The sequence below is a fragment of the Sporichthya brevicatena genome, assembly GCF_039525035.1.
Taxonomy (GTDB): Bacteria; Actinomycetota; Actinomycetes; order Sporichthyales; family Sporichthyaceae; genus Sporichthya; species Sporichthya brevicatena.
Map to the genome: position 1 here is coordinate 13,749 of NZ_BAAAHE010000016.1, position 82,728 is coordinate 96,476.

At 71.9% G+C, this 82,728-nt stretch carries 76 protein-coding genes, 3 tRNA genes and 4 pseudogenes; 31 read left to right on the forward strand and 52 right to left on the reverse strand.

The window, feature by feature from the left end; translation table 11 throughout:
• From ABD401_RS10825 to ABD401_RS10845, 5 genes and pseudogenes are all read right to left on the reverse strand, one after another.
• Nucleotides 1–295: pseudogene (locus ABD401_RS10825) on the reverse strand (hypothetical protein); the annotation flags it as partial.
• A 4-nt stretch (nucleotides 296–299) separates the two neighbouring features.
• Nucleotides 300–1,955, reverse strand: a complete 1,656-nt coding sequence (locus ABD401_RS10830; protein ID WP_344604518.1) for a cytochrome P450 — start codon at nucleotides 1,953–1,955, stop codon at nucleotides 300–302.
• Nucleotides 1,956–2,078: 123 nt separating this feature from the next.
• The gene (locus ABD401_RS10835; RefSeq protein ID WP_344604520.1) at nucleotides 2,079–3,281 is read right to left on the reverse strand and encodes a PucR family transcriptional regulator; all 1,203 of its coding nucleotides are present in this window, start codon (nucleotides 3,279–3,281) and stop codon (nucleotides 2,079–2,081) included.
• A 344-nt stretch (nucleotides 3,282–3,625) separates the two neighbouring features.
• Nucleotides 3,626–4,528 carry an oxygenase MpaB family protein gene (locus ABD401_RS10840; RefSeq protein WP_344604522.1) on the reverse strand — a complete coding sequence of 301 codons (903 nt, stop codon included), beginning with the start codon at nucleotides 4,526–4,528 and terminating at the stop codon, nucleotides 3,626–3,628.
• A 19-nt stretch (nucleotides 4,529–4,547) separates the two neighbouring features.
• A complete protein-coding gene (locus ABD401_RS10845) occupies nucleotides 4,548–6,224 on the reverse strand; it encodes a sensor histidine kinase (RefSeq protein WP_344604524.1) in 1,677 nt (558 codons plus the stop codon).
• 144 nt (nucleotides 6,225–6,368) lie between these two features.
• On the opposite strand from ABD401_RS10845, the gene ABD401_RS10850 reads away from it, so the two are divergent.
• From ABD401_RS10850 to ABD401_RS10870, 5 genes are all read left to right on the forward strand, one after another.
• On the forward strand, nucleotides 6,369–6,842 hold the full coding sequence (locus ABD401_RS10850; RefSeq protein ID WP_344604526.1) for an SRPBCC family protein: 474 nt from the start codon (nucleotides 6,369–6,371) through the stop codon (nucleotides 6,840–6,842).
• Nucleotides 6,839–7,993, forward strand: a complete 1,155-nt coding sequence (locus ABD401_RS10855) for a serine hydrolase domain-containing protein (protein WP_344604528.1) — start codon at nucleotides 6,839–6,841, stop codon at nucleotides 7,991–7,993. Before ABD401_RS10850 ends, ABD401_RS10855 begins: the two co-directional genes overlap by 4 nt.
• A gap of 99 nt (nucleotides 7,994–8,092) precedes the next feature.
• Nucleotides 8,093–8,539 carry a DUF3806 domain-containing protein gene (locus tag ABD401_RS10860; protein WP_344604530.1) on the forward strand — a complete coding sequence of 149 codons (447 nt, stop codon included), beginning with the start codon at nucleotides 8,093–8,095 and terminating at the stop codon, nucleotides 8,537–8,539.
• Nucleotides 8,540–8,679: 140 nt separating this feature from the next.
• Nucleotides 8,680–9,570 carry an alpha/beta hydrolase gene (locus ABD401_RS10865; RefSeq protein ID WP_344604532.1) on the forward strand — a complete coding sequence of 297 codons (891 nt, stop codon included), beginning with the start codon at nucleotides 8,680–8,682 and terminating at the stop codon, nucleotides 9,568–9,570.
• 73 nt (nucleotides 9,571–9,643) lie between these two features.
• Nucleotides 9,644–10,264, forward strand: coding sequence for a hypothetical protein (locus ABD401_RS10870; RefSeq protein WP_344604534.1), 621 nt, complete (start codon nucleotides 9,644–9,646; stop codon nucleotides 10,262–10,264).
• Here ABD401_RS10870 and ABD401_RS10875 read toward each other — a convergent pair.
• Nucleotides 10,239–10,850 carry a hypothetical protein gene (locus ABD401_RS10875; protein ID WP_344604536.1) on the reverse strand — a complete coding sequence of 204 codons (612 nt, stop codon included), beginning with the start codon at nucleotides 10,848–10,850 and terminating at the stop codon, nucleotides 10,239–10,241. The two genes, ABD401_RS10870 and ABD401_RS10875, sit on opposite strands and share 26 nt — an antisense overlap.
• A gap of 139 nt (nucleotides 10,851–10,989) precedes the next feature.
• Between ABD401_RS10875 and ABD401_RS10880 the strand changes: the two genes are divergently transcribed.
• Nucleotides 10,990–11,307 (forward strand): antibiotic biosynthesis monooxygenase family protein, encoded by a 318-nt coding sequence (locus tag ABD401_RS10880; RefSeq protein ID WP_344604538.1) that lies wholly within the window; start codon nucleotides 10,990–10,992, stop codon nucleotides 11,305–11,307.
• A gap of 25 nt (nucleotides 11,308–11,332) precedes the next feature.
• On the opposite strand, the gene ABD401_RS10885 is transcribed toward ABD401_RS10880, so the two are convergent.
• Together ABD401_RS10885 and ABD401_RS10890 are read right to left on the reverse strand one after the other, a co-directional pair.
• Nucleotides 11,333–12,184, reverse strand: a complete 852-nt coding sequence (locus ABD401_RS10885; RefSeq protein ID WP_344604540.1) for a serine protease — start codon at nucleotides 12,182–12,184, stop codon at nucleotides 11,333–11,335.
• Nucleotides 12,185–12,253: 69 nt separating this feature from the next.
• Complete coding sequence (locus ABD401_RS10890) at nucleotides 12,254–12,475, reverse strand: hypothetical protein (protein WP_344604542.1); 222 nt, start codon at nucleotides 12,473–12,475, stop codon at nucleotides 12,254–12,256.
• A gap of 138 nt (nucleotides 12,476–12,613) precedes the next feature.
• Here ABD401_RS10890 and fgd point away from each other — a divergent pair, with 138 nt between their 5' ends.
• The gene (fgd, locus tag ABD401_RS10895) at nucleotides 12,614–13,618 is read left to right on the forward strand and encodes a glucose-6-phosphate dehydrogenase (coenzyme-F420) (protein WP_344604544.1); all 1,005 of its coding nucleotides are present in this window, start codon (nucleotides 12,614–12,616) and stop codon (nucleotides 13,616–13,618) included.
• 78 nt (nucleotides 13,619–13,696) lie between these two features.
• On the opposite strand, the gene ABD401_RS10900 is transcribed toward fgd, so the two are convergent.
• From ABD401_RS10900 to ABD401_RS10910, 3 genes are read right to left on the reverse strand one after another with little or no spacing between them, the layout of a single operon-like run.
• Nucleotides 13,697–14,629, reverse strand: coding sequence for a ketopantoate reductase family protein (locus ABD401_RS10900; protein WP_344604546.1), 933 nt, complete (start codon nucleotides 14,627–14,629; stop codon nucleotides 13,697–13,699).
• A 22-nt stretch (nucleotides 14,630–14,651) separates the two neighbouring features.
• On the reverse strand, nucleotides 14,652–15,158 hold the full coding sequence (locus ABD401_RS10905; protein WP_344604548.1) for a ribose-5-phosphate isomerase: 507 nt from the start codon (nucleotides 15,156–15,158) through the stop codon (nucleotides 14,652–14,654).
• 33 nt (nucleotides 15,159–15,191) lie between these two features.
• Nucleotides 15,192–15,833, reverse strand: a complete 642-nt coding sequence (locus ABD401_RS10910) for a mycothiol-dependent nitroreductase Rv2466c family protein (protein ID WP_344604550.1) — start codon at nucleotides 15,831–15,833, stop codon at nucleotides 15,192–15,194.
• Between the two features lie 129 nt (nucleotides 15,834–15,962).
• Between ABD401_RS10910 and pepN the strand changes: the two genes are divergently transcribed.
• Nucleotides 15,963–18,536, forward strand: coding sequence for an aminopeptidase N (pepN, locus tag ABD401_RS10915; protein WP_344604552.1), 2,574 nt, complete (start codon nucleotides 15,963–15,965; stop codon nucleotides 18,534–18,536).
• 128 nt (nucleotides 18,537–18,664) lie between these two features.
• Here pepN and ABD401_RS10920 read toward each other — a convergent pair whose 3' ends face one another.
• Genes ABD401_RS10920 through ABD401_RS10935 form a run of 4 tightly spaced genes read right to left on the reverse strand, consistent with a single transcriptional unit; the run spans nucleotide 18,665 to nucleotide 23,042 of the window.
• Nucleotides 18,665–19,054, reverse strand: coding sequence for a DUF5130 family protein (locus ABD401_RS10920; RefSeq protein WP_344604554.1), 390 nt, complete (start codon nucleotides 19,052–19,054; stop codon nucleotides 18,665–18,667).
• Nucleotides 19,041–19,451, reverse strand: coding sequence for an aa3-type cytochrome oxidase subunit CtaJ (gene ctaJ / locus ABD401_RS10925; RefSeq protein ID WP_344604556.1), 411 nt, complete (start codon nucleotides 19,449–19,451; stop codon nucleotides 19,041–19,043). Before ctaJ ends, ABD401_RS10920 begins: the two co-directional genes overlap by 14 nt.
• The gene (gene malQ / locus ABD401_RS10930) at nucleotides 19,448–21,604 is read right to left on the reverse strand and encodes a 4-alpha-glucanotransferase (RefSeq protein ID WP_344604558.1); all 2,157 of its coding nucleotides are present in this window, start codon (nucleotides 21,602–21,604) and stop codon (nucleotides 19,448–19,450) included. Before malQ ends, ctaJ begins: the two co-directional genes overlap by 4 nt.
• Nucleotides 21,605–21,614: 10 nt before the next feature.
• Complete coding sequence (locus tag ABD401_RS10935) at nucleotides 21,615–23,042, reverse strand: amidase (RefSeq protein WP_344604560.1); 1,428 nt, start codon at nucleotides 23,040–23,042, stop codon at nucleotides 21,615–21,617.
• A gap of 101 nt (nucleotides 23,043–23,143) precedes the next feature.
• Here ABD401_RS10935 and ABD401_RS10940 point away from each other — a divergent pair, with 101 nt between their 5' ends.
• Both ABD401_RS10940 and ABD401_RS10945 read left to right on the forward strand, forming a co-directional pair.
• Entirely contained in the window at nucleotides 23,144–23,341 is a 198-nt protein-coding gene (locus ABD401_RS10940) for a ribbon-helix-helix protein, CopG family (RefSeq protein WP_344604562.1), read from the forward strand.
• A 3-nt stretch (nucleotides 23,342–23,344) separates the two neighbouring features.
• Entirely contained in the window at nucleotides 23,345–23,737 is a 393-nt protein-coding gene (locus ABD401_RS10945; RefSeq protein ID WP_344604564.1) for a type II toxin-antitoxin system death-on-curing family toxin, read from the forward strand.
• Between the two features lie 16 nt (nucleotides 23,738–23,753).
• On the opposite strand, the gene ABD401_RS10950 is transcribed toward ABD401_RS10945, so the two are convergent.
• Genes ABD401_RS10950 through ABD401_RS10985 form a run of 8 tightly spaced genes read right to left on the reverse strand, consistent with a single transcriptional unit; the run spans nucleotide 23,754 to nucleotide 34,871 of the window.
• Nucleotides 23,754–24,557: a sulfite exporter TauE/SafE family protein gene (locus ABD401_RS10950; RefSeq protein ID WP_344604566.1), complete on the reverse strand. Its 804-nt coding sequence runs from the start codon at nucleotides 24,555–24,557 to the stop codon at nucleotides 23,754–23,756.
• Nucleotides 24,554–26,476, reverse strand: a complete 1,923-nt coding sequence (locus ABD401_RS10955) for a molybdopterin biosynthesis protein (RefSeq protein WP_344604568.1) — start codon at nucleotides 26,474–26,476, stop codon at nucleotides 24,554–24,556. Before ABD401_RS10955 ends, ABD401_RS10950 begins: the two co-directional genes overlap by 4 nt.
• Nucleotides 26,477–26,496: 20 nt before the next feature.
• Complete coding sequence (locus tag ABD401_RS10960) at nucleotides 26,497–27,564, reverse strand: serine/threonine-protein kinase (RefSeq protein ID WP_344604570.1); 1,068 nt, start codon at nucleotides 27,562–27,564, stop codon at nucleotides 26,497–26,499.
• Nucleotides 27,557–28,054 carry a hypothetical protein gene (locus ABD401_RS10965; protein ID WP_344604572.1) on the reverse strand — a complete coding sequence of 166 codons (498 nt, stop codon included), beginning with the start codon at nucleotides 28,052–28,054 and terminating at the stop codon, nucleotides 27,557–27,559. Before ABD401_RS10965 ends, ABD401_RS10960 begins: the two co-directional genes overlap by 8 nt.
• A complete protein-coding gene (locus ABD401_RS10970) occupies nucleotides 28,051–29,286 on the reverse strand; it encodes a molybdopterin molybdotransferase MoeA (protein WP_344604574.1) in 1,236 nt (411 codons plus the stop codon). Before ABD401_RS10970 ends, ABD401_RS10965 begins: the two co-directional genes overlap by 4 nt.
• Nucleotides 29,283–31,007, reverse strand: a complete 1,725-nt coding sequence (locus ABD401_RS10975; RefSeq protein WP_344604576.1) for an NAD(P)H-dependent oxidoreductase subunit E — start codon at nucleotides 31,005–31,007, stop codon at nucleotides 29,283–29,285. The genes ABD401_RS10970 and ABD401_RS10975 overlap by 4 nt, the downstream gene beginning before the upstream one ends.
• The gene (gene fdhF / locus ABD401_RS10980) at nucleotides 31,004–33,883 is read right to left on the reverse strand and encodes a formate dehydrogenase subunit alpha (protein WP_425566108.1); all 2,880 of its coding nucleotides are present in this window, start codon (nucleotides 33,881–33,883) and stop codon (nucleotides 31,004–31,006) included. The genes ABD401_RS10975 and fdhF (ABD401_RS10980) overlap by 4 nt, the downstream gene beginning before the upstream one ends.
• Nucleotides 33,884–33,932: 49 nt before the next feature.
• On the reverse strand, nucleotides 33,933–34,871 hold the full coding sequence (locus ABD401_RS10985; protein WP_344604578.1) for a substrate-binding domain-containing protein: 939 nt from the start codon (nucleotides 34,869–34,871) through the stop codon (nucleotides 33,933–33,935).
• Nucleotides 34,872–34,923: 52 nt separating this feature from the next.
• Here ABD401_RS10985 and ABD401_RS10990 point away from each other — a divergent pair, with 52 nt between their 5' ends.
• From ABD401_RS10990 to ABD401_RS25085, 4 genes and pseudogenes are all read left to right on the forward strand, one after another.
• Nucleotides 34,924–35,766, forward strand: coding sequence for an ABC transporter substrate-binding protein (locus ABD401_RS10990; protein WP_344604580.1), 843 nt, complete (start codon nucleotides 34,924–34,926; stop codon nucleotides 35,764–35,766).
• Nucleotides 35,767–35,779: 13 nt separating this feature from the next.
• Entirely contained in the window at nucleotides 35,780–36,490 is a 711-nt protein-coding gene (locus ABD401_RS10995) for an ABC transporter permease (RefSeq protein WP_344604582.1), read from the forward strand.
• Between the two features lie 70 nt (nucleotides 36,491–36,560).
• Nucleotides 36,561–36,977 (forward strand): annotated as a pseudogene (locus ABD401_RS25080) (ATP-binding cassette domain-containing protein); the annotation flags it as partial.
• 279 nt (nucleotides 36,978–37,256) lie between these two features.
• Nucleotides 37,257–37,505, forward strand: coding sequence for a TOBE domain-containing protein (locus tag ABD401_RS25085; RefSeq protein ID WP_425566109.1), 249 nt, complete (start codon nucleotides 37,257–37,259; stop codon nucleotides 37,503–37,505).
• Here the strand turns inward: ABD401_RS25085 and ABD401_RS11005 are convergent.
• From ABD401_RS11005 to ABD401_RS11015, 3 genes are read right to left on the reverse strand one after another with little or no spacing between them, the layout of a single operon-like run.
• Nucleotides 37,488–39,284, reverse strand: a complete 1,797-nt coding sequence (locus ABD401_RS11005; RefSeq protein WP_344604586.1) for an aldehyde ferredoxin oxidoreductase family protein — start codon at nucleotides 39,282–39,284, stop codon at nucleotides 37,488–37,490. The two genes, ABD401_RS25085 and ABD401_RS11005, sit on opposite strands and share 18 nt — an antisense overlap.
• A gap of 20 nt (nucleotides 39,285–39,304) precedes the next feature.
• Nucleotides 39,305–39,541 carry a hypothetical protein gene (locus tag ABD401_RS11010; RefSeq protein ID WP_344604588.1) on the reverse strand — a complete coding sequence of 79 codons (237 nt, stop codon included), beginning with the start codon at nucleotides 39,539–39,541 and terminating at the stop codon, nucleotides 39,305–39,307.
• 20 nt (nucleotides 39,542–39,561) lie between these two features.
• Nucleotides 39,562–40,089, reverse strand: coding sequence for an HNH endonuclease (locus ABD401_RS11015; RefSeq protein ID WP_344604590.1), 528 nt, complete (start codon nucleotides 40,087–40,089; stop codon nucleotides 39,562–39,564).
• Nucleotides 40,090–40,313: 224 nt separating this feature from the next.
• On the opposite strand from ABD401_RS11015, the gene ABD401_RS11020 reads away from it, so the two are divergent.
• Nucleotides 40,314–40,526, forward strand: coding sequence for a formate dehydrogenase subunit delta (locus ABD401_RS11020; RefSeq protein WP_344604592.1), 213 nt, complete (start codon nucleotides 40,314–40,316; stop codon nucleotides 40,524–40,526).
• A 5-nt stretch (nucleotides 40,527–40,531) separates the two neighbouring features.
• Here the strand turns inward: ABD401_RS11020 and ABD401_RS11025 are convergent, their stop codons facing one another.
• Nucleotides 40,532–41,452: a LysR family transcriptional regulator gene (locus ABD401_RS11025; RefSeq protein WP_344604594.1), complete on the reverse strand. Its 921-nt coding sequence runs from the start codon at nucleotides 41,450–41,452 to the stop codon at nucleotides 40,532–40,534.
• Between the two features lie 123 nt (nucleotides 41,453–41,575).
• Here ABD401_RS11025 and ABD401_RS11030 point away from each other — a divergent pair, with 123 nt between their 5' ends.
• Genes ABD401_RS11030 through ABD401_RS11070 form a run of 9 tightly spaced genes read left to right on the forward strand, consistent with a single transcriptional unit; the run spans nucleotide 41,576 to nucleotide 51,871 of the window.
• Nucleotides 41,576–42,052, forward strand: a complete 477-nt coding sequence (locus tag ABD401_RS11030; RefSeq protein WP_344604596.1) for a formate dehydrogenase subunit gamma — start codon at nucleotides 41,576–41,578, stop codon at nucleotides 42,050–42,052.
• Entirely contained in the window at nucleotides 42,049–43,605 is a 1,557-nt protein-coding gene (locus ABD401_RS11035; protein ID WP_344604598.1) for a formate dehydrogenase beta subunit, read from the forward strand. Before ABD401_RS11030 ends, ABD401_RS11035 begins: the two co-directional genes overlap by 4 nt.
• Entirely contained in the window at nucleotides 43,602–46,385 is a 2,784-nt protein-coding gene (gene fdhF, locus ABD401_RS11040) for a formate dehydrogenase subunit alpha (RefSeq protein ID WP_344604600.1), read from the forward strand. The genes ABD401_RS11035 and fdhF (ABD401_RS11040) overlap by 4 nt, the downstream gene beginning before the upstream one ends.
• Nucleotides 46,382–46,597 (forward strand): formate dehydrogenase subunit delta, encoded by a 216-nt coding sequence (locus tag ABD401_RS11045; RefSeq protein ID WP_344604602.1) that lies wholly within the window; start codon nucleotides 46,382–46,384, stop codon nucleotides 46,595–46,597. The genes fdhF (ABD401_RS11040) and ABD401_RS11045 overlap by 4 nt, the downstream gene beginning before the upstream one ends.
• Nucleotides 46,597–47,427, forward strand: a complete 831-nt coding sequence (gene fdhD, locus ABD401_RS11050; RefSeq protein WP_344604605.1) for a formate dehydrogenase accessory sulfurtransferase FdhD — start codon at nucleotides 46,597–46,599, stop codon at nucleotides 47,425–47,427. The genes ABD401_RS11045 and fdhD overlap by 1 nt, the downstream gene beginning before the upstream one ends.
• Before the next feature lie 24 nt (nucleotides 47,428–47,451).
• Nucleotides 47,452–49,560, forward strand: coding sequence for a prolyl oligopeptidase family serine peptidase (locus ABD401_RS11055; protein ID WP_344604607.1), 2,109 nt, complete (start codon nucleotides 47,452–47,454; stop codon nucleotides 49,558–49,560).
• Nucleotides 49,557–50,273, forward strand: coding sequence for a mechanosensitive ion channel family protein (locus ABD401_RS11060; protein WP_344604609.1), 717 nt, complete (start codon nucleotides 49,557–49,559; stop codon nucleotides 50,271–50,273). The genes ABD401_RS11055 and ABD401_RS11060 overlap by 4 nt, the downstream gene beginning before the upstream one ends.
• 18 nt (nucleotides 50,274–50,291) lie before the next feature.
• A complete protein-coding gene (locus ABD401_RS11065) occupies nucleotides 50,292–51,470 on the forward strand; it encodes a mechanosensitive ion channel family protein (protein ID WP_344604611.1) in 1,179 nt (392 codons plus the stop codon).
• A 5-nt stretch (nucleotides 51,471–51,475) separates the two neighbouring features.
• Nucleotides 51,476–51,871, forward strand: a complete 396-nt coding sequence (locus ABD401_RS11070; protein ID WP_019878079.1) for a globin domain-containing protein — start codon at nucleotides 51,476–51,478, stop codon at nucleotides 51,869–51,871.
• Between the two features lie 15 nt (nucleotides 51,872–51,886).
• On the opposite strand, the gene ABD401_RS11075 is transcribed toward ABD401_RS11070, so the two are convergent.
• The 4 genes from ABD401_RS11075 to ABD401_RS11090 are packed head-to-tail and all read right to left on the reverse strand — an operon-like array spanning nucleotide 51,887 to nucleotide 54,941.
• Nucleotides 51,887–52,324, reverse strand: a complete 438-nt coding sequence (locus tag ABD401_RS11075; protein WP_344604615.1) for an acyl-CoA thioesterase — start codon at nucleotides 52,322–52,324, stop codon at nucleotides 51,887–51,889.
• Nucleotides 52,321–52,818, reverse strand: coding sequence for an acyl-CoA thioesterase (locus ABD401_RS11080; RefSeq protein WP_344604617.1), 498 nt, complete (start codon nucleotides 52,816–52,818; stop codon nucleotides 52,321–52,323). Before ABD401_RS11080 ends, ABD401_RS11075 begins: the two co-directional genes overlap by 4 nt.
• A 10-nt stretch (nucleotides 52,819–52,828) precedes the next feature.
• Entirely contained in the window at nucleotides 52,829–54,493 is a 1,665-nt protein-coding gene (ettA, locus tag ABD401_RS11085; protein WP_344604619.1) for an energy-dependent translational throttle protein EttA, read from the reverse strand.
• A 10-nt stretch (nucleotides 54,494–54,503) separates the two neighbouring features.
• Nucleotides 54,504–54,941 carry a single-stranded DNA-binding protein gene (locus tag ABD401_RS11090; RefSeq protein ID WP_344604621.1) on the reverse strand — a complete coding sequence of 146 codons (438 nt, stop codon included), beginning with the start codon at nucleotides 54,939–54,941 and terminating at the stop codon, nucleotides 54,504–54,506.
• A gap of 177 nt (nucleotides 54,942–55,118) precedes the next feature.
• Between ABD401_RS11090 and ABD401_RS11095 the strand changes: the two genes are divergently transcribed.
• A tRNA-Arg gene (locus ABD401_RS11095) sits at nucleotides 55,119–55,191 on the forward strand.
• 24 nt (nucleotides 55,192–55,215) lie between these two features.
• Here ABD401_RS11095 and ABD401_RS11100 read toward each other — a convergent pair.
• A complete protein-coding gene (locus ABD401_RS11100) occupies nucleotides 55,216–55,599 on the reverse strand; it encodes a Rieske (2Fe-2S) protein (protein WP_344604623.1) in 384 nt (127 codons plus the stop codon).
• Between the two features lie 283 nt (nucleotides 55,600–55,882).
• On the opposite strand from ABD401_RS11100, the gene ABD401_RS11105 reads away from it, so the two are divergent.
• The 4 genes from ABD401_RS11105 to ABD401_RS11120 all read left to right on the forward strand — a co-directional run bounded on the left by ABD401_RS11105 (nucleotide 55,883) and on the right by ABD401_RS11120 (nucleotide 57,753).
• On the forward strand, nucleotides 55,883–56,560 hold the full coding sequence (locus tag ABD401_RS11105) for a hypothetical protein (RefSeq protein WP_344604625.1): 678 nt from the start codon (nucleotides 55,883–55,885) through the stop codon (nucleotides 56,558–56,560).
• A 10-nt stretch (nucleotides 56,561–56,570) separates the two neighbouring features.
• Nucleotides 56,571–57,197, forward strand: a complete 627-nt coding sequence (gene orn / locus ABD401_RS11110; RefSeq protein ID WP_344604626.1) for an oligoribonuclease — start codon at nucleotides 56,571–56,573, stop codon at nucleotides 57,195–57,197.
• A gap of 58 nt (nucleotides 57,198–57,255) precedes the next feature.
• Nucleotides 57,256–57,331 (forward strand) — tRNA-His (locus ABD401_RS11115).
• Between the two features lie 346 nt (nucleotides 57,332–57,677).
• A tRNA-Lys gene (locus ABD401_RS11120) sits at nucleotides 57,678–57,753 on the forward strand.
• A gap of 84 nt (nucleotides 57,754–57,837) precedes the next feature.
• Here the strand turns inward: ABD401_RS11120 and ABD401_RS11125 are convergent.
• From ABD401_RS11125 to ABD401_RS11135, 3 genes and pseudogenes are all read right to left on the reverse strand, one after another.
• Nucleotides 57,838–59,506 (reverse strand): annotated as a pseudogene (locus ABD401_RS11125) (HNH endonuclease signature motif containing protein).
• 350 nt (nucleotides 59,507–59,856) lie between these two features.
• A complete protein-coding gene (locus ABD401_RS11130) occupies nucleotides 59,857–60,687 on the reverse strand; it encodes a C40 family peptidase (protein WP_344604628.1) in 831 nt (276 codons plus the stop codon).
• Between the two features lie 20 nt (nucleotides 60,688–60,707).
• Complete coding sequence (locus tag ABD401_RS11135) at nucleotides 60,708–62,228, reverse strand: ATP-dependent DNA ligase (protein ID WP_344604761.1); 1,521 nt, start codon at nucleotides 62,226–62,228, stop codon at nucleotides 60,708–60,710.
• A 51-nt stretch (nucleotides 62,229–62,279) separates the two neighbouring features.
• Between ABD401_RS11135 and ABD401_RS11140 the strand changes: the two genes are divergently transcribed.
• Together ABD401_RS11140 and ABD401_RS11145 are read left to right on the forward strand one after the other, a co-directional pair.
• Entirely contained in the window at nucleotides 62,280–63,662 is a 1,383-nt protein-coding gene (locus ABD401_RS11140) for a glycoside hydrolase family 15 protein (RefSeq protein ID WP_344604630.1), read from the forward strand.
• 11 nt (nucleotides 63,663–63,673) lie between these two features.
• Nucleotides 63,674–64,084: a PaaI family thioesterase gene (locus tag ABD401_RS11145; RefSeq protein ID WP_344604632.1), complete on the forward strand. Its 411-nt coding sequence runs from the start codon at nucleotides 63,674–63,676 to the stop codon at nucleotides 64,082–64,084.
• Nucleotides 64,085–64,091: 7 nt separating this feature from the next.
• Here the strand turns inward: ABD401_RS11145 and ABD401_RS11150 are convergent, their stop codons facing one another.
• The 17 genes and pseudogenes from ABD401_RS11150 to ABD401_RS11230 form a co-directional block, all read right to left on the reverse strand.
• Nucleotides 64,092–64,643: a hypothetical protein gene (locus ABD401_RS11150; protein ID WP_344604634.1), complete on the reverse strand. Its 552-nt coding sequence runs from the start codon at nucleotides 64,641–64,643 to the stop codon at nucleotides 64,092–64,094.
• A 4-nt stretch (nucleotides 64,644–64,647) separates the two neighbouring features.
• Nucleotides 64,648–65,862: a hypothetical protein gene (locus ABD401_RS11155; protein ID WP_344604636.1), complete on the reverse strand. Its 1,215-nt coding sequence runs from the start codon at nucleotides 65,860–65,862 to the stop codon at nucleotides 64,648–64,650.
• Nucleotides 65,863–66,816, reverse strand: a complete 954-nt coding sequence (locus ABD401_RS11160; protein WP_344604638.1) for a peptidyl-prolyl cis-trans isomerase — start codon at nucleotides 66,814–66,816, stop codon at nucleotides 65,863–65,865.
• 17 nt (nucleotides 66,817–66,833) lie between these two features.
• Nucleotides 66,834–67,631: a hypothetical protein gene (locus tag ABD401_RS11165; protein WP_344604640.1), complete on the reverse strand. Its 798-nt coding sequence runs from the start codon at nucleotides 67,629–67,631 to the stop codon at nucleotides 66,834–66,836.
• 2 nt (nucleotides 67,632–67,633) lie between these two features.
• The gene (locus tag ABD401_RS11170; protein WP_344604642.1) at nucleotides 67,634–69,679 is read right to left on the reverse strand and encodes an ABC transporter permease subunit; all 2,046 of its coding nucleotides are present in this window, start codon (nucleotides 69,677–69,679) and stop codon (nucleotides 67,634–67,636) included.
• 8 nt (nucleotides 69,680–69,687) lie between these two features.
• Complete coding sequence (locus tag ABD401_RS11175; protein ID WP_344604644.1) at nucleotides 69,688–70,689, reverse strand: ABC transporter ATP-binding protein; 1,002 nt, start codon at nucleotides 70,687–70,689, stop codon at nucleotides 69,688–69,690.
• A 43-nt stretch (nucleotides 70,690–70,732) separates the two neighbouring features.
• Complete coding sequence (locus tag ABD401_RS11180) at nucleotides 70,733–71,446, reverse strand: ABC transporter ATP-binding protein (protein WP_344604646.1); 714 nt, start codon at nucleotides 71,444–71,446, stop codon at nucleotides 70,733–70,735.
• A complete protein-coding gene (locus ABD401_RS11185) occupies nucleotides 71,439–72,452 on the reverse strand; it encodes an ABC transporter ATP-binding protein (RefSeq protein WP_344604647.1) in 1,014 nt (337 codons plus the stop codon). The genes ABD401_RS11180 and ABD401_RS11185 overlap by 8 nt, the downstream gene beginning before the upstream one ends.
• Nucleotides 72,449–73,750, reverse strand: coding sequence for a branched-chain amino acid ABC transporter permease (locus ABD401_RS11190; protein ID WP_344604648.1), 1,302 nt, complete (start codon nucleotides 73,748–73,750; stop codon nucleotides 72,449–72,451). Before ABD401_RS11190 ends, ABD401_RS11185 begins: the two co-directional genes overlap by 4 nt.
• 60 nt (nucleotides 73,751–73,810) lie before the next feature.
• On the reverse strand, nucleotides 73,811–74,815 hold the full coding sequence (locus tag ABD401_RS11195) for a branched-chain amino acid ABC transporter permease (RefSeq protein ID WP_344604649.1): 1,005 nt from the start codon (nucleotides 74,813–74,815) through the stop codon (nucleotides 73,811–73,813).
• Nucleotides 74,816–75,064: 249 nt separating this feature from the next.
• Complete coding sequence (locus tag ABD401_RS11200) at nucleotides 75,065–75,973, reverse strand: acyl-CoA thioesterase (RefSeq protein WP_344604651.1); 909 nt, start codon at nucleotides 75,971–75,973, stop codon at nucleotides 75,065–75,067.
• Nucleotides 75,974–76,158: 185 nt separating this feature from the next.
• Entirely contained in the window at nucleotides 76,159–77,298 is a 1,140-nt protein-coding gene (locus tag ABD401_RS11205) for an AI-2E family transporter (protein ID WP_344604653.1), read from the reverse strand.
• A 12-nt stretch (nucleotides 77,299–77,310) separates the two neighbouring features.
• Entirely contained in the window at nucleotides 77,311–77,640 is a 330-nt protein-coding gene (locus ABD401_RS11210) for a DUF3817 domain-containing protein (RefSeq protein ID WP_344604655.1), read from the reverse strand.
• Entirely contained in the window at nucleotides 77,637–77,996 is a 360-nt protein-coding gene (locus ABD401_RS11215; RefSeq protein WP_344604657.1) for a hypothetical protein, read from the reverse strand. The genes ABD401_RS11210 and ABD401_RS11215 overlap by 4 nt, the downstream gene beginning before the upstream one ends.
• A 31-nt stretch (nucleotides 77,997–78,027) precedes the next feature.
• Nucleotides 78,028–79,428: a CopD family protein gene (locus ABD401_RS11220; protein WP_344604659.1), complete on the reverse strand. Its 1,401-nt coding sequence runs from the start codon at nucleotides 79,426–79,428 to the stop codon at nucleotides 78,028–78,030.
• Nucleotides 79,429–79,884: 456 nt separating this feature from the next.
• Complete coding sequence (locus tag ABD401_RS11225; protein ID WP_344604660.1) at nucleotides 79,885–81,828, reverse strand: hypothetical protein; 1,944 nt, start codon at nucleotides 81,826–81,828, stop codon at nucleotides 79,885–79,887.
• A 70-nt stretch (nucleotides 81,829–81,898) separates the two neighbouring features.
• A pseudogene (locus ABD401_RS11230) lies at nucleotides 81,899–82,728 on the reverse strand (hypothetical protein); the annotation flags it as partial.

Below are 82,728 nucleotides of genomic sequence, written 5' to 3' on the forward strand. Positions count from 1 at the left end.
CCGCCCCGCCCGAGCCCTTGGGCGCCGCGGCCGTCCCGGTGGCCGCGGCGCCCGTGGCGGTGTCGGCCCCGGACACCGCGGCGGCGTCGGTGGCGGCCGCGCCGGACGTGTCGACCTGCTCCGCACCGCCCGTCAGGTCGGTCGTCTCGGCGGCGCCGGTCCCGGCGTCGACGATCGCTGACGGTGCGTCAGCACCCTCGATCGCCGATCCACCGCAGCCGGCCACGAGGCTGCCCGCCACGATCACCGCGGCGGCGGGGCCCAGGCCCCAGCGGAATCGTCTGCGTGTCGTCATGTCGTCACTTCTCCGAGGCGAAGACGCGCGCGACCAGAGCCGAGTTCGCGAAGTCGCGGAAGACGAACCACTTGCCGTCCCGCAGCTCGATGATGTGCGCGAAGTCCGACTCGAACTCGGTCCCCTTCAGCGTCCGGAACTTCAGGTGTCCGAACACCGCGAGGTGGTCGCCCTGCTCGATGATCAGCTGCGGATCCATCGCCAGCACTTCCACCGAGGTGCCCACGCGCTGGAGGAACTCGCCGAATCCAGCGGCGCCGTGATACGTGCCGGCGTAGGGCACGTCGTCGGTCCCGTAGTAGTAGGTCTCGATGTCCGGGTGGATGTTGGCCATCACGGTCTCGACGTCGCCGGCCGGGACGGCGGCGTACATCGTGCGGGTCGTCCGGACGTTCACGCTCTCGGTCGAGGTGGGGGCGGTCATCGCTGTGCTCTTTTCGTGGAGGACGACGGGAATGCGGGTACGGCTGTGCTGCAGGAGGGTCGCGGTCTGAGGCACGGGCTCCGAGGGCCCGCGCTCCATCCGCTCGAAGCGGTCGAACAGGGCACCGACCATGACCTCGACCTCGAGGGTGGCCAGCGGGGCGCCGAGGCAGTAGTGGATGCCGAGGCCGTAGGTCATGTGCTTGTTGGCGTTCGGCCGGTCGAGGTCGAAGCGCTCGGGGTCCGGGAAGACCTCGGGGTCGTGGTTCGCGGCGGCGAAGAACAGCGCCACCCAGTCCCCCGCCTTGATCTGCGCGTCGCCCACCTGCACGTCGCGGGTGGCGATGCGGAACAGCCGTTGCGGCGGACCGGTCAGGCGCAGCGTCTCGTCGAGGAAGGCCTTGATCAGGCTGCGGTCGGCACGCACGCGGGCCGCGGCCTCGGGGTGGTCGAGCAGCGCGTCGATGACGTTCGCGCCGAAGTACATGCTGGTCTCGCTGCCGGCGACGACCAGCGTGATGCAGAACCGGACGATCTCCTCGAAGGTCAGCTTCTCGCCGTCCGCCTCCGCGAGCAGCAGCGCGTCGATCAGACCGTCGCCCGGTTTCTCACCGGCCGCGAGGGCCTCGGCCCGCGCCTGGCACAGCGCCACGAAGTAGCCGCCGAGCTCCAGGTTGGAGGCGTTGCGCTCCTCACCGGTGAGGTCGGCGGAGAGCATGAACGCGTTCGCCCACCGCTCGTACTTCGGGGCGTCGGAGTCGGGAGCCCCGAAGAACTTGCACATGACGACGGCCGGGACGTGGGCGCACAGCTCGTGCACCGCGTCGATCTCCCGGCCGGCCGGCAGGTCGGCGACGAGCTGCCCCACCCGCTCGACGAGCCACGGCCGCATCGCCTCGACCCGGCTGCGGGTGAAGACGGTGTTGACGACCTTGCGGTGTGCGGAGTGCAGCGGCTGGTCGGTGTTGACCAGCATCAGCGTCGGGGCGTCACTCGCCTCCTGCAGGGGGTCGCGGGAGGAGAACGTCTGGTGGTCCCGGGCCGCGTCGCGGACCTGCTCGTGCGTGAGCAGCGCCCAGGCCACCACGGGCTCGTCGACGCCGGGCACCGTTCCGGGCGGGTAGTCGACGTAACCGGGGACCGGCGAGTACGGGCGCAGCGCCGCGTAGGCGGGGTAGGGATTCGCGATGACCTCGGGTGTGGCGAGGTCGGTCGCGGCGAACTCAAGAATTGACATCGCGCGTCCTTCGGCGTGGGGATGCGCGAAACCGTAGATATCGCCGAACGAGTCGCCCATGTCCTCACGGGAGCCACTTGCGCCCGAGATCTATCGCCGGAGGAGTGTTTTGTCCCTCGCGGGTCAGGCGTCGAGGAGCCGGTGGATCAGTAGGGCCGCCTCGACCGCCGCGCGCCGCCCGGCGAGGGGTCGACCGAGCAGCTCCTCGGCCCGCCGGACGCGCTGTTCGACGGTCTTCTCGTGCAGCGTCAACCGGGCGGCCGCCCGCTTGTGGCTCGCCCCCTCGGCGAGGTAGGCCTCGAGGGTGTCCCGCAGCCGAGCGGTGGTGGCGCCGGCGCCGGCGAGCGCCCCCAACTCGGCCGCGGCGAACCGCGCGGCGGACTCCGGATCGGCCAGCAGCGTGGACGCGAACCCCGTCGCGGCGAACGACACCAGCCGGCTGCCGGCCGCCCGGAGCGCCTGCCGCGCCTGCAGGTGCGACTCGCGGAACCCGTCGAGGCCGTAGCCGGGGTCGCCGAACGCTCCGCGGCAGTTCGGCGGGAGCACGCAGTCCTCCAGCGCCTCCAGTGCGGTCGCCCCTGGCGTCTCGACGCAGCTCACCCACCCGCAGACCGACCGGTCCGTCGCCCGCATCAGCAGGGGCTGACCGGCTCCCAGGATCTCCGCGATCTGCCGAACGACCCCCTCCAGCGCCGCGACGTGGGCGCTGGGCTCCTCCACCGGGTCCGGTCGCAGCACCACCGCGACGTGGTGCCGCCGCAGTTCGTGCCGCATCCGGCGGCTCGCCTCGTCGCTGTCGACGGCCTGGCCGGACAGGACGCCGCGGATCGCGTCCTCGGCGGCCGCGGCCTGGCTCCGCTCCCAGCGGCGCCGCTCGTCCTCGTAGGCCGCGACGACGTGCACGCGGACCGCGTCGAGGTAGCTGGAGACGAAGTCGGTGGACCAGGTGACGAGGCGCTTCAACTCGTCCGGGTCGTTGACGTTCTCGAAGACGACGTCGACCCACTGGCGCCACAGCTTGGCCTGGCCCACGTGGTAGCACCGCAGCAACGTCGGCAGCGCGACGCCCCGATGCACCATCAGACGCGCGAAATCCGTGGCCTGGGCCGGCGCCTCAATCCCCTCCGGCGGGATCCCGAACCGCAGCAACGCCGCCATCGCCCCGATGTGCGCGATCGCGTTCGTCTCGGTCGCCGCGTGCATCTCGGCGTCCTGCGGCATCTCGTGCACCGTCGCCATGATGTGCGTCGAGAGCTCGGGGCCGAGGTCGGTCAGCTGGGTCGCGACGCGCGCCGCCCACTCCGCGACCTCAGCCGGCGTGTCCATGGCTGTCGAACCTACGCCCGGGCTCGGAACGAGAGAAAGATTTCCGCCGCCGGCCGGGAACTCCCCGAACCAATCAGGCGACGTCTGCAGTGGGCGGCAGTACCGAGGCTCCGGGACGACGGGGTGTGTCCCGGAGCCTCGCCGCCGCTACTCGCCGCCGACCTCGTCCTACTCGTCGCCGTAGTCCTCGCCGGTGTCGCTGTACGGGCCGTAACTCGGCGAGGAGAGCCGGTCGTCGCCGTAGCGAAGGTGCGGGGCCCGGGGCGTGACCGGGACTGCCCTTACGTCAGCGAAAGTGGTCGCTGTAGCAGCCACTTTCGCTGACGTAAGGGGATTTCGACGGCCTACAGCGGTCGGGCGGCGAGGGTCCGCTCGAAGCGCTCGGTGGCGCGGGTGGCGCGGCGGGCCTCGTAGGCGATGTCGAGGTACTTCGCCCGTTCGGGGAGGACGGTGTTGGCGCGGCCGAGGACGGTGCCGATGGCGCGGAGGCGGCGCTCGTCGAACCCGCTCCAGGACAGGCCGAGCTTGGCCCGGGCCGCGGGCGGGAGGGTCCCGACCATCACGAGCCGGTTGATCTCGCCGCCGAGGGCGCCGGCGGGCTTCCACAGCCGCCGGAGCGGGGCGGGGAGCATCGGCGGCGGGGGCGTGCGGGCCGCGAGGTCGAGGACGTCGTGGACCGTCGGGTGGTCGACGAGCGTCCGGGAGATCATGTCGTCGTAGTACGCCCAGAACGCGGCCGGCGTCGGCGGGAGCAGGTCCTCACGCACCTGAAGGATCCGGCACATCTGCAGGACCTCGGCGTACGCCTGCGCGAGCTGATCCTTCGTCAGAGGACGGGGCAGAAAGTACCGCGAGTACGACGTGATCGCATGAAAGGCCGTCAGCGGAACCCAGGCCCAGGGCTCGGCGGTCAGCGCGTGGTGCCGCTTCCCGGACGCGTCGACCGCCGACAGGTCCTTGTGCATCGCGCGCAGCCGATCGCCCTCGTCGATCGCGGTCTGCCCGCCGTAGACCCAGGTCTGCACCGAGGCGAAGCTGCGCTCCGCGCGGCCCCACGGGTCGGTGCGGAAGCTGGACCGCTGGTCGACGACGGTCCCGATCGCCGGGTGCATCACCTGCAGGACGAAGGCGCTGCCGGTGACCGCGACGTAGAGCCGCTGGCCGGTCAGTTCCCAGAGGATCCCGCCGGGCTCGATGAGCTCCGGGGCGGGACGCCGCCGGGCGCCCGGGACCGTCGAGGAGGTCATGGCGCGATGCTACGCGCGGTCAGGCGACGGGGACGGCCCAACGCAGAGACGTCCCGGCCTCGGACCCCGGGGCGGGCGAGGTGAACACACAGGTCCCGCCGCGCCGCCGGGCCCGCTCGGCCAGGTTCGCCGTTCCGCTGCGGCGGTCCGGGTTCCCGAGCCCGACGCCGTCGTCGGTGACCTCGACGACCAGCTCCCCGGCCGCGGGGACGTAGGAGATCTCGACCCACGTGTGCGACGCCTTCGCATGCTTGGCGACGTTGGTCAACGCCTCCCGCAGGACGGTGACGACGTCGTCGACGAGGTCCGGATCCGCCATGACGTCGAGCGCGCCCTCGAACCGCACCGCCGGGGCGGCCGACAGCAGCGGCGTCACCTCGCCGAGGACCTCCAGCACCCGGTCGCGCAGACCGGCGGCGCCCAGGCCCAGCGGCGTGCGCATCCGGTAGATCGCGCTGCGGATCCCGGCGACCGTCTTCTCGATGTCGACGATGGAGCGGTCGAGCCGGTCGGCCCCGGGGCCGTCGCCGAGGGTCCCGAGCAGCGCCTGCAGGGACATGCCCGCCGCGAACAGCCGCTGGACGACGTCGTCGTGGAGATCCCGCGCGATCCGGTCCCGCTCCTCGCGCAGCGCCAGCTCGTCCAGGGCCTGCCGCGCGTCGGCGAACTCGAGGGCGATCGCGGCGTGGTTGGCGAACGCCGTCGCCTGGTCGACGTCGATCTCGTCGAACGTCTGCTCGCCGGCCTGACGGGCCATCACCATCGTGCCGCGGGTGCGGCCGGCCGCGATCATCGGCACGACCAGCAGCGGCCCGATCGGCGCCGAGACCAGTGAGTGCGCCACCGCGCCGCGGCTCTGGGTCTGCGCGTTGTCGATCCGCACCGGCTGCCCGGTCTCGATGACGAGGCCGGAGTACGTCTTCCCCAGCGGGTACTGCTCCCCCGGGCGCTGGATCGCCAGGTCCCCGGCAGCCGCGGCGACCTCGATCTCGGCACCGTCGGAGGTCAGCCGAAGCACGTGCGTGGTATCGGCCCCCGCGACGCGGCGGGCCTGCTCGGCGATGCCCGGCAGCGGGTCCGACGCGGTCCCGTCGAGCAGGTTCCGGGTGATGTGGAGGCAGGCCTGCAGCCACTCCTCGCGCTTGCGGGCCTCGAACGCGCGCCGCTCCTCGAGCTCGGCGAGCACGCGGACGTTCTCCATCGCCACCGCGGTGCTGTCGGCGAGGGCCTGCAGCAACCGGCGCTCGGTCGCCGTCGCCTCGTGGTTGCTCGCCCAGTAGACGCCGATCGCCGCGACGGGTTCGGCCGCCCGGACCGGGGTCATCACCAGCGACTTGACGAAGGTGGGCCGGTACGCGTCGTGCGGGATGCGGTCGTCGGCGTAGATGTCCGGGACGACGACCTGCTGCGCGTTCAGCATCGCCCAGCCGGAGATGCACTGCTCGATCGGGAACTTGTGCCCGGACCACAGCGGGGCGATCGCGTCCTCGTCGACGTAGTGGCAGCGGCCGTTGTCCCGCAGGACGAAGGTCGCCCCGTCGGCGGCGGCGATCTCGCGCGCCGCGTGCCGGACGATCTCGACGACGTCGTCGAGGCCCCGGGCCCCGGCCAGGTCGCGCACGGCGTCGACGAGGCGTTCCATGCCCGCGACGTACGAGTCGTCGGTGCGGACGTCGGTGCCGGAGAGCGTCGACATGGGCAACCAATCCGAGGGGTTCTCGCCCGGTCGGCCACGGCAGCCGCGGAGCTGAGCAAGGACCACGGTAACCGCCGGATCTCCCCAAGCGGCGCTTCGCGCCGTAATGTCCGCCTCGATCATGCGCGTCCCGAGGAGGAGACCATGTCCGACCAGCTCAGAGTTCGCCGCGACGTCGACGCCACCCCCGAGCAGATCTTCGCCGTCCTGTCCGACCCCGCCCGGCACCCGGAGATCGACGGAGCCGGGATGGTCCTCGGTCTCGCGGCCGGCGGTCCGGTCTCGGCCGTCGGCGACACCTTCACGATGAACATGAACAACTCGATCCTCGACGACTACCAGGTGACCTCCCGCGTCACCGCCTTCGAGCCGGGCCGTCGCATCGGCTGGTCCCCGTGCGGGCTCGCCGGCGACACCCTCGACCGGCTCGGCGACATGAAGCCTGGCGGCCAGACCTTCACCTTCGAGCTCGAGCCCAATGGCTCCGGCGGAACGACTGTCACCCAGGTCTACGACTGGAGCGGCGTCGAGGACCCGCAGTTCCGCTCGCTGATGCCGTTCCTGAAGGAGAAGCACCTCGCCGAGACGCTGGAGAAGCTCGGCAAGGCCGCCGGTTGATCACGGGCACCGTCGCCCCCGGCTTCGAACCGGTCCGAGACGCCTTCGCGGCGAACTTCTCCGACTGGGGCGAGGTCGGGGCGACCTGCTGCGTCCATCTCGACGGGCGGCCCGTCGTCGACCTCGCGGGCGGGCGGATCGGTCCCGACGACGACCGGCCCTACTCCCCGGACACCCTGCAGATGGTGGCGTCGGCGACCAAGGGCGCGGTGGCGATCTGCGCCCTGCGTCTGGCCGAGCGCGGACAGCTCGACCTCGACGCCCCGGTCGCGTCCTACTGGCCCGAGTTCGCGGCCGCCGGCAAGGCCCACATCCCGGTGCGCTGGCTGCTCAGCCACCGGGCCGGGCTGCCCAAGGTCGACGCCGCGCTGACGCTGGAGCAGATCCTTGCCTGGACTCCCCTCGTCGACGCCCTCGCCGCGCAGGTGCCGTTCTGGGAGCCGGGGGCCGACCACGGCTACCACGCCCTGACCTACGGCTCGCTCGTCGGCGAGGTGCTCGCCCGGGTCACCGGCTCCTCGCCGGGTGAGCTGATCCGCAAGGAGATCGCGGAACCCCTCGGCATCGATTTCGTCGTGGGGCTGCCGGACGAGTCGATCCCGCGGGTCTCCCCGATGCTGAAGTCGATCCGCGACCCCGGCGACCGACCGGACCCGCTGATGCTCCAGCTCGCCGACCCGGCCTCGCTCGCCCATGGCGCTTTCTTCATGGACACCGCGTTTCTGACGTCGATGAACTCCCCCGACCTGTGGCGGGCCGAGATCCCAGCCGCCAACGGGTTCTCGAACGCCCGATCGCTGTCCCGGATGTACGCCGCCTGCCTGGGCGAGGTGGACGGCGTCCGGCTGCTGGAGCCGGCAACCCTCGCGGCCGCGATCGCCCCGCAGAGCGAGGGCCTGGACCGGGTGCTCACCTACCCCTCGCGCTTCGGGCTCGGGTTCCAGCTGCCGTCGGGCAGCCGGCCGATGGCCGGGCCCACCTGCTTCGGCCACTACGGCCTCGGCGGGTCCACCGGCTTCGCCGACGCCGAGCGCGGGTTCTCGTTCGGGTACGTGGTCAACCAGATGCGCTCGGCCTCGACCCCGGATCCGCGTTCCTCCGCACTGATCGCGGCGCTCGAGGCATGCCTGGACTCCCGGCGGGGTACGTAGCCCGCTCAGACGAAATCGGCTGCGAACGGCGCGTCCGCCGTCGCATCATGGGAGGTCACGTTGCTGACGATCGTCAGACGAGGCACGCCGGGGGGCGAGATGCGAGCGTTCACACGGGGCCTGTTCCGCCAGCCGCCCAGCGACACCGAGACCGCGCACGCGATGCGGGCACTGGCCGGGGTCTTCCTGCACTCCACCGCCGCCGAGTTCCGCTTCGGCTGGGACGGCGCGGACGTCGACCACCTCGACGCGCTCTGCGACCGCCTCGTGCTGCCCGGGCAGCGCGCGGTCACGACCCGGTCCGCGGTGGCGGCCCGCATGGGTGCCTTCGTCGGCGAGCTGCTCGTCCGCAACGCCGGCGGCCGCTGGGTCTACGACGAGGCGTGCCGCACCGCGGCCGTCGAGCTGCCGAACGGGCAGCGGGTGCACCCGACCGAGCGCGTCAGCCGGCGCATCACGGTGGGCCACCACCACAGCATCGCCGAGTTCTACCGCGCCGCCGTGGCCGGTGACTCGCTGGTGTTCGCACCGCGCCAGGCGGGCTGACCCGACCGACTGACCCGACGGACTGACCGGGGCTCAACGGCGCGCTGCGGCCTGCGCAACTGGCCAATCGCCACTTCCGCACCTATCGTCCCATCCACGGCACCTGAGGTCCGGGTGCCGGGGCTTCGGGGTGGGCCGAGATGCGCATCAGGTACGCGATTCCGGTCGTGGTGTCGTTGACACTCGCGATCGTGAGCGCGGGCGCCATCGGGGCGGGCTCCTTCTACTCCGTCGCCGAGGACGCCAAGCCGCAGGTCCTGGACTACTCCTACGGCTCGAACCCGGCGCAGAACCTGGACCTCTACCTCCCGGCGTCGGCGGCCGCGGCCAAGCCCGGGCAGGCGCTGACGCCCACGATCGTGTTCGTGCACGGCGGGTCGTGGACGAGCGGCGACAAGGAGGACATGCAGGAGGCCGCCCAGGCGGCCGTCGACCTCGGGTACGTCGCGATCTCGCTCAACTACCGGCTCGCGCCGCAGCACCGGTGGCCCGCCCAGCGGCGGGACGTCGTCGCCGCGCTGCGGTGGATCCACTCCCACGCGCCCGACCTGCACGTGGACCGGTCCCGGATCGTCGTGATCGGCTCCTCCGCCGGTGGCGAGGTCGCGGCCGCGGCCCTGACCCAGGGCGCGGGCCGCAAGCTCGCCCGTGGCCTGGTCACGCTGTCCGCGCCGGTCGACTTCGCGTTGGTCACCAAGAACACCATGCTGACCCGCCTGTCCGCGGACCTCGCCCAGGCGCTGACCGAGGACCTGATCAACTGCGCACCCGAGGCGTGCGAGGCGATGGCGGAGAACCGCGCGATCTTCCACAAGATCGACGCCAAGGACCCCCCGATGCTGATCTTCGCCGGCAACCGCGAGTGGGTGGACCCGCAGGGCGCCATCCGGCTGCACCAGGTCAACCTCGCGGCCGGCGTCCCGTCCCGGCTGATCGTGTTCGACAGCCGCCAGCACGGCATGGGCCTGTTCGACGACGCCTGGCCGATCGCCGCCGCGTGGATCGCCGAGCGCATGGCGGCGCCGTCCTGATCCGCCGCTCCCCTGACCGAACCGTTAACGTCGGGGCGCTGCGGATCGCGGCCACGTTGGTGATGATGTGCGGGTGAAGCGTTGGACACTCGCCGTGGTTCTGGCGTCGCTGCTCGCGGTGGGCGGGTGCGGCGGAGCATCCGACGACCCGGCGCAGCCGGCCGCCGCCGCGCAGAACGAGTCCGCCCGGGCCGATCTGCCCGACCCCCGTTACGCCCTGTTCCCCAGCGCCACGCCGGGCCCCGACTGGGAGCTCACCGACGTCGTCCGGATGCGCAGCGACGAGCGCGACGCCAAGCGCAAGCGCGCCGAACCGCTCGGAGCGCTGCCGGGCGTCGACTGGTACACGGAGTACACGGGTCCGGCCGCGAACGACACCCCCGCCTACCTGTCCCTGACCGCGTACACGCAGTCCCTGGCGGAGCGGAAGACCGAGTCGGTCTCCGAGACGTCCACCGCGACCGACGGGGAGATCAACGGGCACCCGGCGTTCTGGACGATGGACCCCCAGGACCCGGGCAGTGGCGCCGTCGTGGCCTGGGAGATCGCCCCGGGCTACACGCTCGAACTCTTTGCCACCGGAGTCGCGCTGGACGACCTCGTCGCGATGGCGAAGACGGTGCGCGACGCGACCGAGGCCGAGTGGGCCGCCGCCGGGGCGGACGTGCTCAGCCCGAGTGGACCGCAGGGTTGACCCGACGACGCTGACCCTGAGCCGGCACCGCGGGCTTCGCCGAAGCGGGCTGGACGGGAGCGGGCGCGACGACGCGCTGCGGGAAGAGGCGGGGCAGGTCGTTGCGAAGGGCGGGGACGACGTCCGCGACCTCGCGGCCGGTGCGGCGCAGGTAGTACCCGGCCTCCATCATCCAGTCGGTGACGGCCTTCATCAGCTCGTCCTCGACCTTGTTCTCCAACGCCAGGTAGAGCAGCGCGGTGTCGACGTGAGGCTCCGTCAGACCGACGGCGCAGCCGTCGGACATGTCCTCCGCCGTGGCGACCGAACAGCCGAGGTGGGCATGGTTGGCGAGCTTCTCGCGGAGCGGCGCGTGGTCCTCGCCGGTGAGTTCGGTGAGGACGGCGACAGCCGCCTCGGCGAGCTGGCTCGCGAGCAGCCGGCTGGCGGCGCCGTCGGCGGTGCGCTCGATGCGCATCACCTCGGCGAGGATGTTGTCGACGCCGTGGCGGTGGGCGCGCAGTCGCGGGCTCGGCTCCCGGCGCCGGCCTAGTTCAGGCGCGATCAGGCGGACATGCGGACCGATGTCCCGCTTCAGACCGAACACGATTCCCCCGTAAAGCCAGCTTGATGACGACGATCCCGACATTGAGACGCGCGGGACAAGCACCGACCCGTCCACCGTCCGGCCGGTTTCACCTCCTCCGTTCGGACGAGGGACGTGGTTCCGGGGCACAATTCCTCGCGTGGAACTCCGCGTCGGACAGGTCGTCACCGTGTTCCGGTCCCGCCTGGCCGCGGCGGCCGGCGAGGAGTACGCCGAGCACGCCACACGCATCAGCGAGTTGGCGCGGACGATGCCCGGCTACGTCGAGCACAAGAGCTTCACCGCCGCCGACGGCGAGCGGGTCACGCTGGTGACGTTCGCGGACCGGCCGAGCCACGACGCGTGGCGCGACCACCCCGAGCACCGGGCCGCCCAGCGCGCCGGGATCGACCGCTACTACGAGAGCTACTCGATCCAGGTCGGCGTGGTCGACCACGCCGCGACGTTCAGCCGGTGACTCCCCCGGTGGCTCCCCCGGTGGCTCAGCCGACGAGCCCGCCGGTGAACGCCTCCGTGCCGGGGACGAGCGTCAGGCCCTTGAGGCCGGAGTGCTGCTGCGCGTAGGCCAGCGCGCGGGCGAGGTCGGTCAGCCCGTTGGTCCCCGGCGGCAGGGTGTTCAGCGAGATCAGGACGCCGGCCGCACGGCCGCGGGAGTCCATCAGCCCGCCGCCGGAGTCGCCCGGGACGCCGGGCGGGAGCAGGTAGACCAGGTGGTACCAGCCGGGCGGCTCGGTGCCGAGGCTGAAGCCCTGCTGCGGGGTCTCGATGCCCCCGCGCAGACCGGACGCGCCGTAGCCGTAGACGGGCTCCCCCGCCGGCAGTCCGCCGTTGTCGATCACCCCGACCGGACCGCCGAACAGGGGCACCGATGGGTTGACCTTCGCGACCGCCTCGGCGGGGATCCGGATCAGGGCGAAGTCGTTGCTCAGGCAGGTGATTTCGTCGGTCTCGCCGACCTTCTGCATGGCCAACCAGCTGCTGTAGACCAGCTCACCGCTGGCGCCGGACGAGCCGAGCGAGACCCGCGTCCCCAGTGGCTGGGACGGGGACGCGCAGCCGCTCCCGCTGAGCGGGCTGCCCTCGGCGGAGGTGCAGTGCGCCGCCTGGCCGATGTACACGTTCTGGTCCCGGTCGGTGTACACGAAGTTCGCCGTGCAGCCGGCGCCGGCGGCCTCGGTCCCGATGCCCGGGTAGATGGTCGCGCTCTCGACCGGAGCCCAGTTGATCGCCGGGCTCGTCCCCGGGTCGATCCGCGCCGCGGAGGCCGGCGAGACCGGCAGCGCGGCGGTGGCGAGCACGAGGGCGGCAGCCAGTGCGGCGGGACGGAATCGCACGTGAGAGCTCCTGAGAATGTGTCCGGTTTCGGCATGGTACGTCCCGCGACGCACCGGCCGGGGCCGAACTCAGCCGGAGTCGCCGGGCGGCGGCGCGACCGACAGCGGCGGCTCGGCGCGCGTCGGCGCGCTCAGGTCCGCCACCAGCGGGGTTCGCTCGGGTTGGGTGAAGTCGTCCCCGGAGCCGAGGATCCATGTCCCGATCGCGACCGCGGCCACCGTCAGCACCAGCGCGAGGACGAGCGCAAGCCGGCGCAGCTCGAAGCCACCGGTCCCCTCCACGACGCTCATGACCGCGGAACGTAGCAGCGGCTCCGGGCCCCGAACCGGAGCCCGCCCGGGGCCTTCCCGATCCTTTACCTCCTCTTCCGAGAGCCCTGGAGCACGGGCCGTGACACCGCGCACGCGGGCGGTCGCTAGGTTGCCGCCATGGCGATCGCAATCGGATACAAGGCGTCGGCCGAGCAGTTCGGGCCGCGGGAGCTGGTCGAGTTCGGCGTGGCGGCCGAGCGCTACGGGTTCAACTCGGCCGTGGTCTCGGACCACTACCAACCGTGGCGGCACAACGGCGGGCACGCCCCGTTCTCGCTGGCGTGGATGACCGCGGTCGGCGAGCGGACGCAGACCATCACGCTCGGTACCTCGGTGCTGACCGCGACCTTCCGCTACAACCCGGCCGTCATCGCGCAGGCCTTCGCGACCATGGGCTGCCTCTACCCGGGCCGGATCATGCTCGGCCTCGGCACCGGGGAGGCCCTGAACGAGATCGCCGTCTCCGGCATGCAGTGGCCGGAGTTCAAGGAGCGCTTCGCCCGCATGCGCGAGGCCATCGACCTGATGCGGCGGCTGTGGACCGAGGACTCCGTCGACCACCAGGGCGAGTACTACACGACGGTCGGCGCGACCGTGTACGACAAGCCCGAGCAGCCCATCCCGGTGTACGTCGCCGCCGGCGGCCCCGTCGTCGCCCGCTACGCCGGCCGCGCGGGTGACGGCTTCATCTGCACCTCCGGCAAGGGCATGGCCCTCTATCAGGAGGAACTCGTCCCGGCGCTGCACGAGGGCCTGGAGAAGGCCGGCCGGTCGATGGACTCCCTCGACCGCATGATCGAGGTCAAGCTCTCCTACGACTCCGACGCCGAGTTCGCCCTCAACGCCACCCGCTTCTGGGCCCCGCTGTCGCTGACCGCGGAGCAGAAGCACTCGGTGTCGAGCTCCCAGGAGATGGAGCGCCTCGCCGACGAGCTCCCGATCGAGCAGGTCGCCAAGCGCTGGATCGTCGCGTCCACCCCGGAGCAGGCCGTCGAGGGCATCCGCCCCTACATCCAGGCCGGCTTCACCAACCTCGTCATCCACTTCCCCGGCGCCGACCAGGTCCGGTTCATGGAGCAGTTCTCCGCCGACGTCATGCCCCGCCTCCGCGAGCTCGGCTAGCTGTCAAAAAAGGGTGACACCCCTTACTGCGCAGTAAGGGGTGTCACCCTTTTTTCACACGGGATTTCGCACCGGTCTTCACGCCGGCGCGGCGGCGGCCCGGGCGAACGGCTCGAGGACGGCGTAGACGGTCCGGGTGACGGGGACGTCGAGGCCGAGGGCGTCGGCGCGGCGGACGATCTCGCCGTGGAGGGAGTCGAGCTCCAGAACCCGGCCGTGGGCGAGGTCCTCGTACAGCGAGCTGCGCATGCCCGGGTCGAGCCGGTTCAGCAGGCCGAGGGTCTTGTCCTCGAAGTCGTCGGCGAGGGCGGCGCCGTCGGCGCGGGCGACGGCGGCCGCCTCGGAGACCAGGCCGCGCAGGAGCCGTTGCCCCGCCTCGGTCGCGCGGACCTCCCCGATCGGGTGCCGCGAGCTCGCGGTCGCGCCGGCGAGGCCGCAGATGAACGCGAGCTTCTGCCAGAGCACGGTGCGGATGTCGGGTGCGGCGACGGCGTCGATGTCGGCGTCGCGGGCACGCTCGGTGAACTCCTCGACGCGGGCCGACGACCCGCCGCCGAGCTCGCCGATCTCCATGCCGGCCAACGGCGAGTGATGCTCGAGGACGCCCGGGGCGCGCAGGTGGCACGAGATGTACGCCGCGCCCCCGACGGTCCGCTCGACGCCGACCGCGGCCGCGACGCGCTCGGCCGGGGCGACCCCGCCGTTCTGCAGCGAGACGACGAAGCCGTCCGCACCGAGGAGCGGCTGCAGGGCCGGCAGCGCACCGTCGATCGCGTACGCCTTCACCGCGAACAGGACGACGTCGTGCGCACCGAGCTCGTCCGGATCGTCGCTCGCACGCACGTCCGTCAGATGCAGATTGCCGCGCGGGCTGTGGATCTCGATGCCGGTCGTCCGCAGCGCCGTCAGCTGCGCGCCGCGGACGAGGAAGCCGACGTCGTGCCCCGCCGCGGCCAGCCGCGCACCGAAGTAACCGCCGACGCCACCGGCACCCACCACTCCGATGCGCATCTGACGATCCCTCAGCCTCGCGTCACGTCAGCAGTTCGGGGTGCGCGCTCTCGGTCTCCTCACCCGGCAGCGGCGGGAGCTCGTGGGAGGCCTCGTAGTCGGCGAGCATGCCGATACGACGGTTGTGCCGCTCCTCGTCGCTGTAGGGCGTGTCGAGGAAGACCTCGAGGAAGCGCGCCGCCTCCTCGGGCGTGTGCATACGGGCGCCGATGCTGATCACGTTGGCGTTGTTGTGCTGGCGGGCGAGGGAGGCGATCTCCTCGCTCCAGACCAGCGCGGCCCGGATGCCCGGAACCTTGTTCGCGGCCATCTGCTCGCCGTTGCCCGACCCGCCGAGGACCACGCCGAAGCTGCCCGGGTCCTGCGCGGTCCGCGACGCCGCGGCCAGGCAGAACGGCGGATAGTCGTCCTGGGCGTCGTAGATCGTCGGCCCGCAGTCGACCGGCTCGTGCCCGGCCTCCTCCAACCACCGCAGCAGGTGGTCCTTGAGCTCGAAGCCGGCGTGGTCGGACCCCAGGTAGACGCGCATGGCGCGAGTCTGCCAAACGGGTCCGGTCAGGCGTCAGGCCGCCCGGTCGTGCCGGGGCGCGGCCCCGACGTCGAAGCGCGGGCCCTCGTCGCGGGTGCGCTTGAGCTCGTAGAAGCCCGGGGTCGACGCGACCAGCAGCACACCGTCCCAGAGCTTCCCGGCGTCCTCGCCGGCCGGGGCCGGGGTGACGACCGGGCCGAAGAACGCGGTGTCGGCGACGCGGATCACCGGGGTGCCGACGTCCAGGCCGACAAGGTTCTGGCCCTCCTCGTGGGAGGCGCGGACCTTCTCGTCCCAGCTCTCGTCGTCCCAGGCCTCGATCAGGTCGGCCGGGAGGTTCACGGCGGCGAGCGCCTCGGCGACCGTCGCCCGGTCGCGCTCACGCTCCTCGTGGTGGAAGCGGCGGCCGAGTTCGGTGTACAGGCCCGGCACCACCTCGTCGCCGTGGCCGACCTGGGCCGCCATCACGACGCGGCCGATGTTCTTCCCGGTCGCCAGCAGCTTCTGGTACTGCTCGGGGATCTCGCGGTCCTCGTTGAGGATCGCCAGGCTCATCAGGTGGAACTTCACGTCCACGGGGCGGACCGTCTGGACCTCGAGCATCCATCGCGAGCTCAGCCATGCCCAGGGGCAGAGCGGGTCGAACCAGAAATCGACGGTGCTGCGCTCACTCACGGGGGTACTCCGTTTCCGTAGGTCCTCACCCGGTCCAACCTGCGCACCTCTCGGCGCATTCCTGTGAGAGTCCTGCCCACCCCGCGTGGAAGGATGAGCCGTCCCGTCGAACGAGTCAGGAGTCACTCAGTGCCCGGCAAGAATCTGACCCGCGACGAGGCGGCGGCCCGCGCCGCCACGGTCGACGTCCACTCCTACGCCGTCGAGCTCGACCTGGTCCCGGACCCGGCCGGCGAGAACCGCACGTTCCGCTCGACGACCGTGGTGCAGTTCGACGGCCTGGTCGGCCGCGAGAACGGCACGTTCCTCGACCTGATCGCGCCGTCGGTGAGCGAGATCACCCTCAACGGCAAGACGCTCGACCCCGCCACGCACTTCGACGGCAACCGCGTGAACCTGCCGGAGATCGCCGCCGAGAACACGCTGCGCGTCGTCGCCGACTGCGCGTACATGAACACCGGCGAGGGCCTGCACCGCTTCCGCGACCCGGTCGACGAGGGCACCTACCTGTACACGCAGTTCGAGGTCGCCGACGCCAAGCGCGTCTTCGCCTGCTTCGACCAGCCCGACCTCAAGGCGACGTTCCAGCTGACCGTCCTCGCCCCGTCGCCGTGGGCCGTGTTCTCCAACGCCGACACCCCCGAGCCGCGGCCGGTGCCGGGCCGCGACGGCTCGTCGGTCTGGGTCTTCGACGCGACCCCGCGCATGTCGACCTACATCGTCGCGCTGGTCGCCGGCGACTACCACGTCGAGCGCAGCGAGTACCGCGGTCCGGGCGACCTCGTCGTGCCGATGGCCGTCGCGTGCCGCCGCTCCCTCGCCGAGCACCTCGACGCGGACGAGATCTTCGACGTCACCCGCAAGGGCTTCGACTTCTTCCTCGAGCTGTTCGACCAGCCGTACCCGTTCACCAAGTACGACCAGCTGTTCGTCCCGGAGTACAACGCGGGCGCGATGGAGAACGCCGGCTGCGTCACGATCCTCGAGGACTACGTCTTCCGCTCGAAGGTCACCGACGCCGCGTACGAGCGCCGCGCGGAGACGATCCTCCACGAGCTCGCCCACATGTGGTTCGGCGACCTCGTGACGATGAAGTGGTGGGACGACCTCTGGCTCAACGAGTCGTTCGCGACCTACATCAGCGTGCTCTGCCAGTCCGAGGCGACGCGGTGGACCAACGCCTGGACCACGTTCGCGAACGTCGAGAAGACGTGGGCCTACCGCCAGGACCAGCTGCCCTCGACGCACCCGATCGTCGCGGACATCAACGACCTCGACGACGTCGAGGTGAACTTCGACGGCATCACCTACGCCAAGGGCGCCTCGGTGCTCAAGCAGCTCGTGGCGTGGGTCGGCCGGGACAACTTCGTCTCCGCGATCCGCACGTACTTCTCCCGCCACGCGTGGGGGAACACGACGCTCAAGGACTTCCTCGCCGCTCTCGAGGAGACCTCCGGCCGCGACCTGTCCGCGTGGTCGGCGGAGTGGCTGCAGACCTCGCAGGTCAACGTGCTGCGCCCGGTCTTCGAGCTCGACGAGCTCGGCGCGTTCCGGCACTTCACCGTCCAGCAGAGCGCGCCCGAGGCCTACCCGACGCTGCGTTCGCACCGCATCGCGATCGGCCTGTACGCCCTCACCGACGGCAAGCTCGTCCGCCGCGACCGGGTCGAGCTCGACGTCGCCGGCGCGAGCACCGAGGTCAAGGAGCTGATCGGCAAGCGCTCCGCCGACCTCGTCCTCGTCAACGACGACGACCTCACCTACGCGAAGATCCGCCTGGACCCGACGTCCCTCGCGACGCTCGGCCGGCACATCGGCGACATCAGCGAGTCCCTCCCCCGCGCGCTGTGCTGGTCCGCGGCCTGGGACATGACCCGCGACGCCGAGCTGCCCGCGCGCGACTACGTCGACCTGGTTCTGCGCGGCATCGGCAGCGAGACCGGCATCGTCGTCCAGCAGGGCCTGCAGCGGCAGGCGATCTCGGCGCTGTTCATGTTCGCCGACCCCGAGTACCGCGAGACCGGGCTCTCCCGCTTCGCCGCGGCCGCCCTCGAGCACCTGCGCGCCGCCGAGCCCGGCAGCGACAGCCAGCTCGCGTGGGCGCGGACGTTCGCCTCCGTCGCCCGGACCAACGAGCAGCTCGACCTGCTGGCCGCGCTGCTGGCCGGGGAGCCGCTCGTCCCGGGCCTCGCGATGGACGTCGACCTGCGCTGGCACATGCTCCACCGTCTGGTTTCCCGCGGCGTCGCCGGCGAGTCCGAGATCGACGCCGAGCTCGACCGCGACGACACCGCGGCCGGCCAGCGCCACGCCGCCGGCGCCCTCGCCGCCCGCCCGACGGTGCAGGCGAAGGAGGAGGCCTGGGCCTCCGTCGTCGGCGACGACAAGCTCCCGAACGCCATGCAGAACTCGATCATCGGCGGGTTCGTCCAGATCGAGCAGGGCGAGATCCTCGAGCAGTTCGTCGAGCCCTACTTCGAGGCCGTCCCGCGGATCTGGGAGGAGCGCACCAACGAGATCGCCCAGAACATCGTCAACGGGTTCTACCCGTCCTGGCGGATCTCGGCCGACACCGTCGAGCGCACCGACCGCTTCCTGGCCGAGCACTCCCCGGCCCCGGCCCTGCGCCGGCTGCTGTCCGAGGCCCGCGACGGCGTCCAGCGCGCCCTCCGCGCCCAGGAGTGCGACCGCGCCGCGGGCTGACCGACCCTGTCAAGAAAGGGTGACACCCCTTACTGCGCAGTAAGGGGTGTCACCCCTTTCTGACGCCAAAAAGGGTGACACCCTTTTTGGCGCCGAAAAGGGTGTCACCCCCGGTGTGACGGGTGGGCTCAGTGCGCGGTGTGGAGGCTCTGGGGGTGCCGGGCGTGCTCGGCGAGGAGCTGGATGCCCTGGACGATGCCGCCGGCGAGGTTCCCGGCGGCGAAGGCGGTGGTCATCGTCATCGCGGCGAGGGCGCAGGCGCGGTCGTCGACCCAGCGCCGGGCGCGGGAGCCGGTGATGATCTCCAGGCTGCGGGCGGCGGGGTCCACGAAGACGAGGACGGTGTCGGCGGCCTCGGACCCGAGTTCGGCGTGGCGACGCTTGGCGGCGGCGCGGGTCGGTCCGTCGGCGGCGCCGACGTAGACCGAGAAGTTCACTCCGCTGGTGCGGCGGCCCTGCTGAATGGCCTTGACGATCTCCTCGCGCTGCCGCTCGGAGAACGCCTCACCAGCGAGCACTGGTCCCACCGCCTGCGGCGTCGGTGCCGGCGTCGGCCGGGGCACCCTCGAGCGCCGGGTCGGCGGAGCCGCTCTCCAGCGCGGCCGGGCCGTCCTCGCCCGGGGCGCCGTACCACTCCGCCTCGGCCGTCCACTCCTTGCCGGGGCGGTAGCGCGGGCCGCGGATCATGTACGGGATCGAGACGACCAGCCAGATCAGGGCCAACAGGCCGACCGGGATGCCGACGAAGATCCCGATCACCTTGAGGTTCGAGATCCCCTCGCCGGGGTCGTCACCGTCGTCGCGCGTGAGAGCCATCGCCGGCGACGCGGCGAGCGTCGAGGACGCGAGGACAACACCGAGAACGGCGGCCCGGAACCAGGCCTTCGGAAGCGGGCGCCAGCTAGTACCGATCACGAGGTGAGACTAGCGAACGCCTGTGCGAGAGAACGCACACGGTCGGCCACCGGAGACGGCCCCGCCAGGTCCTCCAGCAGCACCGGCCGTCCGTCGGCGTCCAGCAGCGGCAGTTGCCAGTTCGGGTACTCCAGGTAGGTGCCGGGCTGGTTGAGCGTCCGGCGGTCCCCGACGGCGTCGGCGAGGGCGACCCCGCACAGCAGCGTCGGCGTCCGGGCCAGGAAGCGGTGCAGGGCCTCGACCAGCGCCGGGATGTCCCCGACGGGGCCCGGGTCGATGCCCTCGGCCTCCAGCCGGGCGCGCCAGCTCGCGACCTCGTCCCAGAGCCCCATCCACTCCTCGTCCGCGGGGCGGGTGAGCAGGCCGAGCCGGTCGCGGATGCTCACGTGCTCGCCGGCGAGGTACCCGGCGCTCGGGGGCAGGTCGTGCGTCGTGACCGTGCCCAGGCACAACCGGCGCCACGCGTCGGCCGGCAGCGGGCCGACCTGGTCGCGCTCGAAGAACAGGATCGACGTCCCGAGCATGCCTCGCTCGCGCAGGTAGTCGCGCACCCACGGCTCGACCGTCCCGAGGTCCTCGCCGATGACGAGCGCCCCGGCCCGGGCCGCCTCCAGTGCGAGCACCCCGACCATCGCCTCGTGGTCGTAGCGGACGTACGTCCCCTCCGAAGGCTTGCGCCCGGCCGGGACCCACCACAGCCGGAACATGCCCATGACGTGGTCGACGCGGATCCCGCCCGCGTGCCGCAGCACGCCGCGGATCATGTCGCGGAACGGTGCGTACCCGAGCTCGGCCAGCCGGTTGGGCTTCCACGGGGGCTGGCTCCAGTCCTGCCCCTGCTGGGTGAACGCGTCCGGCGGGGCGCCGACGGAGACACCGATCGCGAGGACGTCGGACAGCGCCCAGGAGTCCGCGCCGCCCGGGTGGACGCCGACCGCGAGGTCCGCGATCACGCCGATCGGCATGCCCGCGGCGGCCGCCCGTTCCTTGACGGCGGCGAGCTGCTGGTCGAGCTGCCACTGCAGCCAGGCGGCGAAGTCGACGGCGTCGGCGAGCCGGGTCCGCTCGGCGGCGACGGCCTCGGTCGCGGGGTGGCGCAACTCCTCCGGCCACGCCATCCACGCCGGGCCGTGCTCCTCGCACAGCGCGGACCAGGTGGCGAAGTCGAGCAGGGCGACGCCCTCCCGCTCGCGGTAGGCGGCGAACTCCCGCGCCCGCTCGGCCGACAACCCGGCGCCGTGGATCAGCTTGAGCGCCGCCCGCTTCGCGGTCCACGCGACGTCGCGGTTGAGCAGCTCGTCCGCGCCGCCGCGCCCCTGCAACGGCTCGCCCAGGGCGTCGACCGCCGCCCGGGTCGAGGCGTCGAGGGTCGCGTACTCGGGGACGTCCTCGACCCGCAGGTACAGCGGGCTGACGAACCGCCGGCTCACGGGCAGGTACGGCGACGGCTCGACGGGCGGGAGCGGGGCGGTCGCGTGCAGCGGGTTGATCAGGACGAACCCGGCACCGAGCTCGGACGCCGTCCACTCCGCGAGTGCCGCGAGGTCCGCGAGCTCGCCCGGGCCCCAGGAGCGCTCGCTGCGCACCTGGTACACCTGCGCGAGGTGACCCCAGCTGCGCTGCGCCTCGCCGTCCGGCCCGCGCAGCCCGGCGGGCAGCTCGAGCGACGCGGGCGTGACGATCAGACAGCTCTCGGCGTTGCGCTCGCCGCTGCGCGCCTGGATCCGGTGGTAGCCGAGCGGCAGGTCGCTCGGGAGCTCGAACGTGGCCTCGCCGATCAGCACGCCGTCGACGACGGTCGGCTCGACCCAGCGGTCCACCTGGCGGACCTCGGCGCGGTCGGCCTGCTCCAGCTCGATCCACGCCTCGACCGGGTCGCCGTGCGGCACGTGCACCGGGAACGACGTCGGACCGGCTGCGTCCTGACGCATCGTCACCACCGGCGGCAGCATGCGCCGCCAGCGGTCCGCCTCCAGTTGGGCCAGGGACCGACCGGCGGCCGCCGGGGTGGCCGCCTCCCAGCCCAGCGACTCCAGCACCGCGACGATCGTCGACTCCGGGACCGCGACGTACTCGCCGCGCCAGTCCCAGTACTCGGTCGCGACGCCGCACGCCGTGGCCAGGGCGACAAGGTTCGGAGAGAGCTCGGTCACGAGAGGTTCCCTACCAAATTTCCGGCCGGCGATGCGCCCAGGGCGCAGCGCGTTCGAGCTGGGCCGCGAGCGCGAGCAGGTCCCCGTCGCCCGCCGGGCGGCCCGCGAGCATCACTCCGAGCGGCAGGCCGCCCTCCCCCACCCCGAGCGGCAGCGAGACCGCCGGGTGGCCGGTGAGGTTGAAGAACGACGTGATCGGGGTGAACGCGAACTGCGCAGCGAAGTCCGCCGCCGGGTCCTCGTCGTTGCGCAGCTCGCCGATGCGGACCGGCGGCGTGGCCAGGGTCGGGGTGAGGATCGCGTCGAAGCCCGCCCAGGCGCGCGCGGTCGTCCGCGCCAGGCCCTGCAGCTCCCCGATCGCGCCGAGCAGGCGCGGCGCGTCGACCGACCGGCCGCGTTCCCGCAGCCAGCGGGTCAGCGGCCGCAGCCGCTCCTCCGTCCCCGGCGGCACCGGCCCGCTCGCGGCCAGCGACGACCAGACGTCGAGGAAGTGGGCGTGGTGCTGCGCCGCCGCCGGCGGCTCGACGTCGACGACCTCGTGGCCGAGCTCGGTCAGCAGCGTCGTGGCCTGCTCCCAGGCCGCGAGGACGTCGGGGTGGAACTCGGCCTCGACCAGGACCCCGGCGGCGAAGCGGCCGATCCGCAGGCGCGGCGGGTCGACCGCGGTGCGCGCCCGGAACGTCTCCCCCGGCGGCAGCGGGGCGGCCCACCACGGGTCGCCGGGGACCGGGCCGGCGACGGCGTCGACGAACGCGGCCGCGTCGGCGACGGTCCGCGCGAGCGGCCCGTGCGTCACGAGCCCGACGGGGTCGGGCCCGAACGGCGCGTTGCTGATGCGTCCGCGGGAGGGCTTGTAGCCGACCAGCCCGCACACCGAGGCCGGGATCCGGATCGATCCCCCGCCGTCGCTGCCGAGCGCGATCGGGGCGAGCCCGGCCGCGACCGCCGCTGCGGCCCCGCCGCTGGACCCGCCGGCGGTGCGGGTCAGGTCCCAGGGCGTCCGCGCCGGCGGCGCGACGTCCGGCTCGGTGTAGCAGGGCAGCCCGAACTCCGGCGTGTTCGTCTTGCCGGTCATCACCGTGCCCGCGCGGCGCAGCTTCTCGACCACGACCGCGGAGATCTGCGGGACGAACTCCGCGAAAACCGCGGACCCGAGCGTCATCCGGACCCCCGCCACCGCGGTCAGGTCCTTGACCGGCACGCACACGCCGAACAGCGGTCCGAGCTCCTCGTCCGGCCCGGCGGCCGCGATCCGCTCGTCCGCCTCCTTCGCCTGCGCGAGCGCAAGGTCCGGCGTCCGCGTCGTGAACGCCCCGACGATGTCGGAGTGCGCCTCCGCCCGCCGCAGGTAGTGCTCGGTGACCTCGGTCGCCGAGACCTCCCGGCGGCGGATCGCACCCGCCTGCTCGAGAGCGGTCAGGTCGTGCAGGTCGCTCACCCCCGCGACGCTACCGGGCGATCTTGACCGCGCGGTTACGCCGGGCGGCAGGAAGTCCCGCGTTCTCGGCCATCGTGATACCGCGGTGATACCATCGCGGGATGGCGATGACGCTCCGACTGGACGAGGACGAGACCGAGGCGCTGCGTCGAACCGCGGAGGCGGAGGGACGGAGCATGCAAGAGGTCGCCCGTGAGGCGATCCGTCTCTACGTCAGCGGGCGCGAGGAGCGGATGAAGGCGATGTTCGAACGCATCGCGACCGAGGACGCGGATTTGCTGGACCGTCTCGGTCGGTAGCTCATGACCGAGTACCTGAGCGTCGAGGACCTCCTCCTCGCCGCGGCGCAGGCCGTCAAGCCGGCGCGACCGTTGCTGCGCGATCCCGGCGCCCTGGCCGCAGCCGCAGCACGGCCGCAGACGACTGTGTTCGGCGAGGACGCGTACGACAGCCTGGCCACCAAGGCCGCCGCACTGCTGCATGCCATCACGCGGAACCATCCGCTCGTCGACGGCAACAAGCGACTCGGCTGGCTGGCGACCCGCGCCTTCTGCGAACTCAACGGCTTCGACTTCCACATCCCCGACATCGACGCTGCCGAGCAGTTCGTCGTCGACGTCGCCGCCGGCCGCCTCGACGTCCCGGCGGCGGCTGCCGTGATCGCGTCGCACCTGAAACCACGCCCGACCACCTGACCCGGGTGTTCCGGCTTCAGCGGTGGCCCCACACCTTGATCGAGGACAGGAGAAGGACGACGCAGAGGATCGGGATCAGGACGTCGTCGGGAACGACGTCGAGCAGCAGCCCGCCGGCGACGGTGCCGACGACCGACCCGGCGGCCATGGCGACCGCGAACCCGCGGTTCTCCCGCAGCACGGCGAAGCTGGCGTCCCGGCTGTAGCGGGCGAACGCGACGAGCATGGTCGGCAGCGAGACCGCGAGACCGACGCTGCCCGCGAGTTTGATGTCGAGGCCGTAGAGCAGGACGATCGTCGGGATCAGGAGTTCCCCGCCCGCGACGCCCATCAGCGCCGCGACGACACCGATCCCGACGCCGGCGACGACACCCGCCACGAAGCGCGCCCCGCTCGGCAGGTCGAGCTCGGACACGGTGCCGGCGTGGTGGGCGGCGAGGACGGCGGCCATCAGCACGAGCAACACCGCGAGGACCTTGTAGAGCGTCGCGCTCCGCATGCGGATCGCCCACGTCGCACCGAGCCACGCGCCGATCAGACTGCCCGTCAGAAGATTCAGGACGACGTCCCACTCGTGGCCGAGCTCCCCGGGCGGGACCGCAATCAACCGGGCCGGCAACGCGGTCGCGACGACGACCAGGCTCATCGCCTTGTTGAACACGACCGCCGGCAGCGCCGTGAACCCGAAGAGCAGCAACAGCAGCGGCAGCCGGAACTCCGCCCCACCCAGGCCGATCATCCCGCCCAGGACACCCACCGCCGCCCCCGCGACGAAGGCGAGCGGCCGCGGGCGACGTGCCACGGCAGCCCCCGAGCTCACCGGATGCGGAGCCCGGTCTCGGCGCAGGAGTACCCGCCGAGGGCCTCGACCTCGGCCCGGAACCCGGGGTCGGCGAGGAGGTCCCAGAGCGGGGCCAGCAGCGGGTCGTCGACGGCGTCGGCGCGCAGGACGAGGTCGTAGGGCTCCTGCGCGACCGGGACGAAGTCGAGACCGAAGGCGCGCGCGGCGGCGCGGATCCCGAGGCCGGTGTCGACCCGGTCCCCCGCGACCGCGGCGGCCACCGCGAGGTGGGTGTGTTCCTCGCGGCCGTATCCGGTGACCCCACTCGGGTCGAGGCCGAGGCGTGCGAGTTCCTGGTCGAGCAGGACGCGGGTGCCGGCGCCGCGCTGCCGGTTCACGTACCGCAGGCCGGGCCGGGCGAGGTCGGCGATGCCCGAGAGGCCGAGCGGATTGCCCGGCGGCACGATCAGGCCCTGGTCGCGGTGCACGAGCCGGATGACCGCGACCTTCGGCCCGTCGCCGAGAAGGCGGTCGAGGTACGGCAGCGTGTACTCGCCGGTCTCCGGGTCGAGCAGGTGCGAGCCGGCGAGGTGGCAGAGCCCGTCGCGGATCGCGACCAGACCCCCGAGCGAGCCGACGTTCGAGGACGCCAGCGTGATCCGCGGATCGGCCTGCCGCAGCCGGGACGCGGCGATGTCGAGCACGAGGTCGTGCGAGCCGATCGCGACGATCGTCCGCCCGATCTCCTCCGCCCCCCGGAGCAGGTTGACGCGCACCTGCTCCCCCGCGTGGTGGCCCTCCACCCCGGCCGGCACGACCAGCAGGCCGTCCGCGCGGACCAGTGACGTCAGGACACCGGCGCCGCGGGGCAGCGGCGTCGCGACGATCTCCCCGCCGACCTGGCCGAGGCGCACGCGCACCCAGTCGTCGCTGCCGAGGGTCGAGGCGAGCTTGCGGGCGAGGCGGGCGGAGACGAACGGCCGCTCGCGGGGCGCGGCGCCCTCGAGGCGGGCGAGCATCGGCGCCGCGAAGATCTCGAACGTCAGCGCCGCCGAGACCGGGTAGCCGGGCGCCCCGAGCACCGGGGTGCCGCCCTCGACGGCACCGAGCACGACGGGGTGCCCGGGCTTGACCGCGACACCGTGGACCGCGAGCGTCCCGGCCGCCTCGACGACCCGCGCCGTGTAGTCGTCCCGGCCGGCGCTCGACCCGGCAACGAGCACGACGAGGTCGGCCTCCGCGGCCGCCTCCCGTAGGGCCGCGATTATCCGGTCCGGGTCGTCCGGGACGACCGGCGTCGTGCGGGCCTCCCACCCGGACTCCTTCGCCTGCTCCGCGAGCATGAGCGAGTTCGTGTCGAGGATGTCGCCCGGGCCGAGCTCGGAACCGATCGGACGGATCTCGTCCCCGGTCGGGACGACGACGACCACCGGCTTCCGACGCACCGTCAGTTCCGTGACCCCCGCGGCCGCGGCGGCCGCGACGTCGACCGCGCGCAACCGGTGGCCGGTCGGGAGCAGCAGCTCGGTCGCGCTGATGTCCTCCCCGATCGAGCGCACGTGCTGGTACGGCGGCACGGCCGCGCGCAGCTCGGCGGACCCGTCCGCGGTCCGGTGCACGTGCTCGCGCATGACGACGGCGTCGTAGCCCTCGGGCAACGGGTCGCCGGTGTCGACGACGACGAAGCTCTCCGGAGCCAGCAGCACCGGGAAGGTCTCGGTGGCCGCGACGGTGTCCGCCGCCCGGACCGCGATGCCGTCCATCGCCGCGGAGTCGAACGCCGGCGAGGAGCGCCGCGCCCAGACGGGCTCGGCCGTCACCCGGCCCACGCCGTGCTGCACCGGGACCGTCTCCGCCTCGGTCAGCGCGGGACACCCCGCGGCCCCGCACACGGCTTGCCAGGCGGCCAACGCCTCGGCCGCCGGCACGTCGGAGAGGAAGGGGCTCGACGGCGGCACGCTGCGCAGGCTACCCGCGCTTACCGGCGGGCGCGGTCGATCGCCTCGTCGAGCTGGTCGAGCTGCTCGCTCACCGAACCCCCGGCGGGCGGGGTGCGCAGCCCGTCCGACCCGTCGTCCCCGGAGAGGAGCGCTGCCCCGCCGAGCAGAACCGCCCCCACCACGAGCACCGCGGCCACCGCAGCCCCGCGCGCCGGCCGACGCCCGGCCGGCGCGTCCGGCGGCGGGTACGCCTCGGTCGGAGCGACCTCGGTCGGAGCCAGCAGCGCCTCGGTCGGAGCGGGGTCGCCCACCGGCATCGGGACCGTGGGACCGGGGTCGGGGCCCGGGCCCGCGGGGCGGTCGAGCAGCGCGAGGGCGTCCGCCGCCGAGCGGGGTCGCCGGGCGGGGTCGGGGTCGGTGAGCCGGTCGATCAGCGCGGCGAAGACCGGGCCCGCCTCCGCCACCCCGCACTCACGCAGGAGGACGCCGAGCCCGTGCAGGTCGGCGACGACCGTCGGCGCCCCGCCGCGGCGCACCTCGGGGGCGAGGTACTTCTCGGTGCCGACGACGTACCCGGTGCTGGTCAGTTTTGTGCCGTCCGCGAGGTGCGCGATGCCGAAGTCCGTGAGCCGGGCCCGGCCGTCGGCGCCGACGAGGACGTTCGCGGGCTTGAGGTCGCGATGCAGGATCCCCGCGGCGTGGATGTAGCCCAGCGCGTCGAGCAGTTCGCGCGTCAGCGTCGCCGGGTCCCAGTCGCGGCGCCCGTCCTTGAGCCGCGCGGAGAGTGTCCCGCCCGCGACGTACTCCATCACCAGGTACGGCCGGCCGCCGTGGGCGCCGTAGTCGAAGACGCTGACCACGTGCGGGTGCGCCAGCGCGGCGGCGATCCGGGCCTCCCGCGCGAACCGCTCCACGAAGGTGGCGTCGAGCGCGAGCGTGTCGGAGATGACCTTGATCGCGACCTCGCGCTCCAGCCGCGGGTCGTGCGCCGCCCACACCGAGGCCATGCCACCGGTGCCGATCAGCCGGGTCAGCGTGTACCGGTCCCCCAGCCGCGCCCCGACGACCACCGGGCCCGCGTCGGCCGCCGGCCCCGCGTCAGCCATTGCCCTTGCCCTTGCCCTTGTTCTTGCCCGGCCCCTTCGGCTTGCCCTTGGGCCCGTCCTTCTTCGGCTCGTCCTTCTTCGGCTCCGGCTTCTTGTCGTCCTGGGGCGCCGGCTTCGGATCCGGCGCGGCCGCGGGGGTCGGCGCCGGGGTCGGGGTGGCGGTTTGCCGGATCTCCTGCTCGATCCGGTCCACCTGGGTGAGGAGCACGAGGCCGTCGGCGGGGTCGAGCTCGCCGCTGTCGGCGAGCCGGCGGATCGCACCGCGCAGGTCCGCGACGGCCGTGCGGGCGGCTCCGGTGCGACCGTCGGCGATCGCCGTCCGGATCGTGTCCACCTGGGCGTGCAGGGCGTCGGCATCGGCGGCGGTCAGGGTCTCGGCCCCGGAGCCGCAGCCGGTGAGCAGGGCGACAGCCAGCGCGCTCGCGCCGAGTCGATGCCGTCCGCCTCCGACCTTCACCCCGAGCCGATACCCGGCGCGTCGCGCGTTCACGCGTGGAGGACGACCTCGACGTCCGTACCCGCGTCGAGGCCCGTGGCCGGTTCGGGGACGACGAGGTAACCGTCGGCACGGGCGAGGACGGACAACAGGGCGGACGGTCCGAACAGGGGTTCGGCCCGACAGGTGCCGTCCGGGTCCTCGGTCACGGTCACCTGGACGACGTCGAGCCGGCCGGCGGCCGAGGGCAGGTCGCGCGCGAGCCGGGCCCGGACCCGCGGGGCGGGCGGGGGCCGGTCACACCCGGCGAGACGCCGGACGAGGGGGACGCCGAGCAGCCGGAACACGACCAGGGCCGAGAGCGGGTTGCCCGGCAGACCGATCAGCGGGACGCCCGCGCACTCGGCGAGCATCGTCGGTTTCCCCGGCTTCAGCGCGAGCCCGTGGCACCACACCTCGCCGAGGGCGGACACCGCCGCGGCGGTCTCGTCCCGGGCCCCGACGGAGGAGCCGGCGGACACCACGACGAGGTCCGCGGCGCCGAGCGCGTCGGTGAGCGCCGACCGCAACGCCCCCTCGTCGTCGGGAACGATCCCGGCGTACACCGGGTCACCGCCCGCCTCGCGGATCAGGCCCGCCAACGCGCTCGCTGTGGCGTCCCGGACCTGACCAACCGTCAACTCCTTTGTGTCCGAGGGAACCACCTCGTCCCCGGTGGAGAGGATCGCCACCCGCGGCCGGGCGTGGACGTCGACGGTCGTCACCCCGGCGGCGGCCAGCAGCCCGAGGTCGGGGGCGCGCAGCGGGCGGCCCGCCGGCACGAGCACCGCACCCACCGCGACGTCGTCGTCGGGCTGCACGACCCCGGAACCGGGGGCCACGGGGCGAGTGACCTCCACCGTGCCCGGCATCGTCTCGGCGGTGTACTCGACCATCACCACGGCGTCCGCACCGGCCGGCAGCACGGCCCCGGTCGGGATCGCCGCGCAGCGCCCGGGAGTGACGGTCACCGTGGGCGCCGCGCCCATCCGCACGGCCCCGGCAAGGTCGAGGTAGGACGGCAGGCCGTCGGACGCCCCGTAGGTGTCGGCCGCGCGCACGGCGTAGCCGTCGACCGTCGAGCGGGCGAAGCCGGGCAGGGGCGCGTCCGCGCGGACGTCCGCCGCCGGGACGCGGCCGAGCGCGCCGTCGAGCGGCACCGGTTCCACCGCGGTTCGCCGCTCCGGTCGGAATCCGACCAGCGCCTCGCCGACGGTCCGGGCCGTGAAGAACTCCCGCCCCGTCATCGCTCCGGTTGCCCCGCCGCGCCCTCCGGCTTCGGCTGGGGGCGAGCGGCCGCTCCTCCCTTGTCCAGACCGAGCACGCTGATCACCGGACCGAGCGCCACCTGCCCGAGACCGCAGATGGAGGTCTTGCGCAGAACCTCCTCCAGCTCGAGAATCCGTGCGCGCCGTGGGCCGTCCAGCGGGACGCCCTCGTCGAGAACGCCGCGGAGAATCTCGTGGGCCTTGGTGGAGCCCACCCGGCAGGGCACGCACTTGCCGCACGACTCGTTGCGGAAGAACCGCAGGACGTTGGTCGCGGCGGCCAGCTCGTCGGTGCCCTCCGCCAGGACGACGAGCGCACCGGAGCCGAGCATCGTGCCGGCCTTCGCCGCGGTGCCGAAGTCGAGTTCGAGGTCGAGCAGCTCCGGGCCGATGAAGTTGCTCGACGCCCCGCCCGGCTGCACCGCACCGACCGCGCGGCCTCCGGAAACCCCGCCGGCCAGCTCGATCAACTCGCGCACCGTCGTCCCCATCGGGACGCAGTACACGTCTGGTTTCTCGACGTGTCCGGACACCGCGAAGAACTTCCAGCCGACCGAATCGCCCCGGCCCTGGTCCTTCCACCACTGCGCACCGCGCTGGGCGATGACCGGGAGGTCGGCGAAGGTCTCGACCGAGTTCATCAGGGTCGGACGGCCGTGCAGGCCGTAGACGCCCGGGAACGGGGGCTTGTTGCGCGGCTCGCCGCGGTGGCCCTCCATGCACTCGATGAGCGCGGTCTCCTCGCCCAGGATGTAGCCACCCGGGGAGACGAAGATCTCGACGTTCAACCGGCGGCCGCTGCCGCACGCGTCCGGACCGACGACCCCGGCCGCGCGGAGCGCCTCGAGCTCCTCGCGCAGGACGTGCTCCTCCGGCCCGTACTCGTGCCGGATGAAGACCCAGCCCTCCTCGGCCCCGACCACGGCCATGCCGCACAGCAGGCCCTCCAGGACCAGATGCGGTTGCGTGGCGAGGATCTGACGGTCCTTGAACGTGCCGGGCTCGGACTCGTCGGCGTTGCAGATCGCGTACTTGACGGACCCCTCGGCCCCACGGACGAGGTCCCACTTCTGCCCGGTCGGGAAGCCGGCGCCGCCCATGCCGCGCAAGCCCGAGTCCTGAAGCGCGCTCACCAGGTCGTCCGGGTCGAGGTCGCCGGCGAGCAGGGCGCGCAACGTGACGTACCGTTCCGCGATCCCGGACCCGGCCGGGTACGGGTCGTTCGGCCACGGCTCCGACCGGGTCTTCGCCGCCGCGTGGCCGACGCCCGCGTCCCGCGCGGCTGCGATCAGGTCGTCGACCTCGGCGATCGGAGCCGGATGCTCGTTCACCGCGCACGCCGGCGCAGAGTCGCAACGCCCGAGGCAGGAGACCTCGACAATCTCCACGTCCGCGGCGTCGCCGTGACGCTCCCTCAGCTCCGCGATGCGCGCCTCGCCGTCGTGCAGGAAGCACGAGAGGTCGTGACACACCGAGACCGACACGGGCGGGGGCGGCGAGGTCCGGAAGTGCGGGTAGAACGAGATCAGGCCCTCGATCTCGTAGCGCGGACGGCGGGCGTCCAGCGCGAGCTTCTCCAACTCCTCACGGGGCAGCCAGCCCAGCCGCGCCTGGATGGCGTTGAGCGCCGGGATCAGCGACGGACCCGGGAACTTGCCGGCGCGCGCCTCGACGCCCGGGACCCGCTGCGGGGCCTTCACGCCGTCGTCCCGACGGCCTCGACCTGCACCGCGCAGAACTTGAACTCCGGGATCTTCCCGAACGGGTCGACCTCGTCGATCGTCAGCAGGTTCGCCGCGGCCTCGCGGAAGTGGAAGGGGATGAACACGTTGCCCTGCTGCTCCCGGTGACTGATGCGGACCTGCAGTTGGATCTCGCCGCGGCGGGAACGGGCTCGAGCCATGGCGCCGTGCACCAGCCCGCGGTCGGCGGCGTCCTTCGGGTGCATGTAGATCTCGGCCACCGGCGCGATCGCGTCGAGGGCGAACGAGCGCCGCGTCATCGACCCGGTGTGCCAGTGCTCCAGCAGACGCCCGGTGTTGAGGACCAGCGGGTACTCGCTGTCCGGCAGTTCCTTCGGCGGCAGCCACTGCGCCGGCACCAGGTGGGCGAGGCCGTCGTCGGTGTTGAACCGCTCGTCGAACATCACGACGGTGCCGTCGAGGTGCTCGGGGTCGGGGTTCGGGTACAGCTTGCCGCTCGAGCCGAGGTTCGCGTGGCTCAGGTTCGTGTACGAGGGCATCAACGGCACCATCTCGTCGAACACCGCGGACGGCGAGCCGTAGTTCCAGTCGAGCCCGACGCGGCGCGCGATCTCCTGGACGATCCACCAGTCCGCCTTCGCCTCGCCCGGCGGGTCCAGCACCTTGCGGCCGAGCTGCACGCGCCGGTCCGTGTTGGTGTAGGTGCCGTCCTTCTCCAGGTAGGAGGTGGCGGGCAGGATCACGTCGGCGAACTCGGCGGTCTCGGTCAGGAAGATGTCCTGCACGACGAGGAACTCCAGCGCCGACAGCGCCTTGCGGACCTTGTTGGTGTTCGGGTCCGAGAGGAACGGGTTCTCCCCGAGCATGTACATGCCCCGGACCCCGCCCTCGAGGATCGAGTGGATGATCTCGGTGACGGTGAGACCGCGGTTGGGGTCGAGCGAGGTGCCCCACGCCCGCTCGAAGACCTCGCGCGCCGACTCCTTCGTCACGCCCTGGTAGTCCGGGTAGAACATCGGGATCAGACCCGCGTCGGACGCACCCTGCACGTTGTTCTGGCCCCGCAGCGGGTGCAGGCCGGTGCCCGGCCGTCCGACCTGACCGGTGATCGAGCACAGCGCGATCAGGCAGCGCGCGTTGTCGGTGCCGGTCGTGTGCTGGGAGATTCCCATCCCCCAGTAGATGACCGCGGAGCCGGCCTCGCCCCACGCCCGGGCGACGGCCCGGATCGTGTCGGCCGGGACGCCGGTGATCTGCTCGCCCCGCTCCGGCGGGTAGTCCGCGACGGTGGCCGCGAGGGCGTCGTAGTTCGAGGTCCGCTCGGCGATGAACTGAGGATCCGTCAGGCCGAGCCGGATGATCTCGCACATCACGGAGTTGTAGAACGCGACGTCCGTACCCGGCTTGAGCTGGACGAAGATGTCCGCGTGCTCCGACACCGTCGAGGCACGGGGGTCGACGTAGATGATCGTCGTGCCGCGCCGCCGGGCCTGCTTGAAGAACGAACTCGCGACCGGGTGGTTCGCGGTCGGGTTCGAGCCGGTGATGATCGCGACGTCGGCGTTGGCGACGTCGCCGTATGTGGTTGACACGGCACCGGAGCCGACGCCCTCGAACAGCGCTGCCACCGATGACGCGTGGCACAGCCGCGTGCAGTGGTCGACGTTGTTGGTGCCGAAGCCGGCCCGGATCAGCTTCTGGAAGAGGTAGGCCTCCTCGTTGGAGCACTTCGCCGAGCCGAACCCGGCGATCGCTCCGGGCCCGCCGGCGGCGTGAATCTCCTTGAGCCGCCGCGCGACGAGGTCGAGCGCCTCGTCCCAGGTCGCCTCGCGGAAGTGCGGCATCACCTCGTCGTAGTCGACGAGACCGCCCGGCTTGCGGCCGCGGTCCTTCCCCGGGCGTGTGTCCTTGGTGGCCCGTTTGCCGGTGCCCTCACCCCGCACGTCCGCGGACAGCGGGCCCTTGGGGTAGGAGGAATCGACGCGGATGAGCGGCTTCGTGAGCCGCTGGGGCGAGGCGGAGTAGTCCCAGCCGTAGCGGCCCTTGACGCACAGCCGGCTCTGCGACCCGGGCTGCGGGCGTCCCTCGGCGAACGAGATCGCCCCGCGCTCGCGGTCGACCCAGTAGGTCAGCGCGCACCCGACGCCGCAGTAGGGGCAGACGGACTCGACGGCCTCGAGCTGCTCGCGCGGCCGGATCGGGATCGAGCGGATCGCCTTGTTGGTCAGCGCGCCCGTCGGGCAGGCCTGCACGCACTCGCCGCAGGTGACGCAGGAGCTCGACCCCATCGGGTCGTTGAAGTCGAACGCGATCCGGGTCGAGTAGCCCTTGCCGGAGCGGCCGATGACGTCGTTGCCCTGGATGTCGTCGCACGCCCGTACGCAGCGGTCGCACAGGATGCACGAGTCGTGGTCGACCGCGATGACCGGGTTCGACACGTCGGTGCCCCGCCCGGCGCCCACCGGCAGGTCGGTGGTCTCCCGCGCGACGCCGTACCGGTCCGCGAGCTCGAGCAGTTTGTTGTCGGCGGTCGTCGTGTGCTTCGGGTCCGACTCGCGGGGCGGCTGGTCGGAGAGCAGCAACTCGGTCAGCACCGACCGGCTGCGCTCGAGCTCCGGCGTCGAGGTCTGCACCGACATGCCGTCGTCGCACGGCCGCACGCAGGCCGCCGCGAACACGCGACCCCCGGTGTCCACCACGCACATGCGGCAGACGCCGACCGGGTCGTACCGCTCGTTGTGGCACAGGACAGGAATGTCGATCCCGGCCGACCGCGCGGCGTCGTAGATCGTCGTGCCGACGGGCACCGTGACCGGGACACCGTCGATGGTGACACCGACGGTCGGGACGGTGGTGGTCTCGGGCTCGTGCAGGGCGGTGATCGCAGCCTCCCGGGGCGAGGGAGTGAACTTTTCGCGAAGCCTAACCGGGGATCGTGGGCTCGCCCATGGCGTCGAGTTCGTCCAGCCGACCCGAGTCGGCCGTGTCGTAGCCCCCGAGAGCCGTGATTGCCGCCCGCAAGGCCGAGGAACTCAGCGCCGTGATCACCGGCGCCGCGGCGCCCAACGCCGAACCCGGCAACCCCACGTCGTAGGACTCCCAGGTGAGCGGGACGAAGTCGAGACCGAGATCGGCGGCGGCCGAGCGCACGCCGAGACCCGCGTCGACGGTCCCGGTCGCGACGGCGAGCGCGACCTCCAGATGGGTCTCGACCTCCGGGCCGCGTACCCCGTCCGGGTCCATCCCCGCGGCGATCGCGAGCCGGTCGAACAGCACCCGGGTGCCGGTCCCGAACCGGCGCAGGGCAACGCGACGGCCGGTCAGGTCACCCACGCTGCGAACGCCGTCGGGGTTGGCGGGCGGCACGATCAGGCCCTGCTCCCGCCGCCACAGATGCAGCAGGTGAGGAGCCTGATTCCGCAGCAGGCGCTGCACGAACGGCGCGTTGTAGATCCCGGTGCGGTGCAGCAGGTGGAGCGCGGCACCGTCCGCCCGGCCCCGCCGGACCTCGCTGAGCCCGCCGAAGCTGCCCCGGCCGGTCAGCACCTCCAGCTCCGGCACTCCTCGCGCAACCAGGTCCAGCGCCGGGTCGTCGCTGCCGACCAGGCGGAACCCGACGCGGCCGGCCAGGAACTCCCGCGCCGCGAGGGCCGCCCCCGGTGCCACCTGCGCCCGGCGGCGCTCGTGCAGGACGAGCACGCCCGCGTCGGCCAGTTCGCGCTGCGCGCGGCTCACCGTCGTGGCCGTGGTCCCCCAGGAACGGGCCAGCTCGCGGACGCCGGGGAGCTCGGTCCCCGGCTCGAGGTCCCCGCTCACGACGCGCTCGGCGAGATCGAGGCAGATCTCGCGGTATCGGCTCACGGCGACCGAGTCTAGATTTGCACCGTTCTGAACTGATGCAGAAGGGCGCACCATGCGACGGGCTCGTTCTCTCCTGCTGGCGGCGGCGCTCGTCCTCGTGCCCAGCGGGTGCGGGGACGACGACGAGCCCAACCGGAAGCTGATCCTCGCCACGACCACGAGCACGCAGGACTCCGGTCTGCTCGACGACCTGCTGCCGGCGTTCACCCGGGACACCGGGTGGGAGGTCACGACGCTGGCCGTCGGCAGCGGACAGGCGATCGAACTCGGTCGACGCGGCGAGGCCGACGTCCTGCTGGTGCACTCGCCCGCCGCCGAGGAGGAGTTCGTCGCCGAGGGCGCGACGGGTCGGCGGCTGCTGGTGATGCACAACGACTTCCTGATCGTGGGCCCGGCCGACGACCCGGCCGAGATCGACGCCCTCAGCCCCTCGGAGGCGCTGACGGCGATCGCGGAGGGCGAGGTCCCGTTCGTCTCCCGCGGCGACGAGTCCGGCACCCACGCGAAGGAGAAGACGATCTGGGCGAAGGCCGGCATCACGCCCGAGGGCTCGTGGTACTCGTCCACCGGTCAGGGCATGGGCGCGACACTGCAGGTCGCGGCGGAACGCAACGCGTACACGGTCACCGACCGCGCGACCTTCCTCAGCCAGCGGGACACCGTCGACCTCGTCGAGCTCGGCGCCGGCGGTCCGGAGCTGCTGAACATCTACCACGTCATCGAGATGACCGAACGGGCCGGAAACCGCGTCCAGACCGACGGCGCGGCCGCGTTCGCGGACTGGATCGTCAGCGCGACCGCGCAGGACCTGATCGGCCGGTTCGGCGTCGACGCCTACGGCGAGGCGCTGTTCACCCCGGACGCCGGACGCGACGAAGCCGAGCTGGCGGCCTGAGCCGGCGACCGCTGTGGACATCCTGGGCGACGGCTTCGCCGATGCGCTGCGCCTGCTCGTCACGGGCGACGAGGACGCGTGGTCGATCACCGCGCTGACGCTGCGGATCTCGCTGACCGCGACCGTCGTCGCCGTGTGTCTGGGTCTCCCGCTCGGGGCAGCCATCGCCCTGGGCCGGTTCCCCGGCCGCCGCGTGGTGCTCGCGATGGCCAACACCGGCCTCGGCCTGCCGCCGGTGGTGGTCGGTCTGTTCGTCACCGTGCTGCTCTGGCGCAGCGGCCCGCTCGGCAGTCTGGGCCTGCTCTACACACCGACGGCGATGATCGTGGCGCAGGCCGCGATCGCCACCCCCATCGTCACGGCGCTCGTGGTCGCGGCGCTGGTGCAGGTCGACCCCGACTTCCTCGTGCAGATGCGCGGTCTCGGCGCCGGCCGGGTCCGTGCCTTCCTCGCGCTCCTCGACGAGGCGCGACTGCCACTGCTGGCCGCCGCGATGGCCGGGTTCGGCGCCGTGATCAGCGAGGTCGGCGCGGCGCAGATGGTCGGCGGGAACGTCGCCGGCGAGACGCGGGTGCTGACCACCGCCGCGGTGCTCGCGACCAGCCGCGGTCAGTTCGCCCTGGCGATCGCGTTCGGCCTGATCCTGTTGCTGATCGCCTTCGTGGTGAACCTGACGCTGGTGCTCGCGCAACAACGTGCCCCCGAGCGGGACGGTGTCCGGTGAACGGCGGTGTCCGGTGACTGCTGCGCTCGCGTGCCGGGACCTGCGGGTGGAGGTCGGTGCCCGGCAACTGCTCCACGTCCCGCACCTCGAGGTGGACGCCGGTACCTGCCTGGCTGTCCTCGGCCCGAACGGCGCCGGCAAGTCGACGCTCCTGCGCGCCCTGGGGCTGCTCAGCCGGCACCGGGTGTCCGGCGAGGTGCTGCTCGCCGGACACCCGGCGACGCCGGCCCGGGCGCGGACCGCGACGGCCGCCGTGCTGCAGCGGCCGATCCTGCGCCGGGGAACCGTCGCGGCGAACGTCGCGAGCGGTCTGCGCTTCCGCGGTGTCGGGGCGGCGGAAGCGGCCGAACGCAGCCGGCCCGCTCTGGTGGCCCTCGGGCTGGACCACCTCACCGACCGCGACGTCCGGTCGCTGTCCGGCGGGGAGGCGCAGCGCGCCTGCATCGCGCGGGCGCTCGCGACCGAACCGGCGGTGCTCCTGCTCGACGAGCCGTTCGCCGGGCTGGACGCACCGACCCGGGCCGACCTCCTCGCGGACCTGCGGTCAGCGCTCTCGGGCCGGTCGCTGGCGGTCGTGCTCGTCACCCACGACGTCGACGAGGCGCGCGCGCTTGCCGACACCACGGCGTTGCTGATTCAGGGTCAGGTCCGCCACCACGGGCCGACGGCCGACGTCCTCGACACCCCCGTCGACCTCGACACCGCCCGCCTGCTCGGGTTCGTCAACCACCTGCCGAGCGCGCTCACCGGGCGACCGGAGGAGCGCGTGGCCCGGCCGGAGCACTGCGTGGCCCACCGATCCGCCGCGCCGCCCGCGGCACTCACCGTGCCGGGTACCGTCCGCCGCCGGATCCCCCTCGGTCCGCTCACGCGGGTCGACGTCCAGGTCCCGACCGGTCTGCTGACCTGCCTGCACCCCACGGCGGAGCCGGCCGGCGATGCACCCGGCGACGGCGAGGAGGTCCTCGTCGAGGTTCGGCAGAGCCGAGAACTCCCGTCAGACCGAAGTAGCTGACGCCACGTCAGTCGGCGGCCGGCCCTCGGCGTCCCAGCCTCGGGCGGCGTAGTAGGCCGCCACCATCGACTGCAGGCGCTCCGCGGTGAGCCTCGCCTCGCGACCGGAGGACATCGCGACGGCCTCGGAGAGGATGCGTGGCGGGAGGGTGTCGTCCGCGGCGGTGGCGCCCTCGCGCAGGTTGTAGGCCCGCTTCGCGTCGACGATGCGCCGCGCGGTGGCGCGCAGCTCGTCGGCGTCGATGTCCCAGCCGGTCACCGGGCGCAGCAGATTCGCCCACTCCGCGAAGGGCTCGGTGAAGACGCCGCGCAGGAACTTGCAGAGGATCATCGAGTCCATGACGGCGGCGCGGTCCTCGGTCGCGACGGCCGCCGCCACGTGCGGAGCCGCGCCCGCGAGACGGTCGAGGTCGCCGGAGAGGTCGGCCTCGTAGGCACCCGACCGGTTGTGGTCGGCGCCGCGGGAGTTCACCGCGAACCCGAGACCCATCGCCTGCATCGTCCGCGGCTCGTAGCCAGGGAGCTCCAGCCCCTTGACGTGCACGGCGAAGGCCTCGGAACCCTGCCCCAGCTGTGCCGACGCCCGCCGTGACCCCTCGGCCAGCAGCTCACCCAGTCCGGGCGACCGGGCGCCGATCGCGTCGAGCGCGCGCAGCAGCGCCGGCCCGTCGCCGAACCGCAGCCAGGGCTCGTCCAACAGACCGCGTTCGGCGCACTCCATCGCCCACGCCACCGTGCCGCCGGCCGAGATCGTGTCCAGGCCGAGCTCGTCGCACTTCGCGCTGGCGGCGAAGACGTCGTCGGGGTCGGAGACCCCGCACATCGGGCCGAGGGCGAAGACGTTCTCGTACTCCATCCGCTGGGACCCACCGCCCTTGCGGGAGTAGATGTGCTCGCAGCCGATCGAGCAGGACGCGCAGGAGTTGCGGGCCACCAGCCGCAGTTCGTGCAGTTCCTCGGCCGCCAGCTTCGGCGCACCCTCGAAGGTCGCGGCGGTGAAGTTCCGCGTCGGCAACGTCGAGACCGCGTTGAACGCCAGCAGGTTCGCCAGCGTCCCGAGCTCGCGGTACTTCGCGGTGGCCGGGCCGAAGCTGCGCTCGCGGAGATCGCGGGCGGCGGCGAGCACGGCCTCGGCGTCGTGCACCGCGGCCTTGCCGGCGGCGCGCACCAGGACGGCCTTGAGGTTCTTCGCGCCGAGCACCGCGCCCAGCCCGCCGCGGCCGGCGTGCCGGCCGTCGTGGCTGATCGTCGCGTAGCGCACGCCGCGCTCCCCCGCCGGTCCGATCACCGCGGCCCGCCAGCCGCGCCCGAAGCGGGTGCGGAGCACCTCCTCGGCGGCCGCGGCCGACAGACCGGCCAACTCGGGCGCGGGCTCGACCCGCGCGCCCTCGGCATCGACGAGCAGGACCGAGAGGTCGTCCGCCCGCCCGCGGACGACGAGCGCGTCGTGGCCGGTGAGCTTCCCGGCGATCGCGAACTGACTCGACGCCAGGGCATCGGTCAGCAGGCCGGTCAGCGGCGACTTGGCGACGACAGCGAACTTGGCGCTGGTCGTCAGCGGCGTCCCGACCAGCGGGGAGAACACGAAGGCCAACGGCGCCTCGGGAGCGAGCGGATCCACGCCGGCCGGACCCAGGCGCTGCAGCAGGTAGGTCCCGAGCCCCACCCCACCGAGGTAGGAACGCAGTACGTCGGCGCCGAGCTCGTCACGGGACACCTCGACCCCGGCGGCGCTCACGTCGAGGACGAGCGCCGCCCCGAAGTACCCGCCCGGAGCCATGCTCCGAAGGGTAGGCCGCCTCAGCCGCCCGCGTCGGCGGAGATGAACGCGACGGAGTCCCCGGCCGCCAGCACCACCTCGGGGTCGCGGCTGATGCGCTCCCCGTTCAACGCGGCCACCACGTGCAGGTTCAGCTCCAGACCGACGGCGGCGGCCGCCTCACCGAGCGTGCGCGCCCGGACGGTCAGCGATCGGGTCCGGGCGCGGCTCGCCAGCGCGCCGTAGCAACTGACCCGCACCTCGGGAACGTCGGACACAGCCGGGACGGTACCCCGGGTCAGGCGGTCGCCTCGCCCGTCACCGCGTCCCGGCCGTAGCCGGTCAGGTACGGCAGCCAGCGCGGGTCGTGCCGGCCGGTCCCGAGGATCCGCCAGGCCGGGCCGCTCGGCTGCCGGGGCGCGACGCGGACCGCCCAGCCGAGCTCGGAGATCTCGCGGTCGCTCTTGACGTGGTTGCAACGCCGGCAGGCGGCGACGACGTTCTCCCACGTGTGCTGACCACCGCGGCTGCGCGGGATCACGTGGTCGACGCTGTTGGCGGGGGCGCCGCAGTAGACGCAGCGCCCGCCGTCCCGGGCAAAGATTGCGCGCCGGGTCAACGGGACTCCGGCGCGATAGGGCACCCGCACATAGCGGTGCAGACGGACCACCGCTGGTAACGGCACCGCGGCGGCGGCGCTGTGCAGCACCGAGCCGGAGTCCTCCACCGAGGTCGCCTTGTGGTTCAGGACGAGGACGAGCGCGCGTCGGGACGGCACGACGCACAGCGGTTCGTACGTCGCGTTCAGGACCAGGGCGTGGCCCACGCGAGCCTCCTCGCAGATCAGACCCGGCGCATGGCACGCGCCGGGCTGCACCCCCAGTGTCGGTGACGAACGCCGATTCGGCCAGAAGTTTCGTCCCGCCACGCGGCATCGGCTACCGAGCGCAACCTCGGCGAACCCGCCCCGGCGGCGATATACATTGCGGCCATGCCCCGATCGGACCACCGTTCGACCCCCCAGCCAGGCCCGTCCGGGCCGGTGATCGCGTGAACACCAAGCCCCCGCCCCGGCCCGCTGTCAAGCAGGCGATGGCCATCGCCGCCCAGTACAAGGACAAGCCCGAGGACAAGGCCGCGATGATGGTCGCGGCCCAGATCCGGATGTTCTGGGACCCGCACATGCAGAAGCTGCTCCGCGGCGGCATCGCCGCGGGCGAGGTCGACGACCCGGTGATCCTCAAGGCCGTCGACCTGATCTAGCCGATCTAGCCGGCCTGGTCGAGCCGCGCCCCCAGGTCCGCGGCCAGGACCGCGTCATGGAGGGCCGCGGCGGCGAGGGTCGACGGTCGCTGATGGCCGGTGACCAGGCCGACCGCCGGCGTGTGCGGCGTCGGCCGGATCGGGATCAGCCGCAGCCCGTCCGGGACCCCGTAGCTCTGCGCCCAGGGGTGCGCGACGACGCTCGACCACCGGCGCGTGCGCAGGTGGGCGTACAGGGACTCGACGGTGTCCGCCTCGACGACGACGTCGGCCCGCACGCCCGCCTCGGCCAGTGCCGCGTCGAGGATCCGCCGGTTCTGCATGGTGGTGGACAGGGCGCACATCGGGACGCCGGCCAGGTCGGCCCAGGACAGGGTCTCGCGGTCGGCGAGCGGCCCCGAGTCCGGCGTGAGCAGCAGGTAGCGCTCGCGGTAGAGCGGGAGGACGCGGGTGTGCGCGTCGGGTTCCTCCGGGAGGTAGGTCAGCCCGGCGTCGAGCTCGAACTCGGCCAGTCCCCGGACGATCTCGGCGGAGGACAGGACCTCGATCCGCATTCGCGCACGCGGATGACGGTCCGTCAGAGCGACGGTGATCGCGGGCAGGATCGGCACCGCGGTGGGGATCGCCCCGACGCGGACGGTCGCGGTCAGACCGTGCTGCAGCCGGTCCAGGTCCAGCAGCAGCGCGTCCCGCTCGGCGAGGATCCGGTGCGCCCAGCCGAGGACCTGACCGCCCTCCTCGGTCAGACCGCCGTAGCGCTGACCGCGGCGCACGATCTGCACGCCGAGCTGCTGCTCGAGCTTGCGCACGGCGGCCGACAACGCCGGCTGGCTGACGTGGCACGCGGCCGCTGCGCGGCCGAAGTGCTGCTCGCGGTGCAGCGCCACCAGGTACTCCAACTGGCGCAGCAGGATGTCGCCGGACACCTGGCCAGGATAGCCCGCTGACGTGCACTGATAAACGTCGTTTATCGCTGGATCGACACGTTGAGGTTGCTGCACCGCCCTGCGGTCGCGCAGCGTGAAGCACCCGACCCGGCAGGACCACCCATGACCTTCCGCGCCCCGGCGCCACCGCGTGCCGACCGCATCCGCGCGATCGCCGCGGCCCACGCCGCCGAACGCGGGCCGCTGCTCGTCATCCTCCACGCCGTCCAGGCCGAGTTCGGTTTTCTCGACCCGGACGTCATCCCGGTGCTGGCCGACGAGCTGAACCTCTCGGTCGCCGAGGTGCACGGCGTCGTGTCCTTCTACCGGGACTTCCGGACCACCCCGCCCGGCCGCTCCACCCTGCGGATCTGCCGGGCCGAGGCCTGCCAGGCGGTCGGCGCGGACGCCCTGGTCGAGCACGCGAAGCAGCGGCTCGGCGTCGGCTTCGGCGAAACCACGGCGGACGGGGCCGTCACCCTCGACGAGGTCTTCTGCCTCGGCAACTGCGCGCTCGGCCCCTCGATCCAGGTCGACGGCAAGCTCCAGGGCCGCGTCAGCCCGGACCGCCTCGACGCGCTGCTGGGAGACCTCCGATGACGGGTTCCGCGCTCTCCCCCTCGAACCACACCGTTTATGTCCCCCGTGACTCCGCCGCGGTCTCCGTGGGCGCCGACGCGGTGGCCGAGCGCATCACCGCCCTCGCCCCGCTCGGGACCCGCGTCGTGCGGACCGGGTCGCGCGGCATGCTCTGGCTCGAGCCCCTGGTCGAGGTCGACACCCCGGACGGGCGGGTCGGGTTCGGTCCCGTCTCCCCCGAGGACGTCGACGGCCTGCTCGCCGGCGGGATGCTGGCGGGCGCCGGTGGCAACGGCGCGGCCCTCGGGCTCGTCGAGGAGCTGCCCTGGATGAAGGCGCAGCAGCGCATCACCTTCGCCCGCGTCGGCGTGGTGGACCCGCGCTCCGCGCCGGACTACCTCGCGCACGGTGGCCTGGCCGGCCTGCAGCGCGCCCTGTCGATGACCCCGGCCGAGGTCGTCGCCGAGGTGACCGACTCGGGCCTGCGCGGCCGCGGTGGCGCCGGCTTCCCGACCGGCATCAAGTGGAAGACCGTCCTGGAGCAGCCGGCCGGGTTGCCCAGACCAGGACAAAAATTCGTCTGCGCCAACGCCGACGAGGGCGACTCCGGCACCTTCGCCGACCGCATGCTGATGGAGGGCGACCCGTTCACCCTCATCGAGGGCATGACGATCGCCGCCTACGCGGTCGGCGCGAGCGAGGGCTACATCTACTGCCGCTCCGAGTACCCCGACGCCGTCGAGACCCTGCGGGCCGCGATCGCCGAGGCGTACGCCGCGAACTGGCTCGGCCCGAACATCCTCGGCTCCGGGCTGACCTTCGACCTCTCCGTCCGCGTGGGCGCCGGCGCCTACATCTGCGGCGAGGAGACCTCGATGCTCGAGAGCCTCGAGGGCAAGCGCGGGCTGGTCCGCCCGAAGCCGCCGATCCCCGCCATCTCCGGCCTGTTCGGCCGCCCGACGGTCATCAACAACGTCCTCACGCTCGGCTCGGTCCCGGCGATCCTGGCCGACGGCGCCGCGGCCTATGCGGCACTCGGCATCGGCCGGTCCCGCGGCACGCAGGTCTTCCAACTCGCCGGGAACGTCGCCCGCGGTGGCGTCTTCGAGACGGCGTTCGGCCTGTCGCTCGGCGAGCTGGTCGAGACCTTCGGCGGCGGCACCGCCTCCGGGCGTCCGGTTCGGGCCGTCCAGGTCGGCGGACCGCTCGGGGCGTACCTGCCGGTGGGTCAGTTCGACCTGCCGCTGGACTACGAGGCCTTCGCCGCCGCGAACGCGATGGTGGGCCACGGCGGGGTCGTCGTCTTCGACGACACCGTCGACATGGCGAAGATGGCCCGATTCGCCATGGAGTTCTGCGCCGAGGAGTCCTGCGGGCGCTGCACCCCGTGCCGGGTCGGCGCAGTGCGCGGCGTCGAGACGATCGACCGCATCCGGGCCGGCGACCGCACCCAACTCGCCCTGCTCGAGGACCTCTGCGAGCTGATGACCGACGGCTCCCTGTGCGCGATGGGCGGGCTGACGCCCCTGCCGGTGCGCAGCGCCGTCCGACACTTCCGGGAGGACTTCGCGTGAGCCTGCTCCAGGAGTTCGACTACGGCACGCCCGCCCGCCCGGGCGAGGCGACCGTGAACCTCACGATCGACGGGGTCGCGGTGGCCGTGCCGCCGGGCACGTCGGTGATGCGCGCCGCCCGCGAGGCCGGCGTCGACATCCCCAGCCTGTGCGCCACCGACTCCCTCGAGGCCTTCGGCTCCTGCCGCCTGTGCATCGTCGAGATCGACGGCGCCAAGGGCGCCCCGGCGTCCTGCACCACCCCGTGCGGCGAGGGCATGGTCGTCCGCACCCGCAGCGAGAAGGTCGACCGGCTCCGCCAGGGCGTCGTCGAGCTCTACCTGTCCGACCACCCGGCCGACTGCATGGACGGCGCCTGCGAGCTGCACGCCGCCGCCGACACCGTCGGCCTCGTGCACGTCCGCTACGGCCCCGGCCACGACCACCAGGACGCCGAGATCGACGCGTCCAACCCGTACTTCCAGTTCGACCCGAAGTCCTGCATCGTCTGCTCCCGCTGCGTCCGCGCGTGCGACGAGGTGCAGGGCACACTCGCCCTGACCATCGAGGGCCGCGGCTTCGAGTCCGTCGTCAGTGCCGGCGGCACCGACTTCCTCGACTCCGAGTGCGTCTCCTGCGGCGCGTGCGTGCAGGCCTGTCCGACCACGGCCCTGCAGGAGAAGTCGGTCGTCGAGCTCGGCATGCCGACCCGCGCCGTCGAGACCACCTGCGCGTACTGCGGCGTCGGGTGCTCGTTCCGTGCCGAGCTGCGCGGCGACACCCTCGTCCGCATGGTGCCGTCGAAGAACGGCGGGGCGAACGAGGGCCACAGCTGTGTGAAGGGCCGCTTCGCCTACGGTTACGCGAGCCACCCGGACCGCGTGCTCGAGCCGATGATCCGCGACTCCTTCACCGATCCCTGGCGGACCGTCAGCTGGGACGAGGCCATCTCGTTCACGGCGAACCGGCTGCGCGACATCCAGTCCCGGTACGGCCAGAACTCGATCGGCGCCATCACCTCCTCCCGCTGCACGAACGAGGAGGTCTACGTCGTCCAGAAGATGGTGCGCGCCGCCTTCGGCAACAACAACGTCGACACCTGCGCCCGGGTCTGCCACTCCCCCACGGGCTACGGGCTGAAGCAGACCTTCGGCGAGTCCGCCGGTACCCAGGACTTCCGTTCGGTGGCCGACGCCGACGTGATTCTGGTGATCGGCGCGAACCCGACCGACGCCCACCCGGTCTTCGCCTCCCGCATGAAGCGGCGGCTGCGCCAGGGCGCGAAGCTTCTCGTCGTCGACCCGCGGCACATCGATCTCGTCCGCACGCCCCACATCCAGGCCGAGCACCACCTCCAACTGGCCCCGGGCACGAACGTCGCGATCATCAACGCGATGGCGCACGTCGTGGTCACCGAAGGTCTGGTCGACCGCGACTTCGTCGCGGCCCGCTGCGAGGGCTTCGAGGACTGGGAGTCCTTCATCGCGGACGAGTCGAACTCCCCCGAGGCGCTCGAGCCCGTCACCGGCGTGCCGGCGGCGGAGGTGCGCGCGGCGGCCCGGCTCTACGCGACCGCGCCGAACGCCGCGATCTACTACGGCCTCGGCGTCACCGAGCACAGCCAGGGCTCGACGATGGTCATGGGCATGGCCAACCTCGCGATGGCGACGGGCAACATCGGCCGCAGCGGCGTCGGCGTGAACCCGCTGCGCGGGCAGAACAACGTCCAGGGCTCCTGCGACATGGGCTCGTTCCCCCACGAGCTGCCCGGCTACCGCCACGTCTCCCGCGACGACGTTCGCGGCTTCTACGAGAAGCTCTGGGGCGTCCCGATCCTGCCCGAGCCCGGGCTACGGATCCCGAACATGTTCGACTCGGCCGTCGACGGCAGCTTCCGCGCCCTGTTCGTGCAGGGAGAGGACGTCGCGCAGTCCGACCCGAACACCCAGCACGTGCACGCGGCGCTCTCGTCGCTCGACCTGCTCGTCGTGCAGGACCTGTTCGTCAACGAGACCGCGAAGTTCGCGCACGTCCTGCTGCCGGGCACCTCGTTCCTGGAGAAGGACGGCACGTTCACCAACGCCGAGCGCCGGATCAACCGGGTCCGCCCGATCATGGCGCCGCGCACCGGCAAGCACGAGTGGGAGATCGTCGGCGACATCGCGAAGGCGATGGGCTACCCGATGCACTACGACAGCGCCGCGCAGATCATGGACGAGATTGCGCTGACGACGCCGACGTTCGCGAACGTGTCCTTCGACCTGCTCGACCGCGTCGGGTCGGTGCAGTGGCCGTGCGACGACCAGCACCCGCTGGGCACGCCGGTCATGCACGTCGAGGAGTTCACCCGCGGCAAGGGCGCATTTCAGTCGACGGCCTACGTGCCGACGAAGGAACGCAGCACCCGCAAGTACCCGCTGATCCTCACGACCGGGCGCATCCTGTCCCAGTACAACGTCGGGGCACAGACCCGCCGGACGGCGAACGTCACCTGGCACCCGGAGGACGTGCTGGAGATCCACCCGCACGACGCGGAGGTTCGCGGGATTCACGACGGCGACCTGGTCACGCTGGCCAGCCGGGTCGGCGAGACGAAGCTGCGCGCCGTGCTCTCCGAGCGCATGCCGGTCGGGGTCTGCTACACGACCTTCCACCACCCCGTCAGCGGAGCGAATGTGGTCACGACGGAGAACTCGGACTGGGCGACGAACTGCCCCGAGTACAAAGTGACGGCGGTTCAGGTGGCGCTGGCGACGGCGCCGGCCTCGACCGTCGACACCGCGGAACCGGCGGTCGTGTGAGCGAGGGAACGATCCGGCCCGAGGTGCGTCTGGCCGGCGAGATCGCCGACCAGTTCCGCCACAAGCCGCAGGACGCGGCCGCCGAGGCCATCGCCAGTCACATCCGCATGTTCTGGGACCCGCGCATGCGCACGACCCTGCTCGCCGCCGAGTCCGCGGGCGAGGTCGACGACTCGCTCGTGCGCGCCGCCGTCGAGCGCCTGCAAGCCTGATGGGCCGGGTCACCGGTCGACGTTCGGTCACCCGCGTCACGCCGACCGGGCGGACGTCGACCATCGACAGCCTCGCGGCCGAGGAGCCGATGGAGCTGCGGGTCGGCGGTCGCTCGCTCGCGGTCACGATGCGCACCCCCGGCGCGGACGTCGAACTCGCGCACGGCTTCCTGCTCAGTGAGGGCGTGATCACCAAGGTCGACGACGTCGTGACGGCCCGGTACTGCGACGGGGTCGACGACGAGGGCCGCAACACCTACAACGTCCTCGACGTGGCGCTCGCGGACGGAGTGCCGGTCCCGGGCCCCGGGGTGGAGCGCAACTTCTACACGACGTCCTCGTGCGGAGTCTGCGGGAAGGCGTCGCTCGACGCCGTCCGCACCAGGACCGCGTTCCCGCCGGCCGGTGACCCGGTCCGGGTCGACGTGGCGACCCTGCTGGCACTGCCGGACCGGCTGCGCGAGGCGCAGCGCATCTTCGACGCCACCGGCGGTCTGCACGCCGCGGGTCTGTTCACCGCCGACGGGGAGCTGCTCGTCGCCCGCGAGGACGTCGGGCGCCACAACGCGGTCGACAAGGTGCTGGGCTGGGCGTTGCTGAACGGCCTCGTGCCCGCGGCCGGGTCGGTCCTGATGCTCTCGGGCCGGGCCTCTTTCGAGTTGGTGCAGAAGGCCGCGATGGCCGGGGTTCCCGTGGTCGCGGCGATCTCGGCCCCCTCGACGCTGGCCGTCGAGCTCGCCGAGGACAGCGGCATCACGCTCGTCGGCTTCGTGCGGGGCGATCACATGACGGTCTATGCAGGTGCCGAGCGGGTCAGCGGCGGCGAGTGAGCTCAGCCCTCTAAGTTGAGGGTCATGCCTCGACCGGACTACCCCACCGCCCGCCGCCAGGAGATCGTCGAGGACCTTCACGGTCACTCGGTCGCCGACCCGTACCGCTGGCTGGAGGACCCCGCCGACCCCGAGACCGAAGCCTGGTCGACCGCGCAGGACGAGCTGTTCGCCGCGCACCGCGCGACCTGGCCCGGCGCGGACGGCCTGCGGGCGCGGCTGACCCAGCTGCTCGGAGCCGGCGTCGTCAGCGCCCCGGCCTGGCGCGGGGACCGGCAGTTCTTCATGCGCCGCACCGCCGAGCAGGAGCACGCGGTGCTCGTGACCGTCGACCCCTTCGACCAAGGAGGAGGCGAGCGCATCCTGCTCGACCCGATGGAGATCGACCCGTCGGGCCTGACGACCCTCGACGCGTGGCAGCCGTCGAAGGACGGCAAGTACCTCGCCTACCAGCTCTCCGCGGGCGGGACCGAGGAGTCGGTGCTGCGGGTCATGGACGTCGCGACCGGTGAGCTCGTCGACGGCCCGATCGACCGCGGCCGCTACTCCCCTGTCGCCTGGATGCCGGACAGCAAGGCGTTCTACTACGTCCGCCGGCTCGCCCCGGACCTGGTGCCGGCCGGTGAGGAGCAGTACCACCGCCGCGTGTACCTGCACCGTGTCGGCACCGATCCCGAGACCGACGTCGAGATCTTCGGAGCGGGGCTCGACAAGCGGAACTACTACGGCGTCTCGGTCAGCCGCGACGGCCGGTGGCTGACGATCACCGCGAACACCGGGACGGCACCACGCAACGACGTCTGGCTCGCCGACCTCTCCGCCTCGCCGCTGGAGCAGCCCGAACTCCTCGTCGTGCAGAACGGCGTCGACGCCTCGACCGGCATCGAGGTCGCGCGCGACGGCCGGCTCTACGTCTTCACCGATCTCGACGCCCGCCGCGGCCGGCTGTGCGTCACGACCCCGGACGCCCCGACCGCGGAGCACTGGCGCGATCTGATTCCCGAGGACCCCGAGGCGGTGCTGGAGGGTTACGCGATCCTCGACGGGCCCGAGCTCGGCGAGAGCCCCGTCCTGCTGTGCGCGTGGACCCGGCACGCGGTCAGCGAGCTGACCCTCCACGACCTCGCCACCGGCGAGCGCCGCGGCGAGGTGCCGCTGCCCGGACTGGGCTCGATCTCCGGCGTCAGTGAGCGGCCGGAGGGCGGCCACGAGGCGTGGTTCGGCTACACCGACCACACGACGCCGTCGTCGGTCTACCGCTTCGACGCCCGGACCGGCACGACGTCGTTGTGGGCCAGCGCGCCCGGCGTCGTCGACGTCCCCGACGTCACCACCGAGCAGGTCGTCTACACCTCGCGGGACGGCACGCAGGTCCGCATGTTCGTCATGTACCGCACCGGCGAGACGCCCGACGTCGCCGGCCCGCGGCCGACCACCCTGTACGGCTACGGCGGGTTCGGCATCTCGCTGACCCCGGCGTACTCGGCCGGAATCCTCGCCTGGGTCGAGGCCGGGGGCGTCTACGCCGTCGCCAACCTCCGCGGCGGCGGCGAGGAGGGCGAGGACTGGCACCGCGCCGGGATGCTCGGCTCCAAGCAGAACGTCTTCGACGACTTCCACACCGCGGCCGAGTGGCTGGTCGAGCACGGCTGGACGACCCCGGCGCAGCTCTCGATCTCCGGCGGCTCGAACGGCGGCCTGCTCGTCGGCGCCGCCATGACGCAGCGGCCCGACCTCTACGCCGCGGTGGTCTGCTCCGCCCCGCTGCTCGACATGATCCGGTACGAGCTGTTCGGGCTCGGCGAGACCTGGAACGTCGAGTACGGCTCGGCGGCCGACGCCGAGCAGCTCGGCTGGCTGCTCTCGTACTCGCCGTACCACCAGGTGCGCGAGGGGGTCGCGTACCCGGCGCTGCTGCTCACGGTCTTCGACGGCGACACCCGCGTCGACACCCTGCACGCCCGCAAGTTCGCCGCGGCCCTGCAGCACGCGACCACCGGGGACGCCCCGATCCTGGTCCGCCGGGAGAAGGACGTCGGCCACGGGGCCCGGGCCCTGTCCCGCGCGATCGAGGTGAGCGTCGACGCCCTGACGTTCACCGCCGCCCACACCGGAGGGCCGACGTTCCGATGACTGGTGCAGCCGACCCGGGTCCGGAGCCGGCGCCGGGGCCGACCGGCGAGGGAGTGCCGTGCTTCCGCGAGGCGCGGGACTCGCTGTGCAAGAAGATCTACGACTGGACCGGGTCGGACTGGCTCGCCCAGTCCTCGGACTGGTTGATCACGAAACCGCTGCGCATCGTCGTGATCATCGGCTTCGGCCTCGTCCTGCGCTGGCTGCTGCACCGCGCGATCGGGCGGTTCCTGAACCGGACCCCGGTGCTGGCCGACGGCGTCGCCGAGACGGCGACGGCCAAGCGCCGCCGCCGGCAGCGTGCCGCGACGCTGGGCTCGCTGCTCGAGAGCATCACGACCGTCGTCATCTTCGTCTTCGTCGCCCTGATGGCCCTCGACGAGCTCGACTTCAACATCGGTCCGCTGATCGCCGGCGCCGGGATCATGGGCGTCGCCGCGGGCTTCGGCGCGCAGGCAGTGGTCAAGGACTTCCTCTCGGGCATGTTCATGCTGCTGGAGGACCAGTACGGCGTCGGGGACGAGGTGGACCTCGGGGTCGTCGACCTCGACGGCACGATCGGCATCGTCGAGTCGGTGGGTCTGCGCATCACGAGCATCCGCGGCCCGGACGAGGTGCTCTGGCACGTCCGCAACGGCGAGGTCCTGCGCGTCGGCAATCGCAGCCGGCCGCGAACGCAAAGTCGCACCGAAGGCGGGTCTGCCACGACCTGACCGGGGCAGGGGTACCGCATGAGTTTCTGGTCCACCCTGCCCCTCGCCCCGCCCGGAGTCGCCGACCCGGGTCCCAGCCCCGAACCGTCCTTGCTGGTCACCGACGGACGCGCCTGCTTCCAGGGCGTCGAGAGCAAGGGCACGCTCTGCCGCTGGGTCTACGACAACCTCGGGAAGAACGAGACCCTCGCGGAGTCCTCGGACTGGCTGATCGCCAAGCCGGCCAAGGTCCTGCTGATCCTGCTGGCCGCCTGGCTGATCCGGAAGCTGGTTCACCGCGCGATCGGGCGCATGTGCCGCCGGCTCGCCGACGGCGTCGCCCAGCCGAACTTCGCCCGCGGATGGCACCACCTGAGCCGCAACGGCGAGGAGGCGGAGTCCGAGGGGACGCTGGCCAGCGAACGCCGGGCGCAGCGGGCCGCGACCGTCTCCTCCGTGCTGCGCAGCATCGCGACCGGGGTGATCTACACCCTCGCGATGCTGATGGCCCTGTCCGAGATCGGGCTGAACATCGGCCCGCTGATCGCCAGCGCGGGCATCATCGGCGTCGCGCTCGGCTTCGGCGCCCAGTCCGTGGTCAAGGACTTCCTCTCCGGCATCTTCATGGTCATCGAGGACCAGTACGGCGTCGGCGACGTCACCGACCTCGGCGACGCCAGCGGGACGGTCGAGTCGATCGGCCTGCGCGTCACCCGGCTGCGGGACGTCAACGGCACCGTCTGGTACGTCCGCAACGGCGAGATCCTCCGCGTCGGCAACAAGAGTCAGGGCTGGGCGCGGGCGGTCGTCGACGTCGACGTCGCGTACGACGAGGACGTCTCACGGGTCCGTGAGCTGCTGCTGCGCACCGCCAACGAGGTGTTCTCGAAGCCGGAGAACGCCGCGATCGCCATGGACAAGCCCGAGGTGTGGGGTGTCGAGGCCCTGTCCGCCGACTCGGTCGTCGTCCGCCTGGTCGTGAAGACCGTCCCGCTCCAGCAGTGGAAGGCCGCCCGCCTGCTCCGCGAGGCCATCAAGGCGTCGTTCGACGAGGCCGGCGTCGAGATCCCGTTCCCGCAGCGCACGGTGTGGGTCCGGTCCGAGGGCGACGGCAGCGAGACGCAGGTCGAGGCCGTGCAGGTCGGTGTGCCGTCCAGCACATCCAGCCGTCGGGAGGGACCGCCCGCACCCCGCTCGGGCGGTACTGGGGAAAACTAGGGGGCATGACCTTCGACCGCCCGCCCGCCGACTTCTTCGACCGCGTCGGCGGCGAGCAGTTCTTCGTCGACCTCGTCGCTGAGTTCTACCGGGGCGTCGCGGAGGACACCGAGCTGCGGGCGCTGTACCCGGAGTACCCCGACCTCGCCCCCGCCGAGGAGCGGCTGCGGCTGTTCCTCATGCAGTACTGGGGCGGGCCGGGGACCTACTCCCAGCAGCGCGGCCACCCGCGCCTGCGCATGCGGCACGCCCCGTACGTGGTCAACCTCGACATGCGCGACCGCTGGCTGCGCCACATGCGCGCCGCCCTCGACAAGCTCCAGCCCGAGCCGGAGCTCGAGAGCTGGCTGTGGCGCTACTTCGAGATGGCCGCCGACTCGATGCGGAACGTCGAGGGCTAGTCGAGGTCCGGCCCGTCAGTCCGGGTCCGGGACGAGGAAGTGGCTCAGCGCCGTGCGCTCCTCCTCGGAGACGCGGCGCGGGAAGTCCTCCTCGAGGTCGTAGGGCACCAGGACCGTCAGGCCGGTGCAGTACGGGCCGAGGCCGTCGTCGACGGGCTCGTGCACCTCGCTGCGCAGCGTGATCCGGGCCGGCGACATCGCGCTGACCCACGTCGTCACCGCGATCGGGGCCGGCCGGAACGTGAGCTGGCGCAGGTAGTTCACCTTGAGCCGGGCCACGACGAAGGTGCCGTGCCGCGCGTGGGCGGACGCCCGCACTCCGGCAGCTGCGAGCAGCTCGGCCCGGGCCTCCTGCAGGTACGCGGCGTAGGCGACGTTGTTGACGTGCTGGTAGGCGTCCTGGTCGCCCCAGCGCACCTCGATCTCGGTGCGGTGCTTCCGGCCCGTGCTCACTGCGGCCCCCGTCGTCCGCCGGGCTGCGGCACCGGCAGCGCGGCGTCCTCGTAGCTCTGCAGCATCTCGATCTCCCGGGGCCGCAGGGGGCGAGAGCGCTGCGCCTCCCGGTCCACCGCGACCATGACGGACGTGCAGGCCGCGAACGGCTTCGCGTCCGGGCCGTGCTCCCCCACGGGGACGATCCGGTGCGCGACGTCGAAGGACGAGCTCCCGATGCGCGTCACCCAGGACTGCACGTCCACCGCGCGGGCGTCGCGGTAGACCACCGGCCGCTTGAACTCCATGTCGACCGACAACAGGACGAAGCCGTCGGTCGGCAGCGCCTCGGGGTCCGGGGTCCGCGCGCGCTGCTCGGCCTCCGCGGAACCCTCGAACCCGAGCATCTGGATCCGCGCCTGCTCGCAGTACCGGAAGTACAGCGTGTTGTTCACGTGCCGGTAGGCGTCCATGTCCACCCACCGGATCTGCACGGTGACCAGGTGTGCCGGCAACTCCCCGACCTCAGCCGCGGGTGAGCTTGCGGTACGTCGCGCGGTGCGGACGCAACGCCTCCGGGCCGAGCCGCTGGGCCTTGTTCTTCTCGTAGCCCTCGAAGTTGCCCTCGAACCAGAACCACTGCGAGTCACCCTCGTAGGCGAGGATGTGCGTCGCGACGCGGTCGAGGAACCACCGGTCGTGGGAGATGACCACGGCGCAGCCGGGGAACTCCAGCAGCGCGTCCTCGAGCGAGGACAGGGTCTCGACGTCGAGGTCGTTGGTCGGCTCGTCGAGCAGGATCAGGTTGCCGCCCTGCTTGAGCGTCAGCGCCAGGTTGAGGCGGTTGCGCTCACCACCGGAGAGGACCTTCGACGGCTTCTGCTGGTCCGGGCCCTTGAAGCCGAACGCCGACACGTACGCACGCGACGGCATCTCGACCTGCCCGACCTTGATGTAGTCGAGCTCGTCGCTGACGATCTGCCAGATGTTCTTCTCCGGGTCCAGGTTGCTGCGCCCCTGGTCCACGTACGAGATCTTGACCGTCTGGCCGACCTTCACGGTGCCGGAGTCCGGCTGCTCCAGCCCGAGCAGCATCTTGAACAGCGTCGTCTTGCCGGCGCCGTTCGGGCCGATGACACCGACGATGCCGTTGCGCGGGAGCGTGAAGCTCAGGTCGTCGATGAGCAGGCGGTCACCGAAGCCCTTCGACAGATGGTCGACCTCGATGACCACGTCGCCCAGGCGCGGGCCCGGCGGGATCTGGATCTCCTCGAAGTCGAGCTTGCGGTACTTGTCGGCCTCGGCCGCCATCTCCTCGTACCGCTCGAGACGCGCCTTGCTCTTGGTCTGCCGGGCCTTCGGGCTCGACCGCACCCACTCGAGCTCCTGCTCGAGGCGCTTCTTGCGCTTGGCGTCCTTCTGCCCCTCGACCTTGAGGCGCTGCGCCTTGAGGTCCAGGTAGGTCGAGTAGTTGCCCTCGTACGGGTAGGCGCGACCGCGGTCGAGCTCGAGGATCCACTGCGCGACGTTGTCAAGGAAGTACCGGTCGTGGGTGACGGCCACGACGGTGCCGGGGTACTTCTCCAGGTGCTGCTCCAGCCACTCCACGCTCTCGGCGTCGAGGTGGTTGGTGGGCTCGTCGAGCAGGAGCAGGTCGGGCTCCTCCATCAGCAGCTTGCAGAGCGCAACGCGGCGCCGCTCGCCACCGGAGAGCACCTTGACGTCGGCGTCCGGCGGCGGGCAGCGCAGCGCGTCCATCGCGAGCTCGATCTGCGAGTCGAGCTCCCAGGCGTTGCGGTGCTCGATCTCGTCGGAGAGCTTGCCCATCTCCTCCATGAGCTCGTCGCTGTAGTCCGTGGCCATGAGCTCGGAGACCTCGTTGTAGCGGTTGAGGATCGCCTTGGTCTCCGCGACGGCCAGCTCGACGTTCTCCAGGACGGTCTTGCTCTCGTCCAGCGGCGGCTCCTGCAGCAGGATGCCGACGGTGTAGCCCGGCGAGAGCATGGCGTCACCGTTCGAGGGCTGCTGCAGCCCGGCCATGATCTGCAGGACCGTCGACTTCCCCGCCCCGTTCGGGCCGACGACGCCGATCTTCGCGCCGGGCAGGAACGACAGGGTGACGTCATCGAGGATGACCTTGTCGCCGTGCGCCTTGCGCGCCTTGCGGAACGTGTAGATGAACTCAGCCACGCCCGGCACTTTATGCCGCGGGCTCGCTCTGCGTTTGCGCGCCCTCCAGGGCCGTGACCGGCGTCTCTTCGCGCTCCTCCGCCCACGCCGGACGCACCGGCGGCTGCTGGAGGTAGGCCTTGCGGATCTTGAGGTCGAAACCGACGTGCTGGGCGTTGATCTGCACCGTCCGGCCGCGGGCGCGATCGGTCTCCCAGTCCCGGATCTCGAGCTTCCCCTGGACGATGACCGGGTCACCACGGCGCACGCACTCCAGGACGTGACGGCCGAGCTTGTCCCAGCAGACGACGTCGAAGTAGTTGGTCACCCCGTCGCGCCAGATCCCGTCGTCCCCTTTCCAGGACGAGGTGCTCGCGAGCCGGAACTTCACGGGCGCGGTGTCCGATCGCTGTGACGGGTCGTCGGCCGCCACCACGCCGCACACGGTCACCCACGTCTGGCTGGACATGTCCTGCTCCTCCCCGGCGACCGGACTCTCCGACCGCCCGGGGCAAGCCTGCGCCCTCGCGCGGACCCCGATGTCGCCGTCTGTGGACAACGTCGGGGGTGTGCGCGTTGTGGAAAACCGCGGGAGATCAGCGAGAGCGACGCTCGTGCTGCGTATCCTCGAGCGTCATTCGCGAAGGCCCCCGTAGCTCAGCGGATAGAGCAGCGGATTTCTACTCCGCGTGCCGGGAGTTCGAATCTCTCCGGGGGCGCCGGTTTCCTGCGGCGGTCGACCGTCAGTCGAGCTGCAGCAGGACCTCGCCGTCGCGCACGATGGCCGGGACGGTGTCGAGGCCCTTCGGCTTGCGGCCGAGGGCGAGCGCGCCGCGCGACCACTTCGGCAGGGAGCGGCCGGCGAAGCCGCCCACCCAGTCGCGGTTCTCGCCGGAGCAGACGTCGAAGCGCGAGTTGTGCCACGCGCACTGCACGACGCCGTCGTCGTAGGTGAGTCCACCCGGGCCCTTGGTCAGGGAGAAGCCGAGGTGCGGGCACCGGTTCACCACCGCACACACCGACTCCCCGGTGCGGGCGACGAGCACCTTCTTCCCCCCGACCTCGACGGGCGTCAGGCTCCCGTTGGCGAACTCGTCGAGCTTTCCGGCCGAGACTTCCGCAGCCATGTCAGACCTCCGGGGCGTTCGCGCCGCCGTCGGGCACGGCCGCGGCGTTCCCCGCCTCAGAGCAAAGCGCAAACGGGCGAATGGTTGATAGCCCCACAAAGGCCATAGTTCGTATCCTGTGGCCCTCATGGGTCGGCACAGCGCGCCGGCCGGTGCGCGTCCGCTCGAACGCGCGACGACGTCCCGGTCGGCTTCTTCACACCGCGCCGCGGGACGCCGCCGCCTGGACACGGCCCCAAGCGCCCCACCCGCCCCGGAGCCCTCTCCCGTTGCGTTCGAGCCCGTGGCGGTCGAGCCCGTCGTGGTGGAGCCCGTGGCGGTCGAGCCCGTTGCGGTCGAGCCGGAACCCCCGACGCTCCCCGTTCCGCCGCCGCTGCCGACCCCGGCCTCGATGCGGGAGGCCGGGATCGAGCCACCCCGCCTCGCCCCGGTCCGCGGCCGGCACGCCCGTCCTGCCCCCGAGCCGGAGCCGACGCCACCCCCGCGGCCCACTCCGAAGCCCCAGCCGGTCCGTGTCACGGCGCCGCCGGCCCCCAAGCCGGCACCGGCACCTGCGCCGGCTCCCGCTCCCGCGCCGGCCCCAGCTCCCGCACCGGCCCCGCCGCCCGGTCGGGTCGCGACCCTGGAACGGCCGACCGCTCCACGTCCCGCCCCGGCGGCGCCAGCGGCTGCGGCGGCGCCGGCGGCGGTTGCGGAAGCACCGGTCCCGGCGCGACCCAGCCTGGCGAAGCGGGTCGCGGCGCTGCCCCGGGCGCTGCTGGAGACCGTCGCCTGGGGCGGGTTCGCCGCGGTCGTGGCGCTCGTGGTGATCGCGCTCAGCGACGTCAGCGTCGGGACCGCCGCGCTGTGGGCGGGAGCGCTCAGCGGGATCGTCGTGCTGGCCGTCGCGGTGATGGCCCTGACGGGCACCCACCTGGACGACCTCGGTTCACCAGGGAGAACGTCGGAGTCCCACGACTAGGGTGGGTCGAATGAATGACCGCCTGGTGTGGATCGACTGCGAGATGACGGGGCTCAGCCTCGAACAGGATGCGTTGATCGAAGTGGCGGTCCTCGTCACCGACTCCGAGCTGAACATCCTCGGGGACGGCGTCGACGTCGTCATCAAGCCGCCGGACGCGGCGCTGGAGACCATGCCGGACGTCGTCCGCAACATGCACACCTCCTCGGGCCTGCTGAACGAGTTGCCGGGCGGCAAGACGCTGGCGGAGGCCGAGGAGATGGTCCTCGCCTACATCCGCGAGTGGGTGCCCGAGCCCAACAAGTCGCCGCTGGCGGGCAACAGCGTCGCCACCGACCGCGGGTTCCTCGCGCGGGACATGGAGAAGGTCGAGAAGTATCTGCACTACCGGATCGTCGACGTCTCCTCGATCAAGGAGCTCGCCCGGCGCTGGTACCCGCGCGCGTACTTCAACGCGCCGGCGAAAACCGGCAACCACCGGGCGCTGGCCGACATCCGGGAGAGCATCGCCGAGCTCCGGTACTACCGGGAGGCCGTCTTCGTCCCCGACCCCGGGCCCGACACCGCCACCGCGAAGGCGATCGCCGCGAAGTACGCCTCACCCCCGGCCCCGGCTCCCGAGCAGCCGACCGCATAACCGGTCACGAGCGCCGTCGCGGCATGGGTAGACTCTGCTGGCCGCTGCGGCGGTCATGGTGGGCGTAGCTCAGCTGGTAGAGCACCGGGTTGTGGTCCCGGTGGCCGCGGGTTCAAGTCCCGTCGCTCACCCCAGACGGAAGCGCTGAGGCGGGTGGGAGCAGAAGCTCTCACCCGCCTCACGCATTTCCGGGCGCCTCACGCGTTCAGCCGCGTCTGCGACACGCCGTGTCGCGATGTGATTGCTTTCCACCCGTTCGGGCGCTACGGATTCGGCCGGTGTCGACCGATTTGTATGACATGGGTAGCTGCAACCGACGACCTCAGGACGGCTCTCGCGAGTACCTGGCGCTCGACATGCTCGACCGCGGAATCCCCCTGACCCTGCTCCCCGATCTCGCCTGGCCGGGCGACCTCGAGGCGCGACGCGCCAACCGGTTTCACCGAAGCCTCACCCGTTTGCTAGCCTCACACCGCTCGCGCGCCGCTAGCTCAACTGGCAGAGCAGCTGACTCTTAATCAGCGGGTTGGGGGTTCAAGTCCCTCGCGGCGCACCAGCGGGAACCGCAGGCCTGAGGCCTGCGGTTTCTTCGTTTCCGGGCCGGCCCCGCACCGGGGCGACCTTGTCCGCCCCGGGAGCCTCAGGCGGCTGGCTCGTCGGGTGCGGGGCGGGGTTGTGGTCGTTCTCGGGGTTCCCTCGGCCGGTCGGGTTCGATCAGGGGTGGGATCTCGACGTCGTAGACGGCGCCGAGGCGGGTGATCCAGCGGACCTTGCGGTCGTTGAGGCGGAGGAGTTGCCAGCCGCCTTTGGTTTTGAGGTCGTGGTCGTGCTCGCACAGGGGTCCGAGGTTCCCGGCCAGGGTGAGGCCGCCGCGGGCGTGGTCGAGGGTGTGGTCGATCTCGGACCGGGCGGCGGGGAGCCGGCAGCCGGGGCCTTGGCAGGTCGTCATCCGCAGTTGGGTGTCCCGGCGTAGCCCTGAGGGGGAAGCGGCGGCGGGCGTCCGCGGGGTCCGGCCCGGCCGGGTCGCCCTTCTCGGCGCCGGCGGTGGCCAGGAGGTGTTGGCGGCCGATCTCGACCAGGACGGGGCGCCAGAGCGCGATCTGGGCGCTGGTGACGGTCTCCTCGATCAGTGCCTGCAGCAGGGCCGCGGGGATCAGGAGGTCGACGATGCCGTGGTCACTGGTCCGGCGCCGTTCCCAGTCGACCGGCCGCGCGCCGACCAGCCCGGAGGAGATCGCGTACCCGTCGGGGCCGGTGACCGCGAACCGCCATTGCCCGGCCGACAGCTTCTCCGCCCACTCCCACGCCAGTTCGGCGTGGATCGGTCCCTGCCCGGCGAGTTCGGCGGGGTCGCGGTCCATTCCGAGCAGGGTGGAGAGCTTCGCGGTGAGCTGCACCCCGCGGTGCGGGGACCGCACCACCGGCGCCGGCTCCGCCGCCGGTTCGGGCTGCGGCTCGGGCTCGGGCTCCGCCTGGGGCTCCGACTCGGGCTCGGGCTCCTCCTCGTGCTCGGGCTCCGGCACGTCCGTCTGGTCGGTCTCGGCCGTCTCGACCGTCTCGGCCGTCTCCGCATCGGTGGGGCGGGTGGCGGCGAGGTGGGCGAGGATCTGGTCGTCGGTGAAGTCGGCGTAGGTGCCGTCCAGCAGGTTGAGCGCGATCTCCGAGCGCAGGTGATCCACCGGCCGCGGGTCCCCGGCACGTTTGGCGTCGTCGGCGAGTTTGCGGACCCGGGCGATGGCGGCGGCGACCCGGGCGGGGTCCTGATTCTGCGCGGCCAGGGTGGCGGTGCCGTCCTCGTTGCGCCAGGAGATCACCCGCCGCTCGCGGTAGGCCTCTTGAAATCGCCGTTGGGCCCAGTCCGGGTCGAGTTGGATGCCGAGTTTGCGGCACCGCGCCCCGATCTGCTCACTGGTCCAGGGGCGGTCGGCGTCGATCGAGCAGTGTCCGAGGATTTCGTCGATCACGGTGGTGGCGTGCTCGTCGCTCATGTCCCGGGTCCAGAAGTGGATCACCCGGGCCCGTTCGATACTCAGGTCCCCGGCGGCCATGGCGGCGTGCAGCTTGGGGAACCGGCGCACGACGGCCCAGGCGAAGTCGAGCAGTTCGTTGCCCGAGTAGGCCGAGATCCGCAGCGCGGTGCGGACCTCGTCCCCGCCCCAGCGGTCCGGGGCGGGCAGGCGCACGATCTCGTCGCCGGAATCCAGGCCCCGGGACCCGACCTCGGCCACCAGACCCAACCAGACCGCGTGGGCGGCGTTCAGTTGCCGTTGGCCGGCGCGTAACAGCGCGACCGACTCGGCCCCGGTCATCGACGCGCACTCGCCCTCGCCGGGCGCGATGCCCAACGAGATGCCCCACGCACTCGGCGTGGGAACCCCTGCTGCTGCTGTCGATGTCCCCGTCATCACTGATGAACCTAGACGGCACCACCGACAGTCCGTTTTCGTCGACGCCTGGGTCCGCCGCGGCCCTGGATCCCCGGCGACGCAACGTCTCTGACACCTCATCAGCACCACCGGCACCTGCACAAGAGATGTCATCTCCAGTGCATGTCGGGCCTGCACAAGAGATGTCATCTCCAGTGCATGTCAAGAAGGGGTGACACCCCTTACTGCGGAGTAAGGGGTGTCACCCCTTCTTGACGGGACTTGATGAGGCGTCAGAACGGCCGGACGACCGTCGGCATGATCGTCTGGCTGTACCGGTAGGTGGTGACCTTGCCGATCCGGACGGTGTCGGGGCCGGAGACCGCCTCGAGGATCTTGCCCTTGCCCAGGTAGATCCCTACGTGGTTGACGCGGCCGGTCTCGTTGCTCCGGTAGAAGATCAGGTCCCCGCGCTTGCGCTCGGCGACCGGGAAGTGGGCGAAGCCGGAGTGGTTGTAGAGCTCGAGGCTGGTCCGGTACTTCGGCAGCACGTGCTTGTCGACGGTGATCGGCTGCGGGTCGAGGCCGGCGCGGTAGAGCGCCTGCAGCACCAGGCCCGAGCAGTCGATGCCGTACTTGACCTTCCCGGCCCCGCCCCAGACGTACTCGGCGCCGAGGTAGGTGCGCGCGAACTTGATCATGGTCTTGCGGCGCTCGGCGGCGGTCGCGGTGAGGGGCAGCGCGGGCTTGGCCGTCCAGCGGTCCATGCAGAAGTCCTCGCGGAAGCCCATCGCCGCCCAGGTCTTCGGCCCGACGACGCCATCGACGGCGAGGCCGCGGGCGCGCTGGAACTTCTTGACCGCGTTCCGGGTGCGGGCGTCCATGGTCTCCCAGGCCGAGTCCGGGAGCCCGAGTCGTTGCTGGACCATCCGGACCTTCACGCCGTTCATCCCGGGCGTCAGGACCACGCAGCCCTTCGCCGGGGTGATCGTCGTGACCGGCGCCAACGTCGTCTTCGCACCACGAGGCGCCGGCGCCGCCTCCGCGGGCAGCATCCCGCCCACGACCGCGACCGCCGTCAGGCCGCCGACCAGCACCGCTGCTTTCCGCCCCCAGATTCGCATGGGGCCCATCGTCACATCCGTCACCCCTGTCGCGCATGTATCGCGCGAACTGCATCGATCGTGTCCGCCTCCTGGGCGGATTTGTCCTCCCGGTACCGCAGTACCCGGGCGAACCGGAGCGCGACGCCGCCGGGATAGCGGGGGGAGGTCTGCACCCCGTCGAACGCGATCTCGACGACGAGCTCGGGCCGGACCGTCACGACCCAGTCGCCCCGGTCGACGGCCCGGGCCAGGAGCTGCTCGGTCTGCCACTCCAGCAGGGCGTCGGTGAGCCCCTTGAACGTCTTGCCGAGCATCACGAACCCGCCCGCCGGGTCGCGCGCCCCGAGGTGGAGGTTCGAGAGCCGGCCGCGCCGCCGCCCGTGGCCCCACTCCGCCGCGAGGACGACGAGGTCGAGCGTGTGCCGCGGCTTCACCTTCACCCAGCCGGCGCCGCGCCGGCCGGCGTCGTACCCGGCCGCCAGCGCCTTCACCACGACGCCCTCGTGCCCGGCCGCGATCGCTGCGGCCAGGAAGTCCGCCGCCTGCTCGGTCGAGGTGACCTCGGCCCGCGGCACCAGCAGTCCCGGGTGGGCGATGCGCTCCAGTTCAGCCCGCCGCGCGGAGGCGGGCGCGCCGGTCAGGTCGACGCCGTCGAGGGACAGGCAGTCGAAGAAGAACGGCGTCAGCGGGACCGGCGCCGCCCGTTCCGCACGCTGCCGCGCACTGCGGGCGGCCGTGGCCTGGAACGGCAGCGGACGCCCGTCCGGGCGCAGGGCGATGGCCTCGCCGTCGAGGATCACCGACCGCACCGGCAGCTCCCGCACCGCGGCCACGACCTCCGGCACCCGGCCGGTGATCTCGTCGAGGCTCCGGGTGAAGACGGCGACGCCGTCCCCGGCCCGGTGCACCTGGATCCGGATCCCGTCGAGCTTCCACTCCACCGCCGCGGGGCCGGTGCGCGCGAGCGCGTCCTCGACGCCGGTCCCGGACTGGGCGAGCATCGGCCGCACCGGCCGCCCGACCTGCAGCCCGAACGCGGCGAGCGCGTCCGGGGCGCCCGCGAGCGCCGCCTCCGCGACCGGCCCGACCGCCCCGGCGACCATGACCGCCCGCCGGACCTCCGTCGCCGGCCGGCCCGACGCCGCGACGACCGCCTCGACCATGACGCCGTCCAGGGCGCCCTGCCGCAGCTCCCCCGCCACCAGCCCGGACAGCAGCCGTTGCTCGACGGCCGTCGCGCGCCCGACCACGTCCCGGAACAACTCCGCCCGCCGCGTGGCCGACCCGGCGCCGGCCAGGCCCGCCATCGCCGCGAAGGCGGCGTCGACCTCCGCCACCGTCAGCGTCGGCTCCGCGGCCGGCGGCGGCAGCGAGCGCAGCGCGGCGGGGCCGAGCCCGGTCCGGCGCTGGCGCAGCTCACCGGCGAGGTAGGCGACGACGATCGGGACGTCCGCGGCCTCGGCCGCACGCAGGCAGTCGGCGATCAGCCGGATCTTCGCCGACCGCGCCGACGTCCCGGCCACCTCGGCCGAGGTCCGCGCCAGGACGTCGAGGAGCACGCAGGCAGTCTGACCCACGGCACCGACACCATGCCTCCCTATGCTCGCCGCATGCGTGGGGCGGTGGCGGCCGTGCTCGCGGTGGCCCTCGCGGCCGCCGGCGCGGCCGGGGCGGGGGCGGCCCGGGAGACCCGGCCGCCGCTGTACTCGGCCGGGGTCGCGGGCTCGGCGTTCGGCCCGGACGCGTTCCGCATCACGCTGCCGCCGGACGCCTCCGGCTCCTACCTGCCCGGCACCAGCCTGCTCGCCGACGCGCCCCTGCCCGGCCCCGGCGACCTGCTGCCCACCGGCGCCTACCCGGTCGTCCCCCGCACGGCGCCCGTCGACCACGCCGCCCTCGCCGACGCGACGCGGGCCTGGCTCGCCGCCGGCACCGTCCCCGGCCGGACGGACGCCGAGCGCGAGGTCGCGACCCGTGCCCTGCTCGACCTCGCCCTGCTCACCGACCCGAACGGCGCCTCGGTCGCCTCCCCGTTCGGCCCCTGGCACCTGGTCTGGCCCCGCGACGCGAGCTGGCACGCCGTCGCGTTCGCCGCCACCGGGCACCCCGACCAGGCCCGCGCGATCCTGCGGTTCCTCACCCGCGTCCAGGACGACGACGGGACGTGGGTGAGCCGCTACCGCCCGGACGGGACGCCGGTGCGCGACGGCCGCGCCCGCCAGCTCGACGCGGTCGGGTGGGTCCCCTGGGCGCTGTGGTCCTGGTGGCAGGCTGCCTCGGACCGCGACCGGCCGGCCCGCGACACGGCCGCCCTCCGGGAATTCTGGACGATGCTGCGCCGGGCGGCGGACGCGGCGGTGGGGTCGCTCACCGACACCGGTCTGCCCCGCCCCTCCTCGGACTACTGGGAGCAGCGGGAGACCCGGCCCACGATCGGGATCGCCGCTCCGCTGCTCCTCGGCCTCCGCTCGGCCGCCGCCCTCGCCGCCGACCTCGGCGAACCCGATGCGCAACGGCGCTGGGGCGCCGCCGCGTCCCGTCTCGCCACCGCGATCGAGGCGCGCTTCGGCGCGACCGGCTACCGCCGGCACCCCGTCGCCGGAGCCGGGCCGGACAGCGCAGTGACGTTCCTCGCCGCGCCGCTGGCCCCGCTCGACGCCGCGGCGGTCACGGCCGCCGTCCGCCGCACCGAGGCCGAGCTGCGCATGCCCTCGGGCGGCCTGCGCCCGGGCAACATCCCCCGGGTCGGGGACGTCGCCTGGACCCCGGCGACCGCGCTGTTCGCTCTCGCGGCGGCCGGCCGGGGCGACGAGGAGAGCTTCGCCGGTTGGTTCGAGTGGCTGGCGTCACACCGCACCGGCTTCGGCGCGTTCCCGGAGAAGGTGGCGAACGACGGCTCTCCCGCCTCGGTGGCCCCGCTGGGCTGGACGTCCGCGATCGTGCTGCTCGCGCTGGCGACCCGGGACGGCACCGTCGGCCCACCGCCCACGTAGGCTCGCCGCCCATGAGCACCGAACGCAACGAGGGCCGGCTGGACATCTCCGACGCCACCCGAGGCTTCGTGGACCTCATGGGAGCCACGGTGGTCGAGGCGAGCGCGGACAAGGTCGTGCTGAGCCTCGAGGTCGACGAGCGGCACCACCAGCCCGCCGGTGTCCTGCACGGCGGGGTCCACTGCGCGCTGGTCGAGACGGCCGTCAGCATCGGCGCCCACCTCTGGGACGGCGGCCCGGTCGTCGGCGTCTCGAATCACACGGACTTCATCCGCAGTTTCCGCGGGGGCCGTCTGACCACCACGGGCACGCCGATCCACCGGGGCCGGTCGCAGCAGCTCTGGCTCGCCGAGATCGTCGACGACAACGGCAAGCTGATCGCGCGCGGCGAGGTTCGCCTGCAGAACCTCAACGCGCTCTGACGCGCTCCTACCGCTCGATGCGCGGACCGGCCGTGCGCCGCCGCAGCGAGAACAGGCCGTAGAGCAGTGCCAGCAGGATCACGGCGCCGGCGACGCTGAGGATCAGCGCGACGTTGCTGCCGCCGCCGCCCGCGGTCTCCCGGGCCACCGTGACGGGCTGACCTGCCGTCAGATCGAAGTCCCACGCGTTGGTGTAGGGCACGATCGGCTCGGAGCCGGGCAGCGTCCGGACCTGCAGCTCCAGGTGCGTCGGCCCGGCCGGCAGCGCGCCGAGCGAACCGGTGTAGTTGCCGAGGGTCGAGCCGGGCGTGAGGTCGTGGGCCTTGGCCGGCGTGCCCAGCATCGCCTTCACGGCCGCGCCGCGGATCGGGGAGCCGGAGTCGCCGTCCACGAGGGTGGTGTTCGCGGTCCACGAGTTCCCGGACGGCGTCAGGGTGAGGTCCGCGACGAGCACGACCGCCTTACCGCCGCTGTGCGCGGCGACCGGGGTCGCGACGGGCCCGAGAGCGGCCAGACCGATCGCCGCCAGACCGACGGCGACACCCTGACGAATTCGCATGTCCTTACCCTCCGAGGATGCGAGCCGCGTTCGCGGTCTCGATCAGCTCGTGACAGTACTTCAGGATTGTTACGCACAGACCAACGACGCCGGTCCCGCCGACCATGACCGCGACGCAGGCCCACAGCGCCCGCTGGCTCACCCCGACCGGCACCGTCGGCGCCCGCGTGGCGACGGCCGTGCGCCCGGAAGCCGAGGCCGCCGTCTCGTCGTGCAGCACGTGGCCGAACTCGTCGAAGTGGACGCCGGTGGCCCACATGTCGATCTCGTCCTCGTCGGCGAGGGCCGCGTCCTGGGCGGCCTGCGCCTGCCGGGCGGCCTCCATGGCGAGGACCATGTTGGCCCCGCCCATGACGAGGAAGACGAGGATCTTCAGGTACAGCGCGTTGAAGTACATCGCGGCGTACGGCAGCCGCGTGATGTTGTCGTAGTCGGTGAACGAGAAGTTGTTGGTCGCGAACGGTGCGTCGTAGGCGGTCTGGGTGGCGAGCAGCCACAGACCGGTGATCAGAGTCCCCCCGAAGCAGACCCACATGCCGCTGGTCAGGACCGAACGGCGGACCTCCAGCGTCTGCAGGGCGAGCGTCGAGAGCATCCGCCGCAATCGCGGGACGGCGATGAACGCGATCGCGGCGGCCAGAATCAACCACACGAACGCCAGCACGACGTGGAACTGAAGCAGGAAGACCTCGAACGAGCTCCCCTCGACGACGTACCGCAGGCCCTTGAACTGACCCTCGAGCACGACGGCGTCGGGAATGTCGATCGTCGTCTCGACGACCTGGAGCTGCTTCTGCCCCGTCTCCGTCGGCAGGTTGACGAATGCGGTGAACGTCCAGGCCCCCGGGTTGTTCACGATCACCGAGCAGCGGTAGACCCCGGGCTTCACGTCGGGGTCGTTGTCGGAGACCTGCTGGCAGTTCTCCGGTTCCTCCAGGATGGACTCGTTGTCGCCCTCACGGGCGTTGAGGAAGACGCCGTACCGGTAGACCGGCGGCTGCTTGGTGTCCTTGTTCACGATGGTGATGTCCATCGTGATGTTGTTCGGGTTGCTCGTCACGATGTCCGAGCGGGCCACCGTGACCTTGATGTTCTCGGGGTTCTCGGCCGCCGCGGCGGCCCCGGGGGTGAGCAGGAGGGCGGCCACGGTGCCGAGCAGCACCGCGGCCATCGTCACGAGCGCCGCGACCGGGCGCCGGCGAGCACTCGTGACGATCAATCAGACCACCGCCTGGTATGTGGGGTTCCACTTCCCGTAGTACTTGTCGACCTCGATACGCGCCGTCAGGTACTGCTTCTTCAGCCAGTCGTCGAACACGAGGAACCGCTTGTGGTCGACGACGATCTTCTTCAGCTCCGGGGTTGCCGCTTCGAGCGTGAGCGCCGGCAGGTCCTTGCGCGTGATCTGGTGCAGGACCGCGTACACCGGCACGTCACCTATGTCGTATCGGATGGGGTCGCTGGTCTTACCCGGATCGAGCTTCCGAACCGCCTCGATGATGTCGGCCTGGATCGGCGTGATCGGGTTGATGTCGACGGTCTGGGCCGCGAGCACGACGTCACCCGCCGCGTCGGAGGCCTTCGTGAAGTCGGTGCCCTTGTCGAGCTCCTTCTTCAACGCCAGCGCGGACTGCTCGCTGTCCAGGAAGGCGATGCCGGTCGTCGCACGGAAGCTCTTGCCGACGATGTCCTTGCGCTCGTCGTAGGCCTTCTGGAGCTCTTCCTTCGTCACCGAGACCTCGGGCAGCAGCTTGGCCGCGATGGCCTTGCTGATCGCCTCGACGCGAGCAGCGACCTTGAGGTCCTGACCCTGGTAGCCGGAGACCTTCAGGCTGCCGATCTGCGCGAGCTCGTCGTAGACGTCGTCCTTCGTCGCGTCGTCGGACACCTTCACGCCCTCGCGCTGAGCGAGGTACTCGATGAAGGCGACCTTGATCCGGTACGAGAGCGCGGTCGCCCGGATCTGCGCCGGGTCCACCTTCACCCCGCCGACGCCTTCGAGGCTCTCGGCCCCGGCGCCGGTCCGCGCGAAGACGTCGTAGAGCTCGTTGACCTGCGCCGAGGTGATCTCCGTGCCCTCGACGTTCGCCGCGACCGCCGGCTCGGAGTCCCCGCCGCAACCGGAGAGCGCCAACGAGAGCGCGACCGCCCCGGCGGCTGCCGCTCTGCGCACCCGCGATGCTCGTCCGCTCACTCGTCCGTTCCTTCCGCCTGCTCGCCGTCCGTCTGCCCGCCCTGCGGTTTGTCGCCGCCGGGCTGATCCTGTGTCGACGTCGCTGCTCGCACCAGCGCTCCCGTCGGCTTGCCCTCCTTGGCGGCCTTGCGGTCCTCCTCGGCAGCGAGGACCTGTCTCAGGAACGGATCGTAGTTCCGGGCGGGGTCCCCGCGACCCTGTGCTTCCTCTGCGAGTCGGTCCTGCCGCGCCTGCAGGTCGAGCTCCTGTTTCGTCGGGGGGAACGAGAACGGCCGCCCGCTCGCGAAGGAGACGATCTGCGCGACGGTGGCATTGATCAACAGGAAGACGCGCGGGTCGCCCTCGACGGCGGCGTAGAAGCCGGCCGAGTTGAACGTGCGGGCGCCGACGCTCAGCGTGTACGTGGTGCCGTCGGTCGCGGTGACCGTCATCGCGCACCCGGCGCCGCACTCCTTGACCCGGCGGGACGCCGCGGTGGAGACGAGGCCGAAGTCCGGCGTCGCGGCGTCGACGTCGGTCATGATCCGGTACGCGTTGACCGGGAACGCCGTCGTGGACGCGTTGAGCAGGGTCGCGGACTCCGCGGTGGCGCCGTCGCCGGGGAGGAACAGGCCGTTGCGGGTCGTGAACGTCGCCGACTTCCCCGCGGCCGTGTAGGTCACGGACGCGATGCGTTCGGCCGGCACGGGGATCGCGGCGATGTCCTGCGCGCCCGTGGAGTCGTCGCCGCACGCGGTGAGGCTCCCGGCGAGGAGCGCCAGGCCGGCGAGGGTTCCGGGCAGCCGTCCGCGCACGGTCAGCCCCGCTTCAACCGGAAGTAGACGAACGGGACGAACACCAGTGCGGCCAACGTCGGCAGCACGACGGTCTGCCGAATCAGCGAGCTGCGCTGTTCGCCGGTGATCTGGAACTGCGCGCTCTGACCGACGTCGCGGTAGGCCGAGATGATGACGTCGTTGCCCGCGATGAATTGCACGAGTCGAACCATCAGTTCCTGGTTGCCGAAGGACTTCTGGTACTGGTTCGACGCGGCGTCCGCCGTGCCCAGGACTCCCACGCGGGTGCTGCTCAGGCGCGGGGTCTCCCCCGCCGCCTCGCGCTCCGGGGTGTAGGTGAATCCAGCCATGGTGTGGACGCCCTCGGTCTTCGGGATGCGCTTGCCGGTGGCGTCGACCTCGTAGCTCTTGGGCGAGCTCTGGACCAGCGCGGCGACCTGGGGGCCGTCCTCGCTGTCGGGCCCGGCCTTGTCGATGGGAAGGCTGTTGGAGAACACCACGGGGGTGTCGTCCTTGTTGAGGGTGTCGACGACCGAGGACGCCGACGGGTAGCGCGACGAGACGATGGCCGCGGGGTCGTCGGCGAGTGACTGCGGGTCACGTAGCTGGTTCGTCCCGAGCCGCAGGCCCCACGGGACGATGAGCTGGTTCAGCTGTTCGACGTCACCGCGCACCGCGTCGGCGGCGACGATGAGCCGCCCCTGCCCGCGGGCGTAGTCCTGCAGCATCCGCAGCTCGCGGTTCGGCATGGTCGACCGCGGACCCATCACGAGCACGACGTCGCACTCGCGCAGCAGCTCCGGGGCGCCCTGGCCGGAGAGGAAGACCTCCCCGGTCTTCCACCCGATGATCCGCAACCGCGCGGCCAGGGACGTCAGCCCCTCCGGCTGGATGTCATTGATCCGGCGCTCACCGTGGCCCTGGACGAAGCAGGCCAACGGCGGGTCGGTCTGGGCCAGGTGGGCGATCGCGGTGGTGACGGTGGACTCGACGAGGTCGTCGATCTCCTGCGTCTTGCCACCGACGTCGAGCAGGTAGTCGTTGTAGTCGATGACGCCGGACGCGCGGGCCAGGGCCGGAGAGATGTCCGGGTCGACGATGCGGACCTGGATGTTCGCCCCGCCGGCGGCGTACTTGCGCACCGTCGCGCGGGCCTGCGAGGCCTCCAGGCTGACCGTCGGGGAGAACGCGGTGAGCGTGATCGGGACCTTGCCGACCTGAGCCAAAACCTCCTTGGTGGCGGTCGAGATCGTCTCCCGGTTGCCGGGAGTCAGGTCGATCTCCCCCGACGCCGCCCCCGCCACCGCCGGCGTCGCGACGACGAACACCGTCACCCCGACCACCGCCGCGGCCCGCTGGGCCTGGACCCGCCGGTCGGTGCCGGCCCGCCGCCGCCCGAGGCTGTAGACCGCGACGGCCAGCGCCGCGATCGAGAGCACCACGAAGTAGGCGACGTCCTCGGCCGGGAGCACCCCGTCGAGCATCGGGTTGAGCCGGTCCAGCGGACCGAACTGGTCGACCTTCTCCCGCAGGTTCTCCGGCAGGAAGGCGATCAGGCGCAGCACGAGCAGCACCACGAAGGACAGGAATGCCGCCCCCACCGACGTGTTCATCCGCGAGGAGATCGCCAGCGACACCGCGTTGAACATCGCCGAGAGCAGCAGCAGCCCGATCCACCCGCCCAGCGAGCGCGCGAACTCCGGCTCGGCGATCGCGTCCAGTCGGACGTAGTAGATCCACGAGATCGACACGACCAGCCACGTGATGAGCGTGTTCGCGACGAACTTCGCGGCCACCATCGCGGTCCGCGAGATCGGCCAGGACAGGCTGATCGACAACGCGCCGCTCGCGCGTTCCTCGGCCAGCGACCGTGCCCCCAGGATCGGGCAGAGCACCAGCAGGGTGTTGACCGTGTTGGCGTAGTACGACTCCAGGTCCGCGGAGTCGTTCGCGCTCACCAGGTCGATGAACAGGATCCCCGAGATCACGATGTATGCGGCCGCGATCAGGTACGTCGCCGGCCACAGCACCAGCGAGGTGATCTCGCGCTTGAGCAGGGTGAGCACGTGAACCCTCAGTCCGTCTCGTCGCGGGTCGCCACGGACCCCATCACGGCTTCGCGGAAGGCCTCTTCGAGGCTGTCGGCGGTGGACTCGACGGTGGTCACCGGCCACTTCGCCGACCAGGCCTGCACGAGGGACGCCACCGCGCGGTCGTCGGCGGCCTGCACCAGGACGGTGGTCCCCCGGTCGTCGGCCGCGGTGTCGATCAGCGTCGTGCCCTCGACGAGGTCGTCGGCGCCGGGCTCGACCTGGGCGTGGATCCGCACGCGGAGCCGGACGGCGTGGCCCATGCCCTCGGCCATCTCGGAGGGGGCACCGCGGTAGACGAGCTTGCCCTGCGCCATGACGAGCACGTTGTTGCACATCAGGCGCGCGTCGGTGAGCAGGTGCGTGGAGACGATGACCGCGCGGGTGCTCGCGTACTCCTGCAGCATCGCTCGCATGTCCAGGATGTTCAGCGGGTCCAGGCCGTTCATCGGCTCGTCGAGGATCGTCACCAGCGGGTCGCCCATCAGCGCCTGCGCCATGCCGACCCGCTGCCGATTGCCCTTGGACAGGTTGCCCACGATCCGGTCGGGCACCGCGCCCAGGCCCGTCCGGGTGATGGCGAGCTCCACCGCCGCCGCGCGCTCGGCCCGCGGTATCCGCTTCACCTCGGCCACGAACCCGAGGTACTCGGTCACCCGCATCTCGTTCGGGAACGCGACCCGTTCGGGCATGAAGCCCAGGAGCTTGCGCGCCGCTCGCGGGTTGCGCGCCACGTCCGCCGACCCGATCCGGATCGACCCTGCGTCCCACGCCGCCAACCCGGCCAAACACGTCATCAGCGACGACTTGCCCGCGCCGTTCGGGCCGAGCAGACCCGTGATCCCCGGCCCCAGCGCGAACGAGACGTCGTCCACCGCAGTACGCGTGCCGTAACGGCGCGTCAGGTTCTGGACGGCCAGCAGAGGCTCGATGTCCGTGCTCGAACCTCCGCCGGCCGTCCGGGAAGCGGCCGTGTCGGTGCTCATGCTGGGCATTCGCCCGACCTTACCCGTGCCGGTTGTGCTGCGGTCAGGATCCGGACCCTCCGCTCGCGGCAGCCGCCGCGGCCGGCTTCTCGCCCTTCTTGACCTGCTGTTCGGTCACCTTGACGAAGCGGCCCTTCTCCATGACGTACTGCTTGTCGGAGAAGCCGACGGCGACGAGGTGGAACTGCTCCACCATGATCACCGACAGGCCCTCGTCGCACAGCGCACGCAGGGCGGAGTAGAGGCGTTCCGCGATGACCGGGGCGAGGCCGAGGGAGAGCTCGTCGACCAGGAGCAGCCGCGGGCGGGACATCAGCGCGCGGCTGACGGCCAGCATCTGCTGCTCACCGCCCGACAGCGACCCGGCGGCCTGGTTCTGGCGCTCCTTGAGCCGCGGGAACAGCTCGTAGACGCGCTCGAACTGCTCCTTCATGTTCGGCGTGCTGACCCCGTACGCGCCGGTGACGAGGTTCTCCCGCACCGACAGCGACGGGAACACCTGCCGGCCCTCGGGCGAGAGCGCGATGCCCATCCCCACCCGCTTGTGCGCGGGCATGCCCGACACCTTCTGGCGGCGGAAGATGATCTCGCCCTTGCTCGGCGGGATCGCGCCCAGGATCGTCTTCAGCAGCGTCGACTTCCCCGCGCCGTTGGACCCCAGCACCGAGACCATCTGACCCTGATCAACCGTCAGATCGATGTCGAACAGCACCGGCAACCGGCCGTAGCCGGAACCGACACCCTTGAGCTCAAGCATTCTCGGTGCTCCCTTGCTTCGCGGGCACGCCCTCGGCCTCAGCCTCGGCGATGACCTCGTCGGCCTCGTCGGCCAGGGTCGGGGCCTCGATCACGTCGGCGGTCTCGTCCAGGTCCAGGACCGAACCCAGGTACTCCGCCCGCACGACCGGGTCCGCCGCCACCTCCGCCGGGGATCCCGACGCGAGCAGCTGACCCTGGTTGAGCACGTAGACGAGGTCCGCGTTCTCCAGCACGGCCTTCACGTAGTGCTCGACCAGGATGATCGTCAGACCCAGGTCGCGCTGCAGTTGGCGCAGCAGCGCGAACAGGGCGTGGGCGTCGTCGGCGTCCAGACCCGCGGCCGGCTCGTCGAGCAGCACGATCGCCGGACCGCACATGAGCGACCGGCCGATCTCGATCCGCCGCTGGCGACCGAAGTCCAGGTCGGACACCCGGTCGTGCCAGTGGTCCTTGATGCCCAGCAGGACGCACATCGCGTACGCGGCCTCGGTGGCCCGCTGCTCCGACTTGCGCGGGCCGCCGAAGCCCAGCAACGTCGTGATCGGGTTGCCCTTGATGGCCAGGTGCGCGGCCGAGAGCAGGTTCTCGCCCACCGACAGGTCGTGGTTGAGCCGGTTGGCCTGGAACGTACGTCCCATGCCGAGCTTGGCCCGGTCCCACGGCCGCATCGTCGTGACGTCCTTGCCGAACATCGTGATCGTGCCCGAGTCCGGCGTCTTCAGACCGTTGAGCACGTCGAAGCACGTCGACTTGCCCGCACCGTTCGGCCCGAGCAGACCGACGAACGTCTTCGACGGCGCGGTGATGTTGACGTTCTGAAGGGCCTTCACACCACCAAAGGCGATGGAGAGGTTGCTGCCCACCAGGGCGTCACCGCTGTCCCCACGGTGCGGGGGCAGGAACGCCTCCAGGACCGCGAGCGCCTGGTCGCGCTCAGCGTCGACGCCGGCCTCGGAGACGATGTGACCGGCGGAGTGGCCGGCTTCCGCAGTTGTCGCACTCACTTGGACTCCGATCCCGCCGTCACCGGCACCTTCGCTTCCGGACGTGGTGGCTTCGGTGCCGCCCCGCCACCTGTCGAGGATTTCCGTCCCTGGGCTCTCGCCGCCTTGCGCTTGGCGCGCGCACGCGTGTCGAAGATGTCGGAGACGAAACCGCCGGCGCCGCGTGGGCCGAGCAGGATGCCGATCGCGAGGCCGAGACCGCCGAGCAGGTAACCGTTGAGTTCGATGTCGATCTCGGCGAGCAGGAGCGGGGCGAGGCGGAACAGCAACGCCACCGCGACCACGGCCGTGAGCGACTCGAACCCGGCCATGATCGGGATCGAGAGGTAGAACAGCGAGTTGAACGAGTTGAACTCCAGCACGCCCGGTGGTGTGCCGTAGAGCGGCGCCAGCAGGGCACCGCCGAGGCCGGCGAAGCCACCGGCGATCGCGAACGCCGCGACCTTGTACTTCCACGGCGAGACACCGACGGCAGCCGCGGCCGCGGGGTCGACGCCGACCATGATCATCGAGCGCCCGAACCGCGAGTGGCGGAAGCGGTGCAGGAAGTACATCGAGACGAACAGGAACGCCAGGATGAAGTAGTACATCCGGTCGTCCGCCGAGAGCGTCGCGTTACAGGGCTGCGCGCAGTTCAGGCTCGCCCCGAGGATCTCGGGCCGCGGGGTCTCCAGCGGGCTCAGGCCACCGGTGAGGGCAGCCTCGGTGAACAGCGAGTTCTCGATGAGGAACTGCAGAGACAGCGTCAGAACGATGACGTAGACGCCGGACAGGCGCATCGCGACCAGCGAGACGAGCACCGACACGACGACGGCGAACCCGATGCCCCAGAGCATCGCGAGCGGGAACGCCAGGTCGGTGTACATCCAGCGCGGCAGGTCCACGAGGGGGATGTCCCAGACACTGCCGTCGAACTCTCGGGCCGCGAACCCGGAGATGTAGCACGCCGCACCGGTCAGACCCGCCTGAGCGAGGGAGATCTCGCGACCCCACCCGACCACGACCAGCAGGCCGAGGGCGGAGATCGCGAGGACCAGACCGGTGGTGACGTTGTAGACCCAGCTGTCGGTGCCGATCAGCGGGTAGATCGCCAGCATCGCGAACAGCACGAGCAGACCCGGGTGGACCCCGAGGAAGCCGTGCACCTTGTCGACCGGGTTCGACCCGGCCCCGCCGACCCGCGGGGGGACGGCGATGCGGGGACCGGTGTCCTTGGCCGGCGCGACCTTGGTGGTGTGTGCCGTCTTCGTTGTCTTCGGCTCTTTCGACGCCGGCTTCTTCGACTTGCCCTGTGCCATGACCATCTTCTCCTTGCGTTTCGACGATTCGGGAAAGGGAGCGGGAAGTCCGTTCACAGGTCAGTGACCTGCGAGGACGGACGACCCCTTCTTTCCGAACCGGTCGATGCCGATGACCACGGAGAACAGGATCGCGACGACGACGATCTCCTTGATCGCCTTGTCCGGGGTGCCGAACACCCCGGACTCGATCATCGAGTCGATGACTGCGATCAGCACCGCGCCCGCGAGGGCGAGCGGGATGCTGGCGAAGGCTCCCAGCACGCAGACGATCAAGGCGCGCAGGAAGATGAACAGGATGCCGGTCGTCTCGGTGCCCACCGGATTCGCGATGAGGATGCCGCCGAGCGCCGCGATGGCGCCGGAGATCGCGTAGACGATGGTGCCGACCTTGCCGATCGGGACCCCGACCAGCTTGCTCGCCTCGACGTTGTCGGCCACCGCGCGGGTGTAGACGCCGAAGCGGGTCTGCTGGAGCAGGATCGCGAAGCCGATCACGACCGCCACGAGGATGATCAGCGTCGCCAACTGGTGGTACGAGACGCGTTGGCTGACGGATCCGCCGGGTGTGTCGACGTTGAACCCTCCGCCGCCGAACGGGCTGGGCGCCTGCTCGCCGGAGGACTTGTTCTTCGTGAAGATGATGCCGACCATGATCAGCATCAGCGCCAACGAGAAGTTGGTCAGCGTGACGCGGGGGTAGGTCGCCATGCGGGTGCTGGTGACGATCCAGCCGTAGAACGCGGCGACCGCCGCACCCGCGAGCATCAGGCCGATCATGACCGGCCACTTGGGCAGCTCCGGCCTACCGCCACCTCCGCCGCCGTCGTCGAGGCCGGCGAGGAGGTCCTCACCGCCCGAGTAGGTGGGGGTGCAGAAGTACCAGAACAGCAGCGCGCCTGCGAGGACGATGCCGCCGTGCACGAACGCGATCGTGCGGCTGATCCGGTAGCTGAGGACCAGCGCGACCGCGACCAGGCCGTACAGGCCCGACGTGGTGACGCCGGCGACGATGGACGGTCCGACCAGACCGCCGTTGAGATCCATTGCTGTCAGCGAATCCATGCGTGCTCGCTGCCTTCCCTGCCGCCGGGACGCGGCCAGTTCAGGAGGCACTGCGGACGCGCCAAAGACGCACCGCGGGGCCCCCACATGTCAGGTAGGTGGCCTTTGCTCCACTTGCGGCGCAACTTCAGGGACGAGCCGAAAGTGGGGCGGACCGGTGCAGTCTAGACCCAGCGAGTACCCCTCTGGCCAGACCTGACCCCCCGTGTGGGAGAGGAAATCCCCCTCCGAAGATCAATCCGGCCGTCCTCAGGGCAGGGCGACGGTGGGCCGGATCAGGCCCTCCTGAACGGCGCTCGCGACGAGCACGCCGTCCTGGTAGATCCGCCCGAACGACAGGCCCCGGGCCCCGGAGGCGGACGGGGAGACCTGGTCGTACAGGAGCCACCGATCGGCCCGGAACGGGCGGTGGAACCACATGGCGTGGTCGAGCGAGGCCCGGACCATGTCCTCGGGCCGGACGGTCATGTGCGGGACCAGGCTCGCGTGCAGCAGCGTCAGGTCGCTCATGTACGCCAGCAGGCACCGGTGGAGCATGTGGCCGTCCGGGATGCCGTGCTCGTCGGCAGGGTCCTCGCCCGCCCGGCCGGAGGTGGCGCCGGCCCGCATCCAGACGCGGGCGATCGCCGGGTGCGCGGGGTCGTGGTACCGGCCGCCCGGGGCCGAGGAGCCCGCGAATCGGAAGTCCATCGCGCCGAACTCCTCCGCCATCGCCGCCGCGACGTCCGAGCGCATGACGCCCGCGAGGGAGTCCGCGAGCGGCGGGCAGTCCTCCGGCGGCGGCACGTCCGCGGGTGCGACGTCCTGGTGGCTCAGCCCGGGCTCGTCCCCCTGGTAGGACGCGGTCAGGTAGAAGATGTGCTTCCCGTGCTGCCGCGCCGCGACCCGGCGGGCGCTGAACGAGCGGCCGTCCCGCAGGTTGTCGACGTCGTAGACGATCGGCACCGACGGGTCACCGGGCAGCAGGAAGTACGCGTGGAACGAGTGCACCAACCGGCCGGGGTCGACGGTCAGACTGGCCGCCAACAGCGACTGGCCGAGCACCTGGCCCCCGAAGACCCGCTGCATGACCGTCGAGGGCTGCTTCCCCCGGTAGAGCCCGTCCTCGATCGTCTCGAGCACGAACAGATCGACGAGTTCACCCGTGGATCGCGGCACGCGGTCAGCCTAGTGAAGCCCCCGCCGCCGACCGGGGATGTCCTCGCCCCGCCCCGGCGCGCAGCTTCACCAGCCGCCCCGCGCCACTTCACCAGGCGAGCACCCGCTCCACCAGCCGGGCCGCATGGTGAAGCAGGGCCTCAGCCGGTGAAGCGGCGGCGCGAGCGGCGGTGGGAGCGGCGGCGTCAGGGGATGTCCTCGCGCTCGTCGTCGCCGTAGACGCCGCGGCCGAGGTAGGCCTCCTGGTCGATCCGGCCGAGCTGCTCGCGGAAGACGTAGCGGAAGACGACCTTGAGGGCGGCGGTGACGGGGAGGGCGGTGAGGGCGCCGATCGCGCCGCCGACGGCCGCGCCGACCAGCACGGCGATGAACACCGCGATCGGGGACAGGTCGACGGCCTTGGAGAACACCCGCGGCGCGAGGACGTAGTTCTCGAACTGCTGGTAGGCCACCAGGATCACGAAGACCGCGAGCGCGAGGTGCCAGCTCTCGGTGAGCGCGACGAGGGTGCAGATGATCGCGCCGATCGTCGCGCCGACCTGCGGGATGGCGTCGAAGAACGCCACCGCCAGGCCGAGCACCATCGAGTACGGGACGCCGAGGACGCTCAGGACGACGCCGGCGAAGACGCCCGCGGACAGCGACACGATCAGCTGACCGGTGACGTAGCCGCCGATCCGGTCGAGGGAGCTGTCGAGGACCTCGACCTTCTCCGGGTCGCGCAGGGCCCGCGCGGCGAACGAGTGCAGCCGCGGCATGGCCATCATGAAGTAGATCGTCAGCGCGAAGACGGAGAAGATGCCGAACAGGGCGGTGACGATGCCGCCGAGGATCCCGTAGACGGTGCCGAGCGAGGCGGCGAGGATCTCCGGGATCTTGTCGAGCTGCTCCTGGATCTTGCGCTGGACCTCGGGGTCGTCGAGCTTGACGCCGAGGATCTCCCGGCCCTCACCGCGTTCGTTGAGGTCGTCCAGCAGCGTCGGGATGTTGGCGACGAACTCGCTCGCCTGCTCGACCGCGGGCACGATCATCAGCCAGATGATCAGCGTGATCGCCGTCAGCACCCCGATGACGAGGATGAGGACGGCTTCGCCGCGCCGGAGGCCGCGCGCCTCCATCTTCCGGATGACCGGTTCGAGGCCGGCGGCGAAGAAGAACCCGAGGAAGATCGACGCCATCACCGAGCGGACCTCGGAGATCAACAGCGCGAGCGCGATCACGCCGAGGACCGTGGCGGTGGCCTTGGCGATGTAGATCATCGGCGGCCAACTGGTGCCGCCGGCGACCGGTGTCGTCACCGGTGCGCTGCCGTCGGGTGCGGTCATGTCGACCCGACGCTAGAGCGCGGCGGCCCCGGATCCGTCGAGGCGCGCGGGAGTCTCCTGCGCGAGGCGGGCGATCCGCCGCTCGACGACGAACGTCATGCCCGGGACGACCCCGGCGAGGATCATCTCCCCGAGCCGGCGCAGCGGCCACCGGTAGCGGCGGAAGAAGTCGAACGCCAGCACCAGGTACAGGATGTAGAAGTAGCCGTGGGCGTACACGACCCACTTCAGCGACTTGTTGTCGAAGCCGTACGCCATCACCATCTCGACGCACACGAGCAGCAGCAGGACGCCGACGACGTAGGCCGCCACCTGGTAGCGGGTGGCCGGGGTGTTCTTCACGCGTTCTCGTCCTTCTCGTGCAACCGGGCCAGCATGGCGTTGTACGCGGCCAGTTCCGGGTCCTCGTCGGGGTCGACGGTCACCACCGGGGTCCGCCGCACGGGCGCCGGGGCGGGCGGCGGCGGCTTCGCCGAATCGCCCTCCCGGGCGGCGCGGATGCCGTCCCGGCACAGCCAGGCCCAGACGCCGAGGCCGAAGATGCCGATCGCGGGCCACTGCAGGGCGTAACCCAGGCTCCGGCCGCTGCCGTCCTGAGCGACGGTGAACTGCCACCAGGCGGCCCAGGTGCAGCCCGCGACCACCACGGCGGCGAAGACGTGCAACGCCACCCAGCGGGGTTTGAGCAGGACCGACACGGCTTCCACGGTACCTGCGGCCCGTCCGGCCTCAGCCGGGCACGGGCAGGGCCTTGCTCACAGGGGTGAGCGCCCCGCCCTCGAACCAGGTCGTGGTCACGCCGCTGTGGTCCATGGACCCGCCGGCGCCGTCCCCCATCGGCATGATCTCGAAGCTCACCGTCGCCGCGTAGAGGAACAGATCCCGCGGGGGCAGCTGCTGGTCGAGGGCGGCGAGGAAGGCCAGGTAGCCGGCGGCCGTCGCGGTCTCGTTCGGGCCGACCCGGCGCAACGCGGTGATGTAGGCCTGCGCCTCCGGGCTCGCGGGGTCGAACGGCAGCACGGCCAGCGGGGACCCGCCGGTGGCCGCCACGAGCTTCGACTGGACCAGCCAGGGGGCCAGGTACACGCCGTAGAGCGGCGGGGTGGCGTCCCGCTGCGCCTCCAGCGCGGCCTGGGACACCTCCCACCCGGCGATCGCGAGGACGGCGTCGACCTTGCCCGTCCGGATCGCGATCTTCGCGCTCCTGGCCTGGGCGCGCACGACGCGCTCGGCGGCGACGCCGCGCGGGGAGGTGTCGGTGATCAGCTGCAGGCTCTTCACGCCCCGGCCCTCCAGCGACGCCACCAGCGCCCGCAGGGCCGCCGTGTCGGGCGGCGAGAGGGACTCGGACGGGCAGGCCGCCAGCGGAAGCTTCGACCCGGCCAGCGCGGCGCCCATGGCCGCGGCGGCGCACTCCGCGCCGTCCGGGCCGGTCAGACCCTCCTGCGCCGGACCGGAGCCGGTGTCGACGATCTGTGCGGCCACCTGGCGGCCCTGGCGAATCTCCATCAGCGAGCGGCCCGCCGGCAGCGAGACCTCGGCCCACAGGCCGGGGGCGCCGGGGCGGGGCGTGGCGCGGTAGCGCCGGCCGTCGACCACGACGTCGGTGAGCCGGTCGGTCATCAGGTGGACGAGGTTGAGCCCCGGCCGCTGGGGGGCGATCGCGAGGCCGGTCATCGCGTCGTCGATGTCGAGCGCGCGGACCAGGGGCGCGCCCGGGGCCGGCGGCTTGCCCGGCGGCGGCAGGCTGGTCAGCACCGCGCCGGCGACGATCGCGGCGCACAGGACGCCGAGCTCGAGGCGGGCCAGCACTCCCCCGCCCTGCGGACCGGGGGCGGCCCCGCGGCGGGCCCGCAGCAGGTAGCGGACGCCGAGGCCGAGGGCACCGGCGCCGATCAGCAGCGCGGCCTTGATCACGACCACCGTGCCGAAGTCGGTGATCGTGATGCCGTCGAGCGAGACGTCGTAGTTGCGGGCGGACAGGACGCCGGTGACGGCGGCGAGCACGCCGGCGCCGATCGCGACCGGGCCGAGGCGGCGGACCAGCGCGGCCCGGGTACCGGGCTCGGCGGTCGCGGACGCCAGCGCGGCGCCGGCCCAGACGGTGGCGACGCCGACGTGACCGAGCATCAGGATCGCGTCCCCGACGGAGTCGGTCAGCGCGCTCCAGGACAGCCAGACGTTCGAGGCGGCCCCGGCGGCGATGGAGGCGCCGGCCGGTCCGCGGATCGCCGCGGCCGCGGTGACCGCCAGCAGCGGGACGAGCAGGAGGTAGCGGAGGCTCTCCAGGTCACCGACGGCGCCGACGACGGCGGCGAGCGCACCGGCCGCGGCGGCGGTGGCGAGCAGCCCGCGGGCGGTCTCGGTCGGGCGACCGGCGAGGGGCCGGAGCAGCGCGACGCCGGCCAGCAGCGCGGCGGTCGCGAGGGCGACCGCGCGGGCGACGGCGTCGGCGGCCGCGAGGTCGGCGGCGGACTCTCCCCCGCCGTGGGCGAACGCGGGCGCCGCCGCCCCGATCTGACCGATGGTCAGGATCGAGACGGCGGCGACCTTACGAGCGATGTTGCGTGTTATTGCGGATCCCTCTTATCGAATGTCTTCGTCGGCGACGACGAAGAGCATCGAGTGCGGCTTGGCGTCACCGAAGTCGCCGTGCGGCCACGACGTCCGGTTGAAGTTGACGCAGCTCGTGCCGTCGTACTCGTCGACGAACCGGTCATCCAGGACCAGCTTGCCCTTCTTGATGTCCAGGATGCACAGCTTGTGGTTGCCGTCCGTGTTGGTACGGGCCACGAAGTAGTTCGAGAAGGCGATGCGCTTGGGCGACTTGGTCTCGCGGTAGTAGCCGTCCTTGCCCAGCTCGAAGTTGTCCATCGCACCCCAGTGCGGACCACCCGAGGTGTTGTCCTGCACGTGGAAGGCGTCCGACAGCGTCGGGCAGTCGGGCTCGTCGCCACCCTTGCTGACTTCCTGGATCGTGTCGATGTTGCACTTCGGGTTCGTGCCGGACTTGAGGAGCTTCTGGATGTCCAGCATGTAGACCATCTTCGCCGAGCCGGTGTCGAACGGGCTCGTCGAACCCGGGCCACGGCCGATGACGGCGTGGAACAGGTACTTGTCGTCCGGGCTCGTCTGGATCCAGCCGGCGCCGGTGCAGCCGCCACCCTCGGTGACCTGCGGGTCGATCGAGCGCGACGCGGTGGTCACGTCGAAGACCTCACGCCAGACCGGCTTCGGGTTGGTGATGTCCGGGGTGTAGTAGATGACACCGCCGCACATCGACGAGGCGAACGCGCCCTTGTTCTTGGGCGTGTTGGTGACGGTGACCTCCATGATGCCGCGCGGCTCCTCGTGCGAGGGGTTGCGCTGCTTGCGGGGGCCGTCGGGCATCTGCGAGACCGAGACGAGCTTGGCGTTGTCGCGGTCGGAGATGTCCCAGATGCGGACCGTGTCGCGGAAGACGTTCGGGCCGGGCGGACGGACCGGGTCGAGCACGATGTTGCGCGGCTCGGCGTAGTCCGAGGCGATCAGGCGGTTCAGGTCCTCACGGGCCTGGATGCCGTGCGGGTTGGCGCAGGTGGCCTGCGGCAGCACCGGGTAGTTGATGCAGCGGACCGGGTCCTCGGAGGTCGGGAGGGCGGCCGGAACCTCGGAGAGGGTCTTGCCGTCCGGACCGATGCGGACCAGGGAGCCCGGCGAACCGCCGAAGCCGTTGGAGACCCGGACCTCACCGTTGGTGTAGACGCAGGGGCCGGGGACGTCCGCGCCACCCATGTAGGTGCCGTACGCCGTGCCGTCCTTCAGCGTCCAGTACGCGTCGGGGATCGACCCGCACGGGGTGTCGGTCGGCAGGTTGACGCCCTTGATCTCGATCTTCGGCAGCGCCTTGACGTCGAAGACGTAGGTGATGTCGCTGTAGAGACCACCGGCGTAGATCGAGTCGCCCTTGTGCCACAGGTACTGCATGTGGTGCGGCTCGTTCTCCACGACCGGAGCGGTCGTGACGGTGTTGACGACCTTGCCGTAGGTCGGCGAGCCCTTGGTGGCGTCGACGACGGCGAGGAAGTCCGGGCCGACCGCGTTGTCGCGAATCGTGTCGGGCAGCGTCACCGGGTTGATCGCCGGGCGCGTCTGCAGCAGGCCGGCGGAGTTGTTGTCGGCCGCGTTCCAGTCACCGGCCCAGACCACGAGGTACTCGTGGCGGATCTTGCCGTCCTTGGTGACGATCTTCTGCGCGTCCAGGTCGGTGTTGGTCCCGTTGAGGACCGAGTCGACCAGGTTGCGCTTGGCCTGCGTGATCGCCGGGCTGTCCTGGACCAGGTGGTTCGTCGCAGTGAAGATCTCACCGTTCGTCGCCTGGAACTTCGACGTGTAGGTGAGGACCTTGTCGGTGGCGTCCGCCGCCGGCGAGTTGAAGCCGACGAAGCCCGCCGCGATCAGCGTCGGGACCGCGGCGACCGCGGCCAGACGCCGGCCCGGTCGGGGCAGCTTGCGACTGCGCCCCGGCGGAGCCTGGGTGGGGGTGGTCATCTGGTTTCGCTCCAGAGGTTGTAGGAAATGATCGGGGGTCAGATACGCGTGCTCGTCGTTGAACAGAGCGTTATCGGCCCCCTGCCTCGAGCACCTCGGCAGCTGTATCCGGCAGGCTGGACACAGTCACCGTGATCTCGTTGCTGTACTTCGCGCCGGACCGACCCCCCGAGGTCGTGTCCGCCCACTTCACCGGCATGGCCAGCGACGGCGCGTACCACCACCGCCGCGTGCGCTCACCGGATTCCGAACCCGTGAACGTGGTCCGGGTGTCGATGACGAAGACCGGAACGCGGATCCCTGAAATCGTCAGGGTGTCCACGCCCGTCACCGTCGAGGTGTACTTCTCGGTCCGGTCGGCGTCACCGCCGGTGCCGGACCAGCTCTCGCCGACCTTCAGCACCGCGGGAACGCAGCGCTGGGCCGGGGAGAAGGAGATGTCGGAGCCCTGGCGCACCCCGCTGCACGTCACCGTCGCGGACTCGAACGTGAGGTCGACGGCGCCACCGGCGTAGCGGTAGATGTGCCGTTCGTCGTGCTTGCCGGCCTCACCGGGGAAGTACCGGACGTCGAAGTTGTAGGACCCGGCCGGCTCGTTGCGCGCGGGAGCGACGACGAGCTGCGACTGCTTCGGCAGGTCCCGACCGCAGAACGAGAAGGGACCGAAGGTCACCTTCTCGGAACCGGAGACGCTCAGACCGTAGGTCCCCGGGATGGGCTCGGTGCGCGGCAGCGGCAGGCCGTTCGCCTTGGTGCCGCGAGCGGCGGAACCGGTGCGGCCCGCCGTCGCCGCCTTGCGACCGGCCGGAGCCGGCGCGGTCTCCCGCGTCGCGGCCGCCCCCGTCGCGGTCGGCGCCGGTGTGGCGGCGGCACCGGCTGACCCGTCAGGGGAACCGGTCG

Coding starts and splice junctions, on each gene's coding strand:
- ABD401_RS11175 (WP_344604644.1), bottom strand. CDS start 70,689: ATGAGCACCGACACGGCCGCTTCCCGGACGGCCGGCGGAGGTTCGAGC.
- ABD401_RS10905 (WP_344604548.1), bottom strand. CDS start 15,158: ATGCGCGTCTACCTGGGGTCCGACCACGCCGGCTTCGAGCTCAAGGAC.
- ABD401_RS10835 (WP_344604520.1), bottom strand. CDS start 3,281: ATGGACACGCCGGCTGAGGTCGCGGAGTGGGCGGCGCGCGTCGCGACC.
- ABD401_RS11205 (WP_344604653.1), bottom strand. CDS start 77,298: ATGACCGCACCCGACGGCAGCGCACCGGTGACGACACCGGTCGCCGGC.
- ABD401_RS11005 (WP_344604586.1), bottom strand. CDS start 39,284: ATGGCTCCGGGCGGGTACTTCGGGGCGGCGCTCGTCCTCGACGTGAGC.
- ABD401_RS10830 (WP_344604518.1), bottom strand. CDS start 1,955: ATGTCAATTCTTGAGTTCGCCGCGACCGACCTCGCCACACCCGAGGTC.
- fdhD (WP_344604605.1), top strand. CDS start 46,597: ATGGGCCGGGTCACCGGTCGACGTTCGGTCACCCGCGTCACGCCGACC.
- ABD401_RS11090 (WP_344604621.1), bottom strand. CDS start 54,941: ATGTCCAGCCAGACGTGGGTGACCGTGTGCGGCGTGGTGGCGGCCGAC.
- ABD401_RS11065 (WP_344604611.1), top strand. CDS start 50,292: ATGAGTTTCTGGTCCACCCTGCCCCTCGCCCCGCCCGGAGTCGCCGAC.
- ABD401_RS10850 (WP_344604526.1), top strand. CDS start 6,369: ATGTCCGACCAGCTCAGAGTTCGCCGCGACGTCGACGCCACCCCCGAG.
- orn (WP_344604626.1), top strand. CDS start 56,571: ATGAATGACCGCCTGGTGTGGATCGACTGCGAGATGACGGGGCTCAGC.
- ABD401_RS11220 (WP_344604659.1), bottom strand. CDS start 79,428: ATGCTCGGTCACGTCGGCGTCGCCACCGTCTGGGCCGGCGCCGCGCTG.
- ABD401_RS10960 (WP_344604570.1), bottom strand. CDS start 27,564: ATGGCTGACGCGGGGCCGGCGGCCGACGCGGGCCCGGTGGTCGTCGGG.
- ABD401_RS11100 (WP_344604623.1), bottom strand. CDS start 55,599: ATGGCTGCGGAAGTCTCGGCCGGAAAGCTCGACGAGTTCGCCAACGGG.
- ABD401_RS11060 (WP_344604609.1), top strand. CDS start 49,557: ATGACTGGTGCAGCCGACCCGGGTCCGGAGCCGGCGCCGGGGCCGACC.
- ABD401_RS11140 (WP_344604630.1), top strand. CDS start 62,280: ATGCGTGGGGCGGTGGCGGCCGTGCTCGCGGTGGCCCTCGCGGCCGCC.
- fgd (WP_344604544.1), top strand. CDS start 12,614: ATGGCGATCGCAATCGGATACAAGGCGTCGGCCGAGCAGTTCGGGCCG.
- ABD401_RS10865 (WP_344604532.1), top strand. CDS start 8,680: ATGCGCATCAGGTACGCGATTCCGGTCGTGGTGTCGTTGACACTCGCG.
- ABD401_RS10900 (WP_344604546.1), bottom strand. CDS start 14,629: ATGCGCATCGGAGTGGTGGGTGCCGGTGGCGTCGGCGGTTACTTCGGT.
- ABD401_RS10860 (WP_344604530.1), top strand. CDS start 8,093: ATGCGAGCGTTCACACGGGGCCTGTTCCGCCAGCCGCCCAGCGACACC.
- ABD401_RS11190 (WP_344604648.1), bottom strand. CDS start 73,750: ATGGCACAGGGCAAGTCGAAGAAGCCGGCGTCGAAAGAGCCGAAGACA.
- ABD401_RS10845 (WP_344604524.1), bottom strand. CDS start 6,224: ATGTCGACGCTCTCCGGCACCGACGTCCGCACCGACGACTCGTACGTC.
- ABD401_RS10840 (WP_344604522.1), bottom strand. CDS start 4,528: ATGACCTCCTCGACGGTCCCGGGCGCCCGGCGGCGTCCCGCCCCGGAG.
- ABD401_RS10945 (WP_344604564.1), top strand. CDS start 23,345: ATGACCGAGTACCTGAGCGTCGAGGACCTCCTCCTCGCCGCGGCGCAG.
- ABD401_RS10970 (WP_344604574.1), bottom strand. CDS start 29,286: ATGACGGGGCGGGAGTTCTTCACGGCCCGGACCGTCGGCGAGGCGCTG.
- ABD401_RS11145 (WP_344604632.1), top strand. CDS start 63,674: ATGAGCACCGAACGCAACGAGGGCCGGCTGGACATCTCCGACGCCACC.
- ABD401_RS11195 (WP_344604649.1), bottom strand. CDS start 74,815: ATGGATTCGCTGACAGCAATGGATCTCAACGGCGGTCTGGTCGGACCG.
- ABD401_RS11150 (WP_344604634.1), bottom strand. CDS start 64,643: ATGCGAATTCGTCAGGGTGTCGCCGTCGGTCTGGCGGCGATCGGTCTG.
- ABD401_RS10940 (WP_344604562.1), top strand. CDS start 23,144: ATGGCGATGACGCTCCGACTGGACGAGGACGAGACCGAGGCGCTGCGT.
- ABD401_RS11130 (WP_344604628.1), bottom strand. CDS start 60,687: ATGCGAATCTGGGGGCGGAAAGCAGCGGTGCTGGTCGGCGGCCTGACG.
- ABD401_RS11030 (WP_344604596.1), top strand. CDS start 41,576: ATGACCTTCCGCGCCCCGGCGCCACCGCGTGCCGACCGCATCCGCGCG.
- ABD401_RS11180 (WP_344604646.1), bottom strand. CDS start 71,446: ATGCTTGAGCTCAAGGGTGTCGGTTCCGGCTACGGCCGGTTGCCGGTG.
- ABD401_RS11035 (WP_344604598.1), top strand. CDS start 42,049: ATGACGGGTTCCGCGCTCTCCCCCTCGAACCACACCGTTTATGTCCCC.
- ABD401_RS11225 (WP_344604660.1), bottom strand. CDS start 81,828: ATGACCACCCCCACCCAGGCTCCGCCGGGGCGCAGTCGCAAGCTGCCC.
- ABD401_RS10990 (WP_344604580.1), top strand. CDS start 34,924: ATGCGACGGGCTCGTTCTCTCCTGCTGGCGGCGGCGCTCGTCCTCGTG.
- ABD401_RS11055 (WP_344604607.1), top strand. CDS start 47,452: ATGCCTCGACCGGACTACCCCACCGCCCGCCGCCAGGAGATCGTCGAG.
- ABD401_RS10890 (WP_344604542.1), bottom strand. CDS start 12,475: ATGAGCGTCGTGGAGGGGACCGGTGGCTTCGAGCTGCGCCGGCTTGCG.
- ABD401_RS11070 (WP_019878079.1), top strand. CDS start 51,476: ATGACCTTCGACCGCCCGCCCGCCGACTTCTTCGACCGCGTCGGCGGC.